The organism is Sphingobium sp. TCM1 (assembly GCF_001650725.1).
Lineage (GTDB): Bacteria > Pseudomonadota > Alphaproteobacteria > Sphingomonadales > Sphingomonadaceae > Sphingobium.
Map to the genome: position 1 here is coordinate 87,569 of NZ_LXVX01000013.1, position 104,174 is coordinate 191,742.

The 104,174-nt window shown below is 65.4% G+C and carries 107 protein-coding genes and 3 tRNA genes; 40 read left to right on the top strand and 70 right to left on the bottom strand.

Annotated elements, in window-relative coordinates:
- The 3 genes from A7Q26_RS25895 to bla form a co-directional block, all read right to left on the bottom strand.
- Positions 1-693: Y-family DNA polymerase (locus tag A7Q26_RS25895; protein ID WP_443018162.1), on the bottom strand; the 693-nt coding region annotated here is incomplete at its 3' end.
- Positions 575-1,411, bottom strand: a complete 837-nt coding sequence (locus tag A7Q26_RS24600) for an ImuA family protein (RefSeq protein WP_084439095.1) — start codon at positions 1,409-1,411, stop codon at positions 575-577. The genes A7Q26_RS25895 and A7Q26_RS24600, both read right to left, overlap by 119 nt.
- Positions 1,412-1,486: 75 nt before the next feature.
- Positions 1,487-2,374 carry a subclass B3 metallo-beta-lactamase gene (bla, locus tag A7Q26_RS11730; RefSeq protein ID WP_232313778.1) on the bottom strand — a complete coding sequence of 296 codons (888 nt, stop codon included), beginning with the start codon at positions 2,372-2,374 and terminating at the stop codon, positions 1,487-1,489.
- A gap of 104 nt (positions 2,375-2,478) precedes the next feature.
- Here bla and A7Q26_RS11735 point away from each other — a divergent pair, with 104 nt between their 5' ends.
- Positions 2,479-3,348 carry a LysR family transcriptional regulator gene (locus tag A7Q26_RS11735; RefSeq protein ID WP_066859585.1) on the top strand — a complete coding sequence of 290 codons (870 nt, stop codon included), beginning with the start codon at positions 2,479-2,481 and terminating at the stop codon, positions 3,346-3,348.
- 166 nt (positions 3,349-3,514) lie between these two features.
- Here A7Q26_RS11735 and greB read toward each other — a convergent pair whose 3' ends face one another.
- Together greB and A7Q26_RS11745 are read right to left on the bottom strand one after the other, a co-directional pair.
- Positions 3,515-4,000, bottom strand: a complete 486-nt coding sequence (gene greB / locus A7Q26_RS11740) for a transcription elongation factor GreB (protein WP_066859587.1) — start codon at positions 3,998-4,000, stop codon at positions 3,515-3,517.
- 80 nt (positions 4,001-4,080) lie between these two features.
- Entirely contained in the window at positions 4,081-6,168 is a 2,088-nt protein-coding gene (locus A7Q26_RS11745; RefSeq protein WP_066859589.1) for a lytic transglycosylase domain-containing protein, read from the bottom strand.
- Between the two features lie 99 nt (positions 6,169-6,267).
- Here A7Q26_RS11745 and dapA point away from each other — a divergent pair, with 99 nt between their 5' ends.
- The 11 genes from dapA to A7Q26_RS11800 all read left to right on the top strand — a co-directional run bounded on the left by dapA (position 6,268) and on the right by A7Q26_RS11800 (position 19,267).
- The gene (gene dapA / locus A7Q26_RS11750) at positions 6,268-7,146 is read left to right on the top strand and encodes a 4-hydroxy-tetrahydrodipicolinate synthase (RefSeq protein ID WP_066859591.1); all 879 of its coding nucleotides are present in this window, start codon (positions 6,268-6,270) and stop codon (positions 7,144-7,146) included.
- A 42-nt stretch (positions 7,147-7,188) separates the two neighbouring features.
- Positions 7,189-7,671 (top strand): SsrA-binding protein SmpB, encoded by a 483-nt coding sequence (gene smpB, locus A7Q26_RS11755; RefSeq protein WP_066859592.1) that lies wholly within the window; start codon positions 7,189-7,191, stop codon positions 7,669-7,671.
- On the top strand, positions 7,671-8,264 hold the full coding sequence (locus A7Q26_RS11760) for a DUF2062 domain-containing protein (RefSeq protein ID WP_066859594.1): 594 nt from the start codon (positions 7,671-7,673) through the stop codon (positions 8,262-8,264). Before smpB ends, A7Q26_RS11760 begins: the two co-directional genes overlap by 1 nt.
- Before the next feature lie 45 nt (positions 8,265-8,309).
- Entirely contained in the window at positions 8,310-10,736 is a 2,427-nt protein-coding gene (locus A7Q26_RS11765) for a hybrid sensor histidine kinase/response regulator (protein WP_066859595.1), read from the top strand.
- 132 nt (positions 10,737-10,868) lie between these two features.
- Positions 10,869-11,225, top strand: a complete 357-nt coding sequence (locus A7Q26_RS11770; RefSeq protein ID WP_066859596.1) for a response regulator — start codon at positions 10,869-10,871, stop codon at positions 11,223-11,225.
- Positions 11,226-11,718: 493 nt separating this feature from the next.
- Positions 11,719-12,792 (top strand): recombinase RecA, encoded by a 1,074-nt coding sequence (gene recA, locus A7Q26_RS11775; protein WP_066859597.1) that lies wholly within the window; start codon positions 11,719-11,721, stop codon positions 12,790-12,792.
- A gap of 303 nt (positions 12,793-13,095) precedes the next feature.
- Positions 13,096-13,887 carry a transglutaminase-like domain-containing protein gene (locus A7Q26_RS11780; RefSeq protein ID WP_066859598.1) on the top strand — a complete coding sequence of 264 codons (792 nt, stop codon included), beginning with the start codon at positions 13,096-13,098 and terminating at the stop codon, positions 13,885-13,887.
- Between the two features lie 61 nt (positions 13,888-13,948).
- Positions 13,949-14,593, top strand: a complete 645-nt coding sequence (locus tag A7Q26_RS11785; protein WP_198162918.1) for a hypothetical protein — start codon at positions 13,949-13,951, stop codon at positions 14,591-14,593.
- A 480-nt stretch (positions 14,594-15,073) separates the two neighbouring features.
- A complete protein-coding gene (locus A7Q26_RS11790; protein ID WP_066859600.1) occupies positions 15,074-16,309 on the top strand; it encodes a TCR/Tet family MFS transporter in 1,236 nt (411 codons plus the stop codon).
- Between the two features lie 81 nt (positions 16,310-16,390).
- The gene (guaA, locus tag A7Q26_RS11795; RefSeq protein WP_066859601.1) at positions 16,391-17,950 is read left to right on the top strand and encodes a glutamine-hydrolyzing GMP synthase; all 1,560 of its coding nucleotides are present in this window, start codon (positions 16,391-16,393) and stop codon (positions 17,948-17,950) included.
- A gap of 144 nt (positions 17,951-18,094) precedes the next feature.
- Positions 18,095-19,267: an aminotransferase gene (locus tag A7Q26_RS11800; RefSeq protein ID WP_066859602.1), complete on the top strand. Its 1,173-nt coding sequence runs from the start codon at positions 18,095-18,097 to the stop codon at positions 19,265-19,267.
- Here the strand turns inward: A7Q26_RS11800 and A7Q26_RS11805 are convergent.
- The 3 genes from A7Q26_RS11805 to A7Q26_RS11815 all read right to left on the bottom strand — a co-directional run bounded on the left by A7Q26_RS11805 (position 19,222) and on the right by A7Q26_RS11815 (position 21,487).
- Entirely contained in the window at positions 19,222-19,734 is a 513-nt protein-coding gene (locus A7Q26_RS11805) for a hypothetical protein (RefSeq protein ID WP_066859604.1), read from the bottom strand. The two genes, A7Q26_RS11800 and A7Q26_RS11805, sit on opposite strands and share 46 nt — an antisense overlap.
- Before the next feature lie 69 nt (positions 19,735-19,803).
- Positions 19,804-20,589 carry an SDR family NAD(P)-dependent oxidoreductase gene (locus tag A7Q26_RS11810; protein ID WP_066859606.1) on the bottom strand — a complete coding sequence of 262 codons (786 nt, stop codon included), beginning with the start codon at positions 20,587-20,589 and terminating at the stop codon, positions 19,804-19,806.
- Positions 20,590-20,656: 67 nt separating this feature from the next.
- A complete protein-coding gene (locus tag A7Q26_RS11815; protein ID WP_066859609.1) occupies positions 20,657-21,487 on the bottom strand; it encodes an alpha/beta fold hydrolase in 831 nt (276 codons plus the stop codon).
- A gap of 128 nt (positions 21,488-21,615) precedes the next feature.
- On the opposite strand from A7Q26_RS11815, the gene A7Q26_RS11820 reads away from it, so the two are divergent.
- Positions 21,616-22,599, top strand: coding sequence for a GlxA family transcriptional regulator (locus A7Q26_RS11820; protein WP_066859610.1), 984 nt, complete (start codon positions 21,616-21,618; stop codon positions 22,597-22,599).
- Between the two features lie 133 nt (positions 22,600-22,732).
- A complete protein-coding gene (gene rmuC, locus A7Q26_RS11825) occupies positions 22,733-24,214 on the top strand; it encodes a DNA recombination protein RmuC (RefSeq protein WP_066859611.1) in 1,482 nt (493 codons plus the stop codon).
- A gap of 59 nt (positions 24,215-24,273) precedes the next feature.
- Here rmuC and lepA read toward each other — a convergent pair whose 3' ends face one another.
- Positions 24,274-26,079 carry a translation elongation factor 4 gene (gene lepA, locus A7Q26_RS11830; protein ID WP_066859613.1) on the bottom strand — a complete coding sequence of 602 codons (1,806 nt, stop codon included), beginning with the start codon at positions 26,077-26,079 and terminating at the stop codon, positions 24,274-24,276.
- Between the two features lie 165 nt (positions 26,080-26,244).
- Here lepA and A7Q26_RS11835 point away from each other — a divergent pair, with 165 nt between their 5' ends.
- The gene (locus A7Q26_RS11835; protein ID WP_066859615.1) at positions 26,245-27,057 is read left to right on the top strand and encodes a CsgG/HfaB family protein; all 813 of its coding nucleotides are present in this window, start codon (positions 26,245-26,247) and stop codon (positions 27,055-27,057) included.
- Between the two features lie 51 nt (positions 27,058-27,108).
- Here the strand turns inward: A7Q26_RS11835 and A7Q26_RS11840 are convergent, their stop codons facing one another.
- The 29 genes from A7Q26_RS11840 to rpsL all read right to left on the bottom strand — a co-directional run bounded on the left by A7Q26_RS11840 (position 27,109) and on the right by rpsL (position 45,830).
- On the bottom strand, positions 27,109-28,152 hold the full coding sequence (locus tag A7Q26_RS11840) for an acyltransferase family protein (protein ID WP_066859617.1): 1,044 nt from the start codon (positions 28,150-28,152) through the stop codon (positions 27,109-27,111).
- A gap of 132 nt (positions 28,153-28,284) precedes the next feature.
- Positions 28,285-28,821 (bottom strand): SRPBCC family protein, encoded by a 537-nt coding sequence (locus A7Q26_RS11845; RefSeq protein WP_066859618.1) that lies wholly within the window; start codon positions 28,819-28,821, stop codon positions 28,285-28,287.
- A 35-nt stretch (positions 28,822-28,856) separates the two neighbouring features.
- Positions 28,857-29,513 carry an adenylate kinase gene (locus tag A7Q26_RS11850; protein ID WP_066859619.1) on the bottom strand — a complete coding sequence of 219 codons (657 nt, stop codon included), beginning with the start codon at positions 29,511-29,513 and terminating at the stop codon, positions 28,857-28,859.
- Positions 29,514-29,563: 50 nt separating this feature from the next.
- On the bottom strand, positions 29,564-30,928 hold the full coding sequence (gene secY, locus A7Q26_RS11855; protein ID WP_066859620.1) for a preprotein translocase subunit SecY: 1,365 nt from the start codon (positions 30,926-30,928) through the stop codon (positions 29,564-29,566).
- A 192-nt stretch (positions 30,929-31,120) separates the two neighbouring features.
- Positions 31,121-31,654 (bottom strand): 50S ribosomal protein L15, encoded by a 534-nt coding sequence (gene rplO, locus A7Q26_RS11860; RefSeq protein ID WP_066859622.1) that lies wholly within the window; start codon positions 31,652-31,654, stop codon positions 31,121-31,123.
- A 158-nt stretch (positions 31,655-31,812) separates the two neighbouring features.
- Positions 31,813-31,989 carry a 50S ribosomal protein L30 gene (gene rpmD / locus A7Q26_RS11865; RefSeq protein WP_066859625.1) on the bottom strand — a complete coding sequence of 59 codons (177 nt, stop codon included), beginning with the start codon at positions 31,987-31,989 and terminating at the stop codon, positions 31,813-31,815.
- 5 nt (positions 31,990-31,994) lie between these two features.
- Positions 31,995-32,696, bottom strand: a complete 702-nt coding sequence (rpsE, locus tag A7Q26_RS11870) for a 30S ribosomal protein S5 (protein ID WP_084439096.1) — start codon at positions 32,694-32,696, stop codon at positions 31,995-31,997.
- A gap of 2 nt (positions 32,697-32,698) precedes the next feature.
- Positions 32,699-33,052, bottom strand: coding sequence for a 50S ribosomal protein L18 (gene rplR, locus A7Q26_RS11875; RefSeq protein WP_066859630.1), 354 nt, complete (start codon positions 33,050-33,052; stop codon positions 32,699-32,701).
- A 1-nt stretch (position 33,053) separates the two neighbouring features.
- Positions 33,054-33,587 (bottom strand): 50S ribosomal protein L6, encoded by a 534-nt coding sequence (gene rplF, locus A7Q26_RS11880; protein WP_066859631.1) that lies wholly within the window; start codon positions 33,585-33,587, stop codon positions 33,054-33,056.
- Positions 33,587-33,982, bottom strand: coding sequence for a 30S ribosomal protein S8 (rpsH, locus tag A7Q26_RS11885; RefSeq protein WP_066859632.1), 396 nt, complete (start codon positions 33,980-33,982; stop codon positions 33,587-33,589). Before rpsH ends, rplF begins: the two co-directional genes overlap by 1 nt.
- Positions 33,983-33,994: 12 nt before the next feature.
- The gene (gene rpsN / locus A7Q26_RS11890) at positions 33,995-34,300 is read right to left on the bottom strand and encodes a 30S ribosomal protein S14 (protein ID WP_007707881.1); all 306 of its coding nucleotides are present in this window, start codon (positions 34,298-34,300) and stop codon (positions 33,995-33,997) included.
- Between the two features lie 52 nt (positions 34,301-34,352).
- Positions 34,353-34,925, bottom strand: a complete 573-nt coding sequence (gene rplE, locus A7Q26_RS11895) for a 50S ribosomal protein L5 (RefSeq protein WP_066859633.1) — start codon at positions 34,923-34,925, stop codon at positions 34,353-34,355.
- Positions 34,925-35,236, bottom strand: a complete 312-nt coding sequence (gene rplX / locus A7Q26_RS11900) for a 50S ribosomal protein L24 (protein WP_066859634.1) — start codon at positions 35,234-35,236, stop codon at positions 34,925-34,927. Before rplX ends, rplE begins: the two co-directional genes overlap by 1 nt.
- Entirely contained in the window at positions 35,236-35,604 is a 369-nt protein-coding gene (rplN, locus tag A7Q26_RS11905) for a 50S ribosomal protein L14 (RefSeq protein WP_007686569.1), read from the bottom strand. Before rplN ends, rplX begins: the two co-directional genes overlap by 1 nt.
- Before the next feature lie 176 nt (positions 35,605-35,780).
- Entirely contained in the window at positions 35,781-36,044 is a 264-nt protein-coding gene (gene rpsQ / locus A7Q26_RS11910) for a 30S ribosomal protein S17 (protein ID WP_009820639.1), read from the bottom strand.
- Positions 36,045-36,056: 12 nt separating this feature from the next.
- Entirely contained in the window at positions 36,057-36,260 is a 204-nt protein-coding gene (gene rpmC / locus A7Q26_RS11915; RefSeq protein ID WP_066859635.1) for a 50S ribosomal protein L29, read from the bottom strand.
- 3 nt (positions 36,261-36,263) lie between these two features.
- Positions 36,264-36,695 (bottom strand): 50S ribosomal protein L16, encoded by a 432-nt coding sequence (gene rplP, locus A7Q26_RS11920; protein ID WP_066700949.1) that lies wholly within the window; start codon positions 36,693-36,695, stop codon positions 36,264-36,266.
- Between the two features lie 21 nt (positions 36,696-36,716).
- Complete coding sequence (gene rpsC, locus A7Q26_RS11925) at positions 36,717-37,412, bottom strand: 30S ribosomal protein S3 (protein ID WP_007686574.1); 696 nt, start codon at positions 37,410-37,412, stop codon at positions 36,717-36,719.
- Between the two features lie 4 nt (positions 37,413-37,416).
- A complete protein-coding gene (rplV, locus tag A7Q26_RS11930) occupies positions 37,417-37,803 on the bottom strand; it encodes a 50S ribosomal protein L22 (RefSeq protein ID WP_066859636.1) in 387 nt (128 codons plus the stop codon).
- Complete coding sequence (gene rpsS, locus A7Q26_RS11935) at positions 37,803-38,081, bottom strand: 30S ribosomal protein S19 (RefSeq protein WP_066859638.1); 279 nt, start codon at positions 38,079-38,081, stop codon at positions 37,803-37,805. Before rpsS ends, rplV begins: the two co-directional genes overlap by 1 nt.
- A gap of 5 nt (positions 38,082-38,086) precedes the next feature.
- Positions 38,087-38,923, bottom strand: coding sequence for a 50S ribosomal protein L2 (rplB, locus tag A7Q26_RS11940; RefSeq protein ID WP_066859655.1), 837 nt, complete (start codon positions 38,921-38,923; stop codon positions 38,087-38,089).
- Between the two features lie 10 nt (positions 38,924-38,933).
- Positions 38,934-39,251 carry a 50S ribosomal protein L23 gene (locus tag A7Q26_RS11945; RefSeq protein WP_066859658.1) on the bottom strand — a complete coding sequence of 106 codons (318 nt, stop codon included), beginning with the start codon at positions 39,249-39,251 and terminating at the stop codon, positions 38,934-38,936.
- Positions 39,244-39,867: a 50S ribosomal protein L4 gene (rplD, locus tag A7Q26_RS11950; RefSeq protein ID WP_066859661.1), complete on the bottom strand. Its 624-nt coding sequence runs from the start codon at positions 39,865-39,867 to the stop codon at positions 39,244-39,246. The genes A7Q26_RS11945 and rplD overlap by 8 nt, the downstream gene beginning before the upstream one ends.
- 3 nt (positions 39,868-39,870) lie before the next feature.
- The gene (gene rplC, locus A7Q26_RS11955; RefSeq protein WP_066859663.1) at positions 39,871-40,626 is read right to left on the bottom strand and encodes a 50S ribosomal protein L3; all 756 of its coding nucleotides are present in this window, start codon (positions 40,624-40,626) and stop codon (positions 39,871-39,873) included.
- A gap of 272 nt (positions 40,627-40,898) precedes the next feature.
- Positions 40,899-41,207 carry a 30S ribosomal protein S10 gene (rpsJ, locus tag A7Q26_RS11960; RefSeq protein ID WP_007686587.1) on the bottom strand — a complete coding sequence of 103 codons (309 nt, stop codon included), beginning with the start codon at positions 41,205-41,207 and terminating at the stop codon, positions 40,899-40,901.
- A 205-nt stretch (positions 41,208-41,412) separates the two neighbouring features.
- Positions 41,413-42,603 carry an elongation factor Tu gene (gene tuf, locus A7Q26_RS11965; RefSeq protein ID WP_066859665.1) on the bottom strand — a complete coding sequence of 397 codons (1,191 nt, stop codon included), beginning with the start codon at positions 42,601-42,603 and terminating at the stop codon, positions 41,413-41,415.
- Positions 42,604-42,739: 136 nt separating this feature from the next.
- Positions 42,740-44,812, bottom strand: a complete 2,073-nt coding sequence (gene fusA, locus A7Q26_RS11970; RefSeq protein ID WP_066859667.1) for an elongation factor G — start codon at positions 44,810-44,812, stop codon at positions 42,740-42,742.
- A gap of 157 nt (positions 44,813-44,969) precedes the next feature.
- Complete coding sequence (rpsG, locus tag A7Q26_RS11975; protein WP_021227559.1) at positions 44,970-45,440, bottom strand: 30S ribosomal protein S7; 471 nt, start codon at positions 45,438-45,440, stop codon at positions 44,970-44,972.
- Positions 45,441-45,458: 18 nt separating this feature from the next.
- Positions 45,459-45,830, bottom strand: a complete 372-nt coding sequence (gene rpsL / locus A7Q26_RS11980) for a 30S ribosomal protein S12 (protein WP_004208728.1) — start codon at positions 45,828-45,830, stop codon at positions 45,459-45,461.
- Between the two features lie 350 nt (positions 45,831-46,180).
- Here rpsL and A7Q26_RS11985 point away from each other — a divergent pair, with 350 nt between their 5' ends.
- The 3 genes from A7Q26_RS11985 (at position 46,181) to A7Q26_RS11995 (ending at position 50,180) form a co-directional block, all read left to right on the top strand.
- Positions 46,181-48,469: a putative bifunctional diguanylate cyclase/phosphodiesterase gene (locus A7Q26_RS11985; protein WP_066859670.1), complete on the top strand. Its 2,289-nt coding sequence runs from the start codon at positions 46,181-46,183 to the stop codon at positions 48,467-48,469.
- A gap of 165 nt (positions 48,470-48,634) precedes the next feature.
- Positions 48,635-49,816: a M23 family metallopeptidase gene (locus A7Q26_RS11990; protein ID WP_066859673.1), complete on the top strand. Its 1,182-nt coding sequence runs from the start codon at positions 48,635-48,637 to the stop codon at positions 49,814-49,816.
- Positions 49,797-50,180 carry a bactofilin family protein gene (locus A7Q26_RS11995; RefSeq protein ID WP_198162919.1) on the top strand — a complete coding sequence of 128 codons (384 nt, stop codon included), beginning with the start codon at positions 49,797-49,799 and terminating at the stop codon, positions 50,178-50,180. The genes A7Q26_RS11990 and A7Q26_RS11995 overlap by 20 nt, the downstream gene beginning before the upstream one ends.
- Before the next feature lie 179 nt (positions 50,181-50,359).
- Here the strand turns inward: A7Q26_RS11995 and A7Q26_RS12000 are convergent, their stop codons facing one another.
- The 9 genes from A7Q26_RS12000 to yajC all read right to left on the bottom strand — a co-directional run bounded on the left by A7Q26_RS12000 (position 50,360) and on the right by yajC (position 59,105).
- Positions 50,360-50,743 (bottom strand): YkvA family protein, encoded by a 384-nt coding sequence (locus A7Q26_RS12000; RefSeq protein ID WP_066859678.1) that lies wholly within the window; start codon positions 50,741-50,743, stop codon positions 50,360-50,362.
- Positions 50,743-52,251 carry a YifB family Mg chelatase-like AAA ATPase gene (locus A7Q26_RS12005; protein ID WP_066859683.1) on the bottom strand — a complete coding sequence of 503 codons (1,509 nt, stop codon included), beginning with the start codon at positions 52,249-52,251 and terminating at the stop codon, positions 50,743-50,745. Before A7Q26_RS12005 ends, A7Q26_RS12000 begins: the two co-directional genes overlap by 1 nt.
- Before the next feature lie 20 nt (positions 52,252-52,271).
- Positions 52,272-52,946 carry an RlmE family RNA methyltransferase gene (locus tag A7Q26_RS12010; protein WP_066859685.1) on the bottom strand — a complete coding sequence of 225 codons (675 nt, stop codon included), beginning with the start codon at positions 52,944-52,946 and terminating at the stop codon, positions 52,272-52,274.
- Positions 52,943-54,061: a Ppx/GppA phosphatase family protein gene (locus A7Q26_RS12015; protein ID WP_066859687.1), complete on the bottom strand. Its 1,119-nt coding sequence runs from the start codon at positions 54,059-54,061 to the stop codon at positions 52,943-52,945. The genes A7Q26_RS12010 and A7Q26_RS12015 overlap by 4 nt, the downstream gene beginning before the upstream one ends.
- 176 nt (positions 54,062-54,237) lie before the next feature.
- Entirely contained in the window at positions 54,238-55,662 is a 1,425-nt protein-coding gene (locus A7Q26_RS12020; RefSeq protein WP_066859689.1) for a M20/M25/M40 family metallo-hydrolase, read from the bottom strand.
- A gap of 93 nt (positions 55,663-55,755) precedes the next feature.
- Complete coding sequence (locus A7Q26_RS12025; RefSeq protein WP_084439097.1) at positions 55,756-56,097, bottom strand: Mth938-like domain-containing protein; 342 nt, start codon at positions 56,095-56,097, stop codon at positions 55,756-55,758.
- 47 nt (positions 56,098-56,144) lie between these two features.
- Positions 56,145-57,143, bottom strand: coding sequence for a protein translocase subunit SecF (secF, locus tag A7Q26_RS12030; RefSeq protein ID WP_066859690.1), 999 nt, complete (start codon positions 57,141-57,143; stop codon positions 56,145-56,147).
- A gap of 19 nt (positions 57,144-57,162) precedes the next feature.
- Positions 57,163-58,761, bottom strand: coding sequence for a protein translocase subunit SecD (gene secD, locus A7Q26_RS12035; protein ID WP_066859693.1), 1,599 nt, complete (start codon positions 58,759-58,761; stop codon positions 57,163-57,165).
- Between the two features lie 8 nt (positions 58,762-58,769).
- Complete coding sequence (yajC, locus tag A7Q26_RS12040; RefSeq protein ID WP_066859696.1) at positions 58,770-59,105, bottom strand: preprotein translocase subunit YajC; 336 nt, start codon at positions 59,103-59,105, stop codon at positions 58,770-58,772.
- Between the two features lie 184 nt (positions 59,106-59,289).
- Here yajC and A7Q26_RS12045 point away from each other — a divergent pair.
- Positions 59,290-59,366: transfer RNA gene (locus tag A7Q26_RS12045), tRNA-Pro, on the top strand.
- Between the two features lie 59 nt (positions 59,367-59,425).
- On the opposite strand, the gene A7Q26_RS12050 is transcribed toward A7Q26_RS12045, so the two are convergent.
- Positions 59,426-59,917: a hypothetical protein gene (locus tag A7Q26_RS12050; RefSeq protein ID WP_066859699.1), complete on the bottom strand. Its 492-nt coding sequence runs from the start codon at positions 59,915-59,917 to the stop codon at positions 59,426-59,428.
- Positions 59,918-60,089: 172 nt separating this feature from the next.
- Between A7Q26_RS12050 and A7Q26_RS12055 the strand changes: the two genes are divergently transcribed.
- Positions 60,090-60,644, top strand: coding sequence for a glycoside hydrolase family 108 protein (locus A7Q26_RS12055; RefSeq protein WP_066859701.1), 555 nt, complete (start codon positions 60,090-60,092; stop codon positions 60,642-60,644).
- Positions 60,641-60,907 carry a 3TM-type holin gene (locus tag A7Q26_RS12060; protein ID WP_066859704.1) on the top strand — a complete coding sequence of 89 codons (267 nt, stop codon included), beginning with the start codon at positions 60,641-60,643 and terminating at the stop codon, positions 60,905-60,907. The genes A7Q26_RS12055 and A7Q26_RS12060 overlap by 4 nt, the downstream gene beginning before the upstream one ends.
- A gap of 7 nt (positions 60,908-60,914) precedes the next feature.
- Here A7Q26_RS12060 and A7Q26_RS12065 read toward each other — a convergent pair whose 3' ends face one another.
- Positions 60,915-61,793, bottom strand: coding sequence for a LysR family transcriptional regulator (locus tag A7Q26_RS12065; RefSeq protein WP_066859707.1), 879 nt, complete (start codon positions 61,791-61,793; stop codon positions 60,915-60,917).
- A gap of 113 nt (positions 61,794-61,906) precedes the next feature.
- Here A7Q26_RS12065 and A7Q26_RS12070 point away from each other — a divergent pair, with 113 nt between their 5' ends.
- Complete coding sequence (locus A7Q26_RS12070) at positions 61,907-63,418, top strand: acetyl-CoA hydrolase/transferase family protein (protein ID WP_066859710.1); 1,512 nt, start codon at positions 61,907-61,909, stop codon at positions 63,416-63,418.
- A gap of 509 nt (positions 63,419-63,927) precedes the next feature.
- Here A7Q26_RS12070 and A7Q26_RS12075 read toward each other — a convergent pair.
- The 10 genes from A7Q26_RS12075 to coxB form a co-directional block, all read right to left on the bottom strand.
- Entirely contained in the window at positions 63,928-64,467 is a 540-nt protein-coding gene (locus tag A7Q26_RS12075; RefSeq protein WP_066859713.1) for a hypothetical protein, read from the bottom strand.
- A 58-nt stretch (positions 64,468-64,525) separates the two neighbouring features.
- Positions 64,526-65,395: a class I SAM-dependent methyltransferase gene (locus tag A7Q26_RS12080; protein WP_066859845.1), complete on the bottom strand. Its 870-nt coding sequence runs from the start codon at positions 65,393-65,395 to the stop codon at positions 64,526-64,528.
- A 10-nt stretch (positions 65,396-65,405) separates the two neighbouring features.
- Positions 65,406-66,806 carry a threonine synthase gene (gene thrC / locus A7Q26_RS12085; RefSeq protein WP_066859716.1) on the bottom strand — a complete coding sequence of 467 codons (1,401 nt, stop codon included), beginning with the start codon at positions 66,804-66,806 and terminating at the stop codon, positions 65,406-65,408.
- Between the two features lie 44 nt (positions 66,807-66,850).
- Positions 66,851-67,516 carry an SURF1 family protein gene (locus A7Q26_RS12090; protein WP_066859718.1) on the bottom strand — a complete coding sequence of 222 codons (666 nt, stop codon included), beginning with the start codon at positions 67,514-67,516 and terminating at the stop codon, positions 66,851-66,853.
- An 88-nt stretch (positions 67,517-67,604) separates the two neighbouring features.
- Positions 67,605-68,435 (bottom strand): cytochrome c oxidase subunit 3, encoded by an 831-nt coding sequence (locus A7Q26_RS12095; protein WP_066859721.1) that lies wholly within the window; start codon positions 68,433-68,435, stop codon positions 67,605-67,607.
- Positions 68,436-68,473: 38 nt separating this feature from the next.
- Entirely contained in the window at positions 68,474-69,049 is a 576-nt protein-coding gene (locus A7Q26_RS12100) for a cytochrome c oxidase assembly protein (RefSeq protein ID WP_066859724.1), read from the bottom strand.
- Positions 69,049-69,186 carry a hypothetical protein gene (locus A7Q26_RS25560; protein ID WP_198162920.1) on the bottom strand — a complete coding sequence of 46 codons (138 nt, stop codon included), beginning with the start codon at positions 69,184-69,186 and terminating at the stop codon, positions 69,049-69,051. Before A7Q26_RS25560 ends, A7Q26_RS12100 begins: the two co-directional genes overlap by 1 nt.
- Complete coding sequence (locus A7Q26_RS12105) at positions 69,183-70,103, bottom strand: heme o synthase (RefSeq protein WP_066859727.1); 921 nt, start codon at positions 70,101-70,103, stop codon at positions 69,183-69,185. Before A7Q26_RS12105 ends, A7Q26_RS25560 begins: the two co-directional genes overlap by 4 nt.
- A gap of 134 nt (positions 70,104-70,237) precedes the next feature.
- Entirely contained in the window at positions 70,238-71,905 is a 1,668-nt protein-coding gene (ctaD, locus tag A7Q26_RS12110; protein ID WP_066859730.1) for a cytochrome c oxidase subunit I, read from the bottom strand.
- Positions 71,906-71,923: 18 nt separating this feature from the next.
- A complete protein-coding gene (gene coxB, locus A7Q26_RS12115) occupies positions 71,924-72,931 on the bottom strand; it encodes a cytochrome c oxidase subunit II (protein ID WP_066859733.1) in 1,008 nt (335 codons plus the stop codon).
- A 289-nt stretch (positions 72,932-73,220) separates the two neighbouring features.
- On the opposite strand from coxB, the gene pyrE reads away from it, so the two are divergent.
- The 6 genes from pyrE (at position 73,221) to A7Q26_RS12145 (ending at position 77,365) form a co-directional block, all read left to right on the top strand.
- Positions 73,221-73,802, top strand: coding sequence for an orotate phosphoribosyltransferase (gene pyrE, locus A7Q26_RS12120; protein ID WP_066859736.1), 582 nt, complete (start codon positions 73,221-73,223; stop codon positions 73,800-73,802).
- A 3-nt stretch (positions 73,803-73,805) separates the two neighbouring features.
- Complete coding sequence (locus A7Q26_RS12125) at positions 73,806-74,537, top strand: pyridoxine 5'-phosphate synthase (protein ID WP_066859739.1); 732 nt, start codon at positions 73,806-73,808, stop codon at positions 74,535-74,537.
- On the top strand, positions 74,534-74,935 hold the full coding sequence (gene acpS, locus A7Q26_RS12130; RefSeq protein ID WP_066859742.1) for a holo-ACP synthase: 402 nt from the start codon (positions 74,534-74,536) through the stop codon (positions 74,933-74,935). The genes A7Q26_RS12125 and acpS overlap by 4 nt, the downstream gene beginning before the upstream one ends.
- A gap of 29 nt (positions 74,936-74,964) precedes the next feature.
- Positions 74,965-75,846 carry a signal peptidase I gene (gene lepB / locus A7Q26_RS12135; RefSeq protein ID WP_198162926.1) on the top strand — a complete coding sequence of 294 codons (882 nt, stop codon included), beginning with the start codon at positions 74,965-74,967 and terminating at the stop codon, positions 75,844-75,846.
- A gap of 22 nt (positions 75,847-75,868) precedes the next feature.
- The gene (locus tag A7Q26_RS12140) at positions 75,869-76,933 is read left to right on the top strand and encodes an AI-2E family transporter (RefSeq protein WP_066859744.1); all 1,065 of its coding nucleotides are present in this window, start codon (positions 75,869-75,871) and stop codon (positions 76,931-76,933) included.
- Positions 76,934-77,035: 102 nt separating this feature from the next.
- On the top strand, positions 77,036-77,365 hold the full coding sequence (locus A7Q26_RS12145) for a hypothetical protein (RefSeq protein ID WP_066859746.1): 330 nt from the start codon (positions 77,036-77,038) through the stop codon (positions 77,363-77,365).
- A 60-nt stretch (positions 77,366-77,425) separates the two neighbouring features.
- Here the strand turns inward: A7Q26_RS12145 and A7Q26_RS12150 are convergent, their stop codons facing one another.
- Positions 77,426-78,004 carry an FKBP-type peptidyl-prolyl cis-trans isomerase gene (locus A7Q26_RS12150; protein WP_066859750.1) on the bottom strand — a complete coding sequence of 193 codons (579 nt, stop codon included), beginning with the start codon at positions 78,002-78,004 and terminating at the stop codon, positions 77,426-77,428.
- Between the two features lie 80 nt (positions 78,005-78,084).
- Complete coding sequence (gene rpsU / locus A7Q26_RS12155) at positions 78,085-78,291, bottom strand: 30S ribosomal protein S21 (RefSeq protein WP_021226581.1); 207 nt, start codon at positions 78,289-78,291, stop codon at positions 78,085-78,087.
- A 225-nt stretch (positions 78,292-78,516) separates the two neighbouring features.
- Here rpsU and A7Q26_RS12160 point away from each other — a divergent pair, with 225 nt between their 5' ends.
- Positions 78,517-79,275, top strand: coding sequence for a class II aldolase/adducin family protein (locus A7Q26_RS12160; protein WP_066859754.1), 759 nt, complete (start codon positions 78,517-78,519; stop codon positions 79,273-79,275).
- A 31-nt stretch (positions 79,276-79,306) separates the two neighbouring features.
- On the opposite strand, the gene A7Q26_RS12165 is transcribed toward A7Q26_RS12160, so the two are convergent.
- Both A7Q26_RS12165 and A7Q26_RS12170 read right to left on the bottom strand, forming a co-directional pair.
- Positions 79,307-82,888, bottom strand: coding sequence for a hydantoinase B/oxoprolinase family protein (locus A7Q26_RS12165; protein WP_066859851.1), 3,582 nt, complete (start codon positions 82,886-82,888; stop codon positions 79,307-79,309).
- Between the two features lie 184 nt (positions 82,889-83,072).
- On the bottom strand, positions 83,073-83,624 hold the full coding sequence (locus A7Q26_RS12170) for an outer membrane protein (RefSeq protein WP_066859757.1): 552 nt from the start codon (positions 83,622-83,624) through the stop codon (positions 83,073-83,075).
- Positions 83,625-83,940: 316 nt separating this feature from the next.
- Between A7Q26_RS12170 and A7Q26_RS12175 the strand changes: the two genes are divergently transcribed.
- Together A7Q26_RS12175 and A7Q26_RS12180 are read left to right on the top strand one after the other, a co-directional pair.
- Positions 83,941-84,570 (top strand): peptidase, encoded by a 630-nt coding sequence (locus A7Q26_RS12175; RefSeq protein WP_066859760.1) that lies wholly within the window; start codon positions 83,941-83,943, stop codon positions 84,568-84,570.
- Positions 84,570-85,259 carry a hypothetical protein gene (locus A7Q26_RS12180; protein WP_066859763.1) on the top strand — a complete coding sequence of 230 codons (690 nt, stop codon included), beginning with the start codon at positions 84,570-84,572 and terminating at the stop codon, positions 85,257-85,259. Before A7Q26_RS12175 ends, A7Q26_RS12180 begins: the two co-directional genes overlap by 1 nt.
- A 62-nt stretch (positions 85,260-85,321) precedes the next feature.
- Here the strand turns inward: A7Q26_RS12180 and A7Q26_RS12185 are convergent, their stop codons facing one another.
- The gene (locus tag A7Q26_RS12185; protein ID WP_066859766.1) at positions 85,322-85,774 is read right to left on the bottom strand and encodes a peptidylprolyl isomerase; all 453 of its coding nucleotides are present in this window, start codon (positions 85,772-85,774) and stop codon (positions 85,322-85,324) included.
- Between the two features lie 146 nt (positions 85,775-85,920).
- Between A7Q26_RS12185 and mgtE the strand changes: the two genes are divergently transcribed.
- On the top strand, positions 85,921-87,360 hold the full coding sequence (gene mgtE, locus A7Q26_RS12190) for a magnesium transporter (protein ID WP_066859770.1): 1,440 nt from the start codon (positions 85,921-85,923) through the stop codon (positions 87,358-87,360).
- A 25-nt stretch (positions 87,361-87,385) separates the two neighbouring features.
- A complete protein-coding gene (locus A7Q26_RS12195; RefSeq protein ID WP_066859773.1) occupies positions 87,386-87,784 on the top strand; it encodes a DUF1489 family protein in 399 nt (132 codons plus the stop codon).
- Positions 87,785-87,860: 76 nt separating this feature from the next.
- Here A7Q26_RS12195 and A7Q26_RS12200 read toward each other — a convergent pair.
- A tRNA-Thr gene (locus A7Q26_RS12200) sits at positions 87,861-87,935 on the bottom strand.
- Positions 87,936-88,051: 116 nt separating this feature from the next.
- On the opposite strand from A7Q26_RS12200, the gene A7Q26_RS25565 reads away from it, so the two are divergent.
- Positions 88,052-88,201, top strand: a complete 150-nt coding sequence (locus A7Q26_RS25565) for a hypothetical protein (protein WP_198162927.1) — start codon at positions 88,052-88,054, stop codon at positions 88,199-88,201.
- A 14-nt stretch (positions 88,202-88,215) separates the two neighbouring features.
- Here the strand turns inward: A7Q26_RS25565 and A7Q26_RS12205 are convergent, their stop codons facing one another.
- Positions 88,216-89,997 carry an aminopeptidase P family protein gene (locus A7Q26_RS12205; protein ID WP_066859776.1) on the bottom strand — a complete coding sequence of 594 codons (1,782 nt, stop codon included), beginning with the start codon at positions 89,995-89,997 and terminating at the stop codon, positions 88,216-88,218.
- A gap of 110 nt (positions 89,998-90,107) precedes the next feature.
- Here A7Q26_RS12205 and A7Q26_RS12210 point away from each other — a divergent pair, with 110 nt between their 5' ends.
- Together A7Q26_RS12210 and A7Q26_RS12215 are read left to right on the top strand one after the other, a co-directional pair.
- Positions 90,108-92,180 (top strand): S9 family peptidase, encoded by a 2,073-nt coding sequence (locus A7Q26_RS12210; RefSeq protein ID WP_066859779.1) that lies wholly within the window; start codon positions 90,108-90,110, stop codon positions 92,178-92,180.
- The gene (locus tag A7Q26_RS12215) at positions 92,180-92,572 is read left to right on the top strand and encodes an acyl-CoA thioesterase (protein ID WP_066859783.1); all 393 of its coding nucleotides are present in this window, start codon (positions 92,180-92,182) and stop codon (positions 92,570-92,572) included. Before A7Q26_RS12210 ends, A7Q26_RS12215 begins: the two co-directional genes overlap by 1 nt.
- Positions 92,573-92,620: 48 nt before the next feature.
- On the opposite strand, the gene paoC is transcribed toward A7Q26_RS12215, so the two are convergent.
- The 3 genes from paoC to paoA are packed head-to-tail and all read right to left on the bottom strand — an operon-like array spanning position 92,621 to position 96,425.
- Complete coding sequence (gene paoC, locus A7Q26_RS12220) at positions 92,621-94,825, bottom strand: aldehyde oxidoreductase molybdenum-binding subunit PaoC (RefSeq protein ID WP_066859786.1); 2,205 nt, start codon at positions 94,823-94,825, stop codon at positions 92,621-92,623.
- Complete coding sequence (locus A7Q26_RS12225) at positions 94,822-95,778, bottom strand: FAD binding domain-containing protein (protein ID WP_066859789.1); 957 nt, start codon at positions 95,776-95,778, stop codon at positions 94,822-94,824. Before A7Q26_RS12225 ends, paoC begins: the two co-directional genes overlap by 4 nt.
- Positions 95,775-96,425, bottom strand: coding sequence for an aldehyde dehydrogenase iron-sulfur subunit PaoA (gene paoA, locus A7Q26_RS12230; RefSeq protein WP_066859792.1), 651 nt, complete (start codon positions 96,423-96,425; stop codon positions 95,775-95,777). Before paoA ends, A7Q26_RS12225 begins: the two co-directional genes overlap by 4 nt.
- A gap of 335 nt (positions 96,426-96,760) precedes the next feature.
- Between paoA and A7Q26_RS12235 the strand changes: the two genes are divergently transcribed.
- The 4 genes from A7Q26_RS12235 to A7Q26_RS12250 all read left to right on the top strand — a co-directional run bounded on the left by A7Q26_RS12235 (position 96,761) and on the right by A7Q26_RS12250 (position 103,504).
- Positions 96,761-96,835 (top strand) — tRNA-Gly (locus tag A7Q26_RS12235).
- 528 nt (positions 96,836-97,363) lie between these two features.
- Positions 97,364-98,332, top strand: coding sequence for an AAA family ATPase (locus A7Q26_RS12240; protein ID WP_230281910.1), 969 nt, complete (start codon positions 97,364-97,366; stop codon positions 98,330-98,332).
- 3 nt (positions 98,333-98,335) lie between these two features.
- Entirely contained in the window at positions 98,336-100,837 is a 2,502-nt protein-coding gene (locus A7Q26_RS12245; protein ID WP_066859799.1) for a S8 family peptidase, read from the top strand.
- A gap of 558 nt (positions 100,838-101,395) precedes the next feature.
- Complete coding sequence (locus A7Q26_RS12250; protein ID WP_066859801.1) at positions 101,396-103,504, top strand: ParB/RepB/Spo0J family partition protein; 2,109 nt, start codon at positions 101,396-101,398, stop codon at positions 103,502-103,504.
- 116 nt (positions 103,505-103,620) lie between these two features.
- Here the strand turns inward: A7Q26_RS12250 and A7Q26_RS12255 are convergent.
- Positions 103,621-104,174: DUF2026 family protein (locus A7Q26_RS12255; protein WP_198162921.1), on the bottom strand; the 554-nt coding region annotated here is incomplete at its 5' end.

Here is a 104,174-nt window from a genome sequence, read left to right on the forward strand (position 1 = left end):
GACCGCCGCTTTGCCGAACCGCGCGGCGAGCCCCGCGGCAGGCCGGGCCGCAAGGTCGCCCACCGTGCGCAGACCCGCCCGGCGCAGCGCCACCGCACTGTCCGCCTCCAGCCCCAGCGCCTCCACCGGCAGGCGGCGCACGGCGGCATCCTCGTCGGGCGCGGGCGGGCCGGGAAAGCGGGCAAGCGCATGGGCGGCCTCCGGGCTTCCCGCGATGGCGTGGCGCACGCGCAGCCCATGCCGCGCCAGCCGCGCCGCCGCCTCGGCGGCGAGCGCCTCCTCCCCGCCCCACAAATGGCCGCAGCCGCTGATGTCCAGCATCAGCCCGTCGGCGCCGTCGGGCGCGGCATTGGGGGTGTAGCGGGCGCAGCCGTCGCACAGCCGTTCCAGCCAGTCCTGATCGGCATGGGGATCGGCATCGAAAACGCGCAGGTCCGGCTCACGCGCCCGCGCATCCGCCAGCATCATCCCCGGCGTCAGGCCGATCGTCAGCCCGTCGGCATCGACCGCCGCCAGCCGCATCGCCCCGCGCACCGCCTCCACGACGATGGCTGGCCCATCTCCGTCCGCCCCGTCAGCCCCGACCGCCCACAGATCGGGCCGCATGATCCGCAGCCGGTCGATCGGCAGGAAGGGGAAGCTGAGCGCCAGATAACGCCGCGCCGGCGTCGCCGCTTCGCTGTTCTGCATCATGGCGTTCATCGCCCGCGTCTCCGAATATCCCCCGCTCCCTGTCCCATATCAGCCGCCATGCCTGCCCGTCCGTCCCCGCCCGGCGGCGCAGCAGGGTGAGGGCGAAGCTGGTCTGGCCCGGCGCATTGCCGGGCAGGGGCGCAGAGGGCGCAGCGGCCACCCGCCAACGGGTTTCCGCCGCGCTCGGCGCCGGCTCGGCATCGATGCGCAGCACCAGCGCCGTGACGCCCGATCCCTCCGCCGCCAACGCCAGCCGCCGACTGGCGGTCAGGTCGAGCAGGGGCGCCCGCCCCCGCAATTCGATCAGCAACGCACCCAGCGACGGACAGCGCAGCGCATCCACCGCCGCGCGCAGCAGCATCGCCTCGTCCGCCATGACACCGAGCAGCAGCCGGTCGGGGTCGATCCCCAGCGCGGCGAGGCCCGGTCCATAGGGATGCCCCCCCGCCTTCCCCGCCGCCACGGTGCGCAGCCACAACAGGGGGGCGTCGCCACTCGCCTGCCCGCACCAGAGCAGGGACAAGCCGGCCGCCGCCGCCGCGTCCGCGTTCTCCCCGAACAGTTCATGCAGCCGCCCGCGCGCCAGCCCACCGCCCAGCGCCGCGTCCAGCCCGTCATGCCCGCTGGCGAAGCGGGCGCAGGGCTGCGACGCTGGCGCGCGGTCCAGCGATGCGATATGCCGCTTCAAGGCGGCGAGGCTGTGCAGCGACTCGCTCATGACATTTGTTCCTGTTATGTTCTTATCATCCACAGGAACGGCACAAGTCAATGCGGGCCTGCACGCCCGCGCCTGTCACTCCTGCAATTTCTTCTCCAGTGCCGCTTCCGCGCGGGCCGCATAGTCGCGGCAGGCGGCCGGATCGGCGAAGGCATGGGGCGTGCGTGCCTTCGCCAGCTTCGCCAGCCGATCGGCATCGCCATCGCGCGGATGCGAGGCGATCAGCATGTCGCAGGGCATCGCCTTCACCCGCCCGAAGCTGGTGCGGAAGGCATCGACGAAGCGCCGATGCGCCGGATCGGCAAAGCGCCAGCCGTCGGCCGCGATCGGATTGAGGCTGGCGGCGAAGACGATCGTCCGGCAATCCTTCCCCTCGCAGCTGTTCCAGCTCCAGCTCATGCTGCCCAGCGTATGGCCCGGCGTCGCATGGGCGGTGACGGCGACGTCGCCCAGCCGGATCACCTCGCCTTCGCGCACCGTCCGCAATGTCTTGACGCCCGGAAACCGCTCCAGCCAGGCTGCCTGCGGGTCTTCGGGATCGCCCCCACCCTGCCGCAGCACGGTGGCGGCGGGCGCGCTGGCGATCACGGTCGCACCGCTGTCCCGCGCCAGCGCGGCAATGCCGCCGGCATGGTCGAAATGCGGTTCGGTGCTGAGGATCAGCTTCACCTGCCTGATCGAAAAGCCGAGCTGGCGGATCTTCGCCTCGATATCTCCCACCGCCTGCGGCACCGCGCCGTCGATCAGGATCAGCCCCGCGCCGGTGCGGATCAGCGCCACGTTCAGCCCACCAAAGCCGACCAGATAGGTCTTCCCATGGAGCCGCACCGGCGGCTGCGGCGCCAGCCAGCGCTTCGCCGAATCGGGCGCGATCGGACGCGTCAGCGGATCGTCCGGCTTGCCCGCGCCCATCGCCATCATCCCAGCCAGACTAATAGTCAGCACCGCCATATTCCGCATCATTTCGCCTCCTCCTTGGTATGAAGGCAAAGCTGCCGTGCAGTGGCCTCAACAACAAAGCATGATTTCTCGACAGAGCCATTAGCCTGGCTTATGTCTGTAGCTCTATGGAGCGCGCCCAATTGCCCCTCAACGCCCTGCGCGCCTTCGAAGCGGCGGCACGGCACCTCAACTTCACCAAAGCCGCGATCGAACTCTGCGTCAGCCAGGGTGCGGTCAGCCAGCAGGTGGCGCAGCTGGAGGCGCGGCTCGGCGCCCCGCTCTTCCGCCGCCTGCCGCGTGGCCTCATGCTGACGGACGAGGGCCGCGCCCTGCTCCCGGTCATGGCCGACGCGCTCGACCGGATCGGCGCGACCCTGGGCCGGATCGAGGGTGGCCGCCCGAGCGAGATATTGAATCTCGGCGTCGTCGGCACCTTCGCCGGCGGCTGGCTGCTCGACCGGCTGGAGGATTTCGCCCGCGCCTGCCCGCATGTCGACCTGCGGATCATGACCAACAACAACCGCGTCGATCTGGCGGGCGAAGGGCTGGACCTCGCCATCCGCTTCGGCGACGGCGCCTGGCACGGCACCCATGCCGACCCGATCCTGCGCGCGCCGCTCACCCCGCTCTGCACGCCCGAAGTCGCGGCGCGCCTGCCCGATCCCGCCGCCCTTGCCCGCGAAACCCTGCTGCGCTCCTACCGCGCCGACGAATGGCCGCGCTGGTTCGCCGCCGCCGGCGCGCCCTGCCCGCCGCTGCGCGGGCCGGTGTTCGACAGTTCGATCCTGATGGTGCAGGCGGCGTTGCGCGGTCTCGGCGTTGCGCTTGCCCCGCCCGCCCTGTTCGCGGGCGACCTGCACAGCGGGCGGCTGGTCCAGCCCTTCGCCGCCTCGGTCGATCTGGGCGGCTATTGGCTCACCCGGCTCATGTCCCGCCCCGACAGCCCGGCCATGGCCGACTTTCGCCACTGGCTTCTCGCCGCCGCGGGGCGCTGATGGTTCGCGGAAAGGCTCCCGCTTCCGACGACCCCGCCACGCCATCCGTGATAAAAAATCACGAATACGCCCAATTGATGCCGTCGAGGCATGAAAAGCGCGCGATCGCCACAACTGTCCAACTCGCTGTCCAGAATCGTGCGCGCCAGCAGGACCGTCCCGCTGCTCACCCCGGATAGGTGATCGCCATCACCTCATACTCCTTCTCGCCCGCCGGCAGCCTGACGCGGCGCAGATCGCCCACCGCCGCCCCGCGCAGGGCGCCCGCCATCGGCGATCCCCAGCCGATCCGCCCCGCATCGACATCGGTCTCGTCATTGCCCACGATCGTCACGGTGCGATGATTGTCGTCCTCGTCGGCGATGGTCACGGTCGCGCCGAAATAGACCCGGTCCTTGTCGGGCTGCTGCCGGGGGTCGACGACCTTGGCGTCCTTCATCTTCTTCGACAGGCGCTTCAACTGCCCGTCTATCTCCCGCATCCGCTTGCGGCCATAGAGATAGTCGCCATTCTCGCTGCGGTCGCCATTGCCCGCCGCCCAGCTCACCACCTCCACGATCGCCGGCCGCTCGACCCCCAGCAGATGGTCATAGTCGGCGCGCAGCTTCGCAAAGCCTTCGGGGGTGATGTAATTGGGATAGGGGGTGGTCATCCCGCTGCTTTAACGCCCGGCATCCCTTCCGTCATCCCGGACGTGCGCCGGGATGACGTGGGGCGCGGCGGCGCCATGGCTCAACCGGGCGTAGGCTTGCCGAGATAGCGGCTCAGCACCGCGCTCGTCCCCCGGAACTTCGCCCGCTCCGGGTTCATCGCCTCATAGACCACCGCATTTTCCAGCACGCGCTGCACATAGTTGCGCGTCTCGAAGATCGGGATCTGCTCGATCCAGCGCAGCATGTCTGCCCCGGCGATGCGCGGGTCGCCATTGGCGGCGATCCACTTGTTCACATTGCCCGGCCCGGCATTGTAGGCCGCCACCGCCAGCGGATAGCTGCCGCCATAATAGTCCAGCATCCGCTGGAAATAGCCCGACCCCAGCATGATGTTGTAGCTGGGATCGTCGAGCGAGGACGGGTTGTAGCCCAGGCCCAGCTTGCCCGCCTGCTCGCGCGCGGTGCCGGGCATCAGTTGCATCAAGCCGCGCGCGCCGGCATGGCTGACGATCTGCTTGTCGAACTGGCTTTCCTGCCGCGCGATCGCATGGACCATGGTCCAGTTATATTGCGCCGTCGGCGGCACCGGCACGCGCGGGAAGGCGCTGGTGCCATAGCCGGTCAGGCCGCTCGACACCGCGCGCCGGCCCACCATCACGCTCATGTCGGTGCGACCGATATGCTGGGCCAGTTCGGCGGCCAGATAATGGTCGGTGTCGCTGTCGGCATTGTTGGCGATGGCGCGCACGAACTTGCTCTGCTCGCCCCAATAGCCCATCTGACCCAGCGCCTTGACCGCGCGCACGACCGACCTGCTGTCGAAGGCGGCGCGCTCCGCCGCGGAGATCGGCACCGGCCGCTCGACCGTGGCGGGGGCGGGAATCGGCCGGCCCAGCCGCTCCAGCGCCAGCTGGCCGTAAAACTGGTCGGGATAGACGCCGGCCTGGGTGAAATAGCTGTTGGCGCTGGCCGCGTCCCCGGCCTGGAGCGCGGCGCGGCCGGCCCAATAATAGCCCTTGGACCGGGTCTGGGGCGACTTGGCCGCATCGGCATAGCGGCGGAACATCGTCACCGCGTCGGTCGGGCGATTGAGATTGTAGAAGGCGGTCGTGCCCGCCAGCCAGGCGAGGCTGGTATAATCGTCGCGCACGCCGATCGGCTGCTCGCTCAGCGAGACGCCGGGCGGAACCGCATCGTCGATCCGGCTGGCGATGCCATAGGCGAAGCTCCACTGGCTGTCGTTCGCCGCGGCCCGCGCCTGGTTCAGCAGCACCTCATAATATTTCTCGGCATTGGCCGGGCGATAGGTCAGCGCCGGGCGGTTCGCCAGATATTGGCGCGCGCCCACCCAGTTGCCGGTATCGCGCATCCAGATCGCCTTGTCGGCGACGAAGCCCGCATCGCTGGCACCGGCCGGTTCGGCCGCCTGCATCAGCGCGATCGCGTCGGGCGCCTTGCGCCGCAGCGCGATCCGCGCCTGGAACACCGTCCGCCGCGCCGGGCTGACATAGGCGATCATCCGCATCGCGCCGTTGATGTCATTGGCCCACAGCAGCGCATCGGCGCGCTGGTCATGGTCGGCACTCGTCAGGCCGGAGCCGAACAGCGAAAGCAGCCGCGCCTCGTCCGCGACGTTCAGCGGCCCGCCGATCCAGGCGGTGCGCGCGGCGACCCGCGCCTCGTCCATCCGCCCCAGTTGCATCAGCGCCATCGCGTTGCGGGCATGGCCGGTCGCGCTGCGCGCCGGGAAGCGCGCGAAAAAGGCCGCCACCTGTGCCGGGCCGACGACTTCGGCGCTGATCCCGGTCTCGGCCAGCCGCCGCATCCGGTCCTCGCCCGGCCAGCCGGGATTGGCCAGGATGAAGCTGGCATAGGTCGCCGCGCCCAGCCCGTCGCTCTGCTGCAACGCGCGCCACTGGCTGATCGTGCTCGCGATGCTGCCGTCGCTCGGCTGCCCGATTCGCGCCTGTACCTGGTTCCACTGCGCGGGCTGGCCATATTCGGGCGGCACAGGCTGCACCATCGCGCCGCCCGGAGACGCGGGGGCGGTCGCCGGGATCGGCCCTTCTGTCTGCGCACCCGCACCGGCGGTCATCAGCAACAAGGCAATAATCGGCATCCGGATCAGGTAACTTTCGACATGGGGAGAGGCGCACATGCTGGACATAATCGCATTTGCATCCTTATCAGGCCCTGAATGACGCGCTATAGCGCGCCGCTTCACCGATCATGCCCCGGCCGCCCGGAGATTTGAAGGAGTTTTATCATGTTTTCGGGCTCGATTCCGGCTCTGATCACCCCGTTTCGCGATGGCGCCGTGGATGAAGCGGCCTTCCGCGCCTTCGTCGACTGGCAGATCGCGGAAGGATCGAGCGCGCTCGTGCCCTGCGGCACCACCGGCGAAAGCGCGACGATGACGGTGGAGGAGCATAATCGCGTCATCGCCATCTGCGTCGACCAGGCGGCCGGCCGCGTGCCGGTGATCGCGGGCTGCGGCTCCAACGACACGCGAATCGCGCTGGAGCATATGTACGCCGCCCAGGCCGCCGGCGCCAACGCCGCGCTGGTGGTCGCCCCCTATTACAACAAGCCGAATCAGGAGGGCGTCTATCGCCACTTCGCCTATCTGGCGGAGCGCTGCGACCTGCCCATCCTCCTCTACAATGTGCCCAGCCGCACCATCACCGACATCGGCGTGCCGGTGATCCACCGCCTGTCGGAGGAGTATCAGACCGTCGTCGGCATCAAGGACGCCACCGGAAATCTCGGGCGGGTCACCGCGCAGCGCTTGGCCTGCCGCCCCGACTTCTGCCAGTTGTCGGGCAATGACGAAACGGCGCTGGGCTTCAATGCGATGGGTGGCAAAGGATGCATCAGCGTCACCGCCAATGTGGCCCCGCGCCTGTGCGCGGAGTTCCAGGCGGCGATCGCCGGCGGCGACTGGGATGGTGCCTTGGCGCTCCAGGATCGTCTCTACCCCCTGCATGACGCCCTGTTCAGCGATTCTTCACCCGGCCCGGTCAAATATGCACTCACGCGCGTCCGTCCCGACATGCCCGGCGATGTCCGCCTGCCGATCACCTGGCCGTCGGAATCGAGCCGTGCGGCGGTCGATCGCGCGCTGGAGATCGCGGGTCTGGTTTGATCGGGGCGGCGCCCTATATATGAAGTGAGCAATTAGACCATCATGGCCCGCCCCCGCCCAGAAACCTTCGACAAGAAGAAGATCGTCGCCGAGAACCGGCGCGCCAAGTTCGAATATTTCCTGGAGGATGTGTTCGAGGCCGGCATCGCGTTGCAGGGCACCGAAGTAAAGTCGCTGCGCTTCGGCGAAGGCAATATCGCCGAAAGCTATGCCGAGGTGAAGGGCGATCAGGTGTGGCTGGTCAACAGCAACATCCCCGAATTCAGTCATGGCAACCGCTTCAACCATGAATCCAAGCGCCCCCGCAAGCTGCTGCTGCACGAGCGGGAAATCGCCCGGATGCACGGCGCGGTCGAACGCAAGGGCATGACGCTGGTGCCGCTGGCGCTCTATTTCAACAGCCGCGGCAAGGTGAAGGTCGAGCTGGCTCTGGCCAAGGGCAAGAAGACCCATGACAAGCGCGAGACGATCAAGGAACGCGACTGGAAGCGCGATCAGCAGCGCATCATGAAGGCGCATGGCTGATGGATAACAGGCTCACCCGCTGGTGGCACGCCAACGCGCCCACCCGCGAGTCGCTGGAACAGAGCCGGGTTCTCGCCCCCGTCGCCCATCGCGTGCTCGAACCCTCGCTCTGGCGCTTCACCCGCCGCTCGGTTCCGCGCGGCGTGGCGCTGGGCCTGTTCGTCGGCATCTTCCTGCTGATCCCCGGCGTGCAGATCGCGGGCGCGGCGCTCTTCGCCCTGCCCTTTCGCGCCAATATCCCGGTCGCGGCGGCGATGACCTTCCTTTCCAACCCGGCGACCACGCCCCTGATCCTCATGGCGTCGGTATGGCTCGGCAACTGGATATTGGGGCGCAGCGCCGACGCCTCCGGCTTCATGGCGTTGGTCGACAAGCACGCCTCCCTCAGCGACTGGTGCGCCTGGCTCTTTTCCGAGGCCGCCCCCGCCATGCTGCTGGGTCTCTTCCTGATTTCGCTCGTCAGCGCGATCATCGGCCATGTCGCCGCCGACTGGTTCTGGCGCCGCCGCATGGGCCGCAAATGGCAGGCGCGCAAATTGAGGATTGGCAAGGTCCACAAAAGCAGCGCATTGGAGGAGGCCGCCAGCGTCTGACGCCGGGGGTTTTGGTTCCGAAGCGATGCAGGGGGTTGGCCGGCCATGGCCGCACGGCTGAAAAAGGATGACGAAGCGTGGCTGGCGAAACCGGCCTCGCCCTTCGCGCTGCCGCTGCTGATCGGCGCGGCGCTGCTGTCGGCCGGCCTCGTCTTCTACGCGGCGGGTAGCGCGCCGCTGGCCGCGGGCTTCGCCGCGAGCATCCTCACCATCGCCGCGCTGATGAGCTGGTACCACCGCCTCAACCCGGCGCCGCTGTCTGATCGGGAGGCGACACCGGACTGGACCGTGGCCCGCGCGGCGGCCGACGCCTCCAACATCGCGATCGCTGTCACCGACCGCGCCGGCCGGCTGGTCTGCGCCAGCGATCTGTTCGGCGAATGGTTCCCCGGCTATCCGACCCCGCCGGGCGTCACGGGCGACGCCGTCCTGACCGAAAGCCTGTCCGACACCGCCCGCGCCGCCTGGCGCGATGGCGATGCGAAGCTGGAGGGCATGACGCTGGGCGCGATGCGGCTCGACGTCGACATCGCCCGCACCGGCCGGTCGGAGGATTATCTGCTCTGGCGCTTCACCCCCGTCCGCCAGCCGAGCGCGCTGGACGATGTCCACCGCTTCCTGACCGGGGAGGCCGGGCGGCAACTGGGCGAAGCGGGCATCATGGCCGTGATGATCGGCGGCGAAGGCCGCATCCGCGCCGCCAACGGCGCCTTCATGCTCCGTGCGGCGGGCCGGATCGACGCCAATATCACCGGCCGGGATTTCGCCGCGCACATGCGGGTGGACGACAAGGGCCGGCTGTTCCTGGCGCGCGAGGAAAATGGCGGGCTGCCGCTGCGCCTGCTCCAGGTGCCGCTGCGCCGCGCCAGCCAGCCCGGCGGCGCGCAGACTTCGGCGCAGGACGGCCCGATGCTGCTGCTGCTGATCGACGAGCCGGCGGGCGGCGGGGGCACCTCCGCCCTCTCCTATATCGAAACCCTGCTCTCGCTGCTGCCTTTCGGCCTCGCGATGGCGGACCGGGACGGTCGCATCCTGTTCGTCAACAAGGCGTTCGCCCGCGCTTCCGGTCTCAAGTCGGGCACCAAGCCCAGCTATCCCGGTGACCTCGTCGTGCGCGAGGACCAGGCGGCGGTAGCCGACGCGGTGCGCCGCTTCGCCGTCGGCCCGCAAATGTCGGGCGACATCGCGGTGCGGATGCGCGAACAGCCCGACGAGCCGATCGCGCTCAGCCTGGCCGGCGTGCGCGGCCTGGGCGAAGCGGCGGTGCTGCTCAGCCTCAAGGACAATAGCGAGGAGAGCAAGCTCAAGCGCCAGGTCGCGCAGGCGACAAAGATGCAGGCGATCGGCCAGCTCGCCGGCGGCGTCGCCCATGACTTCAACAATATCCTGACCGCCATCATCGGCCATTGCGACCTGATGCTGATGCGCCATACGCCGGGCGACAGCGACTATGACGATATCCAGCAGGTCAAGTCGAACAGCAACCGCGCCGCCGGCCTGACCCGCCAGCTGCTCGCCTTCTCGCGACAGCAGACGCTGCGTCCGCAGATCCTGCAACTGCCCGACATCGTGTCCGACGTGTCCAACCTGCTGAAACGGCTGCTGGGCGAAAATGTGCGGCTGGAGGTCAGCCATGGCCGCAATCTGGGCGCCGTGCGCGCCGATCCCGGCCAGCTCGAACAGGTGATCGTCAACCTCGCGGTCAACGCCCGCGACGCCATGCCCGAAGGCGGCACGCTCAATATCCAGACCTATGCCGTGCCCGCTTCCAAAGTGCGCGAGATGCGGCAGCAGATCTTGCCGGTGGGCGACTATACCGCGCTGCGCGTCTCCGACACGGGCCTCGGCATCCCGCCCGACATCTTGTCCAAGATCTTCGAACCCTTTTTCACGACCAAGGAACTGGGCAAGGGCACGGGCCTCGGCCTCTCGACCGTCTATGGCATCGTCAAGCAGTCGGGCGGCTATATCTTCGCCGAATCCGAACTGGGGCGCGGCGCCAGCTTCGTCATCTACCTGCCGGTCTATGCCGGCGCCGACGCCGACCATGTCGTCCCCGCCCAGACGCCCGCCCGCCGGGCCGAAACCTGGGGCACCGGTACCATCCTGCTGGTGGAGGACGAGGACATGGTCCGCGCCGTCGCCGAACGCGCGCTGGCGAGGCAGGGCTACAAGGTGCTGACCGCCAATGACGGCGAACAGGGGCTGGAGGTGCTGGCCACCCATGACGGCATCGACCTGCTCATTTCCGACGTGGTCATGCCGAACATGGACGGTCCCGCCATGGTGACGCAGGCGCGGCGGACCCATCCGCTGCTGCCGGTGCTGTTCATGTCGGGCTATGCCGAGGAACAACTGCGCAAGTCGATCGACATCGCCCATGTCGCCTTCCTGCCCAAGCCCTTCTCCGTCAGCCAGCTCGCCGAAGCCGCCCGCGACGCCCTCGCCATGCGCCCCGCCCCGGCGGAATGAGGCCGCAGGCGCTCGCGGGCCGCCGATTGCGCCGGTCCGGGACGGGCTTCTTGCTCCGGATCAAGGTGAAGGGGCTGGGCAAGCGCCTGGCAATGGGTTAGCGAGTCGTCTGGACAGACAGGGAAACAGGGCATGTCGGACGCAAAATCCATCCTCATCGTCGAAGATGAGGCGATGATCGGCATGATGCTGGAGGATTATCTCGACACATTGGGCTACCGGCTGCACGCGCTCGCCGCCACCGTCGACGAAGCCTGCGCCCATGCGCGCGAGGGCGGCTTCGACGCCGCCCTGCTCGACTGCAACCTCCAGGGCGAAAAGAGCTGGCCCGTCGCGGACATATTGGCGCAGGCCGACATCCCCTTCATCTTCGCCACCGGCGGCATGGCCGACGACCTGCCCACCGGCTACGCCGACCGCCCGACCCTCGCCAAGCCCTTCACCATCGGCGCCGTCGAACGCGCGCTGGGCAAGGTGCTGGGGGCGTAAGGCTCAGGCCCGCGACCGGACGGTCGGGTGGCGACCACTAGCAGACGCCAGCGCGTTGATGCTAAGCATCACGAATGACGAACGGATCGTTCCTATCGTACTATCGATATGTCATAGCGGTTCATGTCGGGCTTTTCGGCTATCTCATTTATACGCGCGGTTTTTCCCGCTTCGTTACCGATGAACTGCCGCTGCGCATGGCGATCTTTGCTGCTCTAACGGCTGCGGTCTATTGGTGGTGGAAACGCAGGAAAGGCAGACGTCCGCTAGCCACCCTGTCCGTCATTCCAGAGAGCCGACCGCCCCAACGCCCGCGCCCCTTCGCAAAGAAGAGGTAGCCCCTCCCGCGCAGCCTGCTAGGGTGCCGCCACGAACCGGAAACCGGAACGGATAGGAAATTTCCGTTCCCCTCTTGTTCTACCGGAACAAACAGGATACATCATCGCCAAGGCGCCGAAGACTCGACGCGATCCGCTTGACAGGGGATAGGCCGATGACCGCAATGCTCCAACTCATCGATTCCAAGAAGACGGGGACAATGGACAGACAGAAAGCATTGGAGGCGGCGCTCGCCCAGATCGATCGCGCCTTCGGCAAGGGCTCGGCCATGAAGCTGGGCAGCCGGGAAAAGCTGGAGATTGAGGCGATCTCGACCGGCTCGCTCGGCCTCGACATCGCGCTCGGCATCGGCGGCCTGCCCAAGGGCCGCATCATCGAAGTCTATGGCCCGGAAAGTTCGGGCAAGACCACGCTCGCCCTGCACGCCATTGCGGAGGCGCAGAAGAATGGCGGCACTGCGGCCTTCGTCGACGCCGAACATGCGCTCGACCCCGTCTATGCCAGGAAGCTGGGCGTCGACATCGACGAACTGATCGTGTCGCAGCCCGACACCGGCGAACAGGCGCTGGAAATCGTCGACACGCTGGTCCGTTCCAACGCCATCGACGTGCTGGTGGTGGACTCGGTCGCCGCGCTGGTCCCCCGCGCCGAAATCGAGGGCGAGATGGGCGACAGCCATGTCGGCCTCCAGGCGCGCCTCATGTCCCAGGCGCTGCGCAAGCTGACCGGTTCGATCTCGCGGTCCAAATGCATGGTGATCTTCATCAACCAGGTACGCATGAAGATCGGCGTGATGTACGGCAATCCGGAAACCACGACCGGCGGCAACGCGCTCAAATTCTACGCCTCGGTCCGCCTCGACATCCGCCGCACCGGCCAGATCAAGGATCGCGACGACATCGTCGGCAACGCGACCCGGGTGAAGGTGGTCAAGAACAAGGTCGCCCCGCCCTTCAAGCAGGTCGAATTCGACATCATGTATGGCGAGGGGATTTCCAAGATCGGCGAGATTCTCGACCTCGGCGTGAAAGCCGGGATCGTCGAGAAGTCGGGCGCCTGGTTCTCCTATGACTCGGTCCGCATCGGCCAGGGTCGCGAAAATGCCAAGACCTATCTCAAGGAACATCCCGAAATGGCGGAGCGTCTGGAAAAGGCGATCCGCGGCAAGACCGAGCAGGTCGCCGAAGGGATGATGACCGGACCCGATGCGGAGGATGATGGCGAATAAGCGCGGACAGGCGCCCTGGCCGGATCAACCGGGGCGCGGTTCGCCGGGTTCGCCCGCCTTGCGCATCACGCACTGAAAAGGCCCGTCGCGCCACGCTGCGCGGCGGGCCTTTTACCGTCCGCCGTATAACCCGCCGCACGCGCCACGCCGTGCCTCTCGCCCCATCGCCTTGCTCTGGCCAAGCCCGCCGAAGCCCCGCACTTTCTCGCTCGCCAAGCCCGAAGCGCTTGCGCCGGGCCTGCGCGCCCACGATGCTCATGCGACGGGACGAATCGCCCCGCGCTCCAGTCCGGACCCCATATCATGCGCCTCGCGATCGAAGCGATTCTCGACTATGACTTTGCCGAACCCAGCGACGTGCTGCTCGCGGTGGAGGCCGCCGCCCTGCCCGACCAGCGGGTGATCGAGCAGACCCACATCATCGACAATGCCGGCCCCCTCACCAACAAGGTCGGCGGCAGCGGCGTCGGCCGCCGGACCTGGACCCGCACGGGCACCGGCCGGATGCTCAGCACCTATCGCGCCACCGTGGATGTCGATCGCGCGCCCGTCGACCTGGCCAGCCTCTCCAAAAGCCCGCTGCCCAGCCTGCCGGAGGATGTGCTGCCCTTCATCTGGCCGAGCCGCTATTGCGAGGCCGACCGCTTCGGCAGCTTCGTCAGCGGCCATTTCGCCAATCTGGAGGGGGGCGCGCTGGTCGACGCGCTGCTCAACTGGGTGCATGAGAATATCGCCTATGTGCCGGGCAGTTCGGGTATCGCCACCACCGCCGCCGACACGTTCGTGGCGCAGCAGGGGGTCTGCCGCGACTTCGCCCACCTCACCGCCGCGCTGATCCGATCGCGCGACATTCCCGCGCGGCTCGTGTCGGTCTATGCGCTTGATCTCGACCCGCCCGATTTCCACGCCGTGGTGGAGGTATGGCTCGACGGCGCCTGGCACATGGTCGATGCCACCCGCCTCGCGCCGGTCGAAACCATGGTCCGCATCGCCGTCGGGCGCGACGCCACCGACATCGCCTTCATGACCATCTTCGGCGGCGCGCAGATGAATGCCCAGTCGATCCGCGTCAGCCGCGTGGCCGATCCCGGCTGACCGTTCAGCCGACGGACAGCCGGACACGGCTATGCCTCATATCGTCGCAGGAGGAACGGACATGATCGGGACCAAGGCACGCTGGATGACCGGAGCGCTGGTGAGCGCGGGCCTGCTCGTCGGCAGCATCGGCGCGGCCGACGCTCGGCCACGCTACGGCTACGACCGGGGCTGGAACGGCGGCTGGGACCGGCACCACCGCCACCGCGGCGACGGTTTCGGCCTTGGCGATGCGATCGGGGTCGCGGCACTGGTGGGCGCGGTCGCGATCGTCGCCTCCTCCATCTCCAAAAACAAGAAGATCCGCGATCCCCGCACCGGCGGCGAATATGACGCGCCGCCGCGCAGCCCCGACACCGACTATGGCGCCGATGCCCGCACTGGCACGCTGCCCCCCGACGCCCCGATCCGCGACGACGCCGACTTCTCCGACGTGGCCGGCGCCAACGCGCAGGACGATGCGATGACCGACGCCTGCGCCGTCGCCGCGCGCGACGAAGCCCAGGGCCAGGACGGTGGCTATGCCGAGATCCGCAGCATGGATCAGCCCCGTACCACCCAGGACGGCGCCACCAATATCGACGGCGAGATCGAAACCCGCGCCAGCTATCGCGCGACCGACGGCACCACCCGCCGCTTCACCTGCACGATGAGGGACGGCCGCGTCGCGCAGGTCTACATCAGCCGCGACGTAGCGCTACACTGATCTCAGGTAGGACGCGCCGCCTTCCTGCTGGTGCAGGCGATCACGGCCCGGTCATCGCCAGCAGGAGCCGGAATGTAGGGGATGGGTGGGAGCGGAAGGGCGGCTTTGCCTATCCCCTCCCGTTTAGGCGAAAGGCGACGACACGTGTTCGCGCAGCCAGTTAATCCCAGCGCCGTGAACTGTTGCGACATTGCGCTGAGCCAGACCCGCCGGCCACCCCACGAACAGTCGAACATTCGTCCGATGCGGATTTTCTCTGATCCATCCTGTCGGATGAATAGCCATCGCGCCTCCCAGTCCCTTTCATCCCGTCGCATCATCGACGCGTGACCGCAGCGTCACTGTCGCCGCGCTGCCGTCGCGTGGCGGGCGCTTCGCGAGCGCCTTCCCGCGGCCATGGGCCGACAAGGCCCGACGACAGTGTGAACTTCGGCGGCGTGCCTCTTGGCAACCCCTTCCCGTCGCGATAGCGCCACCGCCATGTCCGCACCGCCCTTGCCCCGTCGCACCGCCGCGATCGCCTTCATCCTGGTGACGGCGCTGCTCGACGTGATGTCCATGGGCATCGTCATTCCGGTGCTGCCGCAGCTGATCGAGACATTGTCCGGCTCCAGCACCAGCGCCGGCCTGTGGAACGGGCTGTTCGTCGCGCTCTGGGCGGGGATGCAGTTTCTCTGCTCGCCCGTCATCGGCTCGCTGTCCGATCGGTTCGGGCGACGGCCGGTGATCCTGATCTCGGTCGCGGGCCTCGCGCTCGATTATGTGCTGATGGCGCTCGCGCCCAATCTCTGGTGGCTGGCGCTCGGCCGCATCCTGGCGGGCGTCACCTCGTCCAGCTTCACCTCCGCCTTCGCCTATATGGCCGACATCACCCCGCCGCAGGGCCGGGCGCGCGGCTATGGGCTGATCGGCGCGGCGTTCAGCGCCGGTTTCGTCGCCGGGCCGCTGCTGGGCGGGGTGCTCGGGGAAATTTCCCTCCGCGCGCCCTTCTGGGCGGCGGCGGGCCTTTCCGGCCTTGCCTTCCTCTACGGCCTCGCCATCCTGCCCGAATCCCTGCCGGCGGAAAAGCGCATGGCCTTCAGCTGGCGCCGCGCCAACCCGTTCGGCGCGCTGCGGCTGCTGCGCTCCCACCCCGAACTCTCCAGCCTCGCGCTCGTCAATTTTCTCCTCTATTTCGCTCATCATCTCTTCTCGGCCGTGTTCGTCCTCTATGCCGGCGACCGCTATGGCTGGGGCGCGTGGCAGGTCGGCACGCTGCTGGCACTCGTAGGCCTGATGGACATGGGCGTGCAGGGGGCGCTGGTCGGTCCGGTGGTGAAGCGGCTGGGCGACCACAGCACCATGGTCATCGGCCTCGCCTTCGGGGCGATCGGCGTCGCCGCCATGGGGCTGGCGCCGACCGGCGGACTGTTCGTCGCCGCCATGTTCCCCAATGCGCTCTGGGGCCTCGCCATGCCGACGATCCAGTCGCTGATGACGCGGCGCGTCTCCGAAAGCGAACAGGGACAGCTCCAGGGCGCGAACAACAGCGTGGGCGCGATCGCGGGCATCGTCTCGCCGCTCTTCTTCGGCGCTGTCTATTCCGCCTCGGTCGGCGCCCGTCCGCTGCTGCCTTTCATCGGCAGCGCCTTTCTGATCGCGGCGCTGGTCCTGGCCGGCGCGGCGCTGCTCGGCCGGGCCGCCAGCCGTGACGAGGATGCCCCCGCGCGCCCATGAGGCGGGGAGAACTGGACATATCGGGACAGGGCGACTAACCGGGCGCGAATCCCTTCCACCGCTCGACACAAAGGCGATTCGATGACGCTGCCCCTTCAGGATTCCATCCTCATCGTGGACTTCGGCAGCCAGGTGACCCAGCTCATCGCCCGGCGCGTCCGCGAAGCCGGCGTCTATTCCGAGATCGCCCCCTTCAACAGCGCGGCCGAAGCCTTCGAGCGGATGCAGCCCAAGGGCATCATCCTGTCGGGCGGCCCCTCCTCGGTGATGTGGGAGGACAGCCCCCGCGCCCCGCAGCATTTCTTCGATGCAGGCATCCCCATCCTGGGCATCTGCTACGGCCAGCAGACGATGATGCAGCAGCTGGGCGGCAATGTCGAAGGCGGCGAGAGCGGCGAATTCGGCCGCGCCTTCATCGAAGTGAAGCAGGGCTGCGCCCTGTTCGACGGCCTCTGGACCGAAGGCGAAAAGCATCAGGTCTGGATGAGCCATGGCGACAAGGTGACGAGCCTTGCCCCCGGCTTCGAGGTCGTTGCGACCAGCGAGGGCGCGCCCTATGCCGTCACCGCGAACGAGGAAAAGCGCTTCTACGCCACCCAATTCCACCCCGAAGTCGTCCACACCCCCGACGGCGCGAAGCTGCTCGCCAATTTCGTCCGCCATGTCTGCGGCCTCGCCGGCGACTGGACCATGGCCGAGTTCCGCGCCACCAAGATCGCCGAAATCCGCGCCCAGGTGGGCGAAGGCCGGGTGATCTGCGGCCTGTCGGGCGGCGTCGATTCCGCTGTGGCCGCCGTGCTGATCCACGAAGCGATCGGCGACCAGCTCACCTGCGTCTTCGTCGACCATGGCCTGATGCGGCTGGGCGAAGCGGAACAGGTGGTCAGCCTGTTCCGCGAACATTATGGCATCAAGCTGGTGCATGTGAACGCGGAAGACCGCTTCCTGGGCGGCCTCGCCGGCCTCACCGACCCGGAAAAGAAGCGCAAGTTCATCGGCGGCGAATTCATCGCCGTGTTCGAGGAGGAAGCCGCCAGGATCGGCGGCGCCGATTTCCTGGCGCAGGGCACCCTCTATCCCGACGTGATCGAGAGCGTCAGCTTCACCGGCGGCCCTTCGGTCACGATCAAGTCGCACCATAATGTCGGCGGCCTGCCCGAACGCATGAACATGAAACTGGTCGAACCCTTACGCGAACTGTTCAAGGACGAAGTGCGCGTGCTGGGCAAGGAACTGGGCCTGCCCGACATCTTCGTCGGCCGCCATCCCTTTCCCGGCCCCGGGCTCGCCATCCGCATTCCCGGCGAAGTGACCAAGGAACGCTGCGACATATTGCGCAAGGCGGACGCCATCTATCTGGAGGAAATCCGCAACGCAGGCCTCTACGACGCGATCTGGCAGGCCTTCGCCGTGCTGCTCCCGGTCCGCACCGTCGGCGTGATGGGCGACCACCGCACTTATGACAGCGTCTGCGCCGTCCGCGCCGTCACCTCGACCGACGGTATGACTGCCGACATCTACCCCTTCGACGCCGCGTTCCTCAGCCGCGTCGCGACGCGCATCATCAATGAGGTCAAGGGCATCAACCGCGTCGTCTATGACTATACGTCGAAGCCGCCGGGGACCATCGAATGGGAATAAAGCCGGCAAAGCGAATGTCCGGGGGACATTCGCCGGCTTTATTCGGCTGCGTAAGCAGCCGTGGGTGTCAGGTATAATGGCCGTCCGGGGGATCGCCATCCGGTCAGCTCAGCCGCGCAAGCGGCCGCAGCGGTGGAGCATGACATGACCAGCGCCGCCCTCGGCCACCCCGTCTATCGGGACATGCCGACCACCATCTTCGAACATATGTCCGCCCGCGCGCGGGAAACCGGCGCGATCAATCTGGGGCAGGGCTTTCCCGAAGGCCCCGGCCCCCGCGCCGTCCTGCAAGCCGCCGCCGACGCGCTGCTGACCCGATCCAGCCAATATCCGCCGATGGCCGGCCTGCCCGAACTGCGCGCGGCGGTCGCCGACCATTATGACCGCCACCAGCAGCTCGATCTTTACGAGCAGGAGGTGATCGTCACTTCCGGCGCGACCGAGGCGATCGCGGCCAGCCTGCTCGCACTGGTGAAACCCGGCGACGAAGTGCTGATGCTCGCCCCGCTCTACGACGCCTATCTGCCGCTCGTGGAGCGCGTGGGCGGCGTCGCGAAAGTGGTGACGCTGACCCCGCCCGACTGGCGCGTGACCCACGACGCGCTGGCAGCGGCCATCACCCCGCGCACCCGCATCCTCCTCATGAACAATCCGGTGAATCCTACCGGCATCGTGCTGCGCGAGGCGGAACTGGCGCTGCTCGCCGACCTCTGCGTTGCGCATGACCTGATCGCCATCTGCGACGAAGTCTGGGAGCAAAGCGTCTATGACGATGTCGCCCACCGCCCGCTGATGGCCTTTCCGGGGATGCGCGACCGCACCGTCAAGATCGGGTCGGCGGGCAAGATCTTTTCCGTCACCGGCTGGAAGGTCGGCTGGATGTGCGCCGCCCCGCCGATCGCTACCCTGCTCGCCCGCGCCCACCAGTTCCTGACCTTCACCACCCCGCCCGGCCTGCAATGGGCCGTGGCGGAGGGGCTGGGCTACCCCGACGCCTGGTTCGCCGAGCAGCGCGCCGCCTACCAGGCCTCGCGCGACCGGCTGGCGGCCGGCCTTGTGGCGGCGGGCTATGTCGTCCAGCCCAGCGCCGCCACCTGGTTCCTGTCGATCGACCTGCCCGCATCGGGGATCGCGCTGGACGATGTGACCTTCTGCAACCGCATCATCGACGAAGCCGGTGTGGCAGCGATCCCGATCAGCGCCTTCTACCCCGACGCATCCGTCACCCATCTCGTCCGTCTCTGCTTTTCCAAGACGGACGCGATGCTGGATCAGGCGATCGCGCGGCTCGCCGCCTTCCGCGCGACGCTGGGCTGACGCACGATCATGGCCCCCAGGATCAGCATGGCAACCAGCAGCAGCGCCTGCGCGGCGAGGAAGGGCGGCTCCGTCCCGGTCGGCGCAAAAGCGTTGAGCGCCGGCACCTTCAGGAAGCTCTGCACCACCAGCACGAACAGGTTGAGCCACAGCGCCACCGTCGCGCTCACCGCGTAAATCGTCCGCGCCCGGCCGCGCAGCTTCAGGCCAAAGAGCGCGACGAAGGCGACGATCAGCACCAGCGTCGAAAGGATGCCCACCCCGATCGCCGGCGTGAACCCACGGAACGGAAAGAGGAAGCCCGTCAGGCTGGTTAGCAGGGTGGTGACGAGGAACAAGGCCTGCACCCGCGGCAGGAACCGCCCCTTCGCCTGCGCCAGCAAGGCGACAAGGCCAGCGACGATTCCGACCAGGCTGATCGCGACATGCAGCGCGATGAAGGCGGGAATGGAAAGACCGAGGATCATGATGCTTCTCCTTGGGAAAACAGGCACTCTACCCGTCATCCCCGCGCAGGCGGGAAGTGACGGAGAAGGTCAGGCCGTCTTGCGATAGCGCGCCGCTGCATCCTTCAGCGACAGATTGGGCCGCAACGCCGCCCGCGCGGCGAGATAGGCGTCGAGGTCGCCCCGGTCCGGCAGCGCCGGAATGGTGATCGCCTCGCCCATGTCCAGCCCGGCCAGCGCCGCATCGACCATCACCTCGACATCCATCACCATCTCGGCCGGAATTCCCGCGATCTGCTCCTCGGTCCAGATCGGCGTCCGGGTAATCCCCGGCAGCACTGCCTGCACCCGCACGCCCTTGCCGCCCAGTTCGACCTGCAACGCCTCGGTAAAGGCCAGCACATAGGCCTTGCTCGCCGGATAGACGGCAGTGAAGCCGTCGGGCATCAGCGCCGTGACCGACGTGATGTTGATGAGCGTCCCCGCCCCCGTCGCCGCAAACCGGGGCGCGACCGCGCGGGACAGCCGCGTCACGGCCAGGATGTTGAGGTCGATCAGGCCGGTCAGATAGGCCGGGTCGGTCTCGACGAAGCTCTGCTCGCCAGCGATCCCGGCATTGTTGATGAGGCCCGTGATGGCGTCATCGTCGCGCAGCCGCGCCTCGATCCGGGCCAGGTCATCGGCCTTGGCCAGATCGGCGGCGATCACTTCGACGCCAACGCCGGCTTCGGCCCGCAATTGCGCCGCCAGCGCCTCCAGCTTCTCCGCCCGTCGGGCGACCAGGATCAGATTGGCGCCGCGCCTGGCAAAGCGATCGGCATAGACCGCGCCGATGCCGTCCGACGCGCCGGTGATGAGAATGGTTTCATTGGTCATGGGAAGTCTCCTTTGAAGAACCTCCGTCCGCTTCTCGACACGCTCGAAACGAACGAAGCCGGATTTGTCAGCCGTTGATGAAATCGAGCAGGTCGGCATTGAACCGATCCTGATGGGTGACCGTCAGTCCATGATCGGCCCCTTCATACACCATCAGCACCGCCTGCGTAACGATCTTGACTGTCGAGAGGGCAGAGGCGCCGATCGGGACGATCTGGTCGTCGTCGCCATGCAGGACGAGCGTGGGCACATCGACCTTGGCGAGGTCGGCGTGGAAATCGCTCTCCGAAAACGCGCGGATCGAATCGAGCTGCCCCTTCAGGCCGCCCATCATCCCCTGCCGCCAGAATTCCTCGCGAACCCCCTCGGAGATCACCGCGCCGTCGCGATTATAGCCGTAGAAGGGGATGGTCAGATCCTTGAAGAACTGGCTGCGATTGTCGAACGTGCCCTTGCGGATGCCGTCGAACACGTCGATCGGCAGCCCGCCCGGATGGGCCTCGGTCTTCAGCATCAGCGGCGGCACCGCGCCGATCAGCGCCAGCTTGGCCACGCGGCTCGTGCCATGGCGGCCGACATAGCGGGTGACTTCGCCGCCCCCGGTCGAATGGCCGACCAGCACCACATCATGCAGGTCCAGAGCCGCGATCAGGTCGGCCAGATCGTCGGCATATTGGTCCATATTGTTATTGTCCCACGTCTGGTCCGACCGGCCATGGCTGCGGCGGTCATGGGCGATGGTGCGAAAGCCCTGATTGGCGAAAAACACCATCTGCGCATCCCAGGCGTCGGCGCTCAGCGGCCAGCCATGGGAAAAGACGATCGGCTGGCCATCGCGCGGCCCCCAGTCCTTGTAGAAGATGCGGGTGCCGTCCTTGGTGGTGACGAAATTGCTCATGATGAAAGTCCCTTCTGCATTGGAAGAGCGTCTCTCTCGCCCTGTGCTTGCAGTTTTAGGGGTAATGACGGAGGATCGGGATTGGCGGTCCCGACATTAAGCGGGCCGATTCCGACAAAGGCTGTCCCATGGACGCGACGCAGAACCCAAAGGCCGAAATCGGCATCCTCCTCTACCGCGACTGCCAGCAGGCGATGGTCCATGGCATTACCGACCTCATCGCCATCGCCGGGCAATTTTCGGGCCAGCATGGCGGCCCGCCGTTACGCGTCAGCCATTGGCGGATGCAGGCCGACGGCAGCTTCGCCCGCTGCCATGATACGCATGACGGGCGGCCCGGCGCACCGGACATCTGGCTCGTCCCCGGCCGCCTGTCCGGCGTGCCCGACGCGGAGGAAGCAGCCCCCTATGCCCGCTGGCTGCTGGACCGGCACGCCCAGGGCGCGACCCTCGCTTCCAATTGCGGTGGCGCCTTCCTGCTGGCGGCGACCGGCCTGCTTGATGGCCGGCCCGCCACGACCCACTGGTGGTTCGCCGAACCGTTCCGCGCCCGCTTCCCCGCCGTGAAGCTGGACTGCGACCGGATCGTCATCGACGATGGCGATCTCATCACGGCTGGCGGGTTGATGGCGTGGACCGATCTGGGCCTGCGGCTGGTCGACCGGCTGCTCGGGCCGACCGTGATGCTCGATACGGCCAAGTTCCTGCTGGTCGATACGGCCGGGCGCGAGCAGAAGCATTTTGCCCGCTTCATGCCGCGCATGACCCATGGCGACGAGCCGATCCTGAAGGTCCAGCACTGGCTCGCCGCGCGGGAGGCCAAGTCCGTCACCACCGCCGAGATGGCGGCGCAGGCGGCGCTGGAGGAACGCACCTTCCAGCGCCGCTTCAAGGCGGCGACGGGCATGACCCCGATCGAATATGTCCAGCATCTGCGCATCGCCAGGGCGCGCGAGCATCTGGAATTCACCCGGCGCACCATCGACCAGATCGCCTGGAGCGTCGGCTACGAGGATTCCGCGGCCTTCCGCAAACTGTTCCACCGCCTCGTCGGCCTGTCCCCCGGCGACTATCGCACCCGCTTCGCCGCACCAAGCGCAGAGGCAGCCTGAGTATTTATATAGTTAGCTAACTATTGAAATACTCAGGCTGCCTCTGCTCGTTTCAACTGTCCATGTCGCTGTCGGACTTGCGGCTCGGCGCCCATGTCGCTAGGTTCCCGTTTCGTTCCCAAAAGGACCAGATATGGACAGCCCGGCCGCTCTTCTCCTCCTCGTCGCCCTCCTGATCGGCCTTGCGGTCGGCTGGCTGTTGCGGACCCGGTCGGCTGCCCCGCTCATGGCCGAAAAGGCCGATCTTGCCGCGAAGCTCGACACCGCGACGGCCCAGCGTAATGGCGCCATCGCCGAACTGGCGGTGGAAAAGGAACGGGTCGCGCAGGCCGCGACCCATGTCGCCCGCCTCGAAGCAGCGCAGGTCGCCGCTGACCAGAGGTTGGAGGCGGTGCAATCCGCTGCTGCCCGGCGTCTCGACGCTGTCCAGGCCGAGCGGGAGGCCGCGCTGCGCGATCTCGCCGCGCTCCAGTCCGACACCCAGGCCCGCACCCAGGCGTTCGAGCAGCAGATCGCCGCGCTCAAGGACGCCAAGGAACAGCTTTCCGCCCAGTTCAGCGAGATTGGCGGCAAGCTGCTCGACCAGGCACAAACCCAGTTCCTGACCCGCGCCGACCAGCGCTTCGCCCAGGCGAGCGAAAAGAGCGAGGCGCAGCTCAAGACCCTTCTCTCGCCCGTGGAAACCACGCTCAAACGCTATGAGGAAGGCCTCGCCCGTGTCGAGAAGGACCGGGTCGGCAGCTATGCCGAACTGCGGGAGGCGATCGCGCAGGTCCATCAGGGTCAGGGCCAGGTTCGCGAGGAAACGGCCAAGCTCGTCAATGCGCTCCGCGCCGCGCCCAAGACCCGCGGCCGCTGGGGCGAGCAGCAGTTCAAGAACCTCATCGAAACCGCCGGCCTCTCCCCCTTCGTGGATTTCCAGGAGGAAGTCTCCGTCACCGTGGAGGACGGCCGGCTGCGCCCGGATTTCATCATCCGCCTGCCCGGCGACCAGCAACTGGTGGTCGACGTCAAATGCTCGCTGGAAGCCTATCTCAACGCCGTCGACCAGGTCGATTCCGCCTCTCGCGAGCGCTATCTGGCGGACCATGCCCGCGCCGTGCGAACCCATGCCGACGCGCTGGGGCGCAAGGCCTATTGGGAACAGTTCGCCAAGGCGCCCGACTTCGTCATCATGTATGTCCCCGGCGACAATTTCGTCACCGCGGCGCTGGAGGCGGACATGGACCTGTGGGAACGCGCCGCGCGCAACCGCGTCATCATCTGCGGCCCCGCCACCTTCCTCCCCCTCGCCCGCACGCTGGCGGGCCACTGGCGCCAGGCGAAGATGCAGGAACAGGCGCAGCAGGTGGGCCAGCTCGGCAAGGAACTGTACGAGCGCCTGTCCGTCGCCGCGACCCATCTCAAGCGCCTCGGCTCCGGGCTCAACAGCGCCGTCTCCAACTACAACAGCTTCATCGGCAGTTTCGAGAGCCGCGTCCTCGCGACCGGCCGCAAGTTCCGCGACCTCGACATCGAGACCGGCGGCAAGGACATAGAGGCCATGGAACCGCTCGACGTGCTGGCGCGCGACCCGCAGGTGGACGAGGCGCGGGCGCTGCCGGCGGCGGAATGACGCCGCTCAGGCGCCCGTCTGATGCCGCCCTTGCAGCGGGCGGCCGATAGAGACGGGCGTCAGCTCTCGTCGCCCATCCGCAGCGCGGCGATGAAGGCTTCCTGCGGAATCTGCACGCTGCCATATTCGCGCATCCGCTTCTTGCCTTCCTTCTGCTTCTCCAGCAGCTTCTTCTTGCGGGTGATGTCGCCGCCATAGCATTTCGCCGTGACATCCTTGCGCATCGCCGCGATCGTCTCGCGCGCGATCACCTTGCCGCCGATCGCCGCCTGGATCGGGATCTTGAACAGGTGGCGAGGGATCAGATCCTTCAACCGTTCGCACATGTGCCGCCCGCGCGCCTCGGCGGCGCTGCGGTGGACGATCATCGAAAGCGCATCGACCGGCTCATTGTTGACGAGGATGCTCATCTTGACGAGGTCGCCCTCGCGCGTGCCGATCTGGTGATAGTCGAAGCTGGCATAGCCGCGACTGATCGACTTCAGCCGGTCATAGAAGTCGAACACGACTTCGTTGAGCGGCAGTTCATAGGTCACCTGCGCGCGGCCGCCGACATAGGTCAGGTTCTTCTGGATGCCGCGCCGGTCCTGGCAGAGCTTCAGGATGCTGCCCAGATATTCGTCGGGGCAGTAGATCACCGCCTCGATCCACGGCTCCTCGATCATCTCGATATGGTTGGGATCGGGCATGTCGGCCGGGTTGTGCAGATGGCGCACCGTCCCGTCCTTCATATGCATCTCATAGACCACCGAAGGCGCGGTGGTGATCAGGTCGAGATCATATTCGCGGGTCAGCCGCTCCTGGATGATCTCCAGATGAAGGAGGCCCAGAAATCCGCAACGGAAGCCGAAACCCAGTGCCGCCGATGTTTCCATCTCGAAGGAGAAGCTGGCATCGTTCAGGCGCAGCTTCGAGATGGAGTCGCGCAGCTTCTCGAAATCATTGGCATCCACCGGGAACAGGCCGCAGAACACCACCGGCTGCACTTCCTTGAAGCCCGGCAGCGCCGCCTTGGCCGGATTCTTGACCGTGGTGATGGTGTCGCCGACGCGGGTCTGGCTGATATCCTTGATCTGGGCGGTGATGAAGCCGATCTCGCCGGGGCCAAGCTCGGGCAGATGCTCGATCTTGGGCCGCATACAGCCGACGCGGTCGATCAGATGCTCGGTGCCGCCGATCATGAACTTGATGTTCTGGCCCTTCCTGATGACGCCATTGACGACGCGCACCAGGATGACGACGCCCAGATAGGGGTCGTACCAGCTGTCGACCAGCATCGCCTCCAGCGGGGCGTCACGGTCGCCCTTGGGCGGCGGGATCTTCGCGACGATCGCCTCCAGCACCTCGTCGATGCCGATGCCCGATTTCGCGCTGGCCAGCACCGCTTCGGACGCGTCGAGGCCGATAACCTCCTCGATTTCCGCGCGCACCTTCTCCGGCTCGGCGGCCGGCAGGTCGATCTTGTTCAGGACGGGCACGATCTCATGGTCATGCTCGATCGACTGGTAGACGTTCGCCAGCGTCTGCGCTTCCACGCCCTGCGCCGCGTCCACGACCAGGAGCGCGCCCTCGCACGCGGCCAGGCTGCGCGACACTTCATAGGCGAAGTCGACATGGCCCGGCGTGTCCATCAGGTTCAGCTCATAGGTCTCGCCATTCTTCGCGACATAGTCGAGGCGCACGGTCTGCGCCTTGATGGTGATGCCGCGCTCCTTCTCGATGTCCATATTGTCGAGCACTTGCGCGCTCATCTCGCGGTCGGTCAGGCCACCGGTGCGCTGGATCAGCCGGTCGGCCAGCGTGGACTTGCCATGGTCGATATGCGCGATGATGGAAAAATTGCGGATATGGCTGAGATCGGTCATCGGCGCCCGATAGCAGCGATTACACGCCCTGTCAGCACGGCAGAAGCAGGTTCGCGCCGCAGTATGCAAGTCCTGTCCGCTGTGCTAGGATGTCGCTACCTTTTGCGGGGTCGCACCATAATCAGAAACGGCTGTACATATCCGCATCAAGGGGAAATTTTGGCAATGCTGAAGACCGTTTCCGCGCTACTCACGACGGCAGCGCTGGTCGCGACGCCGATCGCGGCGAATGCGCAGACAAATATGAGTTCATCCGGCCAGACCTACAAGGACGGCACCACCAAAGGCGCCTCCTCCGGTCGCCGCGCGCAGGAACGCGCAACGCGCGAAATCCCCCGCTGTACCCGGATGCTCGGCACCGTCGCGATCGTGGAGCCGGACAATCAGTGGTGGCGCGAACTGAACCTGGGCAGCCCGGAGGCGATCCTAAAGGTCTTCATCCAGCAGTCGGGCTGCTTCCGCATGGTCAATCGCGGACGGGCGATGGCGAGCCGCGCGATGGAACGCGCAATGGCCGATTCGGGTGAACTCCAGGCGGGGTCGAACCTGGGCAAGGGCCAGGTGAAAGCGGCTGATTATTATCTGGAGCCGGACATCGTCTCCTCGAACCGCAATTCGGGCGGCGGCGGCATCGGCGGCGCGCTCGGCGGCCTGATGGGCGGTTTCGGCGGCGCGATCCTGGGCGGCCTCAACATCAAGAAGAAAGAGGCCAACGTCACTCTCTCGATCGTAAACGCACGCACGACCGAGGAAGAGGCGCTGACCGAAGGCTATGCGCGCAAGACCGACATCGGCTTCGGCGGCGGCGCGGGCGGTGGCTGGTGGGGCGGTTTCGCCGCGGCCGGCGGCAGCGGCTACCAGAATACGGAGATCGGCCAGGTGATCGTGCTCGCCTATCTCGACGCCTATACCAAGCTGGTGACGCAACTCGGTGGGCTGCCCGCCAGTGCGGCCGCGGCGGCGCCCGTCGCGCAATAAGACGACGATCGCAGAGTCATGAAGGCGCGGCTGGAAACGGCCGCGCCTCTTTCATGTCTGGCTGGGTGCGGCATCCGGCAAGGAAGCCCGCGCCGCGCTGCGCCGCTTCCACCAGGCCAGGATGGCCTCTCCGGCGGGACGTTCGACCAGGCGGTTGATCGCGGTCCCCAGCAGCAATGCGACGGCAAACGCCGCCGCAAAGCCGATCCAGGGACTGTAACCGGCCTTGGCGCATTCCAGCATGACGACGAAGCCGACATGCTGGTGGATTAGGTAGAAGGAATAGCTGATCCCGCCCAGCCAGACGAGCGGTCGCAGGCTGAGGAAGCGGAGATAGCCATGGACGAGCGCCACGAAGGCGAGCAGCAGGATGCAGCCGACAATGGCGACATCCCAGCTCTCCATCGTCGCGATCGACAGCAATGCCAGCGCCGCATAGGGCGCCTGCTGCCGCAGCCTGCGCTGGCCGCGCCAGACCCGATAGGCCAGCATCCCGATGATGAAGAAGGGGGCATAGCGCAGCACCAGCAGCATGATGATGCGCTCGGGCATGTCGGGCCAAATCCAGAACAGCCAGCGCAGCATCAGCCAACCCGCCAGCAGCGGCTCCAGCCGCCGCATCCCGGTGAATTTCCAGATCGCGATCATGCAGAAATAGAAGGCGATTTCGACCGTCAGGGTCCAATAGGCGCCATCCACCTCCGGAAGGAAGGCGAAGCCCTGCAACATGGTGACATTGGCGAGGATCGCCACCGGCCCGATCAGCAGCTGAGTCGCCTGCGCCAGATATTCGATCGACAGCGTCAGCAGCATCGCCACGAGATAGGCGGGATAGAGTCGGGCAAAACGATTGACGACGAAATCAGCGACGGACCGGATTCGGTCCAGCGTGAAGAAGATGGCAAAGCCGGATATGGTGAAGAAGAGCAACACCCGGTAATTGCCGCCGGGAAAGCTGAACGGCACATGCGCGGCCTGCGGAAACAGCTCGTGGAAGCGGGTCGAATAGTGGAAGATCAGCACGCACAATGCGCCGATCCCCCGGAGCGCGTCCAATTCCGTCAAGCGGTTGCGGGAAGGCGGCGTTCCGACCATGCGCTCTCATAGCAACAGGACAGCAACGAATCCGTTACTATCGTGGTTAACAGCAACGTTCGATTCCGCGATTTTTTGCTGCTTCCTTTCCAAATTGAGACATTATGCCGCTGCGGACAGATCTTCGGCCGCTCAGCGAGGCGACTCGGCAGCCCGTTTCAGTCCCGCCAATTGTTCCGCCAGCACCTGATCCACCAAAGGCGCCATCTTCGCGGCGCCTCCCCGCAGATAGCCTCCGACGACATAGGTCATCGTGATCTTGACCCCCTGTCCAACCGGCTGGATGGCGAAGTCCAGTGCGCCGGTAACACCCTCGGTCTGGAGCGGCCCCAATCCCCCGACAAGCCGCAATTGCTTGCCAGGAACGGCATAGACGACGCGCGCATGTTCGATCGATCCCGCCGTCCCACTTTTCGCCGGGATGGTTTCGCAGAAACAGCCACCCGCCTGTGGCACCAAGGTCATGTTGGCGGAATCGCCGCTATAAGTGTGCGCGTCATTCCACCACCGACCGGGCAACGCCAGCAAGGCGTAGACAGCCTCTGGCCCGGCCGCGATCTCGACGCTGGCTTCGGTCGCAAAACCATTCTCGCCCGCGCCCGTAACAGCAGAATGGGCCGGTGCGGCCATCGCCACGCCAGCCCATGCCAGTAACCTCGAAATGCCCATGGCTGCCTTCCCTCGTTCCCGGAGGGCAGTCTAGCTCAGGCGGCGTCGCCATCCAAGATGGCGGCAATGGCGGCGGTCACGTCGGCCATGTCGGCCATGCCGTCGACCCGCGACACGATACCGCGGCCCTCGTAGATCGGCAGGATAGGCGCGGTCTTGGCGCGATATTCGGCCATGCGCGTCCGCACCGTCTCCTCATTGTCGTCGGGGCGGCGCTTGAACTCGTGCCCATGGCACTTGTCGCACTCATTTTCGACCGCAGGGGTCTTGAACCGGTCGTGATAGCCTTCGCCGCAGGTCGCGCAGGTGAAACGGCCCGTGATGCGCTCGACCAGCGCATCCTCATTCACATCCAGTTCGATGACATGGTCGAGCGTGCGGTCGCGCGATCCCAATAGGGTGTCGAGCGCCTGGGCCTGCGCCTGCGTCCGCGGATAGCCGTCGAAGATCACGCCGGTCTCGGGAGCCAGCGCATCGAGCGCCTCGCCGATGATGCCCGACACGATCTCGTCGGACACCAGCGCGCCCGCTTCCATCACGGCCTTCGCCTTGAGTCCGATCGGCGTCCCGGCCTTCACCGCAGCGCGCAGCATATCGCCGGTCGACAGCTGCACCATCCCGCGACTGTCCACCAGCCGCGTCGCCTGGGTACCCTTGCCGGCCCCCGGAGGACCAAGCAGAATGATATTCATTGCGCGCATTCTCCCCTGTTCGTGCGCTATTCAGAGTCTCGAAACGCCCCTCAGCGCAGTCGACCCTTCAGCTTCGCCTTCTTGATGAGGTCGCCATATTGATGGGCGAGCAGATGGCTCTGGATCTGGGTCACGGTGTCGACCGTAACATTGACGACGATCAGCAGGCTAGTCCCTCCAAGGTAGAAGGGAATTCCCGCCCGTGCGATGGCGAATTCGGGCACCAGGCAAATGAACGCCAGGTAAGCCGCGCCGATGACGGTGATGCGCGTCAGCACATAATCCAGATAATGTTCGGTGTTCTTGCCCGGACGAATGCCCGGAATGAAGCCGCCGTTGCGCTTCAGATTGTCAGCCGTCTCTTCCGGGTTGAACACCACCGCAGTGTAGAAGAAGCAGAAGAAGACAATGCCCAGGCCATAGAGCGCCATGTACACGGGGCTGCCGTGCGCCAGATACTGGTTCAGCGTCAGGACGAAATCGCCCAGCCTGCTCTCGCCCGCTACGGTCTGCCCCGCAAATTGCGAGATGGTGAGCGGCATCAGCAGCAACGAACTGGCGAAGATCGGCGGGATCACACCTGCGGTGTTGACCTTCAGCGGCAGATGGCTGCGATCGGCCTGCATCAGCCCCTGACGGGTCTGGCGCTTGGGATACTGGATCAGGACGCGGCGCTGGGCGCGTTCCATGAAGCAGATCAACAGGATCAGCCCGACCGCCATGACCATGATCAGGAAAATGAGCAGGCCGGAAATCGAGCCTTCGCTGCCCGACTTGAACAGATTGCTGAGCGTCACCGGCAGCTGGGCGACGATGCCGGCCATGATGATGAGCGAAACGCCGTTGCCGATGCCCCGCGAGGTGATCTGTTCACCCAGCCACATCAGGAACATCGTGCCGCCGATCAGCGAGACGACCGCCGTCAGCCGGAACAGCAGGCCGGGTTCGATCACGGCGGCGACGCCCGACTGGGCACCGAAGCTCTCTAGACCGACCGCAATGAAATAGCCCTGCACCGCGGTCAGGCCAACGGTGCCATAGCGGGTATATTGGTTCAGCTTCTTGCGGCCGCTCTCCCCTTCCTTCTTGATCGCAGCAAGCTGCGGCGAGAGGCTGGCCGCGAGCTGCACCACGATCGAGGCGGTGATATAGGGCATCACGCCAAGCGCGATCAGGCTCATGCGCGACAGCGAACCACCCGAGAAGGTGTTGAAGATATCGAGGATGCCGCCGTTGGTCTGGGCATAGAGCGTCGAAAGCGCCGTCGGATCAACACCGGGCAACGGCACGAAGCTCAGGAAGCGGAAGACGATCAGTGCGCCGAGCGTGAACCACAGGCGCTTCTTGAGGTCGGTCGCCTGGCTGAATTTCGCGAGGCTGAGATTGGATGCGAGCTGGTCGGCTCTCGATGCCATGGTGGCTGCCCTTCAAATCACTCTTGCCCGGGATGGAGGTCCGAGCCGGAATCGCATTCCCCTTAGCGGGGGCTTGGGGCGCTGTCGAACCGGGAATTGCCGCGGCTGCGACAAACAGCGTCCCCGATGCACATGACCCCGCCGACCCATATCGGGCAGCGGGGTCACGCTTGCAAGACTTGGCAGGCCGGATCAGGCCTTCGCTGCGGCCTTCTTGGCGGCAAGGGCGGTGCCCTTCTTGGCCTTGGCCTTTTCCGCCGCAGGAACCACCGCGATCACCTCGACCTTGCCACCGGCCTTCTCGACTGCGTCGATCGCGCTCTGCGACGCGCCGGCGACCAGGAAGCTCAGCTTCGTGGTCAGTTCGCCCTTGGCGAGGAGGCGCACGCCGTCCTTGCCACCACGCGCCAGGCCGGCCGCCTTCAACGCAGCATGATCGACGGTGGCGCTGGCGTCCAGCTTGCCGGCGTCGATCGCCTTCTGCACCGCGCCCAGGTTCACGATCGCGTAATCCTTGGCGAAGATATTGTTGAAGCCGCGCTTCGGCAGACGCATGTGGAGCGGCATCTGACCGCCCTCGAAGCCGTTGATGCTGACGCCCGAACGCGCCTTGGCGCCCTTCTGGCCGCGACCGGCGGTCTTGCCCTTGCCCGAGCCGATACCACGGCCGACGCGCATCCGGCCCTTGCGGCTACCGGCATTATCGTTGAGTTCGTTCAGTTTCATGTTTTGTGCACTCGCTTTCGCTATGTTCGCGCGAAGGCCCGATCCACCGGGATCGGGCCAAAGCCCCCACTAAAGCTGGAGCCTTGTGAGGCTGGGCGGCTTCCATCACGGAGTCGCCCAATTGCCAGAGATCCCAGCTTCCGCTGGGATGACGGTCTTTACTCGACCACCTGCACCATATGGGGCAGCTTCTTGATGGCACCGCGCACTTCCGCGGTATCTTCCAGCTCCACCACGCGGTGCATCTTGCCAAGGCCCAGGCTGATCAGAATCTTCTTCTGGTCGGCCGGGCGACGGATCGGCGAACCGATCTGCTTGATCTTGATTTTCGCCATGTCTGTTACTCCGCAATCGCTTCGGCGTCAGCCTGCGCGACGTCGGCCGAGGCACCACCGCGACGCAGAAGGTCGGCGACCTTCTTGCCACGACGCTGCGCCACCGACTTGGGGCTGGTCTGTTCGCCCAGCGCCGCGAAGGTCGCACGGATCATGTTATAGGGGTTCGACGTGCCGTTCGACTTGGTCACGACGTCAGCGACGCCGAGGCTTTCGAACACGGCGCGCATCGGACCGCCAGCGATGATGCCCGTACCGGCCGGGGCCGAACGAACCGTCACCTTGCCGGCGCCGAAGTGGCCGAGGCCGTCGTGGTGCAGGGTGCGGCCTTCCTTCAGCGGAACGCGGACCATCGCCTTCTTGGCGGCGGCGGTCGCCTTGCTGATGGCTTCGGGCACTTCGCGCGCCTTGCCATGGCCGAAGCCCGCACGGCCCTTGCCGTCGCCGACGACGACCAGAGCGGCGAAACCGAAGCGCTTACCGCCCTTGACGGTCTTCGAGACGCGGTTGATGTGAACCAGCTTCTCGATCAGCTCTTCGCCCTGCTCCTCGTCCCGATTGCCGCGACGGTCGTCGCGACGGCCACGGCCGCCACGTTCGCCACGGTTGCGATCCCCGCCACGGCCACGGCCACGGCCACGACCTTCGGTCTGAGCCTCGACGCCCTCGACGGGTGCGACGACTTCGTTGGTGTTTTCGTCAGCCATGATCAGAACTCCAGCCCGCCTTCACGGGCGGCATCGGCCAGCGCCTTGACGCGGCCATGGAACAGGAAGCCACCGCGGTCGAACACGACCTTGGTGACACCGGCGGCGGTCGCCGCGGCGGCGACGCGCTTGCCGACATCGGCAGCGGCTTCGGAAGTTGCGCCGGTCTTGCCGCGCACATCCTTGTCCAGGGTCGATGCTGCCGCGACGGTCTTGCCGGCGACGTCATCAATGACCTGCGCGTAGATGTGACGACCCGAACGATGCACGCTGAGGCGGGGCTTGTGGCCCGCAACGGCCTTGAGGGCGGTGCGAACGCGGCGACGACGCCGCGCGAAGAGGGAAAGCTTTGCCATCTTACTTCTTCTTCCCTTCCTTGCGGAAGATGAACTCGCCGGCGTACTTGATACCCTTGCCCTTATAGGGTTCGGGCTTGCGCCAGCGGCGGATCTCGGCGGCAACCTGACCCACCTTCTGCTTGTCGATGCCGGTGATCTCGACCGTGGTGTTATCCGGGGTCTTGATCTCGATGCCTTCCGGCACAGCGAAGTCGACGTCGTGCGAATAGCCGAGCTTCAGGTTCAGAACCTTGCCCTTGGCGTCCGCACGATAGCCGACACCGGTGATGAGCAGCTTCTTCGTGTAGCCCTCCGTCACGCCGGTGATCAGATTGGCGATCAGGGTGCGCTGCATACCCCAGAAAGCGCGGGCGCGCTTGCTGTCGTTGGCAGGCTTCACCGCGATCGAACCATCTTCGATGCTGTAGGTGACTTCGTCGGCCAGCGGCAGCGACAGGGTGCCCTTCGGCCCCTTAACCGACAGCTCGCCATCGGCGATCGACGCGGTGACGCCCGCGGGGACGGCAACCGGCTTCTTACCAGTGCGGCTCATCAGAACACCTCCGCCAGCACTTCGCCGCCAACATTCTGCTCACGCGCTTCCGCGTCAGACAGAACACCCTTGGGCGTCGAGACAATGGTGATGCCGAGGCCATTGCGGATTACCGGCAGTTCCTTGGAACCCGAGTAAACGCGGCGACCAGGCTTGGACACGCGGGCGACATGCTTGATCGCCGGCTGGCCCTCGAAATATTTCAGCTCGATGCGCAGGCCGGGATGATTGCCGAGGACTTCCTCGGAATAACCACGGATATAGCCTTCGCGCTGCAGCACGTCGAGGACGCGGGCACGGAGCTTGCTGGCGGGGGACACGACGCTGTCCTTCTTCGCCTGCTGCCCGTTGCGGATGCGGGTGAGCATATCACCCAGGGGATCGGTCAATGCCATCTCAAATGATCCTTACCAGCTCGACTTGGTGACGCCGGGGATCAGGCCCTTGTTGGCCAGATCACGCAGCTGCACGCGGCAGAGACGGAATTTGCGGTAGTAAGCGCGGGGACGCCCCGTCAGCTCGCAGCGGTTCCGAACGCGGGTCGGATTGCCGTTGCGGGGGATCTCCGCCATCTTCAGACGCGCGATCAGACGATCGCTGTCATCGGCCGCGGTATCATTCGCGATCGCCTTGAGCTTCGCATAGCGGCCGGCATATTTCTTCACCAGCTTCTTGCGGCGCTCGTTCTTGTTGATCGAACTCAGTTTCGCCATGACTTAAGTTCTCTTCCTTAGCTTAAGCGTTTGGGAGAGAAGCGGGGCCTTTTCAGGCCGCCTGCTTCTCTTCGATCGGGAAGGGGAAGCCGAAGAGACGCAGCAGTTCGCGCGCTTCCTCGTCCGTCTTCGCCGTGGTGGTCACGATGATGTCCATGCCACGAACCTTGTCGATCTTGTCGTAGCTGATCTCCGGGAAAATCAGCTGCTCCTTGATGCCGAAGGCATAGTTGCCACGACCATCGAAGCTCTTGGGGTTCAGACCACGGAAGTCGCGCACGCGGGGCAGCGCGATGTTGATCAGACGGTCCAGGAATTCATACATGCGCTCGCGGCGCAGCGTGACCTTGGCACCGATCGGCATACCTTCACGCAGCTTGAACTGCGCGATGGACTTGCGAGCCTTGGTGATGACCGGCTTCTGACCGGCGATCTGCTCCATTTCCTCGGCGGCCTGGGTGACCTTCTTCTTGTCCTGGGTCGCTTCGCCCACGCCCATGTTGAGCACGATCTTCTCGATCTTGGGCACTTCCATGACGTTCTTGTAACCGAACTTCTCGGTCATCGCCTTGGCGATCTCGGCGTCATACTGCGCCTTCGAGCGCGGGATGTACTTGTCGCTCATTACAGCACCTCACCGGACTTGACGGCGACACGGACCTTCTTGCCGTCGCGGTCCTCGAAACGGACGCGGGTCGGCTTGCCATCCTTGTCGGCGACAGCGACGTTGGAAATGTGCAGCGGCGCCGGCTTGCGATCGATGCCACCCTGCGGGTTGGACTGATCGGGCTTGCGGTGACGCGCATGGACGTTGATGCCTTCGACGAGGACCTTGTCCTCCTTCGGCAGCACCTGCAGGACGGCGCCGGTGCGGCCCTTGTCCTTGCCGGCCAGGACGACGATCTTGTCGCCCTTCTTGATCTTGGCAGCGCTCATTACAGCACCTCGGGGGCGAGCGAGATGATCTTCATGTGCTTCTTGGCGCGCAGTTCGCGAACGACCGGGCCAAAGATACGGGTGCCGATCGGCTCCTCGTTCTTGTTGATGAGCACAGCGGCATTGCCGTCGAAGCGAATCACGCTGCCATCAGCGCGACGCACGTCCTTGGCGGTGCGCACGATGACGGCGCGATGCACGTCACCCTTCTTCACCTTGCCACGAGGCGCAGCTTCCTTGATCGAGACGACGATGATGTCGCCTACGCTCGCGAAGCGACGCTTCGAGCCGCCCAGCACCTTGATGCACTGGACGCGCTTGGCGCCGCTGTTGTCAGCGACGTCAAGATTGGATTGCATCTGGATCATGGATCCGGTTCCTTCTTATTTGGCCTACCGGGACAATTCCCGGCGGTTCCGAATTTCGTGCATAGAGACTCGAACCGAGCCTTTGACTCTACGCGAAGCGCGGGCCTGTACCCTTTCCCGAAGGAAAAGGCCAGCCCCGCGCCGCATTTTTAGGTCAAAGGCTCAATGAGCCTCCCTCAGGCCGCCGTTTCCGGCGACTTGTGGGTGTCCACGCGCTCGATGACCTTCCAGGTCTTGAGCTTGGAAATCGGAGCGGTCTCTTCGATGCGGACCGTTTCGCCTTCCTTGTAGACATTGCCCTCATCATGGGCATGGTACTTCTTCGACAGACGGATGATCTTGCCGTAGAGCGCATGCTTTACCTTGCGCTCCACCCGAACCACCACCGTCTTGTCGGTCTTGTCGGAAACCACCGTTCCCGTCAGCACGCGCTTGGGCATCGTGTGTTTCCTTTACTTCGCGGCCGAGCGGGTACGCTCGGACTGCAGGGTCTTGATCTGCGCGATCGACCGACGGACTTCACGCACGCGGCTGGGCTTTTCCAGCTGGTTGGTGGCCGCCTGGAAACGCAGGTTGAACTGCTCGCGCTTCAGGTTGTTGAGTTCGGTCGACAGTTCGTCGTCCGTCTTGGTCTTGAGGTCTGCGACGTTCGCCACGGCTTAACCCTCCAGGTGCGAGGTGTCGCCGAGGCGGGCGACGACCTTCGTCTTGATGGGCAGCTTCATCGCGGCGCGCGAGAAGGCCTCTGCTGCGAGCGGACCGGGCACGCCGTCCAGTTCGAACAGGATGCGGCCCGGCTTGACGCGAGCAGCCCAATATTCGACCGAACCCTTGCCCTTGCCCTGACGGACTTCGGCCGGCTTCTTCGACACCGGCACGTCGGGGAACACGCGAATCCACAACCGGCCCTGACGGCGGATATGGCGGGTGATCGCGCGGCGAGCCGCTTCGATCTGACGTGCGGTGACGCGCTCGGGTTCCAGAGCCTTGAGGCCGTAGGAGCCGAAATTCAGAGCCGAACCGCCCTTGGCGTCGCCCTTGATCCGGCCCTTGAAGGCCTTGCGGAACTTCATTTTCTTCGGTTGCAGCATGACGCTATTACCTTCTTATCTTCAGCGCGCCGGGCGCACGCCGGAGGTCTGAGCCTCCAGCATCAGCCGGTCGGTGGCCATCGGATCATGACCAAGGATTTCACCCTTGAAGATCCAGACCTTGATGCCGCACACGCCATAGGCGGTATGGGCTTCGGCTTCGGCATAGTCGACGTTCGCGCGCAGCGTGTGCAGCGGAACGCGGCCTTCGCGATACCATTCGACGCGCGCGATCTCCGCGCCGCCCAGACGGCCGCCGCAGGTGATCTTGATGCCTTCGGCGCCCAGACGGAGAGCCGACTGCACCGCGCGCTTCATCGCACGACGGAAAGCCACGCGGCGTTCCAGCTGGTCGGCAATGCCCTGCGCAACGAGCTTGGAGTCGATTTCCGGCTTGCGGATTTCGACGATGTTCAGGCTGACGTCCGAAGAGGTCAGGCCGCCCAGCTTCTTGCGCAGCTTTTCGATGTCCGCGCCCTTCTTGCCGATGATGACACCGGGACGGGCGGCGTAGATCGACACGCGGCACAGCTTGGCCGGACGCTCGATAACGACCTTGGAGATCGCGGCCTGCGGCAGGTTCTTCATGATATACTGGCGGATCTTCAGATCCTCCAGCAGCAGGCGACCGTAGTCGGCGCCTTCCGCGAACCAGCGGCTGTCCCAGGTGCGGTTGATCTGCAGACGCAGACCGATCGGATTGCTCTTGTGACCCATGTGCTTACGCCTCCGCCTCTTCTGCAGCTTCACGCACGACGATGCGCACGCGGCTGAAGGGCTTCAGAATCCGGGTCGACTTGCCGCGGCCGCGAGCGTGGAAGCGCTTCAGGGTGAAGCTCTTGCCCACCGATGCTTCCGCGACGACCAGTGCGTCGACGTCCAGATTGTGGTTGTTTTCCGCATTGGCGATGGCCGAAGCCAGCACCTTGCGCACGTCGACCGCCATCGCCTTCTTGGAGAAGGCGAGGATGTTCAGCGCGTCCTCGACCTTGCGGCCGCGGATGAGCGTGGCGACCAGGTTCAGCTTCTGGGCTGAACCACGGATCTGCGTGCCAACGGCCAGCGCCTCATTGTCGGCGACGCGACGGGGAGCCTTTTGCTTGCTCATTAGCGCTTGCCCTTCTTGTCGGCAGCGTGACCGGGGAAGTAGCGGGTCGGGGCGAATTCACCCAGCTTGTGACCAACCATTTCCTCGTTCACGAGGACCGGAACATGCTTGCGGCCATTATAGACGTTGAACGTCAGGCCAACGAACTGCGGCAGGATGGTGGAACGGCGCGACCAGGTCTTGATCGGACCGGTACGGCCACCGGCGTCCTGCGCCGTTTCCGCCTTCTTCAGAAGGCTGAGGTCCACGAACGGACCTTTCCAGACGGAACGAGCCATCTCGCTTACCTCTTCTTCTTCGCGTGGCGGCTACGGATGATGAACTTGTCCGTCGCCTTGTTGTGGCGGGTGCGCGCACCCTTGGTCGGCTTGCCCCAGGGCGTGACCGGATGACGGCCGCCCGAGGTCCGGCCTTCACCACCACCATGCGGGTGATCGACCGGGTTCTTCGCCACACCGCGCGTCAGCGGACGCTTACCCAGCCAGCGATTACGGCCGGCCTTGGCAAGGTTGGTGTTGGCGTTGTCCGGGTTCGACACGGCACCGACAGTGCCCATGCAGTCCGAACGGATGTAGCGCTGCTCGCCCGAGGACAGACGGACCATCACCATGCCACGATCGCGACCGACCAGCTGGGCATAGGTACCCGCCGAACGGCAGAGCTGACCGCCCTTGCCGGGCTTCATCTCGATATTGTGGATGATGGTGCCGACCGGCATCTGGCCGAGTTCCATCGCATTGCCCGGCTTCACGTCGGTCTTCTTGCCCGCGACGACCTTGTCGCCGGGAGCCAGACGCTGCGGCGCCAGGATATAGGCCTGGGTGCCGTCGGGATAGTTGACCAGCGCGATGAAGGCGGTGCGGTTGGGGTCATATTCCAGACGCTCGACCGTGCCCTCGACGTCCCACAGCCTACGCTTGAAGTCGATGATGCGGTAACGCTGCTTGTGACCGCCGGCGATGCCGCGCGAGGTCACATGACCCTTGTTGTTGCGGCCACCGGTCTTGCGCTTGCCTTCGGTCAGCGCCTTGACGGGCTTGCCCTTGTGCAGGCCGCTGCGGTCGACGAGGATCAGGCCACGCTGGGCCGGGCTCGTCGGGTTATAGTGCTTGAGTGCCATCTATCCCGCCTCAGATACCGGTGGTGACGTCGATGGGCTTACTGTCAGCAGTAAGCGTCACGATCGCCTTCTTCACGTCCGAACGCTTGTAGGGCTTGCCCTTCCAGCGCTTGACCTTCCCCTTCTGCACCAGCGTGTTGACCGACTTGACGGTCACGCCGAACAGCGCCTCGATGGCAGCCTTGATCTCCGGCTTCGACGCATCGTTGGCGACCTTGAAGACCACCGCGTTGTTCTCGGAGAGAAGGGTCGACTTCTCGGTGATGACCGGTGCGACAACGACGTCGAAGTGACGGTTGTCCACGGTCGCGGCTTCTTTCTTAGCCATTGAAACGGGCCTCCAGCTTTTCGACCGCGGCGCGGGTGAGCACCAGCGAGTCGGCCTTCAGGATGTCGTAGACGTTGGCGCCAACGGCCGGCAGCAGGTTCACGCCGACGATGTTGGCCGAAGCCTTCGCGAAGCTGACGTTGACCGCATCGCCATCGATGAACAGCGCCTTGGTCAGGTTCAGCTTGGCGAGATGCGCGACCAGAGCCTTGGTCTTGCCCTCTGCCACGTCGAGCGTGTCGAGAACGATCAGCGAACCGTCCTTCGCCTTCGACGACAGCGCCATCTTCAGGCCGAGCGCACGCACCTTCTTGTTGAGGTCGTGACCGAAGTCACGAGCGCGGGCGCCGTGCGCCTTACCACCGCCGATGAAGACGGGCGCCTTGCGATCGCCGTGACGAGCGGTACCGCCGCCCTTCTGGCGACCGAACTTCTTGCCGGTGCGGGCGACATCCGAACGCTCGCGGGTAGCGCGGGCCGGAGCGCGACGCTTCTCCAGCTGCCAGGTGACGACGCGGTGCAGGATGTCGGTGCGGGGCTCGATACCGAAAACGGCATCGTTCAGCTCCAGCTCGCCGGCAGCCTGCGCGTCGAGGGTCTGTACATTGACCTTCATGGTTTAGCCCTCCTGGCCTTCGGTCGCTTCGGGAGCGACTGCTTCTTCAGCAGGCGTCTCGGCCGGAGCATTGTTGCTGTTCGCGGCAGCCTTCAGGCTGGCGGGATACGGAACGTCGGCGGGGCGCTTGACCTTGACGGCATCGCACACGGTCAGCCAGGTGCCCTTGGCGCCCGGAACCGAACCCTTGACGAACAGCAGGCCGCGCTCGACGTCCGTGCGGACGATTTCGAGGTTCTGCTGGGTCCGCTCGCGGTCACCCATGTGACCCGCCATCTTCTTGTTCTTGAAGACGCGGCCCGGATCCTGGCGGTTACCCGTCGAACCATGGGCACGGTGGCTGATCGACACGCCGTGGGTAGCGCGCATACCGCCGAAGCCCCAGCGCTTCATGGCACCGGCAAAACCCTTACCCTGGGTATGACCAGCAACGTCGACCAGCTGGCCAGCGATGAAGTGATCGGCCGCGATCTCGGCGCCGACATCGAGGAGCGCGTCCTCGGCGACACGGAACTCGACCAGGCGCGCCTTCGGCTCCACTTCCGCCTTGGCGAAGTGGCCGCGCTGCGGCTTGGCGACATTCTTGACCTTCGCGACGCCCGCGCCGAGCTGAACCGCGACATAACCGTCACGATCAACTTCCTTGCGAGCCACGACCTGATTGCCCTCAAGGGCAAGAACCGTAACGGGAATATGACGTCCGTCCTCCTGGAACAGACGGGTCATCCCGACTTTCTTAGCGATCACGCCTGTGCGCATCACCGATTACTCCCATAGAGGCCCGCCTTAGCAGCGGGCGTATCCAACGAAAAAACCGCTCAGGATTTCTCCTTCGCGGCCCAACCCAAATATAGATCACCCCGTCCGGGTTGGATGCCACCCCCTGCTCGGGAACGGCGACGGGGGACCAGGACCACGCGCCTTTCCGGTTCACCGGAGGGCCGTGCGGTATCCCTTGTGTCGTTTGAGCTTCCGGATACCCGGAATGCCCGATACCCTGCCCTCCTTTCGGAAAGCAGGGACTTGTCGGCTTAGGCCAACTTGATCTCGACGTTCACGCCGGCAGCCAGGTCCAGCTTCATCAGCGCGTCGACCGTCTGCGGCGTCGGCTGCACAATGTCAAGCATACGCTTGTAGGTGCGGACCTCGAACTGCTCGCGCGACTTCTTGTCGATGTGCGGACCACGGTTGACCGTGAACTTTTCGATGCGCGTCGGAAGGGGAATCGGACCGCGGATAAGGGCGCCGGTGCGGCGGGCGGTGTCGGCGATGTCGCCGGTCGCCTGATCGAGCACGCGATGATCGAACGCCTTGAGGCGAATGCGGATGTTGCTGTCCATAGTTCCTGTACCGATGCGAAAGAGCCAAAAACCGGAGCATTTTCAAAACCAGCCGGAGCAGCCGATGATTTACAAAATGCGCCAACAAAAAATATCCGCCCCGTCCATTGCCTTTCTAGCTCATGCGAGCCGGAGAAAGACGATCCGGGGCGGCTAAAATCCTCAGCGGCGCGAATCGGACGATTCGCGCCGCTGCGGTCCTATATTACTTCGAGATCGTGCCGACAACCCCTGCGCCGACGGTACGACCGCCTTCACGGATGGCGAAGCGCAGACCCGAGTCCATCGCGATCGGAGCGATCAGCTTCACGCCGAGCTTCACGTTGTCGCCAGGCATAACCATCTCGGTGCCCTCGGGAAGGATCACTTCGCCGGTCACGTCGGTGGTGCGGAAGTAGAACTGCGGACGATAGTTCGCAAAGAACGGCGTGTGACGGCCGCCTTCTTCCTTCGACAGGACATACACTTCAGCGTCGAACTCGGTGTGCGGGGTGATGGTGCCCGGCTTCGCCAGAACCTGACCACGCTCGACTTCTTCACGCTTCGTACCGCGAACCAGCGCGCCGATGTTGTCGCCCGCACGACCTTCGTCGAGCAGCTTGCGGAACATTTCGACACCGGTGACGGTGGTCTTGGTGGTCGGCTTCAGACCGACGATCTCGACTTCTTCACCAACCTTGATGATGCCGGTTTCGACACGGCCGGTGACGACGGTGCCGCGACCCGAGATCGAGAACACGTCTTCGATCGGCATCAGGAACGCCTTGTCAACCGGACGCTCCGGCTGCGGGATGAAGCTGTCGACGGCAGCCATCAGCTTCAGAACGGCGTCGTGGCCGATTTCAGGGGTCTTGTCCTGAAGGGCAGCGGCAGCCGAACCGGGGATGACGGGGATGTTGTCGCCGTCGAAATCATACGAGCTGAGCAGCTCGCGGATTTCCAGCTCGACCAGCTCCAGAATTTCCGGATCGTCGACCAGGTCAACCTTGTTCATGAACACGACGAGCTGCGGCACGCCGACCTGGCGGGCGAGCAGGATGTGCTCGCGAGTCTGCGGCATCGGGCCGTCGGTCGCCGAAACGACGAGGATCGCGCCGTCCATCTGGGCGGCACCGGTGATCATGTTCTTGACGTAGTCAGCGTGACCCGGGCAATCGACGTGCGCGTAGTGACGGGCTTCGGTCTCATACTCGACGTGGGCGGTCGAGATGGTGATGCCACGCTCGCGCTCTTCGGGAGCCTTGTCGATGTTGGCATAGTCGACGAAGGTCGCACCGCCGGTTTCGGCGAGGACCTTGGTGATGGCGGCGGTCAGCGAGGTCTTGCCATGGTCGACGTGACCGATCGTGCCGATATTGCAGTGCGGCTTGTTCCGCTCAAACTTAGCCTTAGCCATTTTTTCCTACCTTCTAATCAAATCCGATGTGGTTTGACCGCTCGGCCGCGCCTTGCGAAGGCGCGTCCATAGCAGCAAATTTCGATATTACCAGCCCCTAACCGACCCGCTCGCACGGGCCGGCCAGAGAAAGTCGTCAGGCCATCTTCGCCTTGACTTCGTCCGCCACATTCTGCGGCACTTCGTCATAGTGCGAGAAGATCATCGAGTAGTTCGCACGCCCCTGGGTGAACGAACGCAGCGAGTTCACATAGCCGAACATATTGGCCAGCGGGACCATCGCCTCGACGACCTGCGCGTTGCCGCGGCTGTCCGTGCCCTGAATCTGACCACGACGGCTGTTCATGTCGCCGATGACGTCGCCCAGATATTCTTCCGGGGTGACGACCTCAACCTTCATGACCGGCTCGAGCAGCGTGATGCCGGCCTTCTGGGCCGCTTCACGCATCGCCGCGCGACCGGTGATTTCGAAAGCCAGCGCCGACGAGTCGACGTCGTGATAGGCGCCGTCATAGAGGTTGATTTCGAAATCGATGATCGGGAAGCCGATCAGCGAGCCGGTGGCCGCCGTTTCGCGCATACCCTTTTCGATCGCAGGGATATATTCCTTGGGAATATTACCGCCCTTGATCTCATCCTTGAAGATGATGCCCGCGCCGCGTTCACCCGGCGTCAGCTTCACCTTGATGCGGCCGAACTGGCCGGTGCCGCCCGACTGCTTCTTGTGGGTATAGTCGACGTCGACGGCCTTCTTGAGATATTCGCGATAGGCCACCTGCGGCGCACCGACATTCGCCTCGACCTTGAACTCGCGCTTCATGCGGTCGACCAGGATTTCGAGGTGAAGTTCACCCATGCCCTTGATGATGGTCTGACCCGATTCGTGGTCGGTCGAGACACGGAAGGAGGGATCCTCGGCAGCCAGACGGTTGAGGGCAACACCCATCTTTTCCTGGTCGGCCTTGGTCTTGGGTTCGACCGACAGTTCGATGACCGGCTCGGGGAATTCCATCCGCTCCAGGATGATCGGCTGGCGCTCGGCGCACAGCGTATCACCGGTGGTGGTTTCCTTCATGCCGGCCAGCGCGACGATGTCGCCGGCATAGGCCGCATCGATGTCCTCACGCGAGTTCGCGTGCATGAGGAGCATACGACCGATCTTTTCCTTCTTGTCCTTCACCGAGTTCAGATAGGTGCCCTTGGTCAGGGTGCCCGAATAAACGCGCAGGAAGGTCAGCGAGCCGACGAACGGGTCGTTCATGATCTTGAACGCCAGACCCGAGAAAGGCGCGTCGTCCGCAGTCGCACGGCTGTCGGGTTCTTCGGTGTCGGGGTTGATACCCTGCACGTCGGGAATGTCGAGCGGCGAAGGCAGATAGTCGACGACCGCGTCGAGCAGGGGCTGAACACCCTTGTTCTTGAACGCCGAGCCGCACAGCACCGGCACGAACGCCTGGCCGAGCGTACCCTTGCGGATCAGCTTCTTCAGCGTCGCGACGTCGGGCAGGTTGCCTTCCAGATAGGCTTCCATCGCCTCGTCGTCCTGTTCGACGGCGAGTTCGATCAGCTTTTCGCGATATTCGGCAGCCTTGTCAGCCAGGTCGGCCGGAATTTCCTCATAGAAGAATTCGGCACCCAGGCTTTCATCCTTCCAGATGATGGCGCGGTTTTCGACCAGATCGACCAGGCCCTTGAAGTCCGATTCGGCACCGATCGGCAGATAGAGGACGGCCGGAACGGCGCCCAGGCGATCGATGATCGTCTGCACGCAATAATAGAAGTCGGCGCCGGTGCGGTCGAGCTTGTTGATGAAGCACATCCGCGGAACCTTGTACTTGTCCGCCTGACGCCACACGGTTTCAGACTGCGGCTCAACGCCGGCAACGCCGTCGAACGCGGCGACCGCGCCGTCGAGCACGCGCAGCGAACGCTCGACTTCGATCGTGAAGTCGACGTGGCCGGGGGTGTCGATGATGTTGAGGCGGTGATCGTTCCAGATGCAGGTGGTCGCAGCCGACGTGATGGTGATACCACGCTCCTGCTCCTGCTCCATCCAGTCCATGGTCGCGGCGCCGTCATGGACTTCGCCGATCTTGTAGGACTTGCCGGTGTAGTAAAGGATACGCTCGGTCGTGGTGGTCTTGCCGGCGTCGATATGCGCCATGATACCGAAATTGCGATAGCGTTCGAGCGGATGGCTGCGGGCCATGATGCTTCTCCGTTGCCGGTGCGCCGGCGGTTGGGGATTCGTTAATTCTGCGCGTGGCCCCTAAACCAATCCGTCCGCCATGGGTAGCCACCCATGACGAACGGACCGATTTTGGAACCCATATGACGAAGCGGGCACTTGCGGCGCCCGCTCGCCTTTACCAGCGGTAGTGCGAGAAGGCGCGGTTCGCTTCCGCCATGCGGTGCGTGTCTTCGCGCTTCTTCACGGCATTGCCGCGGTTATTGGCAGCGTCCAGCAGCTCACCCGAGAGGCGCGCGGCCATCGTGGTTTCGCTGCGGTTGCGCGCGGCGGTGATCAGCCAGCGGATGGCCAGCGCCTGGGCGCGCTCGGGGCGCACTTCGACGGGGACCTGATAGGTGGCACCACCGACGCGGCGGCTCCGAACCTCGATGCCGGGCTTCACATTGTTCAGCGCATCGTGAAACATGCCGATCGGATCCTTCTTGGCGCGGGTCTCGACGGTTTCGAGAGCGCCATAGACGATCGATTCAGCAACGGCCTTCTTGCCGTCCTGCATGATGCTGTTCATGAACTTCGACAGCACGATATCGCCGAACTTGGGATCCGGCAGGATGACGCGCTTTTCGGGGCGACGACGACGTGACATATTTCTGGTCTCCCCTTCTTACTTCGGACGCTTCGCGCCGTACTTCGAACGGCTCTGCTTACGATCCTTGACGCCCTGGGTATCCAGAACGCCGCGCAGCACATGGTAGCGCACACCGGGAAGGTCGCGCACGCGGCCGCCGCGGATCAGCACAACGCTGTGCTCCTGAAGGTTGTGGCCTTCACCCGGAATGTAGGTAATGACTTCGCGCTGGTTGACCAGACGCACCTTCGCCACCTTACGGAGAGCCGAGTTCGGCTTCTTCGGGGTCGTGGTATAGACACGGGTGCAAACGCCGCGCTTCTGCGGGTTGGCATCCATCGCAGGGACCTTCGACTTGGTCTTCTGCAGCTCACGGCCCTTGCGGACCAGCTGGTTGATTGTTGGCATGAAGCCCTTCACCTTTTTCAGTTACTTTACCTGGGCATCCCCGCGTTCCGCACCGCCTGGAGGAAGATTCCCGCAAACAGCAAAGGCCCCGGTAGGCATACGCCCCCTGGAGCCGCAAGAGCACCCGGCAATGTTCAGCTCTAGTGTCGCCCAATCTTATGTCGCGAGGAGACGAGTCTTCGCACGGCAGGCCTCTGGGCGAGCGGCGCTATAGCGATGCCTGGACCAAGGGTCAAGAAGACTACGGGTGAACGCCGCAGATGGACCGACCAATGTCGCCAATTCAAAGGGTTAGGGAATTGGTAACTGTAACAAGTTAATCCTTCCGCCAGCGGAACATCAGGTGAGACGTGAACCTTTTATCTTCCCTTACCGGCGAATTCCGCGACCCTGCAAGGGAATCGGCCTTTCAGGCCGAACGGCTGCCGGAATATAGCCGCCATGCCCGACTGCTGTTCCAGTTATCCGCGCTGCTCAACTGCCTCTTCCTGCTGAGCGACTGGCGATTTGCGGGGACGCCGCATTTCTGGATAGCCGTGCCCGCCCGCATTTGCGTCATCCTCTGGTCGCTTTTCTGCCTTTCGCTGTGCCGCAGGATGACGAGCTTCAGCGCGGTCGAACGGATTTGCTTTGCCTGGCAGGTGGTGACGGCCGTCGGCGTCGCCTTCCTGGTCAGTTCGCGCAGCGACATCGCCGTCTTCGTCCTGGTGATGCTGCCGCTGGTATTCTACCTCGTCGTGCCGACCAGTTTTCGGGGCAATGTCGGCGGTGGCCTGGGTTGCGGGGTGCTGCTGCTGATCGGCTATCTTGCGCCGGCGCCCCTGTCCCCGACCATGCCCGGCATGATGATGGCGGTGCTGATGCTCCATTGCGGCATGTGGATCGCCATCGCTCGCAACAATCGGTTGCAGCGGCAGGAGTGGATGGCCGGCCGACTGGCGCGCGCCGCGCAGGATGCGCTCGCCGACAGCCGAGACACGCTGGAACGCATGTTCATGGCCGTGCCCCTGCCACTGCTCGTCACGCGCCGCGACGGCAGCGTGGTGCGAATGAACCGGGCCGCGGCCGACAGTTATATGTCGGGGCAGGACGTCTCCTTGGACAATGTCAACCGGACCTATGTCGACCTGCCGACGCGCGACGAACTGCTCGACCGACTCCAACGCGGCGAGACGATCGACAGTTTCGAATGCCGCCTTCGCCGCGGTGACGGGGCGATCCGCAACGCGCTACTGTCGTCGCGCCCGATCGTCATCGACGGCGAGTCCTGTTTCGTGACCAGCGTTGTCGACATCACCGAGCGGAAGGAAGCCGAGCGGCATCTGGAGCAGCTGGCCATGTCGGACGCGCTGACCGGTCTTGCCAACCGCGCCCATTTCATGGCGGCGGTGACCCAGGCAACGACCGCATTGGGCGAAAGAATGCCCCTCTCGGCGGTGCTGCTCATCGACCTGGACGAGTTCAAGCGCGTCAATGACACGGCTGGCCATGATGCCGGCGACGCCCTGCTCTGCGCGGTCGCGGGGCGACTGCGCCACGCATTGCGACCCGGCGACCTTGTCGCGCGCATGGGAGGCGACGAGTTTGCCGTGCTGTTGACCCGCCTGCCCGGCGCCGACGCGCTCCAGCCGATCCTTACGCGCATCAGCGAGCATCTCCATGCCCCGCTCAGCTATCGCGGCAGGCCGATCGAGAGCCGGGTCAGCATCGGTGTCGCATTATTCCCCGATCATGGCGACGACGGCGCCGCTCTCATCAAACATGCCGACATAGCGCTCTACCATGCCAAGAACAGCGGCCGGGGGCGCGCGACTCTGTTCGGCCCGGAATTGCTCGACAGCTGGGAACGGGAAGCCGCGATGCTGGACCGTGCGCGCCACATCCTGGCCAACGAACGTCCGGTTCCCTGGTACCAGCCCAAGGTCGCGCTCGACACCGGCGCGCTACAGGGCTTCGAGGCGTTATTTCGCTGCCCCACCGGTATGGGAGACATCATCATGCCCGGCGATATTTCCGTCGCATTCGAGCATCCCGAACTCGGGCCTGCGATCACCGCGCAGATGGTCGACGGTATCGTCACCGACTGCCGGCGCTGGCGCGACGCGGGCCTGTCCTTCGGCCATATCGCGTTCAACGTATCGGGCGCGGACCTGAACGATGACGCCTTTGCCGACCGCCTGCTGGAGCGTCTGGAGCAGGCTGGCCTGCCGCCCTCCATGATTGAACTTGAAGTGACGGAATCGGTGTTTCTGGGCCGAAATGCCGACCGGGTAGGCCGCATCCTGCAACGATTGAGCGAGACGGGCGTCGCCATCGCCCTGGACGATTTCGGCACCGGATACGCCTCCCTGTCGCATCTCAAGCAATTTCCGATCGACGTCATCAAGATCGACCAGCGCTTCGTGCGCGACCTGGAAACCGATCCGGACGATGCCGCTATCGTCCGAACGGTACTCAATCTGGCATATAGCCTCGGCATCCGCACAGTCGCGGAGGGAGTCGAAAACCAACAGCAGCTAGATTATCTGCGGGCCGGCGGCTGTCACTTCGGACAGGGCTTCCATTTCGGCGCCGCCATGCCGGCGGTCGATGTCGAAGCCTGGCTGCGCGCTGACGCTGGCGCGCGCAGCATGACATGATGCAGAAAAAATGAAAAATATCGCTGACATCGCGGAACTAAATTCCGTTTACGTCATTTCATCGCGCTGACCTTTCGATTCGTCACGAGTCCGGGGAACCGGATTCGCGCGAAAGGCAATGCTTTGCTACCGGCTCGACTCACAAGATAGAGTCGCGGGGTCGCATTGTCGCAACAAAAGAAGAAGGGGCTCGCCGGCCTCCGGGACCGGCTTGATGCCCTCTGCCCTGAGCGGGAGATTTTCCTGCGATCCGGCGGCCAGGTCAAATTCATCAGGATTTCGCGCCGCGCGCAGATCGGTGCCGCTTGCCTGGCAACCGCAGCGTTGCTCGGATGGAGTGGCGTGACCCTGTCGATGCTGGCGGACAATGCTGCAATTGCGCAGCAGCGCGCCGCGCTGGCGCAACAGGGCCGCTCGGTCGCCACCGCCGCCAGCAAGGTCGAAGGTTATCGCGAGTCAGTAGAGGAACTGGCCCAGGATCTCGAAGCGCGCCAGGACTTCATGGACGATCTTTACAAGACCCATTTCGGCGCCGAGGAAGCCAAGGCAGCCGGAGCGGATCTGGTCGGCCCGGAAAAGAGCAGCGAGAAGGACGGCATCGCGGGAAAGATCAGCATGGCGCCCGAGGCCGCGCCGCTTGTGCAACTGGATGAGCGCCAGCGCCGTTTCGCCATGCTGCTGACCCGCGCGGTCGAGCGCCGCGCCGACAAAGCCGCCGCCGCCATCCGCAGTTTCGGCCTCAACCCCGACAAACTCGCCCGCAGCGCCGCGCGCGCCCAAGGCGGCCCATTCGTTCCTTGGAAAGGTGACAAGGGCGCAATGACCGGCGAACTGGAGCATCTGGCCGATGCCATGGCGCGGATGGAGTTTCTGGAGCGCAGCCTGCTGACGATCCCGTCGGGCAAGCCCACTACGACGCCGATGCTGTCCAGCTCCTATGGCTATCGGCGCGACCCGTTCAACGGCCATGCCGCCTTCCATGCCGGACTCGACTTCCCCGGCCGGAGCGGTCAACCGATCAACGCCGCGGCCGACGGCAAGATCAGCTTCGTCGGTCAACGCCAGGGCTATGGCAATGTGGTCGAGGTCGAGCATGGCAATGGCATCATGACCCGCTATGCCCATCTGTCCGGGTTCGCCGGCCGCGTGGGGCAGAAGGTCGTGCGCGGGGACATGATCGCGCGCATGGGCTCGACGGGCCGCTCGACCGGCCCCCATCTTCATTTCGAGGTCCGGCTGAACGGCCAGGCCGTTAATCCCCGCCCTTTCCTCGAGGCCCGCAAGGATGTTCTCCAAGTCCAGAAAATCGCCACGGCCCGTTTCGCCGATGTCGGCAACCGGGGCTAAGCATACCCCCTTCTCGCTGATCGGCAGCGACGTCACGATCACAGGGAACCTGTCTGCCAGCGTCGACCTGCATGTCGACGGCGCGGTAGAGGGCGACATATGCTGCGCGTCCCTGGTGCAGGGACCGGACAGCCGCATCACCGGCCATGTCACCGCGCACAGCGCCCGCCTCGCCGGCCTGGTCGACGGATCGATCACCGCGGAGGACCTGGTGGTCGAAAGCAGCGCCCGGATCACCGGCGATGTCAGCTACGTCTCCATCTCGATCGAGGCCGGCAGCCGGATCGAAGGCCGCTTCAGCCACCAGGCCAAGGACGCGCCGACGGCCGAACTCAAGCTGATCGCCAACGACAGCGCCGGTTGAGCGGCTCGTCCCCTAACCATATTTGTCACTGGAAGCGCCCATTCCGCAGCGCTACCGCTCGCGCCCTCAACTCGATCGGAGGAAGCGCGCGATGGAACATCCCGACTTCTGGCCGGATATTCGCCGTTTCCTGCTGGGTTTCGCTGGCGGCGGAATGATCATCGGCATCTACACGCTGATCAGCGTCCGGCCCGTTCCCTGATCGCCCAGACCGACAGGATCGTCAGGCCGGCCATCCATAGCAGGATGATGAAGATCGCCCCCGCCCTGCTGGCCGGCCGCTTCTCCAGGCGATCGGCCTCTTCGCGGCACCGCGCCATCAGCGCAGCCGGGATGCAGGCGATCGCCAGGGCTATGCCCAGCGGCACGATCAGCAGATCGTCAAGCAGTCCGATCACGGGAATGAAGTCGGGGATCAGGTCGATCGGACTGAGCGCATAGGCCGCAACGAGCAACGCTATGCCGCGCGCAGGCAAAGGGGTATCCGGGCAGCGCGCCGCGATCCACAGTGCCACGGCATCCCGCTTCAGCCGCTTCGCCCAAGTCTTGAGCGTGACCAGCATCAGTTCACCGGCGCGCGCCGACGATAGCTGAGCGCTTCCGCGACATGTACGCGCCCCACCTGCTCCGCATTGGCAAGATCGGCAATCGTCCGGGCCACCCGCAGCACGCGCGTGTAGCCGCGCGCCGATAGCTTCATCGCGGCGGCGGCCTGCGCGAGCAATTGCCGCCCCGCCTCATCGGGGCCAGCCACATCCTCCAGTCTCTCCCCATTCACCTCCGCATTGGTGCGCAGACCGCTGCCCGCATAGCGCGCCGTTTGCACCGCCCGTGCCGCAGCGACCCGCGCCGCGACCTCGGCCGATCCTTCGGCCGGCGGTGGCAACACCAGGTCGGCCGCCGTCACGGCCTGCACCTCCACATGCAGGTCGATGCGGTCGAGCAGAGGCCCGGACACCTTGGCCTGATAATCCGACGCGCAGCGCGGCGCACGCGAACAGGCCAGAGAGGGATCGCCCAGATGCCCGCAACGGCAGGGGTTCATGGCCGCGATCAATTGCACCCGCGCCGGGAAGGTCACATGCGCGTTGGCCCGCGCCACCGTGACCTCGCCCGTCTCCAGCGGTTGCCGCAGCGAATCTAGCACGGTGCGCTGGAATTCGGGCAGTTCGTCGAGGAACAGGACGCCCAGATGCGCCATGCTGACCTCGCCCGGCCGCGCCTTCAGGCCGCCACCCACCAAGGCGGCCATCGAGGCGCTGTGATGCGGGTTGCGGAAGGGGCGCGCCCGGCTGATCCGACCGCCCTCCAGCGTGCCGGCAACGCTCGCCACCATCGAGCTTTCCAGTGCCTCGGACGGCGTCATTTCCGGCAATATACCCGGCAGGCAACTCGCCATCAGCGACTTGCCCGCGCCCGGTGGCCCCACCATCAAGAGGTTATGACCACCGGCTGCCGCGATCTCCAACGCGCGCTTGGCAACCTCCTGCCCCTTCACCTGTTTCAGGTCGGCGGTCCGCACCGGCGCCCCGACCGCGCCCGGTTGGGGCGGAGACAGTGCAGAGGTGCCCTTGAAATGGTTAAGCAGGCTCAGCAGGTCCGGCGCGGCCACCACCTCCACCTGCCCTGCCCAGGCGGCTTCGGCCCCCTGCGCCGCCGGGCAGACCAGCCCCATTTCCTGCCCGCCCGCATGGAGCGCGGCAAGCAGCACGCCGGGCGAGGGCGCGGTCCGCCCGTCCAGACCCAATTCGCCCACCACTACATAGCCCGCCAGCGTCTCGGCATCGATCACCCCCATCGCTCCCAGCAGGGCGAGCGCGATCGGCAGATCGAAATGGCTGCCTTCCTTGGGCAGGTCGGCCGGCGACAGGTTCACGGTGATCCGCTTGGGCGGCAGCGACAGGCCGATCGCGGCGATGGCGTTGCGCACGCGCTCCCGGCTTTCCGCGACCGCCTTGTCAGGCAGGCCGACAAGGATGAAATTGGGGAGGCCGGGGACCAGCTGACACTGCACCTCCACGGCGCGCGCCTCCAGCCCCAGATAGGCGACCGTCGAAACCGTAGCGACCAATGATCCCCCTTAACGGCCGCTCAGGCCTGATCGTCTGCCCGTCCCTTGAATCCCTGCGCCACGACATACCATTCGACGCTGCCCTTGCGGCTGGCCGGCGGCTTGGCGTGCTTGATCGTCGTGAAATGCTTCTTGAGCACCGCCAGCAACTCGGCGTCCGTGCCGCCTGCAAAGACCTTCGCGACGAAGGTGCCGCCCTTGCGCAGATTTTCGACCGCGAACAGCGCCGCCGCCTCGACCAGGCCCATGGTGCGCAGATGGTCGGTCTGGGCATGGCCGACCGTGTTGGCCGCCATGTCCGAAATCACCAGGTCCGGCTCCTGCCCCAGCGCCTCGCGTAGCAGGTCCGGCGCCTTGTCGTCCATGAAGTCCATTTCGAACAGGGTGACGCCGGGAATCGGATCGGTCGGCAGCAGGTCGATCCCGACTACCGCCGCTTTGGGCGCCATCTCGCGCACCACCTGCGCCCAGCCGCCAGGTGCGACGCCCAGGTCGACGACCGCGCGCGATCCCTTCACGAAATGGAATTTCTCGTCCAACTCGATCAGCTTGAAGGCGGCGCGGCTGCGCCATCCTTCAGCCTTCGCCTTGCGGACATAGGGATCGTTGAGATGCCGCTCCAGCCAGCGCACCGACTGCGCCGTGCGCCCCTTGGCCGACTTGACCCGCACTTTGCCCGCGCCCGCGCCTCTCACATCACTCTCCCGTCGCGGTCCATCAGCCCGCGCAAAATGCCCTCGCGAATGCCCCGGTCGGCGACGCCCAGTCGCTCGGCCGGCCAGATGTCGAGGATCGATTCCAATATGGCGCAGCCGGCCACGACCAGATCGGCCCGTTCCGTGCCGATGCAGGGCAGCTTCTGCCGCTCGGCCAGCGCCATGCCCGACAGCCGGTCCGAAATGGAGCGCATCGATTCGCATGGAACGATCAGCCCGTCGATCGCCTGCCGGTCATAACGGGGGAGGTTGAGGTGCAGGCTGGCCAGTGTCGTCACCGTGCCCGAAGTGCCGAGCAGGCGGATACCCTCGGCATCGCGCGGCAGCCGACGGGCCAGCGGCGAGAAGGCATCCGCCACCCGCGCACGCATCCGGCCATAGGCCGCCAGTCGCTCCGCCGGATCGCCATGGTCGAACGCCTCGCTCTCGGTCAGCGACACGACGCCCCAGGGGGCGCTGACCCAATCCACGATATGCGGCGCGCCATCCCCATGGGCATCGACCAGCACCAGTTCCGTCGAGCCGCCGCCAATGTCGAAGATCAACGCCGGGCCATGTCCCGGCTCCAGCAGCGCATGGCAGCCCAGCACCGCCAGCCTTGCCTCTTCCTGCGCGCTGATGATGTCGAGCGCGATGCCGGTTTCGCGATAGACGCGCTGGATGAACTCGGCCCCGTTGGACGCCCGGCGACACGCCTCGGTTGCGACCGACCGGGCGAGCGTCACATGGCGGCGGCGGAGCTTGTCGGCGCACACCGACAGCGCGGCAATGGCGCGATCGATCGCCGCGTCGCTGATCCGGCCGGTCGACGCCAGCCCCTCGCCCAACCGGACGATGCGCGAAAAGGCATCGACGACGATGAAGCCATCTGCCGAAGGCTTGGCGATCAGCAACCGGCAATTATTGGTGCCTAGGTCGATCGCGGCATAGGAGCGCCGTTCACGCGCGCCATGAAGCGCGAATCCCCGCTGCTTCGACGGGGGAGGAATGGCCGCAGCCTTGCTCCCTTCGCCCGGACCGGAGCGGGCGCTTTTGCCCGCATAACGGCCGGTCGGGCCGGAACTCTGCGGCGATGGGCGGCTCTGCTGCACCATGCCGTAACTCACTTCTGCTTATCGCCAGTCCCAAAGACGGGACCGGAACTTGCCAACATGCTTAAGCAGATACGGGCAGATGCGCAAGGAGGGGGGAGCCGCCCACCGCAAGCGGCTCCCCGCCTGTCTGAAGTGAGGCGGCTTGGAAGACGCGCTTCAGCGCATGTCCGGAGGTTTTACCGGGTATAGGCCTTGACCAGCCGATAAAGGAAGGCCCGGCCGTCAAGCAGCGACTTCACGCGGATGCGCTCATTGAGACCATGGACGCCCTGCCCGTCCGGGTCCGCGAACATACCGGACACGCCATAGGTCGGGATGCCCGCCGCATTGGTGAAACGGCCGTCGGTCGCTCCGGTGGCGAGGCGCGGAATTACGGGCACGCCCGGCCACATTTCCCTGGTCAGCGCTTCGATCGGTCCCATGATCTGCGGCGTCAGTTCGGGTGCCGACGACTTGGGCTGGGGCGGATCGGCCAGGTCGACCTTCACCCGGGGATCGGCCGCAACCTCCTTCAACCGCGCCAAAACGGATTCGACGCTCTCGCCTGGAATGATCCTGCAATTGACGTTCGCCGTCACGGATTGCGGCTGGGCGTTGGGCGCATGGCCGCCGGAGACCAGCGTCGGAATGCAGGTGGTCCGCAGCGTGGCGTTCCAACTCGCATTCTCGGCCGACACGGCGGCATAATCCGCCTCGCTTGCCGTGCCCGCACCGATCGCCGCCATCGCCGCCGATACCTTGCCGGGGTAAAGCGGCGCCGAAGCCCCAAAATAGGCTTTGGCGGCCGGGGTCAGGTTCACGGGAAAATCATAATCGTTCACCCGTGCAAGCGCAGCAGCCATCCAGCCGATCGCATTGAAACGCGGCGTCTGGCGCGAACTATGCCCGCCCGGCGCGGTCGCGCTGAAGGCGAAGTCCTGATAGACTTTCTCGCCCGCCTGCACTCCCTGACTGACCGGCTTTCCGCTCTCGTCCAGCGACCCGCCGCCGCCTTCGTTGAGCGCCCAGCCGGCCTTCAATGCGTCGGGCCGGTTCTTGAGCAGATATTCGACGCCGTTCAGCGCCTTCTCCGTTTCCTCGCCGCAGGTCAGCGCCAGCTTGATCGTGCGTTTGGGCTTGTAACCCTCCTGCTTGTAGCGGACCATCTGGTCGGTAAAGGCCGCCGCCATCGCCTTGTCGTCGGAGGTGCCTCGGCCGTAGAAATAGCCCCCTTCCTCGATCAGGGTGAAGGGATCGCGCTGCCAGTCGGCGCGCTTGGCCGCCACGACATCAATATGGGCCAGCAGCAGCACTGCGGGCAGCTTCGCATCGCTCCCGCGCAGGATGGCCGACAGATTGCCTTCCTTCGGATGGGTGGGATCGACAATTATCTGGACATCGTCGGCGGCATAGCCCGCCGCCTTCAGCCGCGCCCCCATCCGCTCGGCCGCGAGCGTGCAGCTCCCGTCCGGCCAGCTGGAATCGGTTTCCACCAGTTCCTTGTAAAGCGCCCGGAACGGGGCCTCGCCCCCACGCGCCTGCGCATCGGCTGTGGCCGCATGGGCGCTGGTCGTGACGAGAAGCGCAGCCAGCAGAGCGGCAGCGGGACGGCGAAATGGCATGAAAAAGCCCCCTTGGTTCAAAGAGGGTGCGACATTGGCCAAAGCGCCTCGAGAGGGCAAGGCGCTATCATGCACGCCCTATCCGACGGGATTTCAAAGCGGCAGCAACGCCGCCACGATCTGCCGTTCCTCGGCGCGCAGCACGCCCCAGGCGCGGGCCGCCGCGCGGCTGTCCATCGCCTCTACGCCCATGCCCAGCGCCTCAACCGCGCGGACGAAGGCGCGCGGCGGCTGGCGCAGACCGGCGCCGGTTCCCAGCAGCAGGAATTCCGGACGCGGGTCGATGGCGAACAAATCCCCCAGCGATTCCAGCGTCAGCGCATCGACTGCCGGAGCATTCGTCCAGGCCAGCGCCCGCACCGGGCTGAGAAGCAGGCCGTCAGGGAACACATCGTCCCGTACCCGGAAGCCCCGGCCCTGAAAGCCGGTGACGATCGGCCCTTGTCCGCCATCATCACGGCGCAGCTTGATCCCCGCGTCGGTCAGGGGCGCGCTCCGTCATCACGGCTTGCCTCTCTGGGCCCCACGCGTTCGGCGGTTCCGGCATAGCCCTTCTTCGCCGCCTTCTTTTCCGCCGCCTGCGGGGTCAGGCCCAGCGTGATCAACAGCGAAGACGAAACATAGACCGACGAATAGGTACCGACGATGATGCCCAGCATCATGGCGGCGGTGAAGCCGCGCAGCACATGGCCGCCGAACAGCAACAACGCGCCCAGCGCCAGCATGACCGTCACCGACGTCATGACCGTGCGCGGCAGCGTTTCGTTGACCGACAGGTCGATCAGTGCCTTCATGTCCATCTTGCGATATTTACGCATATTTTCGCGGATGCGGTCGTCGATCACCATCTTGTCGTTGATCGAATAGCCCACGATCGTCAGCACGGCGGCGATGATGTTGAGGTCGAATTCCAACTGGGTGACGGCAAAGAAACCCAAGGTCATCAGCACGTCATGGACGATCGCGACGAAGGTCGAGACGCCGAACTGCCATTCGTAGCGGAACCAGGAAAAGATCGCGATACCGACGATCGCCAGCACGACGGCGAGCACGCCATTCTGGATCAGTTCGCCCGACACCTTACCCGACACCGTATCGTAGCGGGAGAAGGTGACGCCGGGAAACTCGGCGGTCATCGCGTTACGGGTCTTTTCGACCACGGCGTTGGCCGCGCCCGCGCCGCCTTGCTCGGGCAAGGGCAGGCGAATCTGCACGGTCTTGGGATCGCCGAATTGCTGGAGCGAGCTTTCGCCCACGCCCAGCCGTCCGATGGTCGCCCGCACCCTGTCGGTCTCGACATTCTGCGGGAATTTCGCCTCGATCATGAGGCCGCCGACAAAATCGACGCCCAGGTTGAGCCCCTTGTAGGCGGTCGCCCCCACGGCCAGCACGGTCAGCAGCGCCGTCAGCGCGAAGGCCCAATGGCGGATCGCGACGAAGCCGATATTGGTGTTGTCGGGGACAAGCTTGAGCAGTTTCATGTCTTTCTCTCCCGCCCCGTCAGATATGGATTTCGGTCGGGCGCGTGGTGCGGACCCAGCGCGCGGCGAGCAGGCGCGTGAAGGTCACGGCCGTGAACACGCTGGTCGCGATGCCGATCAGCAGCACGATGGCGAAGCCCTTGACCGGGCCGGAACCCAGCGCCAGCATGATGCCGCCGGCAATGGCGTGGGTCACGTTCGCCTCGAAAATGGTGCGGCTGGCTTCCTTGTAGCCGAACTCGATCGCCTGCACCACGCCGCGGCCCCGCCGCCGCTCCTCGCGGATGCGTTCGTAGATGAGGACGTTGGCATCGACCGCAGTACCGATGGTCAGCACGAAACCGGCGATGCCCGGCAGCGTCAGCGTCGCCCCCAACATGCCCATCACGCCCAGGATCACCGCCACGTTGATGGCGACGGCGATGTTGGCATAGATGCCGAAGCGGCCATAGCTGAGGAACATGAAGCCCGCGACCGCGACCACCGCGATGATCGAGGCGATCATGCCGGCGCGGATCGAGTCCGCTCCCAGGCCGGGTCCGACCGTGCGTTCCTCCACCACGGTCAGCGCGACCGGCAGCTTACCAGACCGCAGGGCGATGGCGAGCTGGTTGGCGCTTTCGACGGTGAAGCTGCCTGCGATCTGGGCGCTTCCGCCCAGGATCGGCTCGTTGATATTGGGAGCCGACAGCACCTTGCCGTCCAGGATGATGGCGAAGGGACGATTGACATTCTGCGACGTCACCTGGCCGAATTTGCGGCCGCCCGATCCGTTAAAACGGATGTTGACGATCGCCTCGTTGCTCTGGCCGTAGCCTTGGGTGGCGTCGGTCAGATCCTCGCCGGACACCATCACTTGGCGCTTCACCGCGATCACCGGCACGCCGCTCGGATTGTTTGGATAAGGCAGGACTTCGCTGCCCACCGGCGCGCGGCCCTGCGCCACTTCGGCCGGGTTGGCCGTGGTGTCGACCAGCTTGAATTCCAGCTTGGCGGTCTGGCCGAGCAGATCCTTGAGCGCCTTGGGATCCTGAAGACCTGGCACCTGCACGACGATGCGGTTGCCACCCTGCTGCTGGATGGTCGGCTCGCGCGTGCCCATTTCGTCGATGCGCTTGCGAATGACCTCGGTCGCGACTTCCATCGCGCTCTTGACCGCATTGTCGATGCCCGCATCGGTGGGCGTGATGACAATGGTGGAGCTGTTCACCACCTCGACATTGAAATCGCGCTGCCCGGTCAGGCCCGCGCCCTGCGTCAGCGGCCGGATGCGCTCGACGGCGGCATCCACCTGGGCGGGATCGCGCACCATGAAGCTGAGCTTCCCGTCGCGGCTGGAGATATCGCCGATCGCGATCCTGGGATCGCCACGGCGCAATTCCGTGCGAACCTGCTCCTCCATGTTGGTCAGCCGCTGCTTGGCAACGTCCTGGGTCGATGCTTCGAGCAGCAGATGGCTGCCGCCCGCCAGGTCGAGGCCGAGATTGACGCGCGTCTGCATGAAGCCGGGCAGCTTCGCGACGGTCGCGTCGGGCAGGAAGCTGGGCACGGCGCACACTACGCCGATGACCAGGGGCAGGAGGATCGCGGCGACCGCCCAGCGCGAAAAGTTCAGCATGACGCCGCTCAGTCGTTCGCGGGCTTGGCGGTGGCCGGGTCGATCACGTCGGTCAGGGTCGACTTGACCGCCTTCACCTTCATGCCGGGGGCCAGTTCGACATCGGCGTAAATCTCGTCGACCCGCACGACCTTGCCGACAAGACCACCGCCGGTGACGACCTGATCGCCCTTCTTCACGGCGTCGATCTTCGCCTTATGCTCCTTCATCTTCTTCTGCTGCGGACGGATAAGCAGGAAATAGAAGACCACGAAGATCAGGACCAGCGGCGCCATCTGCACCAGGACACTGGCGCCGGAGGCTTGCCCGCCCGCGGTCTGGGCAAAGGCTGGAGTAATGAACATGGGTGGGACTGCCTTATTTTCTGTCGGTCGCGGATGCCGGTCGGCACCCACGGATCAAGGGCGGGCGGCTAACACAGATGCGCCGGGCGAGGCAATATGATTAGGGATTCGGCCCTGCCGTGAAAAGAGCTGCGATTGAGCGCTTGCAACTTCGCTCGCGTGCTTCTAAAGGGCGCCCTCCGGTCGGGACGTAGCGCAGCCTGGTAGCGCATCACACTGGGGGTGTGGGGGTCGGAGGTTCGAATCCTCTCGTCCCGACCAAAATCACGGAAGCATGGTTAAAGCACAATTTTAGCAGTGCTCCATGCGCCTGCCATCGGTCATTGCGCAGGTCTGCAGGGCTTTCCTTGATACTGATGCCGCACGACCTTGTATTCGGCTCCGGTCCATCGCGTCACCGGGAAGCAGAAGCCCGGCCCGCCAATCTCTATGTCCGGCCATCCGTTCGACGCTTTGATCGCAAGGATGGTGGGTAAGCCAGGACTGCTGGTCATGAGCCGCCATGTCCCGTCCGCCTGCTTGCTGACGAGTGAAAAACCCGTGCCTGTCATCCCGAAACAGAAGTTGCTCCCCTCCGAAATGATCGCCTCCGGCCGCCCGTCACCGTTCAAGTCCCGAAAATCGTCGATCTGCCCCGGCGTGTAGGCAGCGCTGCCCGGATCGTCGCAATTTCTCCACTTCCCCGCTTCGAGCCGGAAGCCCGCCGCGATGAACGCCGCCTTTACATCGACGGGCGATGGCGCCGCCTGCGCAAGGGCTGGAGACCAGGTCCAGAGAATCGAGATGGCCGCTGCAACTGTCCGTAGGCGCATGAGTCCCTCCCGTTGCGGTCGGCATGATAGCATGTGTCGCAGCGCGCATCACGCGCCAACGGCATCCGGCCAACCGCTCGCCTGCGCTTGTCGGGCCGCCGCAATTTTACGCTGTCCTACAGCGAACCATATGGGATAACTAGGCCGCCTCTTTCGACAGCAGGAGGCCATTATGGACATAGACGACCTGATCGACGAGGTCATTGCCCGCGAAGGCGGATATAGCGATCATCCAGCCGATCGCGGCGGGCCGACGAACATGGGCATTACCCAGGCTGTGGCCCGCGCCAACGGCTATACCGGCGCCATGCAGGCATTGCCGCGCTGCGTCGCGGAAAATATCTACCGTCGGCTCTATTGGGAACGGCCCGGATATGCCTTTGTGGCGGAGACGAGTTGGTCGATTGCAGCGGAATTGTTCGACACGGCGATCAATATGGGCGTCGCCGCCGCAACCGGCTTTCTCCAGCGCGCGCTCAACGCGCTGAACCGCAACCAGAAGGATTATCCCGATCTGAAGGTCGATCGCAGCCTGGGCGCCCGCACCCTGGCCGCCCTTCGCGCCTTCCGCGCGCTGCGTGGAGCGGCGGGCGACAGGGTGCTGCTCAAGGCGATCGAGGCGCTCCAGGGCGAGCGCTATATCGCGCTGGCCGAAAGCCGGCCCGCCAACGAGGTCTTTCTCTATGGCTGGCTGGCGAACCGGATCGGTTCAGGAGAAATGCAATGACCAAGGCCAGAGAGGAGGACGGCGACATCTGGACGGCACGGGCGCGCCCGGCCTTCCTGTACGTCATGTACATGCTGCTGCTCTGGTCGGTGCCGATGGGTCTGATCGCGGGCGTCCAGCCCCAGACGGCGGCGGCGATCATCGCGGGAATGCGCGCCTATCTCAATGCCTTGCCCGAACCGCTCTATGCGCTCTTCGGCACCGGTTATCTGGGCTACACCGCCGCCCGCGCCTGGGGCAAGGCGAAGGGGGTGGAACGATAGCACCCCTTTACCCTTCCGCCGGGAAATGGGCCTTGATGAAGTCCAGCACCAGCCGCACGCGCGGCGGCAGGCGGCGATGCGACGGGTGAACCGCGAAAATGTCGAGCGGGGCGATCATGCTGCCGGGCAGCACCGGCACCAGCCGTCCCGCCGCCATGTCCGCGACCACGCGGATTGCCGGAAGCAGCGCGATGCCAAGGCCACTAAGCGCCGCGCGATGCACCGCCTCGCTATTGTCCGAGCGAAAGGCGCCCGCCACAAGCCGTTCCCGCCCGTCGATCATCCAGCGCGCAGGCCGATCGCCATAGGCATAGGCGATGCACTGATGCGCGCCGAGATCGTCCGCGCTGCCCGGCGCGCCATGGCGCGCAAGATAATCGGGATGGGCGACCAGCCGCCGCGACAATGCCCCCAGGGGATGCACCACCAGACTGTCATCGCCGATCGGCCCTACCCGCAGCGCCAGGTCCAGCCGATCCTCCACTACGTCGCGCTGCCAGTCGGTCATCGCGCAGTCGATCTGCAATCCGGGATGGCGCACGATCAATTCCCCCAGCCGCTCGACATAATGCAGCCCTAGCGCGGTCGTCAGCCCGATCCGGACCAGCCCACGCGGCTGGTCCCGGGCCGGACCGAAATCCGCCTCCGCCGCGTCCAGCGCATCGAGCATGGCGCGGGCGTGGACGAGCAGCCGGTCGGCGTCCGCCGTGGGAACCAGGCGTCGTGTCGAACGATGGAACAACGGCAGACCGAAATGCGCTTCCACTTGATCCAGCCGCCGGGCGATCGTGGTATGACTGGCGTGCATCTCCTGCGCGACGCGCGAGAAGCTAGGCATTTCATGGAGGCGAACGAATGTCCGCATCGCGATCAACAGATCAGACATTTGAACGCCGTCCGCACAATATTTGTGCGGTGAATCCTTATTGTCTTCCTGCCTGAAAAGCCAGAACGGAAGGCGCGAAGCGGCCCGATTGACCGCAGGAGTGAGAGGACGACATGACCAATCGCATCGCCCATGGCGCCCTGGCGTCGAAGCGGCGGTCCGCCGAGGACGCCGCCGCCCTGATCCATGATGGCATGACCGTGGGGATGAGCGGCTTCACCGGATCGGGCTATCCCAAGGCGGTGCCGCTGGCGCTGGCCAGGCGTATCACGGCCGCGCATCAGGCGGGCGAGCATTTCCGCGTGAAAATCTGGACCGGCGCGTCCACCGGCCCCGAATTGGACGGCGCGCTGGCCCAAGCGGACGGCGTCGAATTCCGGCTGCCCTACAATAGCGATCCCATCGCCCGCGAGCGCATCAATCGCGGCGAGATGCACTATTTCGACATGCATCTGAGCCAGGTCGCGCCGATGGCGTGGCAGGGCTTCCTGGGCGAGCTGGACATCGCCGTGATCGAAGTGACCGGCGTCACGGCGGACGGCGCCCTCATCCCTTCCGCGTCGGTCGGCAACAACAAGACCTGGATCGACCGCGCCAAGGGCGTGATCCTGGAGGTCAATCGTTGGCAGAACCCCGCTCTGGAGGGGATGCACGACATTTATTACGGCACCGCCCTGCCGCCCCATCGCATACCTATCCCACTGGTGCGCGCCGACCAGCGCATCGGCCAGCCGACCTTCCGCTGCGATCCCGACAAGGTGATCGCGCTGGTCGAAACCGACGCGCCCGACCGCAACGCCCCCTTTTCCTCACCCGACGCCACCGCCCATGCGATCGCCGGCCATCTGCTCGATTTCCTGAGCCATGAAGTGCGAAAGGGACGGCTGCCCGCCTCGCTGCTGCCGCTGCAATCGGGGGTCGGCAATATCGCCAACGCCGTGCTGACAGGGCTGATCGACGCCCCGTTCGAAAATATGGTCGCCTATACCGAGGTGATCCAGGACGGGATGCTGGACCTGCTCGAATCGGGCAAGCTGCGGATGGCCAGCGCCACCGCCTTCTCGCTGTCGCCGGAAGCCGCCACCCGTCTCAACGCCGACATGGCTCGCTTCCGCGACAGGATGATCCTGCGACCGCAGGAGATCAGCAACCATCCCGAACTGGTCCGGCGGCTGGGCTGCATCGCGATGAACGGCCTGATCGAGGCCGACATCTACGGCAACGTCAACAGCACCCACCTCATGGGATCGCGCATACAGAACGGCATCGGCGGATCGGGGGACTTTGCGCGCAACGCCTATCTGTCGGTTTTCATGACGCCCTCGACCGCCAAGCGCGGCGCGATCTCGGCGATCGTGCCCCATTGCAGCCATGTCGATCATATCAATCAGGATGTGCAGGTGATCGTGACCGAGCAGGGCCTGGCCGACCTGCGCGGCCTTGCTCCGCGCCAGCGGGCGGACGTCATCATCGCCAACTGCGCCCATCCCGATTTCCGGCCGATGCTGGCGGACTATTATGCCAGGGCGCTAAAAGGCAGCTTCGGCCTGCAATCGCCGATGCTGCCCGGCGAGGCGCTCGCCTGGCACCAGCGCTATATCGATACCGGCACGATGCGGAGTTAGGCGCGGGGCCGGCATTGCTTTCAACCGACCCCGGCCCGCATCATGCCTTGCGAGCCTGCCCAGCGCACGGGCAGGCCCGCCCTTCCATGGTCATTTGCGCCAGACATGAGAGGGGCCGCCGAGACCAAGCTCGACGGCCCATCATTGACATGGTCAGCGGCCGGAAGTGCCGCCCAAGGGAATGTGTGTCGCGCTATCGCCCGCCAGCAGACCGGATCTGAGATAGGTGCCTGTATGTCGGCGCTCAGGGCCTGCGATCGAGGATCGACGCCAAGGCGTCGCTCAGCCGCGCATTTCCCGAATGGACTTGACCGACCCCATTGCTGAACCATGAGACATCGGATCACCTCCTTTCGCTATATTGAGCCCTATGGCCGGCGTCGGATCACCCCTTCATCCGTCCATGAAGTGAAATGTGAATCAGACGGACCCTATCTTCAAGCCTTGTATTTTTCTTTTTTGGAATCATAATTCTTCGTCCGCGCGGCACGGCTTGGCCAGTTTTCTCCTCAGCCTCGGCAATCCTCGACCACCCGCGCCACCTCTGCCCAGGCCGGGACAATCAGCGGGCTCAAGCCCTGCACTTCGACGCCGATCTTGCCACGGCTATAGGCCATCTGATCCAGCGCGCTGTCGGTAGCGGCCCTCGTCGCGATCACCTGCGGTTGCGCGCCTGCATCGAGCGTGGCGGGCCAACTGACCGCGCCATAGCTGGTGCGGATCACCATCGCTCCCTGTCCGGCACCGGCGCGTAGGGCGGTGATGCGGCGGCTCGCCGGGTCGCATCGCAGCGTGAAGAGCGACTGCCCCGCGGACCCGAACAGGGCCGCGCTGCCGCCGGCATCCTGACGATAGCTCCAGCTGCCCGGCGTGAGCGCGCGATCCTCCCACGCGAGGGCAGGCGGGGGAGGCGGGGCGGGCGAGGCCTGTGGCGCCGGAGGCGGCGCAGGCAAGGCGCGCGCCGGCGCAGGGGTTCGACTCGGCGGCCCGACACAGGACGCAAGCAGAACCAGCAGGGACGAGGCGGCAAGGGCGGGTGAAAAGCGCATGGGGGCCGTCATGCCGGACCATGCGGGACCGCTCAACCCGAAAAGGTCGAAGCGATGCTCAGCGCCGCCAGCGCGCCCAGATGGCGGTCGGCAGGGCGATGCCCCGCGCCTCCTCCCGCACCGCCAGTTCGCCCGCCTCGACCGTGCCGGGCAGGTCGGCAAAGGCCTGGCGCAGCAATTCGCCGATCGCCAGCGCCGACATGCGGACGGCATAGACGGTCAGGAACAGAAAGCGGCTATCGGCATCGAGCAGCGCGCGGCAATTGGCGATGAGACCGGGCAGATCCTCCTCCAGCCGCCAGACCTCGCCATCGGGGCCGCGGCCATATTTGGGCGGGTCGAGCAGGATACCGTCATAACGGCGGCCACGCCGGACTTCGCGGGCGACGAACTTGGCGGCGTCCTCGACGATCCAGCGGACGGGCTTGTCCTCCATGCCCGACAGCGCGGCGTTGGCGCGGGCCTGGGCTACCGATTTCTTGGACGCATCGACATGGACCATGCGCGCGCCGCCGGCCGACAGCGCCAGCGTGCCGACGCCGGTATAGCCGAACAGGTTCATGACCTCGGCGTCGGGCTTGTCGGCGATGGCGCCGCGCAGAGTATCCCAGATCGGCGCCATGTCGGGAAAGAAGCCGAGATGACGGAAAGGGGTGCAACTCGACTGGAAGGTCACTTCCTTCCAGTGCAGCGGCCAGCCTTCGGCCGGGACCGGATTTTCATAATACCAGCGGCCGCCGCCATCCTCGTCCGAACCGGGGATGAATTCGCCGTCGGCTCGCCAGTCGGTGGTCGCGGGCTTCCACATCGCCTGCGGTTCCGGGCGGATGAAGCGGAAACGGCCATAGCGCTCCAGCTTGCGGCCGTCGCCCGAGTCAAGCAGGCCGTAATCCGACCAGGGTTCGCCGATGAGGGTCTTGAGTTCCAACCCCGCCTCGTCAGCCGCGCGGCGTCGCGCGTTCGGCGACATAGGCGGTGATCGCCTCGAACGTGCCGGGCAGCCGGGCGTAGCTCTCCTCGCGCGAGAAGAGATCACCCACGCGCGGCGGCAGCGGCGGACGGGTGCCGGTAGCGCGCTCGACAGCGTCGGGGAATTTCGCGGCGTGCGCCGTCGCCAGCGTCACCACAGGCACGGACGCGTCCACACCCGCCCCGCGCGCGGCGGCAAGGCCGATGGCGCTGTGCGGGTCGATCACCTGTCCGGCCGCGTCATAGGCCCAGCGCATCGCCATGGTCATGCCGTCGGCGTCGATGCGCGAGGAGGTGAAGAGCCGCGAAGCGCCTTCCCGCTGCGCGTTGGTGAGGCGCATCGCCTTGCTCGCCTCGAACCCGCGCATCTGCTCCGCCAGCGCGAGCCCGTCGCGTCCGCCAGCGTCGAACAGCAGCCGCTCGAAATTGGAACTGACCTGGATGTCCATGCTAGGGGTCGCGGTCGGGACGACCTGGCCCTGGCTGTAATCGCCTTCGGCCAGCGCACGATGCAATATGTCGTTGACGTTGGTGGCGACGATCAGCTTCGCGACCGGCAGGCCCATCTGCGCCGCGACATAGCCCGCGAACACGTCGCCGAAATTGCCGGTGGGGACGGAGAAGGCGACTTCCCGGTCCGGTGCGCCCAGCCGCACGGCGGCGTAGAAATAATAGACGACCTGCGCCATCAGCCGCGCCCAGTTGATGCTGTTGACGGCCGACAGGTTGAAACGGCTCTTGAAATCGGCGTCGTTGAACATCGCCTTCACCAGCGCCTGCGCATCGTCGAAGCTGCCGTCGATGGCGATATTGTAGACGTTGGGCGCCAGCACGGTGGTCATCTGGCGCCGCTGCACGTCGGAGACGCGGCCTTCGGGATGGAGCATGAAGATGTCGATCTTCGCCCGGCCCGCCACAGCGTCGATCGCCGCCGACCCGGTGTCGCCCGACGTGGCGCCGACGATGGTCAGGTGATCGTCCCGACGCGACAGAAAACGCTCGAACAACTGGCCGAGCAGCTGGAGCGCGACATCCTTGAAGGCGAGCGTCGGGCCATGGAACAGCTCCAGCACCCAATGCTGATGGTCGAGCTGGACCAGCGGCGTCACGGCCTGATGGCTGAAGCGGCCATAGGCAGCGGCGCAAAGCTCCCGCAGTTCATCTTCGGCAAGTGAGCCCGCGACGAAGGGCATCATCACCCGTACGGCGGTTTCGACATAGGAAAGGCCGGACAGGGCGCGAATCTGGTCCGCGGTGAAGCTCGGCCAGCTGGTCGGCAGATACAGGCCGCCATCGGACGCCAGCCCAGCCAGCGTCACATCCTCGAACCCGAGCGCAGGCGCGCTCCCCCTGGTGCTCTCATATTGCATAATGGAAAAGCGCGGTAGCGATACGCGGCCCGAGGAGCAAGCGTTTAGGCGGCGTTCGACGCGTTCCGGCGGCGCAGCGCGAGAATATAGATAATCACCGCGACCGCCGCGAAGAAGAACCATTGCACTGCATAGGCGAGATGGTTGTTGGGCAGGTCGGCGGCACTGGGCGGCGCGACGGGCTTGAGGCCGGGAGGCGCCTGCCGCGCGATCAGCATCGGACGCAGCGGGGAAGCCTTCCCGCCCATGCGCGTAAGCAGCGCGCGATGGTCGGGTTCCTGGCTGATCCAGCCTTCGACCTGGCCGCCCGTCCAGGCGGGCTTGTCGTCCGGCTTCTGCCCGACGCCGACGGCGACCAGCACCCCCGGCCCTTCCGCGCCCGTCGAACAATGGGCGATATGGCGATAGCCGCTGCTGCCGTCTGCGGCGCGGCCGGCCTCCACCTGCCATTGGACCACGGTCAGGCAATGGACCGAGGAGGGGCGGAAGAGGATCGCGGGATCCACCGGCGCCAGTTTCGGGAATGCGATCGCGGGGCGGCCGGGATTGGCTGCGGCGAGGGCCAGCGCCTCCGCCTTCCCGGCACGGCGCTGGAGCTGCCAGGCGCCCAGCGCGATCATCGCCAGCACCGCCAGCACGACCATGATGGTCGGAACGATCGGAAGCCGTGCGGATTGCGGGCGATCGGTGGGGTCAGGCGGGAGGGACATCGCGGTCCTCAATAGCTGTACGAGCGCGAAAAGAAAACGGCCGGAGCATCACCCCGGCCGCTATTCAAGTCAGGCTTCGACCGGCGGCTCAGCCGCCATGGACCGGCGCGCCCCAGCCGCCCCAGACATAGATGGCGACGAACAGGAACAGCCACACAACGTCGACGAAATGCCAGTACCAGGCGGCGGCCTCGAAGCCGAAATGCTGGCGCGGTGTGAAATGGCCCTTATAGGCCCGGACCAGGTTCACGGCCAGGAAGATGGTCCCGACCAGGACGTGGAAGCCGTGGAAGCCGGTCGCCATGTAGAAGGCCGAGCTATAGGGATTGCCGCCGAAATCGAAGGGGGCATGGGCATATTCATAGGCCTGGATGCACGAGAAGATCGCGCCCAGGATGATGGTGCACCACAGCCCCTTGATCAGGCCGTCGCGGTCTCCGTGGATCAGCGCGTGATGCGCCCAGGTCACCGTGGTGCCCGAGCAGAGCAGGATCAGCGTGTTGAGCAGCGGCAGCTCGAACGCGTTCATCACCTCCACGCCCTTGGACGGGAACAGCCCTTCGATCGGCGCCAGTTCGCTCGGGAAGAGCGAGAAGTCGAAAAAGGCCCAGAACCAGCCGACGAAGAACATCACTTCCGAAGCGATGAACAGGATCATGCCATAGCGCAGATGCAACTGGACGACCGGCGTATGGTCCCCCGCATGGGCTTCGGCGACGACATTGCTCCACCAGCTGAACATGGTGAAGAGCACACCGGCCATGCCGATCAGGAATATCCAGCCGCCGCCCGGCCCCATCGCGTCGGGATGCATCCACATGATCGCGCCCGATGCCATGACCAGCGCCGACATGGAGCCGAAGAGCGGCCAGATGCTGGGTGGAAGGATGTGATAATCGTGATTCTTTGCGCCTGCCATGACCTGCTCTTCCCTGCTCCTGTTCTTGGCTATTTTCCTTAGCTTGCCTTCTTGCCCTGCTCAACAGGGTAGAAAGTGTAGCTGAGCGTTATCTGTTGCGTGTCCCTGTTGTCCGGATCGTCCAGAATCCTGGGATCGACATAATAGAGGACCGGCATCCGCACCTCCTCACCCGGTTGCAATGTCTGCTGCGTGAAGCAGAAACACTGGATCTTGGTGAAATAGGCGCCGGCCTGTGTCGGGGTGACGTTGAAGCTGGCGGTGCCGGTGACCGGCTTGTCCGACAGGTTCTTCGCGACGAAGATCGCCATGTCCTTCGCGCCGACGGTCACGGTGTCGGTCCGGTGTTCCGGGTAGAATTGCCACGGCATTCCCGGCTGGACATTCGAATCGAAGCGGATCGACATGGTGTGGCCGACCGCCGCACGCACCTGCCCGCCCGCTTGCGCCCGCTGGGTCGTTCCGCCAAAACCCGTCGTTTCGCAGAAGATGCGATAGAGCGGCACGGAGGCGAAGCCCAGCCCCAGCATCGCCAGCCCCACCAGCGCCGTTGCGACCAGCGTGCGCCGATTGCGCCGGTCCCGTTCGAAGGGCGAAGGGGGCAGCGTCGCCATCAGATCTGATGGCTCGCGCCGATCTTCGCCAGTGTGATGGCGAAGAAGAGGATGACGAGGAAGCCCAGCAGCAGGCCGGTCACGATCGCCCGCGATTTCTGTCGCGCGCGCACCTGATCCTGTTCCTCCGGCGTCACGCCAGCAGCCAGCGGTCGACGACCACCGCCCCGAACAGCAGGAAAAGATAGAGGATCGAATATTTGAACAGCCGCTTTTCCGGCGCCATGCGCGCGGGATCGCTTTCGCGCCGGCGATAGACCTGGAACGCCAGGGCGGCGAAGACCGCCGTGCCGAGCAGGGCGGCGGTGCCATAGATGGCCCCGGTCAGTTGCAGAAGCACCGGCGCCATTGCCGCGACCGCCATGATCGCGGTGTAGAGCCAGATCTGCCGACGCGTGGCCACCTCACCCGATACGACGGGCAGCATGGGGATGCCGGCGGCGGCGTAATCGGTCTTCACGAACAGCGCGAGCGCCCAGAAATGGGGCGGCGTCCAGAAGAAGATCAGCATGAACAGAGCGACGGGCAGTGCGCTGATGTCCCCCGTCACGGCCGCCCAGCCGATCACCGGGGGGAAGGCGCCGGCCGCGCCGCCGATCACGATATTCTGGGCCGTGCGGGGCTTGAGCCAGATAGTGTAGACGAAGACGTAGAAGAGGATCGAGACGGTCAGTACCGCGGCGGCGAGCCAGTTGGTCGCTACGCCCATCAGCAGGACCGAGAAGAAGGAGAGGCCAACGCCGAAATGCAGCGCCGCCTGCCGGTCCATCCGGCCGGCGGGCAGCGGACGGTTGGCGGTGCGCTTCATCTTGGCGTCGATGTCCGCTTCCCACCACTGGTTCAGCGTGGCGGCCGCGCCGGCGCCCAGCGCGATGCAGAGAATCGCCGTAAAGGCCAGCACGGGATGGATGTGCCCCGGCGCGGCGAGCAGCCCGCATAGGCCCGTAAACACGACCAGCGTCATGACGCGCGGCTTTGTGAGCGCGACGAAATCCCGCCAATGGGCGGGCATTACCGGCTTGCTCATCCCGGACATGATCGGCGAACTGGCCATAAGCTCCTCTTGTATCAGTCGCGCGCCCCTTAAAGGCGCGCGCCGATTCCCGCAACGGACAGACGGTCCCACCCCCCGGCGCCCGTTCGCAGCGCGCCGCACCCGGCCGGAGCCGAGGCGGCGCCCTGCGGCCATCAGTCGACGACCGGCAGCGTTTCGAACTGGTGGAAGGGCGGCGGGCTGGACAGCGTCCATTCCAGCGTCGTTGCGCCTTCGCCCCAGGGATTGCCCTCCGCCCGGCGGCCGGCGAACAGCGACCAGAAGACGTTGACGAGGAAGATCAGCACGCCGACCGCCATGATCTCATAGCCATAGGTTGCGATCTTGTTCCAGTAAGCGAAGGCTTCCGGATAGTCGGGATAGCGGCGCGGCATCCCGCTCAGGCCCAGGAAGTGCATCGGGAAGAACAGCATGTTCACGCCGACGAAGAACACCCAGAAATGCAGCTGACCGAGGAACTCGTTATACATCCGGCCCGACATTTTCGGGAACCAGTAGTAGAAGCCCGCAAAGAGCGAGAAGACCGCGCCCAGCGAGAGGACGTAATGGAAGTGCGCGACGACATAATAGGTGTCGTGCAGCACGTCATCGACGCCGCCATTGGCCAGCACCACGCCGGTGACGCCGCCCACGGTGAACAGGAAGATGAAGCCCAGCGCCCAGACCATCGGGGTCTTGTAGCTGATCGACCCGCCCCAGATCGTCGCGATCCAGGAGAAGATCTTGATGCCGGTGGGGACGGCGATGACCATCGTCGCGGCGGTGAAATACATCTTCACATTCACGGACATGCCGGTGGTGAACATGTGGTGCGCCCAGACGACGAAGCCGACCACGCCGATCGCGACCATGGCATAGGCCATGCCGAGATAGCCGAACACCGGCTTGCGGCTGAAGGTCGAGATGATCTGGCTGACGATGCCGAAGCCCGGCAGGATCATGATATAGACTTCCGGGTGACCGAAGAACCAGAAGAGATGCTGGTAGAGTTCGGGATCGCCGCCACCGGCCGCATCGTAGAAGGTGGTGCCGAAATTGCGATCGGTCAGCAGCATGGTGATCGCGGCGGCGAGAACCGGCAGCGCGAGCAGCAGGAGGAAGGCGGTGACCAGCACCGACCATACGAACAGCGGCATCTTGTGCAGGGTCATCCCCGGCGCGCGCATGTTGAGGATGGTGGTGATGAAGTTGATCGCGCCCAGGATCGAGCTGGCGCCCGCAATGTGGAGCGACAGGATCGCCATGTCGACGGCGGGACCGGCCGAGCCGCTGGTCGAAAGCGGCGCGTAGACGGTCCAGCCGGTGCCCGCGCCGTTGCCGGTGCCGCCGGGAACGAAGGTCGAGCCCAGGAGCAGGGCGAAGGCGGGGATGAGCAGCCAGAAGCTGATATTGTTCATCCGCGGGAAGGCCATGTCCGGCGCGCCGATCATGATCGGCACGAACCAGTTGCCGAAGCCGCCGATGATCGCGGGCATCACCATGAAGAAGACCATGATGAGGCCGTGGGCGGTGATCAGCACGTTCCACAGATGATACGCCTGGTCCATCGTCGCCGACGAACCTTCCAGCTGCTGCGCCCAGGCGTGAAGATACTGGATGCCCGGCTGCGCCAGTTCGGCGCGCATCAGCCCCGAAATCGCACCGCCGATAAGGCCGGCCAGGATCGCGAAGATCAGATAGAGGGTGCCGATGTCCTTGTGATTGGTGGACATGAACCAGCGCTGGAAGAAGGCCGGCTTGTGATCGGCATCATGATGATCGTGGGCATGATCGCCGTGATGATCTGCGGTGATGGTGGTCATGGCGTTCCTACCCCTGCATCAAATCTTTTTTGCGCCATCGGCCGGAGCGGCCTGGGCGGTCGTTGCCGCCTCTTCCTTTTTCAGCGAACCGCCCTGCGAGCGCACCCACTGGTCGAACTGTTCGGGCGGCAGCGCCTCGATCGCGATCGGCATGAAGCCGTGGCGCGCGCCGCACAGTTCCGAACATTGGCCATAATAGACGCCCGGCTTCTCGATGGTGAAGCTCTTCTCGTTCAGGCGGCCCGGCACGGCGTCCATCTTCACCCAGAGCGAGGGCACGGCGAAGCTGTGGATGACGTCGGCGGCGGTGATGATCAGCTTGACCGGGCGGCCGGCGGGCAGAACCAGCCGATTGTCGGGCGCCAGCAGATAAGGCTCGCCATTGGCCCTGGCCTTGTCCTCCGGCAGCATGTTGGACACGAACTCGGCGATACCGGCGTCGGGATATTCATAGCCCCAATACCATTGATAGCCCGTAACCTTGACGGTCAGCGCATCCTTGGGCGCGGGCTTGTACTGGTCGGCGAGCAGGCCGATGGACGGCACCGCGATCGCCAACAGGATGAGCACCGGCACGACCGTCCAGATGACTTCGATGAAGGTGTTGTGCGATGTCTTCGACGGCACCGGATTGGCGCTGCGGCGATAGCGGACCATCACATAGAGCATCAGGGCCAGCACGAGGATGGAAATGATGGTGATGATCGGCAGCAGCAGCACGTCATGCAGCCAGCGCGCACTGCGCCCGGTTTCGGTAAATTGTTCCTGCAGCGTGATTTCGCCAGGACGGGGCATACCGATGCCTTCGGTCGGTTTCATCCGCGGCGGGGCCGCGACCTTGGCCACGGGGGCAGCTTCGGCGGCCGGCGCGGCGGCGTTCGCCGCCGATTCGGCGGGCGCCGCGGCATTGTCCGCAACCGGCGCAGCGACGGCGGCGTCATCCTGTGCAAAAGCGTGGCCGTTCATCGCGACGGCGGGCGCAAAGGCCAGCAAACCGGCGAGAACGAGCGATTTCACCTTTTTCATAGCCTCTTCATACCCCTAACCCCTTGGCGCCGCTGCAGCGAAGCCGCACATTGCGTGCATGGACTTCGCCCGGTCGGTTCTGACGCGGCTTATAGGCAGGGTTTCCGCCCGCCTCAAGCACAGATGGAGCAGATTTTCTTCGCTGTTGCAACGCATCCCCTGCCCGCCTATTTCGCAGGTCCGCGCACAGGGGCGCGGACGGGACGCGCAGGCGCGCGCCTTTTGATGCAGGGCAGTGGGCCGGGACGCGGACAGGCGCCGGGGCCACGCGACAGGATTAGTGAACGGCATGACTGACGAGGAAGTATTGGCGGAATTCCGGGCAGCGGGCGCGCTGCTCGAAGGGCATTTCATCCTGTCGTCGGGTCGCCGCAGCGCCAATTATCTGCAATGCGCGCGGGTGCTGATGAACGCCGATCGCGCCGGCAAGCTGGCCCGCGCCACGGTGCAGAAGCTGCCACGCGAATTGCGGCAGGAGATCGACCTGGTCGTTTCGCCGGCCATGGGCGGCCTCATCATCGGTCATGAAATCGGTCGCGCGCTCGACAAGGACGCCGTGTTCCTGGAGCGCCCCGAAGGGACGTTCGAGCTGCGCCGCGGCTTCGCCATATCGCCCGGGCAGAAAGTGCTGATGGTCGAGGACGTGGTGACGACAGGCCTCTCCTCCCGCCAGGCGATCGAGGCGGTCGAAAAGGAAGGCGGCATCGTCGTGGCCGAGGCCGCGCTGGTCGACCGTTCGGCCGGCGAGGTCGACCTGGGCGTGCCCTTCTACCCGCTCGTGTCGATCAACTTCCCTGTCTATAACGAGGATGCCGTGCCGCCCGAACTGGCGGCGGTGCCGGCGATCAAGCCCGGCAGCAGGAAGCAGTAAGCGATGAGCGCTGCCCCCCTGCGCCTTGGCGTCAACATCGACCATGTGGCGACCATCCGGAACGCGCGCGGGGGCGAGCATCCCGATCCGGTCAAGGCCGCGCTGCTCGCGGTGAAGGCCGGGGCGGACGGCATCACCGCCCATCTGCGCGAGGATCGGCGCCATATCCGCGACGCGGATATCGCGATGCTGATGGCGGCGCTGGACGTGCCGCTGAACCTGGAAATGGCGGCGACGCCGGAGATGCTGGAAATCGCGCTCAAGCATCGCCCGCACGCCGCCTGCATCGTCCCGGAAAAGCGCGAGGAGCGCACTACCGAGGGTGGTCTCGACGCGGCCGGGCAGATCGGGGCGCTGACGCCGATCGTCGCCCGGCTCAACGACGCGGGCATCCGCGTGAGCCTGTTCATCGAGGCCGACGCCGCGCAGATCGAGGCCGCGATCCGGCTGGGCGCGCCGGTGGTGGAATTTCACACCGGCGCCTATGCCCATCTCGACGGATCGGCGCGCGCGGCGGAACTGCGGCGGATCGCCGACGCGGCGGCGCTGGCGGCCAAGAACGGCATCGAACCCCATGCCGGCCACGGCCTGACCTTCGACAATGTCGCGCCGATCGCCGCCATCCCGCAGGTCGCCGAGCTCAATATCGGCCATTTCCTGGTCGGCGAGGCGATCTTCGGTGGGCTGGAGGGCAGCATCCGCGAAATGCGGCGGCAGATGGACCTGGCCCGTTGATCATCGGCCTCGGCTCCGATCTCTGCAATATCGAGCGGATCCAAAACTCGCTCGACCGCTTCGGCGAGCGGTTCGTCCAGCGCGTGTTCACCGATGTCGAGCAGGCCAAGGCCAACCGCCGCCCCTTTACCAGGGCCGGGACGCTAGCCAAGCGTTTCGCCGCCAAGGAGGCCTTTTCCAAGGCGGTCGGCACCGGGTTCAAGGCGGGCGTGTTCATGAAGGACATCGGCGTGGTCAACGCGCCGTCCGGCGCACCGACGCTCGCGCTGACGGGCGGCGCGCTGGCGCGGCTGGAAGCCATGGTTCCGGCGGGACACAGGCCGGTCATTCATCTGACGCTCACTGACGATCATCCATGGGCGCAGGCCTTCGTCATCATCGAGGCACTGCCCCTGTGAGCGACAATCATCCCAACGAAAGCCAGCCCGTGACGGCCATCGACCTGCCTGACGACCAGCCCGCCCCCGATATGCCGGACCAGGCCGAAACGAAGCCGGCGGTCAACTGGTGGCATGAGGTGAAAAGCATCACGCTGCTGATCCTGGCGGTGCTGGCCTTCCACAGCTTCGTCGCCAAGCCCTTCTACATCCCCAGCGAATCGATGATGCCGGTGCTGCTGACCGGCGACCGGCTGGTGGTGAGCAAATTTCCCTATGGCTGGTCCTATGTCTCACCCAGTTTCCATCCCCTGCCCTTCCTGAAGGGCCGCATCCTGGGCCGCCTGCCCGAGCGCGGCGACATCGTCATCGTGTCGCCGCAAAACCGGCGCGAGGATTATATCAAGCGCGTGATCGGCCTGCCCGGCGACATCATCGAGGTGCGCGGCGGCCAGGTGATGCTGAACGGCGTGGCGGTGAAGCAGAAGGCGATGAAGCCGCTGCGCATCCCGGTGGACGGCAACGCTCCCTGTTCGCCGCTGCAATTCCCCGGTGCCCGCATCACCGGCAAGGACGGGCGCGATTATTGCGAACTGCCGGTGCGGCAGGAAATCCTGCCCAACGGCAGGAGCTACGTCACGATCGACATGGGGCCGAGCGCGCTCGACTGGTACGGTCCGGTGCGCGTGCCGGCGAACCATGTCTTCCTGATGGGCGACAATCGCGACAACAGCGCCGACAGCCGCGCCCCGCTGGAGGAAAATGGCCTGGGCGGGCCGGTGCCGTGGGAGGCGATCGGCGGCCGGGCGGAGTTCATCACCTTCAGCCTCGACGGCGATTCGACCTGGAACCCGCTGAGCTGGCTCCATGCCTTCCGCGGCGGACGCGCGGGGAACAGCCTGCGCCCGGAGAGCGTTACCGACCCGAAATAGACTGGCTGAAAGGGGTTCGGGTTTGAGCGACAGGCACCATCATGTCGAGGAACCCGGCCCCAGCGAAATGCGCAGCGCGCTGGTCCAGCATGAACTGAAACGCGCGGGCGTCTGGTTCGCGATCGGCATCGCGATCGCACTGGTCGTGCTCCTGGCCCAGCCGCTGATGCTCATCATGGGCGCGCTGGTGCTGGCGACGATGATGGACGGCGGCGCGCGCCTGCTGGGCCGGGTGCTGCCGATCGCGCGGGGGTGGCGCCTGACCATCGTGCTTCTGGGCGCGGTCGCCTTCCTCGCCTATACTTTCTACCTCACCGGATCGAGCCTGGCCGAGCAGGCGCAGGCGATGCGCGGCATCGTCGAGGCGCAGGTGGCGCGGATCGGCGGCTGGATGCAGCAATTGGGCGTCAGCACCACGCCCGATGACCTGAAAAGCCTGGCACAGCAGGCGATGAGCAGCATGGGCCGGGTGACGGCGGCGGTCGGCACCGCGGTGGGCGCGATCACCAGCGCCGTCATGATGCTGGTGCTGGCGATTTTCATCGCGGTCGAACCGAAGCTCTACGAGCGCGGCGTCGCCTGGATGCTGCCGATGGAAAAGCGCGCGCATTTCTACCGCATCGCCGACCGGATGGGATGGACGCTGCGGCGGCTGATGTTCGGGCGGCTGATCGGCATGGCGGTGGAGGGGGTGGGCACTTGGCTGCTGCTGTGGGCCGGCGGCGTGCCGATGGCGGGGCTGCTGGGCATCCTCACCGGACTGTTCGCCTTCCTGCCCAATCTCGGCTCGATCATATCGGGCATCCTCATCATCCTCGTCGGCTTTTCGGCGGGAACCGACACGGGGCTCTATGCCTTCGGCGTCTATCTGGCGGTGCAGGTCGTCGATGGCTATCTGATCGTGCCGATGGTGGCCAAGCGCGCGACCGACCTGGCGCCGGCGCTGGTGCTGGCGGCGCAGATCCTGTTCGGCGCGCTGTTCGGCATCATCGGCCTGTTCCTGGCCGATCCGATCGTGGCGATGATCAAGGTCTATCTGGAGGAGCGGTCCAAGGCGATGGCCGCCGGGCGCGACGCGGAGAGCTAGGCCAATCCCTTTCATTGGCATGTCCCGGGGCCGGGAACGTCCCGGCTGTCCGATGCTTGATCTCATGATAGCATGACACAGTTTTGAGAGAGGAGTCGCGCCATGACCATCGGCCTGGACAAGGAGAAGAAGCTGCATTTCGACCTCACCAATGTCGGAATGCGCGCCCAGGCGACCGCCGTAGGCTTGTTGCAGCTGTGCCGGGAACTGAGGAGCGCCGGCATATTGGACGATGCGGCGGTCGAGCGGATCAAGAACGCCATCGCATGCGACATAGAGGTGTCGGCGCCGCGATCGGTCGCCACCCCCGCCTATCGGCGCGACATCAAGGGGCGGTTGGACCAGTTGTTCGCGGGCGAGGCGAAGATCGGCAGCGCCGATGCCCTGGCCTTCGGCGCGACGGCCGACACGGCCTGTCGCGATCCGGACTGAACGGACAAAAGAAAAGGGGCCGACAAACGGCCCCTTCCTCGACTCATCCGGCTGCGTGGGTCACTGACCCGCTGGTGGCATCGCGCCAGGCTGCGGCATACCGCCCTGCTGCTGCATCATCTGCTGCTGCAACTGCATCAGTTCCGCCTTCGACTTGAAATCGTGCAGCGTCACGTCGAACACCAGCACCGAACCGCCGGGGATCGGGCCATTGTCGGCATCGCCATAGCCCAGCTGCGGCGGAATCCACAGGCGGTACTTGCCGCCCTTCTTCATCTTTTGCAGCCCTTCCGAGAAACCGGGCACGACGCCGTCGATCGGCATCGGCGCCTGCGGATTCTCGTCGAAGACCGTGCCGTCGAGCAGCGCGCCCTTGTAGCCGACCAGCGCGACGTCGGACGTGGTCGGGCTGGCGCCCGTGCCTTCCTCCAGCACTTTGTACTGGAGGCCCGATTCGGTCGTCACCACGCCATCTTCACCGGCATTCTGCGACAGGAAAGCCGCCGGCGACGCCGCGACACCCTGCTGCCCCGCCCATGCCAGGCCGCCCGCGGCCAGCGCGACGGCGGCAATGCCGACCCAGAGCCGCGTCAGCGACCCCTTGGCGATAGGACGAAGGGGAACAGCCGTCGTGGACATGGGCGTGCGCTCGCTAATTCAGGGCAGGAAAGTCGTCGGCAAACGGGGCCGCAGGATGCCGGCCCCGTCAGAACAGCGTCTTAACGGACGCCGTCGCGCTCGGCGCGCTTGCGCTCCATCTTGCGCGCGCGGCGGACCGCGGCGGCCTTTTCACGGGCGCGCTTTTCCGACGGCTTCTCGTAGTGACGACGCAGCTTCATTTCGCGATACACGCCTTCACGCTGCAGCTTCTTCTTGAGCGCGCGGAGGGCCTGGTCGACATTGTTGTCGCGAACGATGATCTGCATAAGTCCGTCAATCTCCAATCAAAAACGGGCGGTTCGCCGGGACATCCAGTCCTTCCCGACGGCCCGACCGAATAGCAAAGCCAGTGAGTCGTCGCAGGTCATCCTGCGCCATGTGGGCGGCGCCCTATCAGCAGAGTCGCGCAAATTCAACCCAAAAGGCCCGATCCTCGACTTTTGCGACGAGCGGGCGGATAGTGGCGCGATAAAAGACACAGGAGGATCGCCATGGCAACCACCGCGCCCAAGCCCAGCATGTCGCCCGAAGAATGGGAGGCGCGCCAGCAGCTCGCCGCCTGCTACCGCATCTTCGACCATATGGGCTGGTCGGAACTCATCTACAACCACATCACCCTGCGGGTGCCGGGGGAAGACAATGCCTTCCTCATCAATCCGTTCGGCCTTGGCTATCATGAGGTGACGGCGTCCAACCTGGTCAAGATCGACATTGACGGCCATGTGCTGGACGGCAGCGCCTATCCGGTCAACCGGGCGGGCTTCACCCAGCACAGCGTGTTCCACCGGCACCTGCCTGACGCCCATTGCATCATCCACACCCACACGACCGCCGGCATGGCGGTGAGCGCGTGCGCCGAAGGGCTGCGGCCGATCAGCTTCTATGCCGCCGCCTTCATCGGCCGCATCGCCTATCACGACTTTGAAGGGGTCACGATTCGGCCAGAGGAAGGCGAACGGCTGATCGCGCATCTGGGGGACAGGCGGGTGATGATGCTGCGCAATCACGGAACCCTGGTGATGGCGTCGACCCTGCCCGAAGCCTTCCTGAAGCAGTGGATGCTGCAACGGGCGTGCGAGATCCAGGTGGCGGCGGGCGCGGCGGGAACGCCGATCGACATCCCGCCTGAGGTGATCGCGGTGCATCAGCGTGACCTGTCCGGGGTGCAGCTGCCCGTCGGGCCGGGGGTGCCGGATTTCCAGTCCATGGTGCGGGTGATCGACCGGATCGATTCGAGCTGGCAGCGGTAAAGGCCGACGCCCGGCCCTTTCGAGCGAAGGGTCAGGCTTGCCCGAATCCCCCGCCGCCCGGCGTTTCGATGACGAAGGCATCGCCCGCCTGCAGTTCCGCCGTCGCCGTGGAGCCGAGCGGCTCGACGCTGCCGTCGGCACGCTCCACCCAGTTGCGCCCCGGCGCCCCCGGCGCGCCGCCGTCAAGGCCGAAGGGGGGGACGATGCGGCGATTGGCGAGGATGCCGGCTATCATCGGCTCCAGGAAGCGGATGCGGCGCACCCCGCCATGGCCGCCGCGATGCCGCCCCGCCCCGCCGGAATCGGATCGGATCGAGAATTCCTCCAAGAACACCGGGAATCGGGATTCGAGGATTTCCGGGTCGGTGAGGCGGCTGTTGGTCATGTGGGTCTGGACCATGTCGGCGCCGTCGAAATCGGGACCGGCGCCCGAGCCGCCCGCGATCGTCTCATAATATTGATGGCGGTCGTTGCCGAAGGTGAAATTGTTCATCGTCCCCTGCGCACCGGCCATGACACCGAGCGCTCCGAACAGCGCGTCGGTCACGACCTGGCTGGTTTCGACATTGCCCGCGACCACGGCGGCGGGATGACGGGGCCGCAGCATCGATCCTTCGGGCACGATGATGGTGACGGGCTTCAGGCAGCCGTCATTCATCGGCACCGCCTCGTCAATGAGGGTCCGCACGACATAGAGGACGGCAGCGCGCACGACCGAGAGCGGGGCGTTGAAATTGCCCGGCAGCTGGGCGGACGAGCCGGTGAAGTCGATCGTCGCCGCATGGGATTTCCGGTCGATCTCGACAGCGACATGGACAGTTGCGCCATTGTCCATCGGATAGGCGAAGCGGCCGTCGGACAACCGGCCGATCAGGCGGCGGACGGCCGCTTCGGCCTGGTCCTGGACATGGGCCATATAGGCCGCGACGGTATCCACGCCATAATCGTTGCTGATCCGTAATAATTCTGCTGCCCCCTTGGCGCAGGCGGCGATCTGGGCTGCAAGGTCGGCGATATTCTGGTCGATGTTGCGCGCGGGCCAGGGACCGGCGGCGAGCATGTCGCGAATCGCGGCTTCGCGAAAATCGCCCCGGTCGACCACCAGCAGATTGTCGAGGATGACGCCCTCTTCCTCCACCGACCGGCTGTCCGGCGGCATCGATCCGGGGGTGATGCCGCCGATGTCGGCATGATGCCCCCGCGCGGCGACGTAGAAGGAGGGCGCGGCCCGCCCGTCGACGAACACCGGCATGACCACGGTGACGTCGGGCAGATGGGTGCCGCCGTCATAGGGGGCGTTGAGCGCATAGACATCGCCCGGCAGCATCCCCCGGCCGTCACGCGGCAGGCCGTCCGCATCAGGCCCGCGCCGGCGCAGGATGGCGCGAATGCTGTCCCCCATGCTGCCCAGATGCACCGGCATGTGCGGCGCATTGGCGACCAGATTGCCCTGCGCGTCGAACAGCGCGCAGGAAAAATCCAGGCGTTCGCGAATGTTGACCGACGAGGCGCTGTGCTGGAGCGCGGCGCCCATTTCCTCGGCGATGGCCATGAACAGGCCGCCCATCACCTCCAGCCTTACCGGATCGACCACGCCGGCTTCGGAGTCGGTTTCCGGCATCGTGCGCGGCCGATGGCGGGTGAGGATGAGGTTGCCGATCGCGTCGACCCGCGCGCGCCATCCCGGCTCGACGGCGGTGGTCGAGACCGGATCGATGATGAGCGCGGGACCGTCTATTTCGCTGTCGGCGGACAGGCCCGCCCGGTCGTAGACGGGCGCGGGGACGCCGGCATAGTCGATTGCCGCCAGCGGCGCCGCCGCTTCGTCGGCAAGCATGACAATGCCGTCCATCGCTTCCCGCGTCGCGGCGATCGCCTCGACCCGCGCCATGTCGACAAGGATGCGGCCCTGCCCGGCGAAGCCGAAGCGGGCGCGATGCTGGGCAAGGAAGTCGGCGCGCATGGCGTGCATGTCGGCGAGCGGCACATCGAACAGGCTGTCGGTGCGATCATAACGCAGCCGCAGCAGGGTTTCCGTCCGGTCGGCCTGCGGCAGGTCGGCGTGGGCTTCGGCGGCGAGCGCGTCGACGGCGGCCTGCAGGTCGGGCATCGCCGCCGGATCGAGCGGCAGGGCCAGCGTCCGCTCGCGCACCGAGCGGCGGTCGGCCAGCCCCATGCCATAGGCGGACAGGACACCGCCCAGCGGATGGATCATCACCCGGTCCATGCCCAGCGCGTCGGCGACCAGACAGGCATGTTGCCCACCCGCCCCGCCGAAGCTGGCGAGCGTGTAGCGGCCGACATCATGGCCGCGCGCGACCGAAATGCGCTTGATCGCATTGGCCATGTTGGCGACGGCGACGGCGATGAAGCCCTGCGCCGCTTCCTGCGGGGTCATGCGGCGGCCGGTTTCCGCCCGCACCTGCGCGCAGAGGGCGGCAAAGCGCTGCGCGACCACGTCGCGATCGAGCGACTGGTCGCCTGCGGGTCCGAACAGGCTGGGGAAGAAGTCGGGCTGGATCTTGCCCAGCATGACATTGCAGTCGGTGATGGTGAGCGGACCGCCGCGCCGGTAGCAGGCCGGTCCCGGCACCGCGCCCGCCGATTCTGGCCCGACGCGGAAACGGCCGTCGACGAAGGTGCAGATGGAACCGCCGCCCGCCGCGATGGTGTGGATGCGCATCATCGGCGCGCGCAGGCGCACGCCCGCCACCCGCGCTTCATTGTCCCGCTCATAGGCGCCGGCATAATGGGACACGTCGGTCGAGGTACCGCCCATGTCGAAACCGATGACGTCATGGAAACCCGCCTGCTCCGACGTGCGGGCCAGGCCGACGATGCCGCCGGCGGGGCCGGAGAGCACGGCATCCTTGCCCCGGAACAGCGCCCCATCCGTCAGGCCGCCGTTCGACTGCATGAACAGCATGTCGCTTTCATCGCCCAGCGCGGCCTTCAGCCCATCGACATAGGCGCGCAGCACGGGAGAAAGATAGGCGTCGGCGAGCGTCGTGTCGCCGCGCCCGATCAGCTTGATGAGCGGCGCGACGTCATGGCTGGCGCTGATCTGGGTGAAGCCGATCTCGGCCGCGATGTCCGCCAGCCGCCGTTCATGCGCGGGATGGCGATAGCCGTGCATCAGCAGGATCGCGACCGCGCGCAGCCCCCGGTCATGGGCGGATTGGAGCGCCGCGCGGGCGGTCGCCTCGTCCAGCGGGGTCCGGATCGCGCCATCGGCCATCAGCCGCTCGTCGATTTCGACCACATCGGCATGGAGCGGTTCGGGCAGCATGATGTGGCGGGCGAAAAGGTCGGGCCGTTCCTGCGTACCGATGCGCAGCGCGTCGCGAAAACCGCGCGTCACCGCGAGCAGCACCGGCTCGCCCTTGCGTTCCAGCAGGGCGTTGGTGGCGATGGTGGTGCCGATGCGCAGGGCGCAGGGCGGGACCGGGCCGTCGCCCGCTCCGGTCAGCCGGCGCACCGCTTCGACCGCCGCGTCGGCATAGCGTTCGGGATCGCTGGAAAGGAGCTTGGCGGTGTGCAGCCGCCCATCGGGGTCGCGCGCCACCACATCGGTGAAGGTGCCGCCGCGATCGATCCAGAAATGCCAGGTCATGGCCGACGTGATGGAGAGGCCGCCCGCGCTTTGCAAGATGCAGGGAAGGACAGCAAGCAGGCTCAAGGGGAATGCGGAACGGCAGCAGTCCTAATGCCGTTCCGCACCCCAACTCCCGCCACGGGAGGTGACCGATGAGGGGCGGGACCGGCCTGGCCTCGTCCCGCCCCCTATTCGCCAGGTGTCAGAATTTCGCGACGACGCCCGCCATCGGGCGGATCGAGCGGAAATTGCCGAGCGTGTCGGCCTGGACGCGCAGGCGGATATTGCTGCGTTCAGATGAACCGCCCATGTCCGCCGGCGACAATTCCACGCCGGCGCCATAAGTGGTGCCGTGGAAATCCGGGCTGTCCGGGCCGAGCGCGTCGAAATTTACCCATTTATAGCCAACCTTGCCGAAGATCAGGCTGTCCTTGCCCGCCTTCACGCCAGCGCGGCCCGCCACGCCATATTCCCAGTCGATGTCGCCGGACACGCCCTTGGACGCGGTGCCTTCGACACCCAGCACGATCGGGCCGGCGACATTATAGTTCACGCCGGCGACACCCTCCACCATGCGGCCCTTGTAGCCGACGGGCGGGATGCCTTCCTTGCCGGTCTCGCTGTCGAAATTATGCACGCCGCCCATGACGCCGACATAGGGCTCTATGCGACGGGTGGAGTCGGCGTCCTGCGCCAGGGCGGCGGCGGGAAGCAGCGACGCGGCAGCGACTGCCGTGAAAACCAGTGTCTTCATGGGTATGACCCTTTTTATCTGTGGGGATTCAAGCGGCGGTGTGGACCCGCCGGGCCGCATGTCCGGCGCTGCAAGCGTCCGGGCGACGGAGAGGAAATGAGCGGGCCTGCCCGAAGGTTTCCTCAACGGATCGGGAAAATCGGTCAAATGCCGATTATGTGACGGAAAGAACACGGTTTCTGTCGCCCCGATGAACGGAGGGCGACTTTTCTGAACGGGGAATAAACGCTTGCACACCATCCCCTCGCCCATTCACAACCAATTCAAACTGAGGGCGTTATTCCCGTCATCAGAAAGACTGTTAAGGAGACAGGCGATGACTGGAACCGCAAAAAGGTTTCTCGCCGTCATGGGCCTTGCCGGTGCGCTGGCCCTTGGCGGCTGCGCCTATGACGACGGCTATGGCTATGGCGGAGTGAGCGTAGGCAGCGGCTATTATGGCGGCGGCTATTATGACCCCTATTACAGCCCCGGCTATTATCCGGGCGGCTATGGCTGGTATGATGGCTTCTATTATCCGGGCAACGGCTATTATGTCTATGACCGGGGAGGCCGGCGTCACCGCTGGAATGATGGTCAGCGCCGCTATTGGGAAGGCCGCCGCGCCGAACGGCGCGACGATCGCTGGCAGGGCCGGGACCGGGACGGACGGCGCGACTGGCGCGGCAACGACCGGCAGGCGGATCGCGACGGGCGGCCCGGAAACTGGACCCGTCCGCGCCCGGACGCGGACGGCAATGTCGGTCGCGGTCGCTGGCGCGGCAATGATGGCGCCAATGCCGTCCGTCCCGCACCGCAACCCCGGCCCCAGATGAGCCAGCCCCGGATGAGCGAACCGCGCGCGCAGCGCGAATGGGGCAACCGGCCCTCGCCCGGCCCCCGTGCCGATCGCCCGATGCGGTCGGGCGGCGGCCGTGATCCGGCAGCACGGGTGCGCCCGGACTGATGCGGGGATCGATCAGGGCCGCCGCATGGCTCCCGCTCCTGCTCGTCGCCGCGTGCGACGGGCGGGAGGAGAGCGCAATCGACAATCTGGCGAATGGCGCCAATGCCGCGCAGGTGGAAAATAATGTCCGCGCCGAAGCGATGGCGCTGATGGAACCGCTCAATCCGCCCGCCCCCGGCACGCCCGGCGGCCTGCCGGTCGATCCTGCGCCGGTCGCCGAAGGAACGATCGACCCGGACAGCGCGCAGGGCGCGGCGCAGGTGGTGCAGGGCTATTATGGCTTGCTGGAGGAAAAGCGTTTCGAGGATGCGCAGGATCTGTGGAATCCCGGCAGCGCGATCGGAGCGCAGGATGACGCCCATTTCGAGGCGCGCTTTCGCGGATTTGGCGAGATTCACGCCAATGTCGGCGCGCCGTCCGAAACCGAAGGCGCCGCAGGCTCCGTCCATGTGACGGTGCCGGTGCAGGTCTATGGCCGGATCGCCGCCAACGGCAAGCCGTTCCATATGCTGCGGCAGGTCACGCTGCGCCGGGTCAATGACGTCCCCGGATCGACCGAGGAACAGCGGCGCTGGCACATCGAATCGATCGGCGCCTATGTGGCGCCGCCCGCGACGGACGACATCGACAATGGCGCGGAAGCGGCCAGGACCATTTCCATGACGGACGGAATGGCGCGCACGCCCTGAACGCAGGAACGCCCGGCCTGTCAACGGGCCGGGCGTCCTTTCAGCCTTTCAGGCGGGGCAGGTCAGGCGACGGTCGCCTTGACGATCTTGCCCGGAGTCTTGGGCGGTTCGCCCTTGGGCAGCGCGTCGACATGCTCCATGCCCGACGTGACTTCGCCCCAGACCGTATACTGGCCGTCGAGGAAGGTCGCGTCGTCGAAGCAGATGAAGAACTGGCTGTTCGCGCTGTTCGGGTTCATCGCGCGCGCCATCGAGCAGACGCCGCGCACATGCGGCTCGCGGCTGAATTCCGCCTTGATGTCGGGCAGCTTCGACCCGCCCATGCCGGTGCCGGTCGGGTCGCCGCCCTGCGCCATGAAGCCGGGGATGACGCGATGGAAGACCACGCCGTCATAGAAGCCTTCCTTGGCCAGGGTGGTGATGCGCTCGACATGGCCGGGCGCGAGGTCCGGGCGCAACTTGATGACGACGTCGCCGCCGCTGTCGAGGGAAAGGGTGAGTGTTTCGTCGGCCATGGAAAATCCTCTCTTGCCGGGGAAGGAACAGATGAGCCCATATAAAGGCTAATGAGGCCGATGGAAGCGCTGTCTCCCCATTGCATTTCGGTTGTGCATCGGCGAAAGCGACAGAATGTTACAGGAACCGGACAGTAGGGGGCGCCATGAGCGAGCGCGGCGATGTGGCCGAACCCCTTGTGGACGGCGCAGAATTTGACGAGGCGATCGTCGAGGCGGCGGAAGCCAGCCACGACGAGGACGACCGGCTGAAGCCCGCCTACCTCACCGCCGTGCTCGACGCGGTGGAGGAAGGCGACAGCGAAAAGGCGCGCGACCTGGTGTCGCCGCTCCACCCCGCCGACATTGCCGACCTGCTGGAACTGACCCCGTCGGAACAGCGGGCGAACGTCGCCGCCGCGCTGGGCGACCTGGTGGGCGCGGAGGTTCTTTCCGAACTGAACGACTATGTCCGCGACGACCTGATCGGGGCGCTGGCGCCGGAGCAGGTCGCCGAATTCGCGTCGGAACTGGACACCGACGACGCCGTCGCGATCATCGAGGACATGGAGGAGGCCGACCAGCAGGCCGTCCTCGAGGCGATGGAGCCAGAAGACCGCGCCGCGATCGAGAGCGCCCTGTCCTATCCCGAGGAATCGGCCGGCCGCCTGATGCAGCGCGACCTGGTCGCGGTGCCCGAGCATATGACGGTCGGCCAGGTGATCGACTATCTGCGCGACAATGGCGACCTGACGCGCGACTTCTGGGAAATCTTCGTCGTCGACGCGACGCACAAGCCGATCGGCACCTGCCAGCTCAGCTGGATTCTCACCTGTCCGCGCGGCATCGCCATGGCCGACCTGATGAAGCGCGAGCAGACGCTGATCCCGGTCGACATGGACCAGGAGGAAGTCGCGCTGCGCTTCCAGAAATATGCGCTGATCTCCGCCGCCGTCGTCGACGCGTCGGGCCGGCTGGTCGGCATGATCACGGTGGACGACGTCGTCCACATCATTTCCGAGGAAGCGGGCGAGGATATTCTCCGTCTGTCGGGCGCGGGCGAGGGCGACATCAACGAGCCGGTGATGGACAGCTATCGCGCGCGCGTCCGCTGGCTGCTGACCAATTTGCTGACCGCGCTGGTCGCGTCGACCATCATCGGCATATTCGAAGGCACGATCCAGAAGATGGTGGCGCTCGCCACGCTGATGCCGATCGTCGCGGGCGTGGGCGGCAATGCCGGCAGCCAGACCATGGCGGTCACGGTGCGCGCGCTCGCCACCAACCAGATCACCGGCTCCAACGCCCGGCGCACCATATTGCGCGAGATTCGCGTGGCCTTGCTCAACGGGGCGACGGTGGCCGTGGTGCTGGGGATCGGCGTGGGGCTGGTGTTCCAGAACATGGCGCTGGGCGGCGTGATTGCCGCGGCGATGATCACCAATATCGTCACGGCCGGCCTTGCGGGGGCGGCCGTGCCGCTGGCATTCGACCGGATGAACCTGGACCCGGCGGTCGCTTCGTCCATCTTCGTCACCATGATAACCGATTCGATGGGTTTCTTTGCTTTCCTGGGCCTCGCCACGGCCGCGGGATTGACCGGCTGACGAGAGCGCCCATCTAGGGCGTCCCATGCCCCTGCACCTCACCAAGATCGCCTTCCAGAGCGAAAGCCCCGCCTCCCTGCGCGCCTGGCTGGAAAGCCATGCCGGCGAGGCGCGCCTGACCACCCGCTATCTGCCCAAGCGGCTGGAGGAACTGGATGGCGGGTCGCTCTACTGGATTCATGGCCATGCGCTGGTCGGGCGCAGTCCGCTGCTGGGTTTCCAGGAAACGGGCCAGGGGCGCTACTGGATCCGGCTGGCGCCGACACTGATCCCCGTGCGCGCCAGCCCCAAACGCGCGCATCAGGGCTGGCGCTATCTGGAGGACAAGGATGCGCCGCCGGACCTGAATGGCGGCGAAGCCGACGATCTGGATGCGATGCCGTCCAGGATGCTGGGGGAACTGACGCGGCTGGGGCTGGTCTGAGCCGCAGCGCGCGCGCACGACATCACGATCCCCGAAAGGAGGATCGGGTCCGGCAAATATCGGAAAAGGGAAGAAATGGTGCTGCCGGGGAGGATTGAACTCCCGACCTCAGCCTTACCAAGGATGCGCTCTACCACTGAGCTACGGCAGCACTCTATTTCTGCTCCGGAGCGCCTGCGCGCTTCGGAGGTCGCGCCTATGGCCGCCCGCGCTTCCCATGTCAAGGCGACTTGCGGCAGATGATGCATTTTGCTTATGCGCGTCGCCATGGCTGAAACGAACGACGAGAAAAAGGCGCGGCTGGCGCAGGCTTTGCGCGACAATCTGCGCCGGCGCAAGGCGCAGAGCCGGGCCGGCTCAGAGCCAGCCCGGCGCCACGACGATGGCGATGTCAAGGGCGACGATCACGCCGATTGACAGGCCTGCCCGCTTCAGAGCGGCGCGCAGGCAGCCTGGAGCCAGGCAAGTGCATCGCCCTCCAGCTGCGACCCCACCAGGTCCAGCACGGCGGCATGATAGGCGTCGAGCCAGGCGCGCTCATCACCGCTCAGCAAGTCGGTGGCGATCAGCGCGCGGTCGATCGGGGCGAAGGTCAGCGTCTCGAAGCCCAGCATGTCCTTTTCCGCGCCGGGGATCGCGCGTTCCTCCACCAGCACCAGATTTTCGATGCGGATGCCATATTCGCCGGCCTTGTAATAACCTGGCTCGTTGGAGAGGATCATGCCTGCCACCAGCGGCTCGTCGCCGCCGCCGAAGGTGGCAATCCGCTGCGGCCCTTCATGCACCGACAGGAAGCTGCCGACGCCATGGCCGGTGCCATGGGCGTAATCCAGCCCCTCGGTCCAAAGATATTGACGGGCGAGGGCGTCGAGCTGGCCGCCGCGCGTCCCTTTCGGAAAGACGGCGCGGGCGAGCGCGATATGGCCCTTCAAGACCAGGGTGAAACGATGGCGCATTTCGTCGGTCGGCGTGCCGATGGCGACAGTGCGGGTGACGTCGGTGGTGCCGTCGCGATACTGGCCGCCCGAATCGACCAGATAGAGGGTGCCGGTCTCGATCGGGCGATTGGTCTTTTCCTCGACGCGATAATGGACGACCGCGCCATTTGGCCCCGCGCCGCTGATGGTATCGAAGGACAGGTCTTCGAGCAGGCCGGTGTCCTTGCGGAAGGTTTCCAGCCGATCGGAGGCGGAGAGTTCGGTGAGGTTGCCCTTGGGGGCTTCGACCGCGATCCAGTGGAGGAAGCGGCTGAGCGCGGCGCCATCGCGCGCCTGCGCCGCCTTGTGGCCGGCGATCTCGGTATCATTCTTGATCGCCTTGGGCAGGACGGCGGGGTCACGCAGCGACAGCACGGTCGCGCCGCCTTCGTCCAGCCCGTTGAAGATGGCGGCGACGGCGCGTTCGGGGTCTGCAACCACGGTCTTGCCCGCGAAATCCGCCAGCGCGGTGGAGAAGGTCGCACCATCATGCACCCGCACCGCATTGCCCAGATGCTGGGCGACGGCTTCGTCCATCTTCTCCGGCGCGACATAGAGGTCGGCGGTCGCATCGGCATGAACGATGGCATAGGCGAGCGCGACGGGCGTGCGCTCCACATCCTTGCCGCGGATGTTGAAGGTCCAGGCGATCGAATCGAGCGCAGATAGGATGACGGCGTCGGCCTTCTTCTCCGTCAGCCAGTCGGCCATGGCGGCGCGCTTCTCGGCGGCCGACTGGCCGGCGAAGCGATCGTCATGCACGACCAGCTTGGCGTCGCTGCGCGCCGGACGGTCGGGCCAGATGGCGTCGACGGGGTTGGTGTCGACCGCGACCAGCTCCGCGCCCTTCTCGGCCAGGGCTTGCGTCGCCTGCTCCACCCAGGCGCGGGTGTGGAGCCAGGGATCATAGCCGATCCGCGCGCCCTGCCCGGCATGATCCTTCAGCCAGGCGGCGATCGACGTCTGGGGCACGCTTTCATATTGCCAGTGGGCGCCGTCCACCTGCTCGCGCACCTGGAGCGTGTAGCGGCCGTCGACGAAGATCGCCGCTTCCTCCGGCAGCACCACGGCGCTGCCCGCAGACCCCTGAAATCCGGTCAGCCACGCGAGCCGCTGGGCATAGGCGCCGACATATTCGCTCATATGCTCGTCGGTCAGCGGCACCACGAAACCGTCCAGCCGCTGGCGCACCAGTTGCGCGCGCAAAGCCTTCAGGCGATCTTCATAACTGGACATCGAACTTCCCTTGGATCATTCCGGCCTCTTGCACCGGCCATAATGCCGACAACATAGAGGGACGGGCGCGCTTATTCCAGCGTCCGCCCCGTCTGACCCATGGATAGTTGATGACCGATCACATGCAGCCTGCCTCCCTGCCCCCCATCGCCGAATGCCGCCCGCACAGTTTCACGCGTCATGGCATCACCGTGGACGATCCCTGGGCCTGGCTGCGCGACCCCGGCTATCCCGATGTGCAGGACAAGGATGTGCTGGCCTATCTGGAGGCCGAAAACGCCTGGTTCGAAGGGGCCATGGCGCCGCACAAGCCGCTGCTCGACACGCTGTTCCAGGAAATGAAGGGCCGGATCAAGGAGGATGACCAGTCCGTCCCGCAGAAGGATGGCGACTATGTCTACTGGCGCGCGTTCGAGACGGGCGCCCAATATCGCAAATGGTATCGCAAGCCGGTTGCAGGCGGCCCCGACCAGCTGATCCTGGACGAACCCGCGCTGGCGGAAGGGCATGACTATTTCCGGCTGGGCGCGATGTCGGTCAGCCCGGACGGCCGCTACCTCGCCTACGCCATCGACACCAATGGCTCCGAACGGTTCGAGGCGAGGATCAAGGATCTCATTTCGGGCGAGATATTGCCGGAAGTGATCCCCGACACGCTGTCGTCACTCGTGTGGACGTCGGACAGTAAGGGACTGCTCTACGGCCTCGCCAACGAGAATTGGCGGACGGACAATGCGCGGCTGCACTGGCTGGGCCAGAGTGTCGAGAGCGATGTGGAATTGTTCCACGAGGATGACGAGGGGTTCCGCGTCTCGATCGGCCTCACCTCCTCGGAAAAATGGATCGTCATCGCGACCGGCGATCATGTGACCAGCGAAGCCTGGCTGGTGCCAGCCGACGATCCGACAGCGACGCCGCTGCTCGTGGCCGCGCGCAAGGCCGGACGCGAATATGATGTCGATGAGCATGAAGGCACGCTCTACATCCGCACCAACGACAGCCATCCCAATTTCCGGCTGGTGAAGGCGACGCTGGACGCCCCCGACCAGTGGGAAGAAGTGATCGCACCGGACGCCCATTTCTACCTGACCGATTTCACTTTGTTCAAAGGCTTCTATGTCACCGAAGGGCGGCAGGACGGTCTCGACCAGATCGAACTGCGCGACTATGCGACCCACACGCCCAAGCGCATCCCCTTCCCGGAAGCCAGCTATTCCGCGAGCCTCGACGACAATCCCGAATATGACGTGACGCGCTTACGCATCGGCTATGAATCGATGGTCACGCCCGACACCATCTACGACTATCATCTGGAAACGGGTGTGCTGGAGGTGCTGAAGGTCCAGGAAATCCCGTCGGGCTATGACGCGAGCCGCTATGCGGCCGAGCGGCTGATGATCCCCGCGCGCGACGGCACGCAGATTCCGGTGTCGATCGTCTACCCGAGGGATTTCCCGCGCGACGGCAGCGCACCGCTGCACCTTTATGGCTATGGCGCCTATGGGCTGGCGATGGAGCCGGGCTTTTCCACGAGCCGCCTGTCGCTGCTGGATCGCGGCTTCGCCTTCGCCATCGCCCATATTCGCGGCGGCGATGACCTGGGCCAGCAATGGTATCTGGACGGCAAGCTGGACAAGCGCGTCAACACCTTCACCGACTTCGTCGACGTGGCGAAGGGGCTGATCGATCTTGGCTATGCGTCGAAGGGCAGGATCAGCATTTCGGGCGGGTCGGCCGGTGGCGAGCTGATGGGCGCGGTCATCAACAGCGATCCCGACCTGTGGGGCGCGGTGGTGGCGCATGTGCCCTTCGTGGACGTGCTGAATACGATGCTGGACGAGACCTTGCCGCTGACGCCGGGCGAATGGCCCGAATGGGGCAACCCGATCGAGGATGAGGCCGCGTTCCGCACGATCCAGAGCTATGATCCCTACACCCATGTCCGCGCGCAGGATTATCCGCCGCTGATGGTGACGGCGGGCCTCAACGATCCGCGCGTGACCTATTGGGAACCGGCCAAGTGGGTGGCGAAGCTGCGCGCGACCAAGACCGATCAGAATATCCTGCTGCTCAAGACCAATATGGGCGCGGGCCATGGCGGCAAGTCGGGCCGGTTCGAAAGCCTGCACGAAACGGCGGAGGAATTCGCTTTCATCCTGTGGCAATTGGGCGTGGAGGGCTGATGGCGTCGAGTTTCACCAGGCAGATCACGGCCCTGCCCGAGCATATCGACGTGCTGGGCCATGTGAACAATGCGGTCTGGGTCCAGTGGATGGAGCAGGTGTCGGTCGAGCATTGGCTGCGCGATGCCGACCCCGCCCATGTCGACGCCTATATCTGGGTCGTGACCCGGCATGAGGTCGATTATCGCGGCAATGTGACCGAGGGCGAGACGGTGACGGCGCGCACCTGGATCCCTGAAGGCCCGCGCGGCGCGCGGTTCGACCGGATGATGGAATTTACCGGGCCCGACGGCAAGGTGAAGGTCGCGGCCAAATCCACCTGGGCGATCATCGACAAGGCGTCGGGCCGCATCCTGCGCGTGCCGGCGGAGGTGGCGGCGAACTTCGTTTGAGGACCACCCCCGTTCGTTTCGAGCGAACGGGGGGTAACTAGATATGGCTCAGGCCACCTGCGCCTTGAGCAGCTTGTCGATCGTCAGCGGATAGTCGCGCAGCCTGATCCCGGTGGCGTTGTAGATCGCATTGGCCACTGCCGCGCCGGCGCCGCAGATTCCGAGCTCGCCCACGCCCTTGGCCTTCATCGGCGAACTCTTGTCGTCCAGCTCGTCGATGAACAGCACGTCCTGTTCGGGAATGTCGGCATGGACCGGCACCAGATATTCCGCCATGTCGTGATTGACGAAGAAGCCGAAGCGAGTGTCGACGTCCAGCGCCTCCATCAGCGCGGCGCCCGCGCCCATGGTCATGGCGCCGATCACCTGGCTGCGCGCCGATTTGGGGTTTAGGATGCGGCCGGCGGCGAAGGCACCGCCCATCCGGCGAATCCGCACCTCGGCTGTGTCGATATCGACCCCCACTTCACAGAAATGCGCGCCGAAGGTCGCCTGGGCATAGCGTTTGTCGAGGTCGCCATAGTCCATGCTGTCCTCCGCCCAGAGGCCATCGCGGCCCGCCAGCGTGGCGAGGGTCTGCGACTTGTTGCCGAGCTTGACCAGACCATCCTCAAACTGCGCCTGGTCGGCGGGATAGCCTGCCTTTTCCGCCAGTTTCGCGCGCAGCGCCATGGCGGCGGCATAGACGCCCGCGGTGCTGCTGTTCGCGCCCCACTGGCCGCCCGATCCGGCCGACACCGGGAAACGGCTGTCGCCCAGGCGCACCGACACCTGGTCGAGCGGAACGCCCAGCATTTCCGCAGCGGTCTGACCAATGATGGTGTAGCTGCCAGTGCCGATGTCGGTCATGTCGGTTTCGACGATCACCCGGCCCTGCCCGTCCACGCCGATGCGCGCGCCCGATTTGGTGACGAGATTGTTGCGGAAGGCGGACGCGACGCCCATGCCGACCAGCCAGCGGCCGTCACGCACCTGCCCCGGCTTCGGGTTGCGCTTTGCCCAGCCGAAACGGTCGGCGCCTGCACGCAGGCATTCCACCAGCTTGCGGCTGGAAAAGGGCCGCTGCGGACCGGCTTCGGGATCATATTGCACATCGTTGCGGATGCGCAGTTCGACCGGGTCGACACCTGCCGCTTCGGCCAGTTCGTCCATCGCCACTTCCAGCGCCAGCAGGCCTACCGCCTCGCCCGGCGCGCGCATGGCGTTGCCTTCGGGCAGGTTGAGCGTGACGAGCCGGTGCGCGGTCATGCGGTGCGCGCCGCGATAGAGGAGCCGCGTCTGCTGCGCCGCCGTTTCCGCGCCGCCGCCGGGCAGGTCGCCCGACCAGACTTCATGCGCGATCGCGTCGATCACCCCATCCTTGTCCGCGCCCAGCCGGATGCGCTGGATCGTGGCCGGGCGATGGGTAGTGTTGTTGGGAATCTGGTGCCGGGCGATGGCGACCTTGACCGGCCGGCCCACCTGCCTGGCGCCCAGCGCCGCCAACAGCGCGTCGGCGCGCAGGAACAGCTTGGCGCCAAAGCCGCCGCCGATATAGGGCGACACCAGCCGGACATTCGCCTTGGGAATGCCGAGCGTCCGGGCGACTTCGCTCACGCCCCAGGCGATCATCTGGTTGGAGGTCCAGAGGGTCAGCCTGTCTCCGTTCCAGGCGGCGGTGGTGGCGTGCGGCTCCATCATCGCATGGCTGTGGTCGGGCGTGGTGTAGGTCCGCTCGACCTTCACCGCCGCCTTGGCAAAGGCGCTGTCGAAATCGCCCGCTTTGGTGTCGGACGGGCCGCCAAAGCCTTCGGGCGGGATCACCCCGTTCACCCGCTCGGCCGCCAGGTCGAACTTGCCGCTTTCCGGCGCATAGTCGATGCGCACCAGCCTGGCGGCATCGCGGGCATTTTCCAGCGTGTCGGCGATCACCAGCGCGACCGCCTGCTCATAATGATCGACCTGCGGCCCGCCGAGCAGCGGCGCGGTGTTCATGCTGCCCTTGCCAAGCTTGCCGGCATTGGCGTGGGTGACGACGCCCAGAACGCCGGGGGCAGCCTCTGCCGCGCGCAGGTCCATCGCGGCGATCCGGCCCTTCGCGATGGCGGAGCCGACGATCCAGCCATAGGCGGCCTTGGGCGCGGCATCGTGACGCTCATAGGCATAGGGCGCCGTGCCCGTAACCTTGGCCGCGCCGTCGATCCGGTCATGGGGGATGCCGATCACGCGGCCCTTGTCGATCGGATTGATGCCCGCTGGCGCGTCGAACTTCATGCCCGCGCCTCCCGCTGGCGGTAGAGCGACGCGAGCGTCCGTTCGACCAGTGTCTTCTTGAAGTCGTTATGATGCGTCGTGCGGGCGCCGGCGAGCGCAGCTTCGGCCACCACCTTCGCGCCGCTCTTCGCGGCAGCATCCGCCTCCTCGACGCGCCACGGCTTCGCGCCGATGCCGCCAAATGCGAAGCGCGCGCTGCCATCCTTGCCGAACACCGCCGCCACCGACACCAAGGCGAAGGCATAGGAGGCGCGGTCGCGCACCTTGCGATAGACATGGGTGCCGCCGACCGGCTTGGGCAAAGTGACCGAGGTTATGATCTCACCCGGCTTGAGCACCGTTTCCTTCTCCGGCGTGTCGCCGGGCAAAAGGTGAAAGTCGGCGATCGGGATGGACCGCTTCGCGCCATTGGCGTCAATGGTGTCCACGTCGCTGTCCAGCAGTCGCAGCGCCACCGCCATGTCGCTGGGATGCTGGGCTATGCAGGCGTCACTGACGCCCAGGATGGCGAGGCTGCGGCTCATCCCCTGCATAGCGCCGCAGCCGCTGCCGGGCTTGCGCTTGTTGCAGGGCATCCGCGTGTCGTAGAAATAGGGGCAGCGAGTGCGTTGCAGCAGGTTGCCGCCGGTGGTCGCCTTGTTGCGCAGCTGGCCCGATGCGCCGGCGAGCAGCGCGCGGCTGAGGACCGCATAATCGCGCCGCACGCGCTTGTCGGCCGCCAGATCGGTATTGCGCACCAGCGCCCCGATGCGCAGCCCGCCATCGGGCGTCTCCTCGATCCTGTCGAGGCCCAGATGATTGACGTCGATCAGATGGGCCGGCGTCTCGATCTGCAATTTCATCAGGTCCAGCAGATTGGTGCCGCCGGCGATGAAGCGCGCGCCCTGGACCGATGCCGCTGCCTTGGCGGCCGCTTCGACGCTGGTTGCGCGTTCGTAGGTGAAGGGCCTCATGCCGCCTTCTCCCCGCGCCCGGATTGGCCGGAAACGTCGCGCATCGCGGCGATGATGTTCGGATAGGCGGCGCAGCGGCAGATATTGCCGCTCATCCGCTCGCGCAGTTCGATGTCGCTGATCGCCACCCGGTCCAGATCCTCCGTCACATGGCTGGGGATTCCCGCATCGATCTCGTCCAGCACCGCCACGGCCGAGCAGATCTGCCCCGGCGTGCAATAACCGCATTGATAGCCGTCATGGGTGACGAAGGCGCGTTGCATCGGGTGGAGCGCTTCGGGCGTGCCCAGCCCCTCGATCGTCGTCACCTTCTCGCCATCATGCATCACGGCCAGCGTCAGGCAGCTGTTGATGCGGCGTCCTTCGACCAGGACGGTGCAGGCGCCGCACTGGCCATGGTCGCAGCCCTTCTTCGTGCCGGTCAGATGCAGATGCTCGCGCAGGGCATCCAGCAGCGTCGTGCGCGGATCGAGTTGCAGATGCGCTTCGCGTCCGTTGACGGTAAGTTCGACGGGACTCATGCGGGTTCCTTTGCTGCTCCGGAGCGGCGCGTCGGCGGCCGCCGCGTTCGAGAGGACGGGCGCCGATGCGGCAAGGACGGCGCTGCCCCGCAACAGGCCGCGGCGCGTCAAATGATCGGACGTCATGGATGGTCCTCCCTGCTGATCTGCTGGTCATTACGAAGCGCGTCGGCAAATGATCCCTCTGCAGGCACAAACATTGCCTCCGGACGACAGATTAGCAGAAGCGCGGCGGACGCCCAACGCCCAAGATGACGGTGGAGCGGCCGTGATTCGTCGTTGAAACCAGCGAGCAGCGCCGCCGCGCGATCTTTTCACAAGCGAAAAATGGCGGAAAACCGAGACTTTTTGCGGCCGCGAAAGAGAATTTCAATTTTGTGCAATTCCCCCCTTGCCGATCCCGGAAAGCGCTGCTAGTTCCCCGCCACCCGCCGAGAGGGACACACTCTCCGGCCGCCAGAGCGGGCGTAGCTCAGGGGTAGAGCACAACCTTGCCAAGGTTGGGGTCGAGGGTTCGAATCCCTTCGCCCGCTCCAGTTTTCCATAGCAAGATCATGCAGTTAGGCGGCTTTCACAGCCGCCTTTTTTGCTTACGCGCTCCGTCAGGAACAAAAAGTAAGCAATACGTAAGCAGGAAATGCCCAGGAAATGCGTGGTTCTGGCGTGCTCCCGGCGGAAATAGGCCTATCCTCCATATTTCACGCCCCTCAAGGTTGCTCATTCGGCGTTCTTCCGCGTGCTCTCATCCTGACGCGAAAAGTTGCTTACGCGCCTTTCCGCTCCTGCTTACGCGGAGCTGTTTTTGCTTACGCGAACGATGAAAGGCCCGACGTCAATCTTAGCCGCTCGCTTGTTGCCAGCCGGGGAATGAGGCGCGGCGAGCGTCTCTGGTCCGGCGGCTTTGGAGCCGACCGCCACGAAGGTTTTGCGAATATCGCGCGCCCGCCCCAGCTTGTTCTTCAATTCTTGGAGCGTTTGCGTTATTGAATCAGGAACGATGGGGGAAATGTGTGTGAGAAAGAAATCGAGTAAATTCAGTGTCTAATGCCAAACAGATATTGGCCATGCTGCGCAGTCGAGCGGAAGGCGACGACGAGCAGTTCTATTCGATCGCTTTGCAGGTTGCCGCTGCTGAGGCCCGGCAGGGTCGCAGAGACACCGCAAACGACTTGCGCACGGCTGTCGATACGGCGCGCGCCGCGCGCGGTGTCAGCCCATCAATTCCTATCGTTTTCGCCCGCCCGCGCGGTGATCTTGAAGGTCTCCTCGATCTTCGCGAACCTACGGTGACGCTCGCCGACGTGATCCTCCCGGCCGCAGTCTCGGAACGGCTCGGCAATGCTCTTCTCCAGCAACGTCGACGGGACTGGCTGCGCGAGCATGGCAAGGCCCCTAACCGGCGGCTCCTGTTCGTCGGTCCGCCCGGATCGGGCAAGACCATGACCGCCGAAGCCTTGGCTGGCGAGCTGAAGCTGCCGCTCTTCATCATAAGGCTGGAGACGCTCATTACCCGCTTCATGGGTGAGACCGCCGCCAAGCTCAGGCTTGTGTTCGACGAGACCCTGCGCCGCCGCGCCGTCTATCTGTTCGATGAGTTCGATGCCGTAGGCGGGCATCGCACGGCCTCGAACGACGTTGCCGAGATGCGCCGCGTCCTCAACAGCTTCCTTCAGTTCATGGAGGAAAAGAGCGCCACCGATAGTCCGCTCGTGGCGGCAACCAACCATCCCGAATTGCTCGATAGGGCCTTGCTGCGCCGCTTCGACGACGTGATCGAGTTCGAGCTGCCCTCGGCCGAACAGGTGCGGGCCGTGGTCAAGGCCAACCTCAAGCCGCTGAAATATCCCCGCCTGGCTTGGTCCACCATCGAGAAGGCGGCGCGCGGCCTCAGCCAGGCCGAGATTGCGCGCGCAGCCGACGAAGCCGTCAAGGCCGCGATCCTCGACCAGCGCGACCAGATCGCCACGCCCGACATCATCGCTCGCCTCGCCGAGCGCCAAGCGATGCGCACCGCGTTCTCTGCGAAACACTGACCTGTGGCGCAACACGACCGACCGCATCTCGACATTTCGGGACTGGCTCACAGCGTTGCGTTCAAATCTCCGGGCAGCAATGCCCGGCAGCGCCCGCTCATCCGCATCCGCGAGGACCACGGCCAGCGCTTGATCGCCGAACTCGCTTCGGCCTTTCAACAGGCCGAACAGGCCCGACAGAGGCCGGACGGCGTTGCGCTCCTTCCTCCGCCGGACGGCACTTTCCTTGAAGTGGAGCTGTCGCCGCAAGCCGGCCCGACCACGCTCGAACGCACGCGGGAGAAAACCCGGCAAGGCGCTGTGACCTTCACCGAACAAGGCGCGCGTCGCATCGCCTTGTTCGTGCCCGACGACATGCGCGACACGCTCGAAGCGGTGTTCCAGGATTACACTTTCGGGCCGCTCAACGAGCGCACCGGCTCGCCCAAAGGGAAAACCCGCGTCGAGACGATCGAGCATATCCGCGAAGCGCGCATCCGCACCTTCTGGCGGGACGATCCCGCCGCATTGCCTGAAGACCCTCAAGCGGAAATGTGGTGGTCGCTGTGGTGCTTCCGCGACAGGGTTGACCGCGTTCTCGAAGCCGCCGCCCAGCTTGGGCTCCATGTCGGCGAGGGCGACACCTTCCTGCGCTTTCCCGAAACCATCGTCGTTCCAGTCTATGGTCGCCGTGCCGCGATCGAGTTGTTGCTGTTCGCCACTGGCGGCATTGCCGAGCTGCGGCGCGCCAGCGACAATCCTCATGTTTTCACCCATGACCTGCGCGACGAGGCGCGCGCGTTCATCGAAGACCTTGCCGAACGGACGATCTGGCCCGGCCGCGAGGCGCCGGCCATCTGCCTCCTCGATACCGGCGTCAATCGTGCCCATCCGCTCATCGAGCCCGCCCTGGCGGTCGAAGACCTCTTGAGCGTCGATCCCGCCTGGGGCGGTGACGATCATGCGCCAGGCTCCGGCCACGGCACCGGCATGGCGGGATTGGCGCTGCACGGCGACCTCGTGGCGCCCTTGGCCGATCAGGAACAGCGACGCCTTACCCACCGACTGGAGTCGGTCAAAATCCTGCCGCCCGCAGGTTTTCCCCCAAACGACCCGCACGCTTACGGTCCCATCACCCAAGGCGCCATCGCACGCGCCGAAATCCAGAACCCTGACCGAGCGCGTATGTTCTGCATGGCCGTTACCAATGGTGGACGTAGCGGTGCCGACGCGACTGCATGGAGCGCCGCCATCGACCAGGCCGCGGCCGGCGCCGAATCCGAGGATCAGGAGAACCCGGCGCCCAAGAGGCTCATCGTCCTCGCCGCCGGCAATGTCCCCGACCACGCCGATCCGGCTGAGATCGCGGACACCGATGCCTTTCCGGCCGAAGATCCCTGTCAGGCTTGGAATGCGCTTGCGATCGGCGGCTACACCGAAAAGAGCCAGATCGCGGAAGCCGGCTACGAGGGCTGGACGCCGATGGCGACCGTCGGCGCCGGAAGCCCCTACAGCCGCACCTCCTACCTCTGGCGCTCGGGCCAATCGCCGTTCAAGCCCGACCTCGTGTTCGAGGCAGGCAACCGGGCGATCAGCCCCGCGAAAACTGAAGCGATTGCCGGCCTCGACTCTCTTTCGCTTCTGACCACCGCGCGCGATGTCGGTCAGCGCCCGCTCGACAGCTTCTGGGCGACCAGCGCGGCGACCGCGCAGGCGGCCCGCTTAGCCGCGCAGATCGCGGCAGACGATCCCGACTATTGGCCGGAAACCATCCGGGCGCTGATGGTCCATAGTGCGCGCTGGACCCCGCCCATGACCGAGGCCATCGCTGCCTGCGCGGCCAAGCGCGACAAGGCGGATTGTCTCCGCCGCTATGGTTACGGCCTTCCCGGCCTTGCCCGCGCTCGCGCATCCGCGATCAACGATCTCGCGCTTGTCGCCCAAAGGGAGATTCAGCCCTTCCGCAAGGAGGCGTCAGGCGTCCGCTTCAACGAGGCCCATGTCTATCCGCTGCCCTGGCCACGCCAGATTCTCGAAGACCTCGACAATCTGCGTGTGCGGCTGAAGGTGACGCTCTCCTATTTCATCGAGCCCAATCCCAGTTTCGCCACGGCAATCGACCCGGCGCGCTACCAATCCTTCGGCCTTCGCTTTGACTTGAAACGGTCGCGGGAGACCACCGCGAACTTCCTGCGCAGGAACAACGCAGAAGGGCGCGAGGAGAATGACCCGCGGCCGGTGAATGAGAATAATGATGGCTGGCTGTTCGGTGAGCGCGCCATCTCGGCCGGATCGCTGCATGTCGACATCTGGGAAGGCCCGGCCGTCGAGCTTGCCGCCCGGAACATGCTTTATATCCACCCGATCACCGGCTGGTGGCGGGAGCGAACCGGGCTCAAGCGCTTCAACGACAGAGCACGTTACGCCTTGATCGTCAGCCTTGAGACGCCGGAAGCGGAAGTCGATCTCTATACTCCGATCGAAACGGCCATCCCGACACTGATCGGCGTCGAAATCGAAGGATAACGCGAAAAGCGGAGCCGTCCCGTGCCGACGAATGCACGGATTCAGCAGAGCTTGCCGACATACCGCCGGTGCCTTTTGTTTTCCGGGCAGGTTGAATGGCTTGCGGGGGAAGGCCTTCCCCTGCTGCCGAGCCCCAGCGGGTCTCGCCAGACCCCTTCGAGCGGGGACACCCCGCAACGCCCCTGAGCAGAACGCGGGGATCTGGTGAGCGCACTCTGGCGGCTAAGGCCGCCCAGGGTTCGCGCGTATTTCTCGGCCCGCGTGGCACTCTTGCTCTGGTCGGGGGCGCGGCAACGGCTGGCCCCCAGTGTCCGCGCGCACGCCGCCGCGCCGGCTGTCCGCCGCAAGGGTGCGTCTCTTTGTGGCGCCGCAAGCGGCCCGGTGCTTGGGGCGCTGCCCCTGGCGCACTTCGGAACGTCTTCCGCCCAGCTTCCTGCGCTTCGCTCCGTGCAGCCGGTTCCCCGCGAAGCCGTCCCTCCGTTTGCACCCCCGGTCTCGCCGACGGGCAGGGTTTCAGCGCGGCGCTTCCCGCTGCGCGGAAACCCAAGGAGTAGGAAGATGACCAAGATTGTTCAGATCGAAACCAGTGCCGCCGAGCCGGTGTCGGGCATCGAGATTTTCGTGCCCCTCAACAAGCTCAAGAAGTCGCCGAAGAATGCGCGAAAGGTGCCGCACGGCGAGGCAGCGATCGAGGCGCTGGCGGCGTCCATCCAGCACAAGGGGATGATCCAGAACCTTGTCGTGGAACCGGAGACGAAGGACGGCGTGCCGACCGGCTGCTATTTCGTCACCGCTGGCGAGGGCCGGAGGCTGGCGCAGTTGCTGCGCGCCAAGCGCAAGCAGATAAAACGGACGCAGCCCATCCGCTGCTATCTCGACACCGAGAACGACGCGGCGGAGATCAGCCTTGACGAGAATGTCACCCGGACGCCGATGCACCCCGCCGACCAGTTCGAGCGGTTCCATGAACTGTCCCGCGACAAGGGATGGGGTGCGGAGGAAATCGGTGCGCGGTTCGGCGTGTCCCCTGATGTGGTGAAGCGGCGGCTGCGTCTCGGTGCGATCAGCCCGAAGCTGATGGATGTGTATCGGCAAGACGGCCTTACGCTCGACCAACTGGCCGCGTTCACCATCACCGACGACCATGCCCGGCAGGAGCAGGTCTTCGAGAACCTGTCATGGAACAAGGAGCCGTGGATCATCCGGCGCGATCTTACCGCAAGCAATATCCCGGCGACTGACCGGCGGGCGGTGTTTATCGGGGCGGACGCCTATGTCGAGGCGGGCGGCACGATCATCCGTGACCTGTTCACCGAGGATGACGGTGGTTTCTTCGAGGATGCAGGCTTGCTCGATACGCTTGTGGTGGAGCGGTTGCGCGAGATCGCCGGGGAGGTTCTGGCCGAGGGCTGGAAATGGGGCGAGGTCAGCATCGACTTCCCCCACGGTCATGGGATGCGGCGTTATTATCCGCAGCATATCGCCCTGTCCGATAAGGACGAGGTGCGGCTGTCGGAGGCAGCGGAAGCCCATGATGCGCTGATCGAAGGCTATGACTCTTATGAGGACATGCCCGAGGCCGTGGCGGCGAAGGCGCAGGCGTTGAGCGACGAGATCGATGCGCTCTGCGCCAAGCGTTCTGCCTATGATCCTGCGGTGATCGAGCGTGGCGGCGTTTTCGTTTCGCTCGGCTCCACCGGCGAGGTGAAGATCGAGCGCGGTTATGTCCGTGCCGAGGACGAGCCGCAGCCGGAAGCGGACCCGGAGGACGACAGCGACGGCATCCGTGTGGAGGACGGCGGAGCCAACGAACACGACGAGGATGCGGACGAAGAAGTGGAATTGGGGGAGGCCGACGCGGGCAAGCCCATTTCCGACAGCCTCATTCGTGACCTCACGGCGCATCGGACGCTCGGCCTTCGTCTGGCCCTTGGCGAGCAGCCCGACATGGCGATGGTCGCGTTGACCCACGCGCTGGTGCTGGACCTGTTCTATCATGGGTTCGGCAAGTCCTGTCTCACCGTCACCGCCAAGAGCGAAGACCTCACCACCCACGCCGAGGGCATCGCGAACACCGAGGCGGGCGAGGCGCTGGCGGCGCGGCATGACCAGTGGGGCGAGCAGCTTCCGGGTGAGACGGCGGACCTGTGGTCGTTTCTCGCCGGGCTGGACGCCGAAAGCCGCACCGCATTGCTGGCGCATTGCGTGTCGCTCACCGTCAATGCGGTGAAGGTGCCGTGGGAACGTCCCGTCACCCGCATCGAGGCGGCGGACGGGCTGGCGCAGGCCATCGGGCTCGACATGACGGCGACGTGGACCGCGAACACGCGTAGCTATTTCGGGCGCGTCACCAAGGCTCATATCGCGCAGGCGGTGAGCGAGGCCATCTCCCCGGAGGCAGCGGAGCGCATCCAGCCGTTGAAGAAGGAAGCAATGGCCGACGAGGCGGAGCGGCTTGTCGCCGGAACGGGATGGTTGCCAACTGTGTTGCAAACCGTCGAGCCGGAAGCCGAAGCGCCGGAGGCCGTGGAGGTGAAGGAGGAGGATTTCGAGACGGACGCGCAGCCGTCCGAAGCGGAGGCCCCCAATACCGAAGCGCAGGACGGCGGGGATATGGTGGAGCCGTTGGAAGGCGAGCAGTCGCACTATGCGGTAGCCGCTGAATAGGTGACGGGCCGGGGCTGCTATGGCGGTCCCGGCCTTACCTTTGACGAGAGGCCGAAAAATGCGGCCGCGCCCTGACCGGGCGCGGCCGTTCCTGTTTCATAGGCGGGGTTGAATGCCTACCAAGCTCCGCGCGCTATTGTGGGGGGTAATGTGAGATGCCGCACGATTCCGTCGTTGCTGCCCATGCTGATCGTCGGCCGCTGCTTCCCGCGCCGGCTCCCGAACCACGCCTCGGCTATGCCCAACAGGTCGGTATTGATCGGGCGGCTCAGGAAATGGTCGATCAATTCCTCGCTCAGATCGGGATCAGGAAAGACCATATAGTCGCCCGTAGCCTGTAAATCGTCCAGGCTCTGCTTGTCGTCCTCAAGGCGTTTCTGGAACATCTTGCGCGGGAGCACGACATCGGGTTGGGCAATGGCGAACGACTCAGCGTAGATCGGCGCCATAAAGTCGATGACATGATCTTTCGTCTGCACCCACATATGGAAGCCATCGTTGCCCCAACTGAACTTACCGCCCTCATCCTTGCCATAGAAGATGCACTTGGGAGCATCATCGACACAGAGCGCGAATCCGCCCGCAACCGCCGTGGCGGCAATTCCGTAGTGCTTATTCAACAGATACGACCCGACGATCGAGAAGAACGTGTGAGGATCAGCGTGCAATA

Excerpts from the sequence above, each read along its gene's own strand:
- A7Q26_RS24600 (WP_084439095.1), bottom strand. The coding sequence starts at position 1,411 with ATGAGCGAGTCGCTGCACAGCCTCGCCGCCTTGAAGCGGCATATCGCA.
- bla (WP_232313778.1), bottom strand. The coding sequence starts at position 2,374 with ATGATGCGGAATATGGCGGTGCTGACTATTAGTCTGGCTGGGATGATG.
- A7Q26_RS11735 (WP_066859585.1), top strand. The coding sequence starts at position 2,479 with ATGGAGCGCGCCCAATTGCCCCTCAACGCCCTGCGCGCCTTCGAAGCG.
- greB (WP_066859587.1), bottom strand. The coding sequence starts at position 4,000 with ATGACCACCCCCTATCCCAATTACATCACCCCCGAAGGCTTTGCGAAG.
- A7Q26_RS11745 (WP_066859589.1), bottom strand. The coding sequence starts at position 6,168 with ATGTCCAGCATGTGCGCCTCTCCCCATGTCGAAAGTTACCTGATCCGG.
- dapA (WP_066859591.1), top strand. The coding sequence starts at position 6,268 with ATGTTTTCGGGCTCGATTCCGGCTCTGATCACCCCGTTTCGCGATGGC.
- smpB (WP_066859592.1), top strand. The coding sequence starts at position 7,189 with ATGGCCCGCCCCCGCCCAGAAACCTTCGACAAGAAGAAGATCGTCGCC.
- A7Q26_RS11760 (WP_066859594.1), top strand. The coding sequence starts at position 7,671 with ATGGATAACAGGCTCACCCGCTGGTGGCACGCCAACGCGCCCACCCGC.
- A7Q26_RS11765 (WP_066859595.1), top strand. The coding sequence starts at position 8,310 with ATGGCCGCACGGCTGAAAAAGGATGACGAAGCGTGGCTGGCGAAACCG.
- A7Q26_RS11770 (WP_066859596.1), top strand. The coding sequence starts at position 10,869 with ATGTCGGACGCAAAATCCATCCTCATCGTCGAAGATGAGGCGATGATC.
- recA (WP_066859597.1), top strand. The coding sequence starts at position 11,719 with ATGACCGCAATGCTCCAACTCATCGATTCCAAGAAGACGGGGACAATG.
- A7Q26_RS11780 (WP_066859598.1), top strand. The coding sequence starts at position 13,096 with ATGCGCCTCGCGATCGAAGCGATTCTCGACTATGACTTTGCCGAACCC.
- A7Q26_RS11785 (WP_198162918.1), top strand. The coding sequence starts at position 13,949 with ATGATCGGGACCAAGGCACGCTGGATGACCGGAGCGCTGGTGAGCGCG.
- A7Q26_RS11790 (WP_066859600.1), top strand. The coding sequence starts at position 15,074 with ATGTCCGCACCGCCCTTGCCCCGTCGCACCGCCGCGATCGCCTTCATC.
- guaA (WP_066859601.1), top strand. The coding sequence starts at position 16,391 with ATGACGCTGCCCCTTCAGGATTCCATCCTCATCGTGGACTTCGGCAGC.
- A7Q26_RS11800 (WP_066859602.1), top strand. The coding sequence starts at position 18,095 with ATGACCAGCGCCGCCCTCGGCCACCCCGTCTATCGGGACATGCCGACC.
- A7Q26_RS11805 (WP_066859604.1), bottom strand. The coding sequence starts at position 19,734 with ATGATCCTCGGTCTTTCCATTCCCGCCTTCATCGCGCTGCATGTCGCG.
- A7Q26_RS11810 (WP_066859606.1), bottom strand. The coding sequence starts at position 20,589 with ATGACCAATGAAACCATTCTCATCACCGGCGCGTCGGACGGCATCGGC.
- A7Q26_RS11815 (WP_066859609.1), bottom strand. The coding sequence starts at position 21,487 with ATGAGCAATTTCGTCACCACCAAGGACGGCACCCGCATCTTCTACAAG.
- A7Q26_RS11820 (WP_066859610.1), top strand. The coding sequence starts at position 21,616 with ATGGACGCGACGCAGAACCCAAAGGCCGAAATCGGCATCCTCCTCTAC.
- rmuC (WP_066859611.1), top strand. The coding sequence starts at position 22,733 with ATGGACAGCCCGGCCGCTCTTCTCCTCCTCGTCGCCCTCCTGATCGGC.
- lepA (WP_066859613.1), bottom strand. The coding sequence starts at position 26,079 with ATGACCGATCTCAGCCATATCCGCAATTTTTCCATCATCGCGCATATC.
- A7Q26_RS11835 (WP_066859615.1), top strand. The coding sequence starts at position 26,245 with ATGCTGAAGACCGTTTCCGCGCTACTCACGACGGCAGCGCTGGTCGCG.
- A7Q26_RS11840 (WP_066859617.1), bottom strand. The coding sequence starts at position 28,152 with ATGGTCGGAACGCCGCCTTCCCGCAACCGCTTGACGGAATTGGACGCG.
- A7Q26_RS11845 (WP_066859618.1), bottom strand. The coding sequence starts at position 28,821 with ATGGGCATTTCGAGGTTACTGGCATGGGCTGGCGTGGCGATGGCCGCA.
- A7Q26_RS11850 (WP_066859619.1), bottom strand. The coding sequence starts at position 29,513 with ATGAATATCATTCTGCTTGGTCCTCCGGGGGCCGGCAAGGGTACCCAG.
- secY (WP_066859620.1), bottom strand. The coding sequence starts at position 30,928 with ATGGCATCGAGAGCCGACCAGCTCGCATCCAATCTCAGCCTCGCGAAA.
- rplO (WP_066859622.1), bottom strand. The coding sequence starts at position 31,654 with ATGAAACTGAACGAACTCAACGATAATGCCGGTAGCCGCAAGGGCCGG.
- rpmD (WP_066859625.1), bottom strand. The coding sequence starts at position 31,989 with ATGGCGAAAATCAAGATCAAGCAGATCGGTTCGCCGATCCGTCGCCCG.
- rpsE (WP_084439096.1), bottom strand. The coding sequence starts at position 32,696 with ATGGCTGACGAAAACACCAACGAAGTCGTCGCACCCGTCGAGGGCGTC.
- rplR (WP_066859630.1), bottom strand. The coding sequence starts at position 33,052 with ATGGCAAAGCTTTCCCTCTTCGCGCGGCGTCGTCGCCGCGTTCGCACC.
- rplF (WP_066859631.1), bottom strand. The coding sequence starts at position 33,587 with ATGAGCCGCACTGGTAAGAAGCCGGTTGCCGTCCCCGCGGGCGTCACC.
- rpsH (WP_066859632.1), bottom strand. The coding sequence starts at position 33,982 with ATGGCATTGACCGATCCCCTGGGTGATATGCTCACCCGCATCCGCAAC.
- rpsN (WP_007707881.1), bottom strand. The coding sequence starts at position 34,300 with ATGGCGAAACTGAGTTCGATCAACAAGAACGAGCGCCGCAAGAAGCTG.
- rplE (WP_066859633.1), bottom strand. The coding sequence starts at position 34,925 with ATGAGCGACAAGTACATCCCGCGCTCGAAGGCGCAGTATGACGCCGAG.
- rplX (WP_066859634.1), bottom strand. The coding sequence starts at position 35,236 with ATGAGCGCTGCCAAGATCAAGAAGGGCGACAAGATCGTCGTCCTGGCC.
- rplN (WP_007686569.1), bottom strand. The coding sequence starts at position 35,604 with ATGATCCAGATGCAATCCAATCTTGACGTCGCTGACAACAGCGGCGCC.
- rpsQ (WP_009820639.1), bottom strand. The coding sequence starts at position 36,044 with ATGCCCAAGCGCGTGCTGACGGGAACGGTGGTTTCCGACAAGACCGAC.
- rplP (WP_066700949.1), bottom strand. The coding sequence starts at position 36,695 with ATGCTGCAACCGAAGAAAATGAAGTTCCGCAAGGCCTTCAAGGGCCGG.
- rpsC (WP_007686574.1), bottom strand. The coding sequence starts at position 37,412 with ATGGGTCACAAGAGCAATCCGATCGGTCTGCGTCTGCAGATCAACCGC.
- rplV (WP_066859636.1), bottom strand. The coding sequence starts at position 37,803 with ATGAGCAAGCAAAAGGCTCCCCGTCGCGTCGCCGACAATGAGGCGCTG.
- rpsS (WP_066859638.1), bottom strand. The coding sequence starts at position 38,081 with ATGGCTCGTTCCGTCTGGAAAGGTCCGTTCGTGGACCTCAGCCTTCTG.
- rplB (WP_066859655.1), bottom strand. The coding sequence starts at position 38,923 with ATGGCACTCAAGCACTATAACCCGACGAGCCCGGCCCAGCGTGGCCTG.
- A7Q26_RS11945 (WP_066859658.1), bottom strand. The coding sequence starts at position 39,251 with ATGGCTAAGAAAGAAGCCGCGACCGTGGACAACCGTCACTTCGACGTC.
- rplD (WP_066859661.1), bottom strand. The coding sequence starts at position 39,867 with ATGAAGGTCAATGTACAGACCCTCGACGCGCAGGCTGCCGGCGAGCTG.
- rplC (WP_066859663.1), bottom strand. The coding sequence starts at position 40,626 with ATGCGCACAGGCGTGATCGCTAAGAAAGTCGGGATGACCCGTCTGTTC.
- rpsJ (WP_007686587.1), bottom strand. The coding sequence starts at position 41,207 with ATGGACAGCAACATCCGCATTCGCCTCAAGGCGTTCGATCATCGCGTG.
- tuf (WP_066859665.1), bottom strand. The coding sequence starts at position 42,603 with ATGGCTAAGGCTAAGTTTGAGCGGAACAAGCCGCACTGCAATATCGGC.
- fusA (WP_066859667.1), bottom strand. The coding sequence starts at position 44,812 with ATGGCCCGCAGCCATCCGCTCGAACGCTATCGCAATTTCGGTATCATG.
- rpsG (WP_021227559.1), bottom strand. The coding sequence starts at position 45,440 with ATGTCACGTCGTCGTCGCCCCGAAAAGCGCGTCATCCTGCCGGATCCC.
- rpsL (WP_004208728.1), bottom strand. The coding sequence starts at position 45,830 with ATGCCAACAATCAACCAGCTGGTCCGCAAGGGCCGTGAGCTGCAGAAG.
- A7Q26_RS11995 (WP_198162919.1), top strand. The coding sequence starts at position 49,797 with ATGTCGGCAACCGGGGCTAAGCATACCCCCTTCTCGCTGATCGGCAGC.
- A7Q26_RS12000 (WP_066859678.1), bottom strand. The coding sequence starts at position 50,743 with ATGCTGGTCACGCTCAAGACTTGGGCGAAGCGGCTGAAGCGGGATGCC.
- A7Q26_RS12015 (WP_066859687.1), bottom strand. The coding sequence starts at position 54,061 with ATGGTGCAGCAGAGCCGCCCATCGCCGCAGAGTTCCGGCCCGACCGGC.
- A7Q26_RS12020 (WP_066859689.1), bottom strand. The coding sequence starts at position 55,662 with ATGCCATTTCGCCGTCCCGCTGCCGCTCTGCTGGCTGCGCTTCTCGTC.
- secF (WP_066859690.1), bottom strand. The coding sequence starts at position 57,143 with ATGAAACTGCTCAAGCTTGTCCCCGACAACACCAATATCGGCTTCGTC.
- secD (WP_066859693.1), bottom strand. The coding sequence starts at position 58,761 with ATGCTGAACTTTTCGCGCTGGGCGGTCGCCGCGATCCTCCTGCCCCTG.
- yajC (WP_066859696.1), bottom strand. The coding sequence starts at position 59,105 with ATGTTCATTACTCCAGCCTTTGCCCAGACCGCGGGCGGGCAAGCCTCC.
- A7Q26_RS12050 (WP_066859699.1), bottom strand. The coding sequence starts at position 59,917 with ATGCGCCTACGGACAGTTGCAGCGGCCATCTCGATTCTCTGGACCTGG.
- A7Q26_RS12055 (WP_066859701.1), top strand. The coding sequence starts at position 60,090 with ATGGACATAGACGACCTGATCGACGAGGTCATTGCCCGCGAAGGCGGA.
- A7Q26_RS12060 (WP_066859704.1), top strand. The coding sequence starts at position 60,641 with ATGACCAAGGCCAGAGAGGAGGACGGCGACATCTGGACGGCACGGGCG.
- A7Q26_RS12065 (WP_066859707.1), bottom strand. The coding sequence starts at position 61,793 with ATGTCTGATCTGTTGATCGCGATGCGGACATTCGTTCGCCTCCATGAA.
- A7Q26_RS12070 (WP_066859710.1), top strand. The coding sequence starts at position 61,907 with ATGACCAATCGCATCGCCCATGGCGCCCTGGCGTCGAAGCGGCGGTCC.
- A7Q26_RS12075 (WP_066859713.1), bottom strand. The coding sequence starts at position 64,467 with ATGCGCTTTTCACCCGCCCTTGCCGCCTCGTCCCTGCTGGTTCTGCTT.
- thrC (WP_066859716.1), bottom strand. The coding sequence starts at position 66,806 with ATGCAATATGAGAGCACCAGGGGGAGCGCGCCTGCGCTCGGGTTCGAG.
- A7Q26_RS12090 (WP_066859718.1), bottom strand. The coding sequence starts at position 67,516 with ATGTCCCTCCCGCCTGACCCCACCGATCGCCCGCAATCCGCACGGCTT.
- A7Q26_RS12095 (WP_066859721.1), bottom strand. The coding sequence starts at position 68,435 with ATGGCAGGCGCAAAGAATCACGATTATCACATCCTTCCACCCAGCATC.
- A7Q26_RS12100 (WP_066859724.1), bottom strand. The coding sequence starts at position 69,049 with ATGGCGACGCTGCCCCCTTCGCCCTTCGAACGGGACCGGCGCAATCGG.
- A7Q26_RS12105 (WP_066859727.1), bottom strand. The coding sequence starts at position 70,103 with ATGGCCAGTTCGCCGATCATGTCCGGGATGAGCAAGCCGGTAATGCCC.
- ctaD (WP_066859730.1), bottom strand. The coding sequence starts at position 71,905 with ATGACCACCATCACCGCAGATCATCACGGCGATCATGCCCACGATCAT.
- coxB (WP_066859733.1), bottom strand. The coding sequence starts at position 72,931 with ATGAAAAAGGTGAAATCGCTCGTTCTCGCCGGTTTGCTGGCCTTTGCG.
- pyrE (WP_066859736.1), top strand. The coding sequence starts at position 73,221 with ATGACTGACGAGGAAGTATTGGCGGAATTCCGGGCAGCGGGCGCGCTG.
- A7Q26_RS12125 (WP_066859739.1), top strand. The coding sequence starts at position 73,806 with ATGAGCGCTGCCCCCCTGCGCCTTGGCGTCAACATCGACCATGTGGCG.
- A7Q26_RS12145 (WP_066859746.1), top strand. The coding sequence starts at position 77,036 with ATGACCATCGGCCTGGACAAGGAGAAGAAGCTGCATTTCGACCTCACC.
- A7Q26_RS12150 (WP_066859750.1), bottom strand. The coding sequence starts at position 78,004 with ATGTCCACGACGGCTGTTCCCCTTCGTCCTATCGCCAAGGGGTCGCTG.
- rpsU (WP_021226581.1), bottom strand. The coding sequence starts at position 78,291 with ATGCAGATCATCGTTCGCGACAACAATGTCGACCAGGCCCTCCGCGCG.
- A7Q26_RS12160 (WP_066859754.1), top strand. The coding sequence starts at position 78,517 with ATGGCAACCACCGCGCCCAAGCCCAGCATGTCGCCCGAAGAATGGGAG.
- A7Q26_RS12165 (WP_066859851.1), bottom strand. The coding sequence starts at position 82,888 with ATGACCTGGCATTTCTGGATCGATCGCGGCGGCACCTTCACCGATGTG.
- A7Q26_RS12170 (WP_066859757.1), bottom strand. The coding sequence starts at position 83,624 with ATGAAGACACTGGTTTTCACGGCAGTCGCTGCCGCGTCGCTGCTTCCC.
- A7Q26_RS12175 (WP_066859760.1), top strand. The coding sequence starts at position 83,941 with ATGACTGGAACCGCAAAAAGGTTTCTCGCCGTCATGGGCCTTGCCGGT.
- A7Q26_RS12180 (WP_066859763.1), top strand. The coding sequence starts at position 84,570 with ATGCGGGGATCGATCAGGGCCGCCGCATGGCTCCCGCTCCTGCTCGTC.
- A7Q26_RS12185 (WP_066859766.1), bottom strand. The coding sequence starts at position 85,774 with ATGGCCGACGAAACACTCACCCTTTCCCTCGACAGCGGCGGCGACGTC.
- mgtE (WP_066859770.1), top strand. The coding sequence starts at position 85,921 with ATGAGCGAGCGCGGCGATGTGGCCGAACCCCTTGTGGACGGCGCAGAA.
- A7Q26_RS12195 (WP_066859773.1), top strand. The coding sequence starts at position 87,386 with ATGCCCCTGCACCTCACCAAGATCGCCTTCCAGAGCGAAAGCCCCGCC.
- A7Q26_RS25565 (WP_198162927.1), top strand. The coding sequence starts at position 88,052 with ATGGCTGAAACGAACGACGAGAAAAAGGCGCGGCTGGCGCAGGCTTTG.
- A7Q26_RS12205 (WP_066859776.1), bottom strand. The coding sequence starts at position 89,997 with ATGTCCAGTTATGAAGATCGCCTGAAGGCTTTGCGCGCGCAACTGGTG.
- A7Q26_RS12210 (WP_066859779.1), top strand. The coding sequence starts at position 90,108 with ATGACCGATCACATGCAGCCTGCCTCCCTGCCCCCCATCGCCGAATGC.
- A7Q26_RS12215 (WP_066859783.1), top strand. The coding sequence starts at position 92,180 with ATGGCGTCGAGTTTCACCAGGCAGATCACGGCCCTGCCCGAGCATATC.
- paoC (WP_066859786.1), bottom strand. The coding sequence starts at position 94,825 with ATGAAGTTCGACGCGCCAGCGGGCATCAATCCGATCGACAAGGGCCGC.
- A7Q26_RS12225 (WP_066859789.1), bottom strand. The coding sequence starts at position 95,778 with ATGAGGCCCTTCACCTACGAACGCGCAACCAGCGTCGAAGCGGCCGCC.
- paoA (WP_066859792.1), bottom strand. The coding sequence starts at position 96,425 with ATGACGTCCGATCATTTGACGCGCCGCGGCCTGTTGCGGGGCAGCGCC.
- A7Q26_RS12240 (WP_230281910.1), top strand. The coding sequence starts at position 97,364 with ATGCTGCGCAGTCGAGCGGAAGGCGACGACGAGCAGTTCTATTCGATC.
- A7Q26_RS12250 (WP_066859801.1), top strand. The coding sequence starts at position 101,396 with ATGACCAAGATTGTTCAGATCGAAACCAGTGCCGCCGAGCCGGTGTCG.